The sequence below is a fragment of the Williamsia sp. Y853 genome, assembly GCF_056786495.1.
In genome coordinates, this window is the sequence record NZ_JBXCJC010000001.1 from 55,258 (window position 1) to 167,388 (window position 112,131).

116 protein-coding genes (2 of these 116 cut by a window edge) are annotated in these 112,131 nt (G+C 63.0%); 55 read left to right on the forward strand and 61 right to left on the reverse strand.

Annotated elements, in window-relative coordinates; genetic code table 11:
- The 3 genes in view from AC1TPF_RS00295 to AC1TPF_RS00305 are tightly spaced (at most 51 nt apart) and all read left to right on the forward strand, a layout consistent with a single transcriptional unit that may run on beyond the window.
- Window positions 1-205 carry the 3' portion of an amidohydrolase family protein gene (locus AC1TPF_RS00295; protein WP_482137152.1) on the forward strand. The gene continues 974 nt to the left of window position 1, outside the view, so the window shows 205 of its 1,179 coding nt (coding positions 975-1,179); the start codon falls outside the window, past its left edge; its stop codon occupies window positions 203-205.
- On the forward strand, window positions 202-1,632 hold the full coding sequence (locus AC1TPF_RS00300; protein WP_482142172.1) for a FadD3 family acyl-CoA ligase: 1,431 nt from the start codon (window positions 202-204) through the stop codon (window positions 1,630-1,632). Before AC1TPF_RS00295 ends, AC1TPF_RS00300 begins: the two co-directional genes overlap by 4 nt.
- Before the next feature lie 51 nt (window positions 1,633-1,683).
- Window positions 1,684-2,121 (forward strand): hypothetical protein, encoded by a 438-nt coding sequence (locus AC1TPF_RS00305; protein WP_482142173.1) that lies wholly within the window; start codon window positions 1,684-1,686, stop codon window positions 2,119-2,121.
- Between the two features lie 60 nt (window positions 2,122-2,181).
- Here AC1TPF_RS00305 and AC1TPF_RS00310 read toward each other — a convergent pair whose 3' ends face one another.
- Window positions 2,182-2,499 carry an ArsR/SmtB family transcription factor gene (locus AC1TPF_RS00310; protein ID WP_482137149.1) on the reverse strand — a complete coding sequence of 106 codons (318 nt, stop codon included), beginning with the start codon at window positions 2,497-2,499 and terminating at the stop codon, window positions 2,182-2,184.
- A 90-nt stretch (window positions 2,500-2,589) separates the two neighbouring features.
- Between AC1TPF_RS00310 and AC1TPF_RS00315 the strand changes: the two genes are divergently transcribed.
- Both AC1TPF_RS00315 and AC1TPF_RS00320 read left to right on the forward strand, forming a co-directional pair.
- Window positions 2,590-3,654, forward strand: coding sequence for an SDR family oxidoreductase (locus AC1TPF_RS00315; protein ID WP_482142174.1), 1,065 nt, complete (start codon window positions 2,590-2,592; stop codon window positions 3,652-3,654).
- Window positions 3,655-3,856: 202 nt separating this feature from the next.
- Window positions 3,857-5,143: an HNH endonuclease gene (locus tag AC1TPF_RS00320; RefSeq protein ID WP_482142175.1), complete on the forward strand. Its 1,287-nt coding sequence runs from the start codon at window positions 3,857-3,859 to the stop codon at window positions 5,141-5,143.
- Between the two features lie 123 nt (window positions 5,144-5,266).
- On the opposite strand, the gene AC1TPF_RS00325 is transcribed toward AC1TPF_RS00320, so the two are convergent.
- From AC1TPF_RS00325 to AC1TPF_RS00340, 4 genes are read right to left on the reverse strand one after another with little or no spacing between them, the layout of a single operon-like run.
- On the reverse strand, window positions 5,267-6,433 hold the full coding sequence (locus AC1TPF_RS00325; protein WP_482137147.1) for a thiolase C-terminal domain-containing protein: 1,167 nt from the start codon (window positions 6,431-6,433) through the stop codon (window positions 5,267-5,269).
- Window positions 6,430-7,617, reverse strand: a complete 1,188-nt coding sequence (locus AC1TPF_RS00330) for a Zn-ribbon domain-containing OB-fold protein (protein ID WP_482137146.1) — start codon at window positions 7,615-7,617, stop codon at window positions 6,430-6,432. The genes AC1TPF_RS00325 and AC1TPF_RS00330 overlap by 4 nt, the downstream gene beginning before the upstream one ends.
- 18 nt (window positions 7,618-7,635) lie before the next feature.
- A complete protein-coding gene (locus AC1TPF_RS00335) occupies window positions 7,636-8,841 on the reverse strand; it encodes a CaiB/BaiF CoA transferase family protein (protein WP_482142176.1) in 1,206 nt (401 codons plus the stop codon).
- Window positions 8,838-10,340, reverse strand: coding sequence for an aldehyde dehydrogenase family protein (locus AC1TPF_RS00340; protein ID WP_482137144.1), 1,503 nt, complete (start codon window positions 10,338-10,340; stop codon window positions 8,838-8,840). Before AC1TPF_RS00340 ends, AC1TPF_RS00335 begins: the two co-directional genes overlap by 4 nt.
- Before the next feature lie 219 nt (window positions 10,341-10,559).
- Between AC1TPF_RS00340 and AC1TPF_RS00345 the strand changes: the two genes are divergently transcribed.
- The 12 genes from AC1TPF_RS00345 (at window position 10,560) to AC1TPF_RS00400 (ending at window position 22,422) form a co-directional block, all read left to right on the forward strand.
- Window positions 10,560-11,366: a TauD/TfdA dioxygenase family protein gene (locus tag AC1TPF_RS00345; RefSeq protein ID WP_482137143.1), complete on the forward strand. Its 807-nt coding sequence runs from the start codon at window positions 10,560-10,562 to the stop codon at window positions 11,364-11,366.
- A complete protein-coding gene (locus tag AC1TPF_RS00350) occupies window positions 11,363-12,067 on the forward strand; it encodes an SDR family NAD(P)-dependent oxidoreductase (protein WP_482143970.1) in 705 nt (234 codons plus the stop codon). The genes AC1TPF_RS00345 and AC1TPF_RS00350 overlap by 4 nt, the downstream gene beginning before the upstream one ends.
- 90 nt (window positions 12,068-12,157) lie before the next feature.
- Window positions 12,158-13,018 (forward strand): mycofactocin-coupled SDR family oxidoreductase, encoded by an 861-nt coding sequence (locus tag AC1TPF_RS00355; RefSeq protein WP_482137142.1) that lies wholly within the window; start codon window positions 12,158-12,160, stop codon window positions 13,016-13,018.
- 50 nt (window positions 13,019-13,068) lie between these two features.
- Entirely contained in the window at window positions 13,069-13,263 is a 195-nt protein-coding gene (locus tag AC1TPF_RS00360) for a ferredoxin (protein ID WP_482137141.1), read from the forward strand.
- A gap of 54 nt (window positions 13,264-13,317) precedes the next feature.
- A complete protein-coding gene (locus AC1TPF_RS00365) occupies window positions 13,318-14,682 on the forward strand; it encodes a cytochrome P450 (protein WP_482137140.1) in 1,365 nt (454 codons plus the stop codon).
- Window positions 14,683-14,806: 124 nt separating this feature from the next.
- Complete coding sequence (locus tag AC1TPF_RS00370) at window positions 14,807-16,474, forward strand: thiolase C-terminal domain-containing protein (RefSeq protein ID WP_482137139.1); 1,668 nt, start codon at window positions 14,807-14,809, stop codon at window positions 16,472-16,474.
- Complete coding sequence (locus AC1TPF_RS00375; RefSeq protein WP_482137138.1) at window positions 16,471-17,382, forward strand: alpha/beta fold hydrolase; 912 nt, start codon at window positions 16,471-16,473, stop codon at window positions 17,380-17,382. The genes AC1TPF_RS00370 and AC1TPF_RS00375 overlap by 4 nt, the downstream gene beginning before the upstream one ends.
- A 25-nt stretch (window positions 17,383-17,407) precedes the next feature.
- Window positions 17,408-18,235, forward strand: a complete 828-nt coding sequence (locus tag AC1TPF_RS00380; RefSeq protein WP_482137137.1) for an NAD(P)-dependent oxidoreductase — start codon at window positions 17,408-17,410, stop codon at window positions 18,233-18,235.
- Window positions 18,235-19,041, forward strand: coding sequence for an NAD(P)-dependent oxidoreductase (locus tag AC1TPF_RS00385; RefSeq protein WP_482137342.1), 807 nt, complete (start codon window positions 18,235-18,237; stop codon window positions 19,039-19,041). Before AC1TPF_RS00380 ends, AC1TPF_RS00385 begins: the two co-directional genes overlap by 1 nt.
- A gap of 28 nt (window positions 19,042-19,069) precedes the next feature.
- Window positions 19,070-20,611 (forward strand): acyl-CoA synthetase, encoded by a 1,542-nt coding sequence (locus AC1TPF_RS00390; RefSeq protein WP_482137341.1) that lies wholly within the window; start codon window positions 19,070-19,072, stop codon window positions 20,609-20,611.
- Between the two features lie 45 nt (window positions 20,612-20,656).
- On the forward strand, window positions 20,657-21,562 hold the full coding sequence (locus tag AC1TPF_RS00395; RefSeq protein ID WP_482142177.1) for an LLM class F420-dependent oxidoreductase: 906 nt from the start codon (window positions 20,657-20,659) through the stop codon (window positions 21,560-21,562).
- On the forward strand, window positions 21,559-22,422 hold the full coding sequence (locus AC1TPF_RS00400; RefSeq protein ID WP_482142178.1) for an SDR family NAD(P)-dependent oxidoreductase: 864 nt from the start codon (window positions 21,559-21,561) through the stop codon (window positions 22,420-22,422). The genes AC1TPF_RS00395 and AC1TPF_RS00400 overlap by 4 nt, the downstream gene beginning before the upstream one ends.
- A 44-nt stretch (window positions 22,423-22,466) precedes the next feature.
- On the opposite strand, the gene AC1TPF_RS00405 is transcribed toward AC1TPF_RS00400, so the two are convergent.
- Window positions 22,467-23,840, reverse strand: a complete 1,374-nt coding sequence (locus tag AC1TPF_RS00405; RefSeq protein WP_482143972.1) for an ABC transporter substrate-binding protein — start codon at window positions 23,838-23,840, stop codon at window positions 22,467-22,469.
- Between the two features lie 177 nt (window positions 23,841-24,017).
- Window positions 24,018-24,791, reverse strand: a complete 774-nt coding sequence (locus AC1TPF_RS00410; protein WP_482142179.1) for an SDR family NAD(P)-dependent oxidoreductase — start codon at window positions 24,789-24,791, stop codon at window positions 24,018-24,020.
- A gap of 70 nt (window positions 24,792-24,861) precedes the next feature.
- Here AC1TPF_RS00410 and AC1TPF_RS00415 point away from each other — a divergent pair, with 70 nt between their 5' ends.
- Window positions 24,862-25,623, forward strand: coding sequence for an SDR family NAD(P)-dependent oxidoreductase (locus AC1TPF_RS00415; RefSeq protein WP_482142180.1), 762 nt, complete (start codon window positions 24,862-24,864; stop codon window positions 25,621-25,623).
- Window positions 25,624-25,681: 58 nt separating this feature from the next.
- Here AC1TPF_RS00415 and AC1TPF_RS00420 read toward each other — a convergent pair whose 3' ends face one another.
- The 4 genes from AC1TPF_RS00420 to AC1TPF_RS00435 are packed head-to-tail and all read right to left on the reverse strand — an operon-like array spanning window position 25,682 to window position 30,817.
- Window positions 25,682-27,100: an aldehyde dehydrogenase family protein gene (locus AC1TPF_RS00420; RefSeq protein ID WP_482142181.1), complete on the reverse strand. Its 1,419-nt coding sequence runs from the start codon at window positions 27,098-27,100 to the stop codon at window positions 25,682-25,684.
- Between the two features lie 15 nt (window positions 27,101-27,115).
- On the reverse strand, window positions 27,116-28,111 hold the full coding sequence (locus AC1TPF_RS00425; protein ID WP_482142182.1) for an aldo/keto reductase: 996 nt from the start codon (window positions 28,109-28,111) through the stop codon (window positions 27,116-27,118).
- On the reverse strand, window positions 28,104-29,510 hold the full coding sequence (locus AC1TPF_RS00430; RefSeq protein ID WP_482137130.1) for an acyl-CoA reductase: 1,407 nt from the start codon (window positions 29,508-29,510) through the stop codon (window positions 28,104-28,106). The genes AC1TPF_RS00425 and AC1TPF_RS00430 overlap by 8 nt, the downstream gene beginning before the upstream one ends.
- Window positions 29,511-29,521: 11 nt before the next feature.
- The gene (locus AC1TPF_RS00435) at window positions 29,522-30,817 is read right to left on the reverse strand and encodes a hypothetical protein (protein WP_482142183.1); all 1,296 of its coding nucleotides are present in this window, start codon (window positions 30,815-30,817) and stop codon (window positions 29,522-29,524) included.
- A 107-nt stretch (window positions 30,818-30,924) separates the two neighbouring features.
- Between AC1TPF_RS00435 and AC1TPF_RS00440 the strand changes: the two genes are divergently transcribed.
- On the forward strand, window positions 30,925-31,596 hold the full coding sequence (locus tag AC1TPF_RS00440; RefSeq protein ID WP_482137128.1) for a TetR/AcrR family transcriptional regulator: 672 nt from the start codon (window positions 30,925-30,927) through the stop codon (window positions 31,594-31,596).
- On the opposite strand, the gene AC1TPF_RS00445 is transcribed toward AC1TPF_RS00440, so the two are convergent.
- From AC1TPF_RS00445 to AC1TPF_RS00460, 4 genes are read right to left on the reverse strand one after another with little or no spacing between them, the layout of a single operon-like run.
- Window positions 31,580-32,224 (reverse strand): TetR/AcrR family transcriptional regulator, encoded by a 645-nt coding sequence (locus AC1TPF_RS00445; protein ID WP_482137127.1) that lies wholly within the window; start codon window positions 32,222-32,224, stop codon window positions 31,580-31,582. The two genes, AC1TPF_RS00440 and AC1TPF_RS00445, sit on opposite strands and share 17 nt — an antisense overlap.
- A 9-nt stretch (window positions 32,225-32,233) precedes the next feature.
- Window positions 32,234-32,566 (reverse strand): hypothetical protein, encoded by a 333-nt coding sequence (locus AC1TPF_RS00450; RefSeq protein WP_482137126.1) that lies wholly within the window; start codon window positions 32,564-32,566, stop codon window positions 32,234-32,236.
- 36 nt (window positions 32,567-32,602) lie between these two features.
- Window positions 32,603-33,433 carry an SDR family oxidoreductase gene (locus tag AC1TPF_RS00455; protein WP_482142184.1) on the reverse strand — a complete coding sequence of 277 codons (831 nt, stop codon included), beginning with the start codon at window positions 33,431-33,433 and terminating at the stop codon, window positions 32,603-32,605.
- A complete protein-coding gene (locus AC1TPF_RS00460; protein ID WP_482142185.1) occupies window positions 33,433-33,879 on the reverse strand; it encodes a VOC family protein in 447 nt (148 codons plus the stop codon). The genes AC1TPF_RS00455 and AC1TPF_RS00460 overlap by 1 nt, the downstream gene beginning before the upstream one ends.
- Before the next feature lie 112 nt (window positions 33,880-33,991).
- Between AC1TPF_RS00460 and AC1TPF_RS00465 the strand changes: the two genes are divergently transcribed.
- The 8 genes from AC1TPF_RS00465 to AC1TPF_RS00500 all read left to right on the forward strand — a co-directional run bounded on the left by AC1TPF_RS00465 (window position 33,992) and on the right by AC1TPF_RS00500 (window position 43,023).
- Window positions 33,992-35,293, forward strand: coding sequence for an acyl-CoA dehydrogenase family protein (locus tag AC1TPF_RS00465; RefSeq protein ID WP_482137123.1), 1,302 nt, complete (start codon window positions 33,992-33,994; stop codon window positions 35,291-35,293).
- Window positions 35,293-36,309, forward strand: a complete 1,017-nt coding sequence (locus tag AC1TPF_RS00470) for a phosphotransferase family protein (protein WP_482137122.1) — start codon at window positions 35,293-35,295, stop codon at window positions 36,307-36,309. The genes AC1TPF_RS00465 and AC1TPF_RS00470 overlap by 1 nt, the downstream gene beginning before the upstream one ends.
- Window positions 36,306-37,070, forward strand: coding sequence for an enoyl-CoA hydratase-related protein (locus AC1TPF_RS00475; RefSeq protein WP_482137121.1), 765 nt, complete (start codon window positions 36,306-36,308; stop codon window positions 37,068-37,070). Before AC1TPF_RS00470 ends, AC1TPF_RS00475 begins: the two co-directional genes overlap by 4 nt.
- 6 nt (window positions 37,071-37,076) lie before the next feature.
- The gene (locus AC1TPF_RS00480; protein ID WP_482142186.1) at window positions 37,077-38,045 is read left to right on the forward strand and encodes an NADPH:quinone oxidoreductase family protein; all 969 of its coding nucleotides are present in this window, start codon (window positions 37,077-37,079) and stop codon (window positions 38,043-38,045) included.
- Window positions 38,042-39,055, forward strand: a complete 1,014-nt coding sequence (locus tag AC1TPF_RS00485; protein WP_482142187.1) for a zinc-dependent alcohol dehydrogenase — start codon at window positions 38,042-38,044, stop codon at window positions 39,053-39,055. The genes AC1TPF_RS00480 and AC1TPF_RS00485 overlap by 4 nt, the downstream gene beginning before the upstream one ends.
- 51 nt (window positions 39,056-39,106) lie before the next feature.
- Complete coding sequence (locus AC1TPF_RS00490) at window positions 39,107-39,565, forward strand: pyridoxamine 5'-phosphate oxidase family protein (RefSeq protein ID WP_482143974.1); 459 nt, start codon at window positions 39,107-39,109, stop codon at window positions 39,563-39,565.
- A gap of 845 nt (window positions 39,566-40,410) precedes the next feature.
- Window positions 40,411-42,243: an HNH endonuclease signature motif containing protein gene (locus tag AC1TPF_RS00495; RefSeq protein WP_482142188.1), complete on the forward strand. Its 1,833-nt coding sequence runs from the start codon at window positions 40,411-40,413 to the stop codon at window positions 42,241-42,243.
- Window positions 42,244-42,351: 108 nt separating this feature from the next.
- Window positions 42,352-43,023 carry a hypothetical protein gene (locus AC1TPF_RS00500; protein ID WP_482137118.1) on the forward strand — a complete coding sequence of 224 codons (672 nt, stop codon included), beginning with the start codon at window positions 42,352-42,354 and terminating at the stop codon, window positions 43,021-43,023.
- Window positions 43,024-43,098: 75 nt separating this feature from the next.
- Here AC1TPF_RS00500 and AC1TPF_RS00505 read toward each other — a convergent pair whose 3' ends face one another.
- From AC1TPF_RS00505 to AC1TPF_RS00570, 14 genes are all read right to left on the reverse strand, one after another.
- The gene (locus AC1TPF_RS00505; RefSeq protein ID WP_482137117.1) at window positions 43,099-43,602 is read right to left on the reverse strand and encodes a hypothetical protein; all 504 of its coding nucleotides are present in this window, start codon (window positions 43,600-43,602) and stop codon (window positions 43,099-43,101) included.
- Window positions 43,599-44,204 (reverse strand): TetR/AcrR family transcriptional regulator, encoded by a 606-nt coding sequence (locus tag AC1TPF_RS00510; protein WP_482137116.1) that lies wholly within the window; start codon window positions 44,202-44,204, stop codon window positions 43,599-43,601. The genes AC1TPF_RS00505 and AC1TPF_RS00510 overlap by 4 nt, the downstream gene beginning before the upstream one ends.
- 94 nt (window positions 44,205-44,298) lie before the next feature.
- A complete protein-coding gene (locus AC1TPF_RS00515; RefSeq protein ID WP_482137115.1) occupies window positions 44,299-45,447 on the reverse strand; it encodes an acyl-CoA dehydrogenase family protein in 1,149 nt (382 codons plus the stop codon).
- Window positions 45,448-45,460: 13 nt separating this feature from the next.
- Complete coding sequence (locus AC1TPF_RS00520; RefSeq protein ID WP_482137114.1) at window positions 45,461-46,606, reverse strand: thiolase family protein; 1,146 nt, start codon at window positions 46,604-46,606, stop codon at window positions 45,461-45,463.
- Window positions 46,607-47,428 carry an enoyl-CoA hydratase/isomerase family protein gene (locus AC1TPF_RS00525; RefSeq protein ID WP_482137113.1) on the reverse strand — a complete coding sequence of 274 codons (822 nt, stop codon included), beginning with the start codon at window positions 47,426-47,428 and terminating at the stop codon, window positions 46,607-46,609.
- A complete protein-coding gene (locus AC1TPF_RS00530) occupies window positions 47,418-48,680 on the reverse strand; it encodes a CaiB/BaiF CoA transferase family protein (RefSeq protein WP_482137112.1) in 1,263 nt (420 codons plus the stop codon). The genes AC1TPF_RS00525 and AC1TPF_RS00530 overlap by 11 nt, the downstream gene beginning before the upstream one ends.
- A complete protein-coding gene (locus AC1TPF_RS00535; RefSeq protein WP_482137111.1) occupies window positions 48,680-49,447 on the reverse strand; it encodes an SDR family NAD(P)-dependent oxidoreductase in 768 nt (255 codons plus the stop codon). Before AC1TPF_RS00535 ends, AC1TPF_RS00530 begins: the two co-directional genes overlap by 1 nt.
- Window positions 49,447-50,613 (reverse strand): acyl-CoA dehydrogenase family protein, encoded by a 1,167-nt coding sequence (locus AC1TPF_RS00540; RefSeq protein WP_482137338.1) that lies wholly within the window; start codon window positions 50,611-50,613, stop codon window positions 49,447-49,449. The genes AC1TPF_RS00535 and AC1TPF_RS00540 overlap by 1 nt, the downstream gene beginning before the upstream one ends.
- 156 nt (window positions 50,614-50,769) lie before the next feature.
- Complete coding sequence (locus AC1TPF_RS00545) at window positions 50,770-51,084, reverse strand: hypothetical protein (RefSeq protein ID WP_482137110.1); 315 nt, start codon at window positions 51,082-51,084, stop codon at window positions 50,770-50,772.
- Window positions 51,050-51,454, reverse strand: coding sequence for a hypothetical protein (locus AC1TPF_RS00550; RefSeq protein WP_482137109.1), 405 nt, complete (start codon window positions 51,452-51,454; stop codon window positions 51,050-51,052). The genes AC1TPF_RS00545 and AC1TPF_RS00550 overlap by 35 nt, the downstream gene beginning before the upstream one ends.
- Entirely contained in the window at window positions 51,451-52,158 is a 708-nt protein-coding gene (locus AC1TPF_RS00555) for an ABC transporter ATP-binding protein (protein ID WP_482137108.1), read from the reverse strand. The genes AC1TPF_RS00550 and AC1TPF_RS00555 overlap by 4 nt, the downstream gene beginning before the upstream one ends.
- The gene (locus tag AC1TPF_RS00560) at window positions 52,155-52,871 is read right to left on the reverse strand and encodes an ABC transporter ATP-binding protein (protein ID WP_482137107.1); all 717 of its coding nucleotides are present in this window, start codon (window positions 52,869-52,871) and stop codon (window positions 52,155-52,157) included. The genes AC1TPF_RS00555 and AC1TPF_RS00560 overlap by 4 nt, the downstream gene beginning before the upstream one ends.
- Entirely contained in the window at window positions 52,849-55,029 is a 2,181-nt protein-coding gene (locus AC1TPF_RS00565; RefSeq protein WP_482137106.1) for a branched-chain amino acid ABC transporter permease, read from the reverse strand. The genes AC1TPF_RS00560 and AC1TPF_RS00565 overlap by 23 nt, the downstream gene beginning before the upstream one ends.
- Complete coding sequence (locus AC1TPF_RS00570; protein WP_482137337.1) at window positions 55,029-56,399, reverse strand: ABC transporter substrate-binding protein; 1,371 nt, start codon at window positions 56,397-56,399, stop codon at window positions 55,029-55,031. The genes AC1TPF_RS00565 and AC1TPF_RS00570 overlap by 1 nt, the downstream gene beginning before the upstream one ends.
- A gap of 462 nt (window positions 56,400-56,861) precedes the next feature.
- Here AC1TPF_RS00570 and AC1TPF_RS00575 point away from each other — a divergent pair, with 462 nt between their 5' ends.
- Genes AC1TPF_RS00575 through AC1TPF_RS00605 form a run of 7 tightly spaced genes read left to right on the forward strand, consistent with a single transcriptional unit; the run spans window position 56,862 to window position 62,532 of the window.
- Window positions 56,862-57,392: a carboxymuconolactone decarboxylase family protein gene (locus tag AC1TPF_RS00575; RefSeq protein ID WP_482137105.1), complete on the forward strand. Its 531-nt coding sequence runs from the start codon at window positions 56,862-56,864 to the stop codon at window positions 57,390-57,392.
- A gap of 3 nt (window positions 57,393-57,395) precedes the next feature.
- Entirely contained in the window at window positions 57,396-58,667 is a 1,272-nt protein-coding gene (locus tag AC1TPF_RS00580; RefSeq protein WP_482137104.1) for an aromatic ring-hydroxylating oxygenase subunit alpha, read from the forward strand.
- A complete protein-coding gene (locus AC1TPF_RS00585) occupies window positions 58,648-58,974 on the forward strand; it encodes a hypothetical protein (RefSeq protein WP_482137103.1) in 327 nt (108 codons plus the stop codon). Before AC1TPF_RS00580 ends, AC1TPF_RS00585 begins: the two co-directional genes overlap by 20 nt.
- A gap of 1 nt (window position 58,975) precedes the next feature.
- Window positions 58,976-60,187, forward strand: coding sequence for a metal-dependent hydrolase family protein (locus AC1TPF_RS00590; protein WP_482137102.1), 1,212 nt, complete (start codon window positions 58,976-58,978; stop codon window positions 60,185-60,187).
- A complete protein-coding gene (locus tag AC1TPF_RS00595; protein WP_482137101.1) occupies window positions 60,174-60,590 on the forward strand; it encodes a nuclear transport factor 2 family protein in 417 nt (138 codons plus the stop codon). Before AC1TPF_RS00590 ends, AC1TPF_RS00595 begins: the two co-directional genes overlap by 14 nt.
- A gap of 26 nt (window positions 60,591-60,616) precedes the next feature.
- A complete protein-coding gene (locus tag AC1TPF_RS00600) occupies window positions 60,617-61,717 on the forward strand; it encodes an acyl-CoA dehydrogenase family protein (protein ID WP_482137336.1) in 1,101 nt (366 codons plus the stop codon).
- A gap of 2 nt (window positions 61,718-61,719) precedes the next feature.
- Window positions 61,720-62,532 (forward strand): acyl-CoA dehydrogenase family protein, encoded by an 813-nt coding sequence (locus AC1TPF_RS00605; RefSeq protein ID WP_482137100.1) that lies wholly within the window; start codon window positions 61,720-61,722, stop codon window positions 62,530-62,532.
- A gap of 69 nt (window positions 62,533-62,601) precedes the next feature.
- Here the strand turns inward: AC1TPF_RS00605 and AC1TPF_RS00610 are convergent, their stop codons facing one another.
- The 4 genes from AC1TPF_RS00610 to AC1TPF_RS00625 all read right to left on the reverse strand — a co-directional run bounded on the left by AC1TPF_RS00610 (window position 62,602) and on the right by AC1TPF_RS00625 (window position 66,318).
- Window positions 62,602-63,117 carry an MTB12 C-terminal domain-containing protein gene (locus tag AC1TPF_RS00610; RefSeq protein ID WP_482137099.1) on the reverse strand — a complete coding sequence of 172 codons (516 nt, stop codon included), beginning with the start codon at window positions 63,115-63,117 and terminating at the stop codon, window positions 62,602-62,604.
- A gap of 249 nt (window positions 63,118-63,366) precedes the next feature.
- Window positions 63,367-64,152: an enoyl-CoA hydratase gene (locus AC1TPF_RS00615; protein ID WP_482137098.1), complete on the reverse strand. Its 786-nt coding sequence runs from the start codon at window positions 64,150-64,152 to the stop codon at window positions 63,367-63,369.
- Between the two features lie 5 nt (window positions 64,153-64,157).
- A complete protein-coding gene (locus tag AC1TPF_RS00620) occupies window positions 64,158-65,333 on the reverse strand; it encodes an acyl-CoA dehydrogenase family protein (protein WP_482137097.1) in 1,176 nt (391 codons plus the stop codon).
- A complete protein-coding gene (locus AC1TPF_RS00625) occupies window positions 65,317-66,318 on the reverse strand; it encodes an acyl-CoA dehydrogenase family protein (RefSeq protein WP_482137096.1) in 1,002 nt (333 codons plus the stop codon). Before AC1TPF_RS00625 ends, AC1TPF_RS00620 begins: the two co-directional genes overlap by 17 nt.
- 202 nt (window positions 66,319-66,520) lie before the next feature.
- Between AC1TPF_RS00625 and AC1TPF_RS00630 the strand changes: the two genes are divergently transcribed.
- From AC1TPF_RS00630 to AC1TPF_RS00640, 3 genes are read left to right on the forward strand one after another with little or no spacing between them, the layout of a single operon-like run.
- A complete protein-coding gene (locus AC1TPF_RS00630) occupies window positions 66,521-67,180 on the forward strand; it encodes a TetR/AcrR family transcriptional regulator (RefSeq protein ID WP_482137095.1) in 660 nt (219 codons plus the stop codon).
- A gap of 43 nt (window positions 67,181-67,223) precedes the next feature.
- Window positions 67,224-68,066, forward strand: coding sequence for an acyl-CoA thioesterase (locus AC1TPF_RS00635; RefSeq protein ID WP_482137094.1), 843 nt, complete (start codon window positions 67,224-67,226; stop codon window positions 68,064-68,066).
- A 48-nt stretch (window positions 68,067-68,114) separates the two neighbouring features.
- Window positions 68,115-69,158 carry an NAD(P)H-dependent amine dehydrogenase family protein gene (locus AC1TPF_RS00640; RefSeq protein ID WP_482137093.1) on the forward strand — a complete coding sequence of 348 codons (1,044 nt, stop codon included), beginning with the start codon at window positions 68,115-68,117 and terminating at the stop codon, window positions 69,156-69,158.
- On the opposite strand, the gene meaB is transcribed toward AC1TPF_RS00640, so the two are convergent.
- From meaB to AC1TPF_RS00655, 3 genes are read right to left on the reverse strand one after another with little or no spacing between them, the layout of a single operon-like run.
- A complete protein-coding gene (gene meaB, locus AC1TPF_RS00645) occupies window positions 69,134-70,027 on the reverse strand; it encodes a methylmalonyl Co-A mutase-associated GTPase MeaB (protein WP_482137092.1) in 894 nt (297 codons plus the stop codon). The genes AC1TPF_RS00640 and meaB overlap by 25 nt on opposite strands.
- 28 nt (window positions 70,028-70,055) lie before the next feature.
- Entirely contained in the window at window positions 70,056-71,195 is a 1,140-nt protein-coding gene (locus AC1TPF_RS00650) for a thiolase family protein (protein WP_482142189.1), read from the reverse strand.
- A complete protein-coding gene (locus AC1TPF_RS00655) occupies window positions 71,188-72,633 on the reverse strand; it encodes a class I adenylate-forming enzyme family protein (RefSeq protein ID WP_482137090.1) in 1,446 nt (481 codons plus the stop codon). Before AC1TPF_RS00655 ends, AC1TPF_RS00650 begins: the two co-directional genes overlap by 8 nt.
- A gap of 52 nt (window positions 72,634-72,685) precedes the next feature.
- On the opposite strand from AC1TPF_RS00655, the gene AC1TPF_RS00660 reads away from it, so the two are divergent.
- The gene (locus AC1TPF_RS00660) at window positions 72,686-73,450 is read left to right on the forward strand and encodes an SDR family NAD(P)-dependent oxidoreductase (protein ID WP_482137089.1); all 765 of its coding nucleotides are present in this window, start codon (window positions 72,686-72,688) and stop codon (window positions 73,448-73,450) included.
- On the forward strand, window positions 73,447-74,205 hold the full coding sequence (locus AC1TPF_RS00665) for an SDR family NAD(P)-dependent oxidoreductase (RefSeq protein WP_482137088.1): 759 nt from the start codon (window positions 73,447-73,449) through the stop codon (window positions 74,203-74,205). The genes AC1TPF_RS00660 and AC1TPF_RS00665 overlap by 4 nt, the downstream gene beginning before the upstream one ends.
- Window positions 74,206-74,295: 90 nt before the next feature.
- On the opposite strand, the gene AC1TPF_RS00670 is transcribed toward AC1TPF_RS00665, so the two are convergent.
- Window positions 74,296-75,075 carry an enoyl-CoA hydratase/isomerase family protein gene (locus tag AC1TPF_RS00670; RefSeq protein WP_482142190.1) on the reverse strand — a complete coding sequence of 260 codons (780 nt, stop codon included), beginning with the start codon at window positions 75,073-75,075 and terminating at the stop codon, window positions 74,296-74,298.
- A 79-nt stretch (window positions 75,076-75,154) separates the two neighbouring features.
- On the opposite strand from AC1TPF_RS00670, the gene AC1TPF_RS00675 reads away from it, so the two are divergent.
- On the forward strand, window positions 75,155-76,048 hold the full coding sequence (locus AC1TPF_RS00675; RefSeq protein WP_482137086.1) for a TIGR03619 family F420-dependent LLM class oxidoreductase: 894 nt from the start codon (window positions 75,155-75,157) through the stop codon (window positions 76,046-76,048).
- A 108-nt stretch (window positions 76,049-76,156) separates the two neighbouring features.
- Here the strand turns inward: AC1TPF_RS00675 and AC1TPF_RS00680 are convergent, their stop codons facing one another.
- The 4 genes from AC1TPF_RS00680 to AC1TPF_RS00695 are packed head-to-tail and all read right to left on the reverse strand — an operon-like array spanning window position 76,157 to window position 80,309.
- A complete protein-coding gene (locus AC1TPF_RS00680) occupies window positions 76,157-76,921 on the reverse strand; it encodes an enoyl-CoA hydratase/isomerase family protein (protein WP_482137335.1) in 765 nt (254 codons plus the stop codon).
- 2 nt (window positions 76,922-76,923) lie between these two features.
- The gene (locus AC1TPF_RS00685; RefSeq protein WP_482137085.1) at window positions 76,924-78,012 is read right to left on the reverse strand and encodes an acyl-CoA dehydrogenase family protein; all 1,089 of its coding nucleotides are present in this window, start codon (window positions 78,010-78,012) and stop codon (window positions 76,924-76,926) included.
- The gene (locus AC1TPF_RS00690; RefSeq protein ID WP_482137084.1) at window positions 77,999-78,904 is read right to left on the reverse strand and encodes an acyl-CoA dehydrogenase family protein; all 906 of its coding nucleotides are present in this window, start codon (window positions 78,902-78,904) and stop codon (window positions 77,999-78,001) included. Before AC1TPF_RS00690 ends, AC1TPF_RS00685 begins: the two co-directional genes overlap by 14 nt.
- Window positions 78,882-80,309 carry a class I adenylate-forming enzyme family protein gene (locus AC1TPF_RS00695; protein ID WP_482142191.1) on the reverse strand — a complete coding sequence of 476 codons (1,428 nt, stop codon included), beginning with the start codon at window positions 80,307-80,309 and terminating at the stop codon, window positions 78,882-78,884. Before AC1TPF_RS00695 ends, AC1TPF_RS00690 begins: the two co-directional genes overlap by 23 nt.
- A 161-nt stretch (window positions 80,310-80,470) precedes the next feature.
- On the opposite strand from AC1TPF_RS00695, the gene AC1TPF_RS00700 reads away from it, so the two are divergent.
- The 6 genes from AC1TPF_RS00700 (at window position 80,471) to AC1TPF_RS00725 (ending at window position 87,573) form a co-directional block, all read left to right on the forward strand.
- Window positions 80,471-81,490: a 2Fe-2S iron-sulfur cluster-binding protein gene (locus AC1TPF_RS00700; protein ID WP_482142193.1), complete on the forward strand. Its 1,020-nt coding sequence runs from the start codon at window positions 80,471-80,473 to the stop codon at window positions 81,488-81,490.
- A 459-nt stretch (window positions 81,491-81,949) separates the two neighbouring features.
- On the forward strand, window positions 81,950-82,906 hold the full coding sequence (locus AC1TPF_RS00705) for an ABC transporter permease (RefSeq protein WP_482137081.1): 957 nt from the start codon (window positions 81,950-81,952) through the stop codon (window positions 82,904-82,906).
- Window positions 82,903-83,814 carry an ABC transporter permease gene (locus tag AC1TPF_RS00710; protein WP_482137080.1) on the forward strand — a complete coding sequence of 304 codons (912 nt, stop codon included), beginning with the start codon at window positions 82,903-82,905 and terminating at the stop codon, window positions 83,812-83,814. Before AC1TPF_RS00705 ends, AC1TPF_RS00710 begins: the two co-directional genes overlap by 4 nt.
- Window positions 83,815-83,874: 60 nt before the next feature.
- Window positions 83,875-85,458 (forward strand): ABC transporter substrate-binding protein, encoded by a 1,584-nt coding sequence (locus AC1TPF_RS00715; protein ID WP_482142195.1) that lies wholly within the window; start codon window positions 83,875-83,877, stop codon window positions 85,456-85,458.
- A gap of 28 nt (window positions 85,459-85,486) precedes the next feature.
- Window positions 85,487-86,536 carry an ABC transporter ATP-binding protein gene (locus tag AC1TPF_RS00720; protein ID WP_482142197.1) on the forward strand — a complete coding sequence of 350 codons (1,050 nt, stop codon included), beginning with the start codon at window positions 85,487-85,489 and terminating at the stop codon, window positions 86,534-86,536.
- A 5-nt stretch (window positions 86,537-86,541) separates the two neighbouring features.
- Window positions 86,542-87,573, forward strand: coding sequence for an ABC transporter ATP-binding protein (locus AC1TPF_RS00725; protein WP_482142199.1), 1,032 nt, complete (start codon window positions 86,542-86,544; stop codon window positions 87,571-87,573).
- Between the two features lie 51 nt (window positions 87,574-87,624).
- Here AC1TPF_RS00725 and AC1TPF_RS00730 read toward each other — a convergent pair whose 3' ends face one another.
- The 16 genes from AC1TPF_RS00730 to AC1TPF_RS00805 all read right to left on the reverse strand — a co-directional run bounded on the left by AC1TPF_RS00730 (window position 87,625) and on the right by AC1TPF_RS00805 (window position 104,213).
- The gene (locus AC1TPF_RS00730; RefSeq protein WP_482142201.1) at window positions 87,625-89,196 is read right to left on the reverse strand and encodes an ABC transporter substrate-binding protein; all 1,572 of its coding nucleotides are present in this window, start codon (window positions 89,194-89,196) and stop codon (window positions 87,625-87,627) included.
- 226 nt (window positions 89,197-89,422) lie between these two features.
- Complete coding sequence (locus AC1TPF_RS00735) at window positions 89,423-90,067, reverse strand: TetR/AcrR family transcriptional regulator (protein WP_482137075.1); 645 nt, start codon at window positions 90,065-90,067, stop codon at window positions 89,423-89,425.
- A 20-nt stretch (window positions 90,068-90,087) separates the two neighbouring features.
- Window positions 90,088-90,528, reverse strand: a complete 441-nt coding sequence (locus AC1TPF_RS00740; protein ID WP_482142203.1) for a nitroreductase family deazaflavin-dependent oxidoreductase — start codon at window positions 90,526-90,528, stop codon at window positions 90,088-90,090.
- 7 nt (window positions 90,529-90,535) lie between these two features.
- Window positions 90,536-91,789 (reverse strand): cytochrome P450, encoded by a 1,254-nt coding sequence (locus AC1TPF_RS00745; protein ID WP_482142205.1) that lies wholly within the window; start codon window positions 91,787-91,789, stop codon window positions 90,536-90,538.
- Window positions 91,786-92,568 (reverse strand): SDR family NAD(P)-dependent oxidoreductase, encoded by a 783-nt coding sequence (locus AC1TPF_RS00750; RefSeq protein WP_482142207.1) that lies wholly within the window; start codon window positions 92,566-92,568, stop codon window positions 91,786-91,788. Before AC1TPF_RS00750 ends, AC1TPF_RS00745 begins: the two co-directional genes overlap by 4 nt.
- Window positions 92,561-93,784, reverse strand: coding sequence for an amidohydrolase family protein (locus AC1TPF_RS00755; RefSeq protein ID WP_482142209.1), 1,224 nt, complete (start codon window positions 93,782-93,784; stop codon window positions 92,561-92,563). Before AC1TPF_RS00755 ends, AC1TPF_RS00750 begins: the two co-directional genes overlap by 8 nt.
- Window positions 93,781-95,250, reverse strand: a complete 1,470-nt coding sequence (locus AC1TPF_RS00760; protein ID WP_482142211.1) for an aldehyde dehydrogenase family protein — start codon at window positions 95,248-95,250, stop codon at window positions 93,781-93,783. The genes AC1TPF_RS00755 and AC1TPF_RS00760 overlap by 4 nt, the downstream gene beginning before the upstream one ends.
- A gap of 82 nt (window positions 95,251-95,332) precedes the next feature.
- Window positions 95,333-96,535: a thiolase family protein gene (locus AC1TPF_RS00765; protein ID WP_482142213.1), complete on the reverse strand. Its 1,203-nt coding sequence runs from the start codon at window positions 96,533-96,535 to the stop codon at window positions 95,333-95,335.
- A complete protein-coding gene (locus AC1TPF_RS00770; RefSeq protein WP_482137068.1) occupies window positions 96,528-96,950 on the reverse strand; it encodes a Zn-ribbon domain-containing OB-fold protein in 423 nt (140 codons plus the stop codon). Before AC1TPF_RS00770 ends, AC1TPF_RS00765 begins: the two co-directional genes overlap by 8 nt.
- On the reverse strand, window positions 96,947-98,176 hold the full coding sequence (locus AC1TPF_RS00775; protein ID WP_482142215.1) for a CaiB/BaiF CoA transferase family protein: 1,230 nt from the start codon (window positions 98,174-98,176) through the stop codon (window positions 96,947-96,949). Before AC1TPF_RS00775 ends, AC1TPF_RS00770 begins: the two co-directional genes overlap by 4 nt.
- On the reverse strand, window positions 98,173-98,604 hold the full coding sequence (locus AC1TPF_RS00780) for a cupin domain-containing protein (RefSeq protein WP_482137066.1): 432 nt from the start codon (window positions 98,602-98,604) through the stop codon (window positions 98,173-98,175). Before AC1TPF_RS00780 ends, AC1TPF_RS00775 begins: the two co-directional genes overlap by 4 nt.
- A gap of 51 nt (window positions 98,605-98,655) precedes the next feature.
- Window positions 98,656-99,732, reverse strand: a complete 1,077-nt coding sequence (locus tag AC1TPF_RS00785) for a phosphotransferase (RefSeq protein WP_482137065.1) — start codon at window positions 99,730-99,732, stop codon at window positions 98,656-98,658.
- A 417-nt stretch (window positions 99,733-100,149) separates the two neighbouring features.
- The gene (locus tag AC1TPF_RS00790) at window positions 100,150-101,196 is read right to left on the reverse strand and encodes a CaiB/BaiF CoA transferase family protein (RefSeq protein ID WP_482142217.1); all 1,047 of its coding nucleotides are present in this window, start codon (window positions 101,194-101,196) and stop codon (window positions 100,150-100,152) included.
- Entirely contained in the window at window positions 101,193-102,149 is a 957-nt protein-coding gene (locus AC1TPF_RS00795; protein ID WP_482142218.1) for a TIGR03564 family F420-dependent LLM class oxidoreductase, read from the reverse strand. The genes AC1TPF_RS00790 and AC1TPF_RS00795 overlap by 4 nt, the downstream gene beginning before the upstream one ends.
- Window positions 102,150-102,234: 85 nt before the next feature.
- Entirely contained in the window at window positions 102,235-102,636 is a 402-nt protein-coding gene (locus AC1TPF_RS00800; RefSeq protein ID WP_482142219.1) for a cobalamin B12-binding domain-containing protein, read from the reverse strand.
- Window positions 102,636-104,213, reverse strand: a complete 1,578-nt coding sequence (locus AC1TPF_RS00805; RefSeq protein WP_482137061.1) for a methylmalonyl-CoA mutase family protein — start codon at window positions 104,211-104,213, stop codon at window positions 102,636-102,638. Before AC1TPF_RS00805 ends, AC1TPF_RS00800 begins: the two co-directional genes overlap by 1 nt.
- A gap of 117 nt (window positions 104,214-104,330) precedes the next feature.
- On the opposite strand from AC1TPF_RS00805, the gene pcaC reads away from it, so the two are divergent.
- The gene (gene pcaC, locus AC1TPF_RS00810; protein WP_482137060.1) at window positions 104,331-104,723 is read left to right on the forward strand and encodes a 4-carboxymuconolactone decarboxylase; all 393 of its coding nucleotides are present in this window, start codon (window positions 104,331-104,333) and stop codon (window positions 104,721-104,723) included.
- Window positions 104,720-105,604, forward strand: a complete 885-nt coding sequence (locus AC1TPF_RS00815) for an NAD(P)-dependent oxidoreductase (protein ID WP_482142220.1) — start codon at window positions 104,720-104,722, stop codon at window positions 105,602-105,604. Before pcaC ends, AC1TPF_RS00815 begins: the two co-directional genes overlap by 4 nt.
- A 51-nt stretch (window positions 105,605-105,655) precedes the next feature.
- Here the strand turns inward: AC1TPF_RS00815 and AC1TPF_RS00820 are convergent, their stop codons facing one another.
- Complete coding sequence (locus AC1TPF_RS00820) at window positions 105,656-105,841, reverse strand: (2Fe-2S)-binding protein (RefSeq protein WP_482137058.1); 186 nt, start codon at window positions 105,839-105,841, stop codon at window positions 105,656-105,658.
- 15 nt (window positions 105,842-105,856) lie between these two features.
- A complete protein-coding gene (locus AC1TPF_RS00825) occupies window positions 105,857-106,474 on the reverse strand; it encodes a fatty-acid--CoA ligase (RefSeq protein WP_482137057.1) in 618 nt (205 codons plus the stop codon).
- Between the two features lie 155 nt (window positions 106,475-106,629).
- Between AC1TPF_RS00825 and bfr the strand changes: the two genes are divergently transcribed.
- Window positions 106,630-107,109 carry a bacterioferritin gene (gene bfr, locus AC1TPF_RS00830; RefSeq protein ID WP_482137056.1) on the forward strand — a complete coding sequence of 160 codons (480 nt, stop codon included), beginning with the start codon at window positions 106,630-106,632 and terminating at the stop codon, window positions 107,107-107,109.
- A 137-nt stretch (window positions 107,110-107,246) separates the two neighbouring features.
- Window positions 107,247-107,912, forward strand: coding sequence for a chymotrypsin family serine protease (locus AC1TPF_RS00835; RefSeq protein ID WP_482142222.1), 666 nt, complete (start codon window positions 107,247-107,249; stop codon window positions 107,910-107,912).
- Here the strand turns inward: AC1TPF_RS00835 and AC1TPF_RS00840 are convergent.
- On the reverse strand, window positions 107,879-108,106 hold the full coding sequence (locus AC1TPF_RS00840) for a hypothetical protein (RefSeq protein ID WP_482142223.1): 228 nt from the start codon (window positions 108,104-108,106) through the stop codon (window positions 107,879-107,881). The genes AC1TPF_RS00835 and AC1TPF_RS00840 overlap by 34 nt on opposite strands.
- Before the next feature lie 82 nt (window positions 108,107-108,188).
- On the opposite strand from AC1TPF_RS00840, the gene AC1TPF_RS00845 reads away from it, so the two are divergent.
- Window positions 108,189-109,142, forward strand: coding sequence for a GlxA family transcriptional regulator (locus tag AC1TPF_RS00845; RefSeq protein WP_482142225.1), 954 nt, complete (start codon window positions 108,189-108,191; stop codon window positions 109,140-109,142).
- Between the two features lie 53 nt (window positions 109,143-109,195).
- Window positions 109,196-110,089: a hypothetical protein gene (locus tag AC1TPF_RS00850; protein WP_482142227.1), complete on the forward strand. Its 894-nt coding sequence runs from the start codon at window positions 109,196-109,198 to the stop codon at window positions 110,087-110,089.
- Window positions 110,090-110,093: 4 nt separating this feature from the next.
- Here AC1TPF_RS00850 and AC1TPF_RS00855 read toward each other — a convergent pair whose 3' ends face one another.
- On the reverse strand, window positions 110,094-110,564 hold the full coding sequence (locus AC1TPF_RS00855) for a hypothetical protein (protein ID WP_482142228.1): 471 nt from the start codon (window positions 110,562-110,564) through the stop codon (window positions 110,094-110,096).
- A 165-nt stretch (window positions 110,565-110,729) separates the two neighbouring features.
- On the opposite strand from AC1TPF_RS00855, the gene AC1TPF_RS00860 reads away from it, so the two are divergent.
- The 3 genes in view from AC1TPF_RS00860 to AC1TPF_RS00870 are tightly spaced (at most 9 nt apart) and all read left to right on the forward strand, a layout consistent with a single transcriptional unit that may run on beyond the window.
- Entirely contained in the window at window positions 110,730-111,353 is a 624-nt protein-coding gene (locus tag AC1TPF_RS00860) for an AIM24 family protein (protein ID WP_482142229.1), read from the forward strand.
- A gap of 5 nt (window positions 111,354-111,358) precedes the next feature.
- Complete coding sequence (locus AC1TPF_RS00865) at window positions 111,359-112,087, forward strand: AIM24 family protein (RefSeq protein ID WP_482142231.1); 729 nt, start codon at window positions 111,359-111,361, stop codon at window positions 112,085-112,087.
- 9 nt (window positions 112,088-112,096) lie between these two features.
- Window positions 112,097-112,131: the beginning of an AIM24 family protein gene (locus AC1TPF_RS00870; protein WP_482137048.1), read on the forward strand. 727 nt of this gene lie beyond the right edge of the window; only the first 35 of its 762 coding nucleotides appear in the window; the start codon lies at window positions 112,097-112,099; the stop codon falls past the right edge of the window.

A 112,131-nucleotide genomic window follows, 5' to 3' on the forward strand; every position in this document is an offset into this window, starting at 1 on the left:
CATCCACGTCAGCCCCTTCTGGGAAGAAGATTTCAGCAAGCTCACCGCCCTCATCGGCGCCGAGCGCGTGCTGTTCGGGTCGGACTACCCGCATCCCGAGGGCCTGGCCGAGCCGACCACGTACATCAACCACATCCAGCATCTGCCTCTCGAAGATCAGAAGCTGGTCATGGGCGGAAACATGGCGAGGTTGCTCAAGGTATGACCTGGGAGACCATCCCGCAGATGGTCCTCTCCGTCGACGATCGCTTCGGTGACAACGAAGCGATCGTCGACGGACCGCTCCGGCTGACTTTCCGTCAACTCACACAACGGGTTCGGAAGGCAGCCGGAGCTTTTGCATCAGCGGGCATCGACAAAGGCGACCGGGTCGCCATCTGGGCACCCAATTCGGCGGAGTGGGTCATCGCGGTCTTCGGGCTGCTGACCGCAGGCGGCGTGCTGGTCCCGGTCAACACCCGTTACAAGGCCGATGAGGCAGACGACATCGTCCGGCGTAGCGGCGCCAAGCTCCTGCTCGTGCAGCAGGGCTTTCTCGGGGTGCAGTACGGCGGCCCCGAAGGTGTGCCAGTCATCGACCTCAAGTCCGATTTCCTCTCCAGCGGTGAGCCTTTCGAGTGCGAGGTGAGCGGCGACGACATCGCCGACATCATGTACACCTCCGGTACCACCGGACGCCCCAAGGGCGTCATGATGAACCACCGGCAGACGTTGCGGCTGTTCTCCGAGTGGTGCGACCTCGCAGACCTACGCGAAGGCGACCGCTATCTGGTGGTCAACCCCTTCTTCCACATGTTCGGCTACAAGGCCGGCATGATCGCGTCGATGATCCGCGGTGCCACCATCTTTCCCGTGCCGGTCCTCGACGTCGATGCGGTACTCGATCTCGTCGAACGCGAGAAGATCACGATGCTTCCCGGCCCCCCGACGCTCTACCAGTCGTTACTGGCGGCCAACGACGGTAGCCGCGACCTCTCGTCACTGCGGGCCGCTGTCACCGGTTCGGCCGACATCCCCGTCGAACTGATCCGCCGGATTAAAAATGACCTCCCCTTCGAAACCATCATGACCGGCTACGGCCTGAGCGAGGGCGGCACAGCGACCGCATCACGGGCGGGCGACACCTTCGAACAGATCGCCACCACCGTCGGAACACCGTGCGATGGAATCGAATTGCACATCGCGGACGACAGCGAAGTCCTGATCCGCGGGTACAACGTCATGCAGGGCTACCTCGACGATCCGGCGGCAACCGCCGAAGCCATCGACTCCGACGGATGGCTTCACACCGGAGATCTCGGAAGTCTCGACGAGGGCGGCCGCCTGCGCATCATCGGCCGCAAGAAAGACATGTTCATCGTCGGCGGTTTCAACGCCTACCCCGCCGAGATCGAAGGCTTCCTCCTCGAACATCCGGCGGTCGCACAGGTCGCGGTCATCGGTGTGCCCGATGACCGGCTCGGCGAGGTCTGCAAGGCGTTCGTCGTCACCAAAGAGGCTGTGTCCGAAGCCGATCTGATCTCGTGGAGCCGCGAGCGCATGGCCGGCTTCAAGGTCCCGCGGTCGATCGAGTTCCTGACCGAGCTACCCACCAACGCAACCGGCAAGGTTGTGAAAGATCTTCTCCGATGAGTTCGGAGTCGATAGTCTGACCTGACACACCCCCATCACGAGGACCGCCCGATGGATACGGATCTGCCATTGATCGACGAACACCGGTTGTCCATTGATGCACCCGTGTTGACAGTCTGGGAAGCACTGACCGCCTGGATCGCCCGCACACAACTCGGCACCAACACCCAGTTCGCGCATCTGGTGGGAACCGATCCGCGGCGCGCTTCGGGCACGATCCCCGACGTCGGCGCCACGATCCCCGGATTCGCGGTGACCGAATCCGTACCGGGCGACCACATCACGCTGGCCGGTCGCCACCGATTCTCCCGCTACCTACTGCGCTTCACGGTGAGCGGCGACGCGGGTGGCTCAGAGATCAGCGCCCGCTCCTATGCGACGTTTCCCGGAGTGCCCGGCTGGGGCTATCGGCGGTTCGTCATCAGCTCCGGAGCGCACGGACTTATCGTGAAACGCATGCTCATGCAGATCCGAAGCAGCATCGAGTAGAACACCCGCCGCACTCCCCCGCCGCACGTGCCAATGGACCATTGACCGCGCCGAAGTTGCTCACAACCCCTGCTCGATGAACGTGGCAAGCCTCGCGATCTGTTGCTCGTTTCGCTTGTAGTGCGTCCATTGGCCAATCCGTGTGGTGGTCACCAGATCAGCTGCATGGAGTGCGGCCATGTACTGCGACGCCGTGGATTGCGATACCTTTGCCCTCGCCTGAATGTGCTTGAGGCACACTCCGATCTCCTCGGCAGGCGCGAGCTGCGGAGGGAAACTTCCTGGGTCTTTCAGCCATTGCAGGATCTGCACACGCGCGGGATTCGACAGCGCTTTGAACGCGGAATCCCATGCCGTACCTGTCGATGCTTCGTCCACGTCGCTCAGCCTACCGCTAGATCGCAATATCCCGATACGTGTGGTTGACTAGCCATATCGCAAGATCGCGATATACCAATGGAGGTCGGGATGACGCAGAACAACAAAGTGGCACTCGTGGTCGGAGCCCGAGGTGTGATCGGTGGAAACCTGATCGACCACCTCGCATCAACCGGCGAATGGGACATCATCGGACTTTCTCGGCGAGGCGGCACGGACTCCGGACCGGTGAAACACATCGCAGTCGACCTGCTCGATCCAGACCAGACCACGGCCGCGCTGAGCGGACTGGACGCGGTCACCCACGTCTTCTACGCCGCCTATCAGGACCGCCCCACGTGGGCCGAGCTGGTGGCGCCCAACCTGGCGATGCTGGTCAACACTCTCGACGCCATCGAACCGGTCGCTCGCGGACTCCAGCACGTCAGCCTGATGCAGGGATACAAGGTCTACGGGGCCCATCTCGGACCGTTCAAAACACCTGCCCGCGAAAGCGATCCGCCGCACATGCCGCCGGAGTTCAACGTCGACCAGCAGCAGTTCCTCGAACACCGACAGGCAGGTAAGCGCTGGACCTGGTCAGCGATCAGACCATCCGTTGTGTCCGGATTCGCACTGGGCAACCCGATGAACCTCGCACTGGTCATCGCCGTCTACGCGACCATCTCGAAGAAGTTGGGTGTCCCGCTGCGCTTCCCCGGAAAACCCGGTGCGTACACCAGTTTGATCGAGATGACCGACGCCGGGCTACTGGCCGAGGCAACGGTCTGGGCCGCCACCAGCCCCGGCTGCGCCAATCAAGCGTTCAACATCAACAACGGCGATCTCTTTCGCTGGCAAGAGATGTGGCCCAAGATCGCAGCGTTCTTCGACATGGACGTCGCACCTCCACTCCCGATGTCGATGGCGCTGGCAATGGCAATGGCAGACAAGGAGTCGGTATGGGACGAGCTCGTCAAGGAGCACGATCTGGCTCAAACCCCGTACTCCGACGTCTCATCGTGGGAGTTCGGAGACTTCGTATTCAGTTGGGACTACGACTTTTTCGCCGACGGGTCGAAAGCCCGACGGGCCGGGTTCCACCGCTACGTCGACACCGAAGCAATGTTCCTGGAGATCTTCACCGACCTCCGAACCCGCAAGATAATCCCCTGACAACCAGCAGTACAGGTTCGTCGCCTACGACTGCACCGAACTCGCCACCATAGGGCCGCCGGCCAGGGATGCCACTCCTTGTCAGACCACTTCGATAGACTGACCGGTCGTGAACCTGAGGATCGCGAAAGATATTGCAGTGCAACCAAATTGACCTGTTCGAAAGCTTGTGCGAACTGGGTTGGGGCCGTATTGTTGAGCTATGGACTTCGGGGGAATGTTCGCCAGGTTGTCTGATCTGGCAGGGGATGCGGCTTTGGTCGCCGGGGATGATGCTGAGATTTCATCACGCACGGTGGCGGTTATTCGACTCAATCATTTTGTGGAGCAGATACTTTTTCGGCTCACCGGCGAACTCGATCGGCGTGGGATAGCCCAGAAGTCAGGTCATGGCTCCACCGCAAAACTGCTACAAAAGGCCGGGATGGCGCCGGCCGCCGCGCACCGGTACGTACGGGTGGGCAAGACACTCGGTGCCATTCCGTCGGTGGCGGCCTATGGTGTGGACGGAACACTGTCGGGTGAGCACGTCGACTCTATCGTGAAGGGGCTGAACCACATTGAACGGCGAAACCCTGATCTACCCGACGTTGATCGTACCGATTGTGTGCGCGGACTCCTGACCGAAGCGCTGATGGCGACACCAGCCGCAGTCTCTGCGCGGGCGCGGCATATGGCGATCGTGTTGTCGCCGCCGGACAAAGAGATACCCGATGCCGAGAATCACGACTTGAATGAATTCTCATTCGCAACCGGCGACGACCGCCGTACCCACGGCATGTTCGACCTGGACAACCTTGTGGGCGAGAAACTCGCTGTCGCGTTGAAACCACTATCCACACCGGTACCCGAACCAGATGGATCACCTGACTCGCGCAGCAAATCTCAAATCCGAGCCGACGTCTTGGAACGACTGTTGGATTCCTATCTCGGACAGGAAAACCGGCCCTCCAGCGGCGGTGTGAAACCGCACGTCACGGTGACAGTGACAGCCGAATACCTCCAAGCACTACAGCTGCGCGGACTCGGCAACGCCACACCACCGGCGATAGCGCCTGCATTCGAATGGACTGGACCGGCCTCGGCACCCACCGCGCAGATGCTCGCCTGCGATTCAGTCATCACGGAAATCCTGCTCGACAACAACTCCGTACCACTCGATGTCGGACGCGAGCACCGCACCGTGACCCCGGCGATCCGCAAAGCACTGATCGCCCGAGACCGCGGCTGCGCATTCCCAGGCTGCGGCTGCCCTGCCGGCTACGCCGATGCCCACCACATCGACTTCTGGCGCAACGGCGGAACCACCAGTCTGACCAACACCGTCCTGCTGTGCCGACGCCACCACCGATACATCCACCACCGCGGCTGGACGGTCTTCATCGGTCGCGACGGGCATCCCTGGTTTGTTGCACCAGATGATGCGAGCAAAACACCGCTGAGATCGCATGCCCGCCGCAACCTGACCTCCGAGCCCATCGCCGCCTAGAGCGAACACGCCCGGAACCGCTACACCAGAGAACTCATGACGGCATATTCCAAGTACCCCAAGCATCGCAGATAGCTCTGCACTGCAAGCTCTTTGACAACTTCACAGTGTGGTGGCCTACACCTAGCGGGATGAGTCCGGTCCCTCGAGGATCGTCACGGCGGCAACGGCGGTGGGCCCACCGAGGTTGTGTGCCAGGCCGACCTTGGCACCGTCCACCTGGTTGATGGCGTTGCCGCGCAGCTGGTCGAACAACTCGACACACTGCGCGACACCGGTCGCGCCCGGTGGATGCCCCTTCGATTTCAGGCCTCCGCTGGGATTCACCGGCATCGAACCACCGACGGAGGTGTCGCCGGCCTCGAGCAGCTTGTAGCCCTCGAACCGGTCAGCGAAGCCCAGGTCCTCGTAGCTCATGATCTCGACGCCGGTGAAGAAGTCATGCAGTTCGGCGACATCGACGTCGGCCGGTGTCATCCCGGCCATGGAGAACGCCTGCTTGGCCGCACGAACCGTGGCCGGGAACGTGGTCATATCTTTCTTGTGCTGGTGCATCACCGAATCCAGCCCGAGACCGACACCACGGACCCACACGGGCCGATCGGTGTAGCGGTCGACGACGTCTTCGGAGACCAGGATCAGCGCGGCAGCGCCGTCACTCTGAGGCGCGCAGTCGTAGAGACCAAACGGTGTCACCACAGTCGGGGCCTCGAGTGCCTGCTCCATGGTGATCTCGAATCGCAAGCGCGCCTTCGGATTGTTCACACCCTGGCGGTGGTTCTTCACCGCGACCATCGCCATGTGTTCACGGGTCGCCGGCGACTCGTAGAGGTAGCGGCTCACGTGCAGGGCGAATCCTGCAGGTGCGACCAGACCGAGCGGGTAGTCCCACGCCATGTCCCGCGACGTCGCCTCCCACTCCCAGAGCATGTCCTTGGAGGCCGTCTCGCGGAGCTTGTCTGCACCCATGACGAGCGCGACGTCGAACGCGCCGGAGGCGATGCCGTACAACGCATTACGCACCGCGTCATTGCCGGTGGCACACGAGTTCTCGATGCGCGTGACCGGAATGTCGGGCAGGCCGAGGGAATCGGCGAGGATGCCCGACGGGAAGCCGTCGGTGGTACCCATCGCACCGAACCAGGCGGCCTGCAGGTCATTCTTGTTGATGCCCTTGTCAACACTGGCCGCCGCCTCGGCATAGGCCATCGGCAGCAGATCCTTGATTCCGTGAGCGAAGTGTTCGGCGAACGGGGTCATACCCGCGCCGACAACTGCAACCTTCCTCATACCGCTGCTCCTTCCACAACAAGTTCGGGCTCAAATGCGTAGCCGTAGTCGGGAACTCCCGACCGCATGGCCACCCGACGGAGAGCCAACCGCCCGCGATCACCGATACCCACAGAACCGGGATCGGCACCGGTCACCTTCACCAGTGCTCGCACATTCACATCTTCGAGCTCGACGATCACCAGCGAATACGGAGTCTTCAGACCCGGCACCGGCACGTACACCGTGACACCGGTGTAAACGGTCCCGGTCCGCGGCAGCGGTACGTGTTCGTATTCGGTCTGCAAAACAGAGTCGTCGGAGACCTGGTAGCGCGGCGGGAAGTCGAGCTGGTCGGAACCAGCGTGTCGGCCTGCCTCCCAACGCACTTTCGCCTCGAATGCCCGTTCATACGCCGCCAGCGAGATCGGGATCTCGTTTCCGGGGATGTACGTTGTCTCGATCTTGGGCCGGGCAGTCGGCTCACGACGGTGAAGCGCCACCGACCCGGCAGCAACTGTTATCCCGGAAAGGCTCGCCTGTTCAATGGCTGCCAAAGGACCGGTCGTCTCCGACTCGGCCATCGCCGCCAGGGCGAACAGACCTGAACTGGCCCCCACTGTCGGCAGGTGTGCCGAGAACTCGGGGCTCAGTTCGGTTGCGTGCTTGTGGTCAACGCCGGCAACGGCTGTCGGATGATCCAGCCATGCCGCTGCCAGCGAGGCAACCAGGCCGCGATCGTGCAGCAACCGCGGGTCACCGTAGTCATGGACCACACCGGTGGAATTGCGCGTGCGGACCGGGAGGCTGCGCGCCACCCGGGCCGACGTACGTACGTGCAGACCGCAATCGGAGGTCAGAGCGGCGGCCGCTCCGGCCGGATCGAGATCCACACCGATGACCAGCGTCCGCTGGCGCGCCGAACTCAACGCATCAAGCGTTGCCGGCGCGCCACCGAGACGCTCGGTCACCTCTAGCTCGGGGTCGAGATCAAGCCCGGCGAGAAGCACTGCAGCATTGCTGCTTTCGAGCAAAGGGAGGTCACGGGTGACAAGAACAACCGAGTCGACCGCACCCCCTTTCGACAGTGCTGCCCGACCCGCCTCCACCGCCATCGTGATGGCATCCTCATCGTCACCGGCGATGCGATGTTCCGAGGTACCCCACGGCGGCAGGTACGTTCCGATAGAGGCGATGTAAGGCATGTTGATCTCCCGATTTACCTAGGTGACCGCGCCGGCGGTCTTCAGTTCGATGATGCGGTCCCAGTCGAGTCCGATTTCCTGGAGGATCTCATCGGTGTGGGCGGCGAACTCCGGGGCCGCAGTGGTTTCCGTTGCGGCTACATCGAATTGCACCGGCGTGGAGACCAATTCGATCTCACCGGCCTGGACGAGGTAGTCATTGGCCCGGACCTGCGCGTCGGACGACACCTGGAGCGAATCCTGCACGGGCGCCCACGGGCCTGCCAGTGTCCCGAAGCGTTCGCTCCAGTCCTCCAGCGTGCGGCCCTTGATCGCCTCACGCAGGATCGCCACCGCGGCGTCGGTATTGGCAGAGATGTCCTTGCCCGTGGCGAATCGCGGATCGTCGATGAGTTCCGGCCGCTCGATATGCCTGCAGACATCCGCCCAGAACTTCGCCGGCTGCATCATGATGAACGAGATGTACCGACCATCGGCCGTCTCGTACACACCGGTCAACGGATTCACCGGCGAACCGTGCACGCCGGGAACCGGTGCGACCATCGGCTCCTTCAGATGAGCCGACAATGCGATGCCGTGTCCCATCGCCCACAGGCCACTGCCCAAGAGCGACACATCCACCACCGACGGTTCACCGGTCCGCTCACGTTTGAGCAACGCGGCGGCGACGCCACCGGCCAGGTTGGTCCCGGAGATCGTGTCGCCGTAGGCCGGTCCCGGAGGCGCGATCATGCCTTGGGTCCCAGGAGGAGTGATGGTTGCGGCCGTACCGGCACGGCACCAGAAGGCGGTCATGTCGTAGCCGCCCCGATCGGACTCCTGGCCACGCGGACCCAGAGCGCTGCCGCGGGCGTAGATGATCTTCGGGTTGATCGCCCGAATGTCGTCGACGTCGATCCCGAACTTGGCACGGTGGTCGGGCAGGAAACTGGTCAGGAAGACGTCCGCCTTCTTGACCAATTCGGTCAGGACTTCCTTGCCCTCAGGCTTGGACATGTCCAGGCCCAGACTCCGCTTGCCACGGTTGGCATGCTCGATGTTCGGGTTGGGGTCGCCCACGACGACCATCGTGCCGGTCTGGCGCAGTCCGCGTTGCGGATCGCCCGTCACGGCGTGCTCGATCTTGATCACCTCGGCGCCCCAGTCCGAAAGAACCGCACCGGCGGACGGGACGAAGCCGTACATGGCGACCTCGAGGACGCGAATGCCCTCTAGTGGCTTCATGCACTCACCACCGGAGCCGCAAACGCCTTGGTCTCGAGGAACTCTTCGAATCCGGCGGCACTCATCTCACGGCCGAGCCCCGACTGCTTGTAGCCGCCGAACGGGACGTCCGGTGTGAAGTAGTTGCCACCGTTGATACTGAACGTGCCGGTCCGGATCCGGCGACCGATCGCGATTGCCCGATCCTCGTCGGCGCTCAGGACGCCACCGGACAGACCGAACTGCGAGTCGTTGGCGATACGCACGGCATGCTCTTCGTCGTCGAACGGGATCACGGCGAGGACCGGTCCGAAGACCTCGTCCTGGGCGATCTCGCTGGACGGGTCGACATTGGCCAGCAGTGTGGGCTTGTAGAAGTAGCCCGGGCTCACGGGCTCGCCACCGAAGGCCAGTGTCGCGCCGGCTTCGACGGCCCGCTTCACCATGCCGTCGACCTTGTCACGCTGACGTTCGCTGATCAGCGGACCCATGTAGATCTTCGGGTTGGTCGGGTCGCCGTAGGAAATGTGCCCCATCATCGCTGCAACCGCCGCGACGATCTCGTCCTGCTTGTGACGCGGCACCAGCAGGCGGGTGGTCAGCGCACAGCCCTGACCGGCATGCGAACAGATGCTGAACGCCGCGAACTGGGCAGCGGTCTGCAGGTCGGCATCCTCGAGAACGATCAGGGCCGACTTGCCACCGAGCTCCAGGAACACCTTCTTGAGGGTGTCGCCTGCGGCGGACATGATCTGGCGGCCGACCGGGGTGGAGCCGGTGAACGTCACGACGTCGACGTCGGGGTGCGTGGTCATGACCTGACCGACGGCGATATCGGTGGACGAGAGCACATTGACCACACCGGCCGGGATGTCGGTGTGGTTGGCGATCAGTTCGCCGAGCGCCAGGGTGAGCAGCGGGGTGTCGGGTGCGCCCTTCAGGATCACAGTGCAACCGGCGGCAAGCGACGGAGCCAGCTTCGCGAGCGCGAGCTGAGTCGGGTAGTTGTAGGCGGCGATGGCCGAGACCACGCCGGCTGCTTCCTTCTCCACCCAACGACGGTGGCGCTTGCCGTTCAGCTCGACCTCGCCGAGGTCTTCGGTGAGCGGGTAGGTACGGAGCAGATCCGCGTAGTACTTGACGATGCCGATCGGCGCTTCGAGCTGGTTACCGTGCGTCAGGATCCGGGTGGCACCAACTTCGGCCATGGTGAGCTCACGAAGGTCCTCGAGGTTGTCGAGCATCGCCTGGTGCAGCTGATCGAGGCACTTGATGCGGAATTCGGTGTTGGTGGACCAGTCGGTGTGATCGAATGCCTGGCGCGCGGCGGCAATGGCCGCATTCGCCTCGTCGACACCCGCATCCGGGGCGTAGCCGTAAACCTCTTCGGTGGCCGGGTTCAGCGAGGGGAACTCCTTGTCCATCGCCACCAACTCTCCGCCGATGAGCAGACGTTTGCGGACTCCGCCACCTTTCACGTCGAGTCCTCCATCGGTCGCCACTGCTTCCTGGGCTGGCATTGCGCCTCCTCAAAATCTGTGAAAACTTCATTCTCAAATATGACCAACGCCACATTCGCCTTAAACGGACTGTAGCAACATTTCCAGCCAACGCCTACCCCGAGGTAGCCCCATCCAGGGCCGGGCAAACGGACAATAGCCGCAGCCCAAACGCATCAAACTCTTGCCGACTGCTACATTTCGAGAGTATCGTTCTCACAAATAGAAAGGGAGATTCTTGTGATTGAGACAACAGCCCTCGGCCCCGCCCTCGGCGTTCAGGTTCACGGCGTAGACGACCTGAATGACCCCATCGTGACCGCCCGGTGCCTCGAGGCACTCAAGTGGCGAGGTGTCCTTTTGATCCGCGGACTGGACCTGAGCGATGAGGACCAGGTCACGTTCAGCCGCAAGCTCGGACCGGTGCAAGCGCCGGGAGGCAAAGAGGTCTTCGTCGTCTCACTCAACCCCGAGAAGTCCCGCTCGGCCGAGTACCTCAAGGGCACTCTCTTCTGGCACATCGACGACACCTGCAACGACATCCCCTCCAAGGCCACGATGCTCACCTGCAAGCATGTGGCGATGGTCGGCGGCGGCACTGCCTTCTCCAATACGTACGCCGCATACGATGCACTCCCCGAGGCAGAGAAAAAACGCCTCGAGGGTCTACGCGTGCACCACAGCTTCGAAGCCGCCCAGCGGCTGGTCGACCCGGACCCCAGCCCCGAAGTGCTCGCCGGCTGGCGGACACAACCCACGCACGACACGTCACTGGTCTGGGACCGCAAGGACGGCCGTAAGTCGCTGGTCATCGGCGCCACCGCGGAGTACATCCTCGGAATGGACCCGCAGGAGAGCCGCGAGCTGCTCGACGAGCTGCTGACCTGGACCACACAGGACCGCTTCTCGTACAGCCACGAATGGCAGGTCGGCGACGTGGTGATCTGGGACAACACCGGAATGCTGCACCGCGCACTGCCTTACGACCCCAGCTCTGAACGCGAGATGCACCGAACCACGATGGGCGGAACTGAACCATGGGCGTGAAGACTGCAGTTGTCACCGGCGGTAGCTCGGGGATCGGTCACGCCGTAGTCGAGCGGCTGGTCGCCGACGGCTACAACGTCGCCTCCTTCGATCGGACACCGAGCGAAGAAAAGAACACCTACACCGTCGATATCACCAGCCGTGAGCAGATCGACGCCGCGCTGGCGGAAGTTCGCGACACCTTCGGTCCGGTCACCGTGCTGGTCAACGCCGCAGGCATCGACAGTTTCGGCCGCTTCGTCGATCTCGACTTCGATGAGTGGAAGAAGATCCACGAGGTCAACCTCCACGGCACCTTCCACTGCATCCAGGCCGCGTTGCCGGACATGCTGAAAGCCAAGTGGGGCCGGATCGTCAACATCTCGTCGTCCAGCGCACATTCGGGCCAGCCGTATATGGCCGCGTATGTCTCGTCGAAGTCTGCAGTCAACGGACTGACCAGGTCACTGGCCCTCGAACTGGGCCAGGTCGGCATCACCGTGAACGCGGTACCGCCGGGCTTTGTCGACACCCCGCTCCTGCGGAGTGCCGAAGGCCAGAAGCGTCTCGGCGGCACCGTCGAAGATCACATCCTGCGCACTCCGGTACGCCGGGTCGGACGGCCCGAGGACATCGCCGCCGCCTGCGCATTCCTGATCTCCGAGGACGCCAGCTACATCACCGGTCAGATCCTGGGCGTCAATGGCGGGCGAAACACGTAGGACGGTCGCAACACATAAGTAGAAAGCACCGGCGTCACTCGCCGTTGTCGATGGTTCCAGCAGCAGAAGAAAATTGAGAGGGCAGTCATCATGGGTCGTGTAGAGGGCAAAGTCGCGTTCATCACGGGAGCGGCACGAGGGCAGGGGCGCAGTCACGCTGTCCGTCTCGCCGAAGAGGGCGCCGACATCATCGCCGTTGACATCTGCACAGACTTCGAGACCATCGGGTACCCGATGGCAACACCCGAAGACCTGGCAGAAACCGCCAGGCTGGTCGAGAAGCACGACCGGCGCATCGTGACCGTGCAGGCCGATGTGCGCGATGCAGCGCAGATGAAAGCCGCGGTCGATCAGGGTGTTGCCGAACTCGGCAGGCTCGACATCGTTGTCGCACAGGCCGGTATCGCCGGCATGAAGGGCGAGCCCCGGTGGCAGTGCTTCACCGACGTCATCAACACCAACCTGGTCGGCACCATCAACGCTGTGACCGCCGCCCTGCCCCACCTCAAAGAGGGTGCCTCGATCATCGCCACCGGCTCCACCGCGGCGCTGATGGACACCAGCAAGGTCGACGTCCCCGGCAAGGATCCCGGTGGCGTCGCCTACGTCTACTCCAAGCGCGCACTGACCGAGTTCATCCACAATCTCGCGCTGCACATCGCCCCGGAAGGCATCCGCGCCAACGTTATCCATCCGACGAACTGCAATACGGACATGCTGCAGAGCGAACCGATGTACCGTTCCTTCCGTCCGGACCTCGAGAATCCGAAGCGTGAAGACGCAGAGCCCGCGTTCGGCGTACAGCAGGCGATGCGGATCCCGTTCGTCGAGCCGCTCGACATCAGCAACATGGTCCTGTTCCTGGCTTCGGACGAATCCCGCTACGTCACCGGCACCCAGCAACGTGTCGACGGCGGCGGCTACCTGAAGTGGTACGGCGTCCACTTCTGATCGAAACCCCCAGCCCCAGCCCGCTTTACAACAACCCTCGAGGAGAACACGTGAAGGTGCAGGTCGATTCAGACAAGTGCCAGGGACACACGCTTTGCGCGATGATCGCTCCCGAATCGTTCGAGTTGAACGACATCGACGGACATGCGTCGGCGATCACCGAAGATGTACCGGCGGAGCACGAAAAGAGTGTCCGCGAGGCATTCGCATCGTGCCCGGAACGAGCAATCAGCATCACCGAGTAGTACACCCACTCCCCTGGTATTCGACTGCCCCGCACACCCGAAAGGACGGCGCCCATGACCGTTGAGGACGTCACCCAAGACGAACGTAAAACGCCCCGCTTCCAATTCGAAAGACATTCCCCCGGCTATCGCGATCAATTCGAGGCCGTCACCGAGAAGATGCAGTCGGAGTGTCCGATTGCATGGAGTGACACCTACGGCGGCCACTGGGTTGCCGCGGGTAACAAAGAGGTCTTCGAGCTGGCCCGCTGCCCAGTGGTGTCCACCGACCACGACGTCAACGGCACCGGGAACGGCTACAAGGGCATCTCGATCCCGACCCCGGACCGTGCCAACGGTCTTCGCGGCGGCATCCTCGAGATGGACGACCCCGATCACAAGAACTACCGCGCAGTCCTGAACCCGTACCTGTCACCGGCTGCGGTCAAGGCATGGATCCCGTTCATCGACGATGTCGTGCACGCCTGCCTCGACGAGAAGATCGAGTCGGGGCGTATCGACTTCGTCGATGAGCTCGCCAACATCGTGCCCGCCGTCCTGACGCTGGGCATGATGGGCATCCCGCTGGAGAAGTGGACGCTGTACAACGAGCCGGTGCATGCCGCCGTCTACACCCCGCCGGACTCCCCGGATATCGCGCGGGTCAACGAGATGCACAAGACCATGGGCATCGACCTGTTCACCAACCTTGCTGAGATCAAGGCGAATCCACGTCCAGGACTGATCAACGCCCTGGCCGAGGCGCGCCTCGACGGTGAGCCGTTGCCGGACATGGAGATCTTCGGCAACCTCGGTCTGCTCATCGGCGGCGGCTTCGACACCACGACTGCCCTGACTGCGCATGCGCTCGAATGGCTGTCGGAGAATCCCAATGCGCGTACGACACTCAGCGAGAATCGGGATGAACTACTCGACTCCGCCACCGAGGAATTCCTGCGCTACTACACCCCGGCCCCCGGTGACGGACGTACCGTCGCCGCGGACATCGAGATCGAGGGTAAGGAATTCAAGGAGGGCGACCGGTTGTGGCTGTCCTGGGCGATGGCCAACCGCGATCCCGAGGTGTTCGAGGATCCCAACGAGGTCATTCTCGACCGTGGTGCCAACCGGCACTACAGCTTTGGACTCGGCCTGCATCGCTGCGCCGGCTCCAATGTCGCCCGGACCGTTTTCAAGCGGATGCTGCTCGCCGTTCTCGACCGGATGCCGGACTACAAGTGTGATCCGGAGGCGACCGTGCACTACGACACCATCGGTGTCATCCAGGGCATGCGTCATCTGCCTGCGGACTTCACCCCGGGCAAGCCGATCGGCGACGGCTTCGACGCCACCCTCGTCCGGTTGCAGAAGCTGATCGACGACACCCGCTTGGCAGAGCCTGCGGTCATCGCGAAAGCGCGCGCCCAGTCAGCCGGATAGCCCAGTCAGCCGGATAGTCGGGGCAGGACAAACGATCTGACAGCGTAGAACAAAGAACCGAACAGGGGCCGCCACGCTGATGAAGGCGTGGCGGTCACTGTTTTAGTTCCAACAAGGAGGCACAGTGGCCGAAACGACAGGACGTCCCCTGCCGTCACTCACCAGCGAGAACGAGTTCTTCTGGACTTCGGGCTCCGATGGCACATTACGTATTCAGGAATGTCAGAGCTGCTCGTCGCTGATCCATCCACCACAGCCGGTCTGCCGCTATTGCCGCGGGCGGGAGCTCGCGCCCCGGGTTGTCTCGGGCTACGCCACGCTCATCGGTTTCACCGTCAACGAACGATTCCCGCTACCCGGCATGCCGACACCGTTCGTGATCGCCCAGGTCGCACTCGAAGAAGACTCCCGCATTCGACTGACCACCAACACAGTTGAATGCGACCCCGCCGATCTCGAACTCGGTATGCGCATGGAAGTTGTCTTCGAAAACCGCGAGGATGTCTGGTTCCCGCTGTTCCGGCCCGCCGCCGAGCAGGCCGCGCAGCCCGCCGCGGCCCCACGCGACGAAATCGAACCCGAAGACTTCCACAAGCACGTCCGTCCGATGGCCACCACTGAAAAGTTCGAGGACAAGGTCGCTCTCACCGGCGTCGGAATGTCCGAGATCGGCCGGCGCCTGATGATTTCACCGCTGGACCTGACCATCACCGCCTGCGAACGCGCGGTCGCAGATGCCGGTCTGACAATGGCCGACATCGACGGTATCGCCAGCTATCCGGGTTCCGGTAACGTCGGCGGGTTCGGTGAAGGCGGCGGGGTGATGGCCGTTGAGGCGGCCCTCGGTATCCATCCGACCTGGTACAACGGCGGCATCGAGACCTTTGGTCCCGGTGGATCGGTCATCGCCGCGATGATGGCTGTTGCCAGCGGACTCGCCACCCACGTGTTGTGTTACCGGACCTTGTGGGAGTCCACCTACAGCGAATTGATGAAGCAGGGCAAGCTCTCTCACTCCGGCGGGGGCCGGGTGAACGGCTACATCATGCCGTTCGGCGCCATGTCCGCCTCGCACACGCTGGCGATGAATGCGCAGCGCCACATGCACCGGTACGGCACCACGCGCGAGACGCTCGGTTGGATCGCCCTGAACCAGCGAAAGAACGCCGCACTCAATCCCACCGCCATCTACCGCGACCCGATGACCATGGACGACTACCTGTCGGCCCGCACCATCACCACGCCGTTCGGTCTCTACGACTGTGACGTGCCCTGTGATGCGTCGATCGCCGTCATCGTTTCGGCCAAAGACGCCGCGGCCGACCTGGCGAAGCCCCCGGTATACGTCGAGGCGGTGGGCACTCAGATCCTCGAGCGGATCGAATGGGACCAGAGCACGTTGACGCACGAACCACAGGTCCTGGGCCCGTCGGCCCACATGTGGTCGCGAACCTCGTTGCGGCCCAAAGATATCGATACCGCTCAGCTGTACGACGGCTTCAGCTTCAACTGCCTGTCATGGCTGGAAGCACTGGGCTTCTGCGAGATCGGCGAGGCGAAGGACTTCCTCGACGGCGGAAAGAACATCGCCATCGGCGGCGAAGTCGCCGTCAATACACACGGCGGTCAGCTCTCACACGGACGGACGCACGGTATGGGCCTGATCGCCGAGGCGATCACCCAGCTTCGCGGCGAGGGTGGAGCTCGCCAGGTGCCCGGTGCCAAGACCGCGATCGCCAGCAGTGGTGGCCTGACACCCGGCGGCGTGATGCTCTTGAGGTCGGCCCAGTGACCGCCGCAGAGATGACGCCCACCGCATGCGGCGACGTGCCGGTCGCGCAGATCGTCGACGTCGACGGCATCCCCTCGTCTGGCTTGCTCCTGGCTGCGCCTGATCCGCGTGGTGTCATCGTCGCGCTACACGGTGGCGCGTCCAAGGCGGCCTACTACGACTGCCCCGGGTTTCCGCGCCATTCACTACTTCGGGCCGGGGCCGCGAACGGCTATACCGTTCTGGCACTGGATCGTCCGGGTTACCAGGCCTCGTACGATTTCGGCGGCCGGTTCACCACCGCGGAGCAACGTGTCGACTGGGCTTACGCGGCGATAGAGGCGCATCTCGGTACCCGCCCGCGCGGAGCCGGCACCTTCATCTTGGCCCATTCGGTGGGATCCGAGCTGGGTGTCCGCATGGCTGCCGCCAACCCACGAGGAGACCTCCTGGGTCTCGAGGTCTCCGGAACCGGTCTCGAGCATCAGCCCCAGGCCGCCAGGGTTCTGGTGCCCCGACACAACGGTGACAAAAAGCCCGACGGTGCCGGAGTACGCGAACTGCTCTGGAACCCCGCGCGTCTCTATCCGGCAGAACTATCCGGTGGCGCCGCGATTTCGGCGGCAGGCCCCAAGTATGAGTACGAGGTGGTCCGGGATTGGCCGACGATCACGTTCCCGGACAAGGCCTCACAGGTCAAGGTCCCCGTGCACTTCACCGCCGGCGAGTTCGAGAACGTGTGGCGCCAGGATCCCGACGCGTTGCACGACATCGGCGCGCTGTTCAGCAACTCCCCCCGGGTCGTGGTTGAACAACAGTTCGACGGCGGCCACAACCTGAGTCTGGGGTACACCGCGAGGGCCTACCACCTGAACATCTTGTCGTTTGTCGAAGAGTGCTTCGACGACGCGAAACGTCCCAAATACTAGTCACTTTCAAGTAGAAGGAGTATCGATGCGAGTCGGATTCATCGGCCTTGGCAGCCAGGGCGGGCCGATGGCCCGCCGGATCGTGGAGGCCGGTTACGAGACGACGCTGTGGGCCCGGCGGCCGGAGTCGCTCGAGCCGTACGGTGACACCGCAGCGAAGTTCGCGGGGACTCCTGCCGAACTCGGTGCGGCCAGCGACCTCGCCTGCGTGTGTGTGGTCAACGACGCCGACGTCCGCGAGGTTGTCGACGGCGAACAAGGCATCCTGCGCGGGATGGCCGCAGGCGGTGTGATCGCCGTGCACTCGACAGTGCACCCGGACACCTGCCGTGAACTGGCCGCGAAGGCCGCCGAGCAGGGCATCTCGTTCGTCGATGCACCGGTCAGCGGCGGCGGAATGGGCGCGGCCGCCGGTACGTTGCTTCTGATGGTCGGCGGCGAGGACGACGTCGTCGCGCGGGTCCGCCCGGTCTTCGAAACCTACGCCAATCCTGTTGTGCACCTGGGCGAAATCGGTGCCGGTGAAGTCGCCAAGCTCCTGAACAACCTGCTGTTCACCGCCAACCTCGCCACCGCTTCCAGCACGCTCGCGCTCGGCAAGGCACTCGGCGTCGACCCGGTCCGGTTGGGCGAGGTCCTCGGTCACGGAACCTCGAACAGCTTTGCCCTGAGTCGTATCGCCGACAGTGGCGGCTCCGTCGACCGCATCGCACATCATGCCGGCGACCTGCTCCGTAAGGACGTCGGACTGGTCGCCAGCCTTGCCGACGCGGCCGACACCACGATCGGCGCAGTCCTGACCGCGGCCGATGCCACCCTGGTCCAGATGAACCACCCACGAGCGGAGTCATGATGCGTATCGGATTTGTCGGCACCGGCCGGATGGGTTTGCCCATGGTCCGGCGTCTTGTCGGCGGCGGCCACCAGGTGCGTGCCCTCGTCCGCAATGACCAGGCCCGTGATGACGTCACCGAAGCGGGTGCCGAGGCAGTCACCGACATCAGCGAAGTCGGCTTCGATGCCGAGATCGTCATCGTCTGCGTCTTCACCGACGACCAGGTGCGTGAAATCTGCCTCCAGGGTCCGCTGATCGCCGCGATGCCGCCGGGCTCGGTGCTGGTTCTGCACACCACCGGCAGCCCGGTCACTGCAGAGCTGATCACGGAGCGCGCCACACCCTTTGGCGTGCATGTCGTCGACGCCCCGGTCAGTGGCGGTCCACACAACATCGCGGCCGGTGGCCTCACGGTCTTCCTCGGTGGCGACTCCGAGGCCATCGACCGCATCCGTCCGGCCCTGCAGACCTATGCCGAACCGGCCCTGCATGTGGGGGCCATCGGCAACGGCCAGCGGGTCAAGCTGGTCAACAACGCATTGTTCGCGGCGCAGATCGGATTGCTTCGCGAAGGAGTTCGCCTCGCAGCCGAACTCGGCGTCGACGAATCCACCCTGCTCAGTTCGCTCCCCCACGGCAGCTCCAGCAGCCGTGCGCTGGACGGGGTGTCGTCCCGCGGATCGGTTTCCGCGTTCAGTGAAGCGGTGGGTGCGTTCGTCAGCAAAGACGTAACCGTTGTCCGCGCCGTCGCCCTCGAACTCGGTGGACAGCTCGGACTGATCGACGAAGTGATCGGCGACCAGTTCGGAGCCGTCAAACCCTGATCCGACCGAGTAAGGACTTCGTATGCAGATGACACCAAGCCACCACGCAGAACTGACGCCCGAAGCTCCGGCAATCGTGATGGGCATCAGCGGTGAGGTTGTCACCTATGCCCAGCTCGAGGATCGGTCGATCCGGTTTGCCCGGGCCCTGCGCGAGCGGGGACTGCAGCCGGGTGATCACATCGCGATCCTGATGGAGAACACTCGGTCGTTTCTCGAGATCACCTGGGCGGCTCAGCGTTCGGGGCTCTACTACACCGCCATCAACCGGCACCTGCGCACCGACGAGGTGCAATACGTCCTCGATGATTGTGGCGCGCTGGCGCTTGTTGCCAGTGAGTCTGTCGCCGGGGTCGTCGCCGACCTCGATCTGACCCGTCTTCGTGCGAAGTTCAGTGGCGCGGGGCAGATCGACGGTTTCGAGTCGTACGACGACGTCTTGGCCGCCACCGCGGGCACGCCCCTCGACAACGAGTGCGAGGGCCGCGAGATGCTGTACTCGTCGGGTACCACCGGACGGCCGAAAGGTGTCCGGAAACCACTGCCCGGCACCCCCTTCGGCGACCCGTCGTCGGCGCCGGTACTCATCGCCAAGGGCATGATCGACCGCAGTTCGAGCGGGAATGTCGTGTACCTGTCACCGGCGCCGCTCTATCACGGTTCACCACTGGTCTTTTCGATGTCCTGGCATCGGGCAGGCGCCGCCGTTGTGGTGATGGAGACCTTCGATCCACGCCGGTGCCTGGAGCTGATCGAGCAGTACGGTGTCACCGACGCGCAGTTCGTACCGACCATGTTCGTCCGGATGCTCCGGCTGCCGGCAGCAGATCGGGAACGGTATGACCTGACGAGTCTGCGTAGCGTCATGCATTCGGCCGCACCGTGTCCGGTCGCGGTGAAACGTCAGATGCTCGACTGGTGGGGCCCGATCATCACCGAGTATTACTCGGGTACCGAAGATGTCGGGGCCACGGCCATCACGGCTGCCGAATGGCTGGCGCATCCGGGTTCGGTGGGCCGGCCGATGCAGCCGTGCCACATCGTCGACGAGCACGGCAACGAGCTTCCGGCCGGCGCGTCCGGTGTTGTGTACTTCGAAGGCGGCCGCCCATTCGAATACCACAACGATCCGGAAAAGACCGCGTCTGTGGCAAACGCCCACGGCTGGCGGACGATCGGCGACATGGGCTACCTCGACGAGGACGGGTATCTCTACCTCACCGACCGCAAGGCCCACATGATCATCTCCGGCGGAGTGAACATCTATCCGCAGGAAACCGAGAACATCCTCGCCTCCCATCCGGCGATCGCCGACGCGGCCGTCATCGGGGTACCCGATGACGAAATGGGTGAATCGGTCAAGGCCGTTGTGCAGTTGGTTGATCCGGATGCTGCCGGTGACGAGTTGGCGGCCGACCTGATCGCCTACTGCCAACGAGAACTCGCCACCTACAAGTGTCCGCGCAGCGTCGACTTCGTCGACGAACTGCCGCGTGACCCGAACGGCAAGTTGTACAAACGCCGGCTCCGCGAACGCTACTGGGACGGGCACAACAGCCTCATCCTTTGACCGAAGACCCGAGTTAGTCCACAACAAAAGTTCATGAGGTGACCGATGCGCTACATCTTCCACTATCCAGAACCCAGCGGCCCCGAAGCCGATCTCTTTGCCGCCGGACCGATGGCCGATGTCGCGGTAGCGGTAGAACAGGCCGGGTTCAGCGGATTCTCGGTGAGTGAACATCCGATCCCCGGAGCGAAGTGGCTCGCCACCGGCGGACATCAGACGGTGGATCCCTTTGTTGCACTTAGCTTTGTCGCCGCTGCCACCACGCGGATCAAGGTCCTCACCTATCTTGCTGTCGCGCCCTACCGGAATCCACTGTTGCTGGCCAAGTCTGCGTCGACACTGGACACGCTGTCCGGCGGACGACTGATCCTGGGCCTGGGCACCGGCTATCAGAAGAGCGAGTTCTTTGCACTCGGTGTCGACATCAACGAGCGCAACGAGTTGTTCGACGAGGCGCTGGACGTACTGCCACTGCACTGGAGTGGCGAGGCATTCAGCTACCAGGGCAAGCACTTCAACGCGCGTGATGTGCGGTCCCTGCCCCGTCCGGTCTCCGACCCGATCCCGATCTGGGTCGGCGGCAACTCCAAACTGAGCCGCCGCCGGGTCGCAGAGCGGGCACAGGGCTGGATGCCGATGTCCGGTGGAGCCGAACTCAGCACCACCGCCCGCACCCCGGCGCTGGGGTCCAGTTCGGAACTGGGCGATAAGATCTCGGAGATGCGAGAGGCTGCCGCGGCCGCCGGGCGCACCGAACCGATCGACGTTCTCTACTCCTACCAGGCCGATGGACTGACAACTCCCGCCGTCGACGCCGACCGTCACCGCGAGAATTTTGCCGAGCTCGAGAAGGCCGGTGTCACCTGGATCGTTGTCTCCCACCCTCCGGCCGGGTCCTACAGCGAGACAAGCGAGTTCCTCGACGCTTTCGGATCGACATACCTGCCATGACCTGGTTCGAAGAACGCGCCCGCCTCGAGGGAACCGTAGCCGTGATCACCGGCGGCGCCGGAGGTCTCGGGGAGAGTATCGCCGCCGACCTCGTCGCCAACGGTGTTCGGATCGCCGTCATCGACATCGACCCCACTGCCGTCGAGGCGTTGCGTGAGAGTCTCGCCAACGGTGGCCACGAGGCAATCGTGCACCACGGTGATGCTCGCGACCCCGAGACGCTGGCCGCTTTGTTCACAGCTGTGGATGAACGCTGGGGACAATTGGACACCCTGGTGAACATCGTGGGCGGCACCTTCCGGAGTCCCTTCACCGAAAGCAAACCGAAAGGCTGGGACGCACTCCTGCGCACCAACCTTCACCACGTGTTCCACGCCTGCTCGTTGGCGATCCCCCGGATGCAGGCAGGCGGTCGCGGCGGCAGCATCATCAACATCACCACCATCGAAGCGCATCGTGCGGCACCCGGGTTCGCGGTGTATTCGGCTGCCAAGGCCGCGGTGGAGCAGTTCGCTCGCACGCTGTCGGTGGAGGTTGCGCCGGACCGGATCCGGGTCAACAACATCGCCCCCGATTTTGTGCCGACACCCAGCCTGGACAGGCTCGGCGGTGGCGGGACACCCGCGATGGCCACCCCGATCGGCGCCCGGATCGCCATCCCGATGGGGCGGGTCGGCCATGTCACCGATGTCTCGAACTGCGTGGTGTTCCTGGCTTCCGGACTCTCGGAGTACATCACCGGAACCACCCTGCATCCCGACGGTGGCACCCTCGCCTCGTCGGGATGGTTCAACTGGCCCGACCACGGTTGGGCCAACTATGCGCCGGCTTCGGTCATGGACCAGACGAACTCGGACTGATCACACCGTGATCAGTCCGAGTTCGTCCAGCTTGCTTTCGTACGCTACTTGATGTCGGCCATGGACTTACCGACGTCGGCCAGCGTCATCGGTGTTCCGTAGTCGGTCGTGTACTTGTAGGCGGGGATGTCGCAGCGGTAGAGACCGTTGTCCGGCTTGAAATCTGCGGCCTCCCAGCCATCGGGTGTGGCCTGCTCGACGTTGAAGCAGGGCGACGGCGGAGCAGGCTGCGCCAGATTCTGCGGTGCGGTCAATCCGCCTCCGGTCCACGCTGTTTCAGCCTTCGCGGCGTTGTATACGCAGGTACGTGTCAAATCGTCGCCACAGCTGGCCGCGGACTTCGCGAACAGCAACCATGCCGACATTGCCCGGATGGCGGGCAACGTGATCTCCGCGTCCGGGGCGTACTTCTCGTACAGTGCCTTGAGCTGGGTGATGGCCGGCTCGTCACTGTCGAGTGGTGCCACGCCACCCATGTCGAGGTAGTTGTTCTGGAAGTCCAGAGAATCAGCTGCCAGCTCGATGAACTGCTGTCCATAGGCGTTGTTGTTCGTATCGATCCAGTCCAGCTTGTAATCGAGTGAGGTCAACACACTCTCGAGCTTGGCCAGCTGCTTGAAATCGCCGTAGAACTGGAGTCCCTTGACATTCTTGCTCTTGATCGACTGTGCGTACGGGGTCCAGTCCGAGACACCCATCGCGGGGTACAGGTCGTTGTAGACGTAGGTACCACCGGCAGCCTCGGTGGATTCGATGGCCTGCGCGCCAATATCTTTGGTCAACGGCGAGTCACCGTTGATGATTCCGATTGCATTGGCCGAATCCGGGTAGGAATCTTTGATCAGCCAGGTCCGGAACTGGAAGTAGGGGTCGTAGCCGACGGTCTGGCTGGGCGAAGCACTGACCTGCAACTCCGAACCGGTCACCGTTGGCTGTACGGTCTGGCCCGGGAAACTGGGCAGCCCGCAGGTCAGCCGTTCCTTGACCCCGAGCCCGTCCAGCGCACTGCCGCCACCGACGAGCGCGAAGTCCTCGCGGCAGGCGGCGATCATCTGCTGACGGGTTTCCATCAGCTTCGAGTCGCGGGTGTTCGCCACCAGAGTGCGACCGTTGATGCCACCGAGGTCGTTGCACCAGGACGTGAACACCTTTGCCGCGTCGACGAACTCAGGATTCTTGGTGAAGCCCACATCGGAGAACACCCCGACCTTGATTTCGCTGTCGGTGACACCCTGCGTCGGCGATCCGGTAGCCGAGCCGTCCTCGCAGACGTCGGTCAGGGAGCCGAAGTCGCTCGACACGGTTTCCGAAGACGCGGTTCCACCACCACCTCCGCCCTCGTCACCGTCGCCGCTTCCACGGTCGCTACTACATCCGGCAACAACAAGCAGTGCGGCGGCCGACACGGCCACGAGCATGCGATGCGGTTTCAACTGTTCCTCCTCGATCGTGACCCCCCGGTAGCGCGGAGCCTATCCCCGAGGAGCACCGGAGCGGAGCAGTTTGAAACTTTATCCTTATAAGGTTAACGAGGAATGGTAAAACAGCATCGCTGACCTGCCCCTTTTATAGGATGACCGGGCAGCTCGTAAAGGTCAGTACAGCCCGCCATCGACCCTGATCAACGACGACGTGGTGAAGCTCGACGCCGCGCTGGCCAGGTAGAGCGCAGTGGTCACGATCTCCGACGTTTCACCCGGACGCCCCGCTGCACTGCGCAAACCGGTACGCGCATCGTCCCCCCACCCTTTGGAGATATCTGTCAGGAACGGTCCGGCCGAGATCGTGTTGACCCGCACAGTTGGGCCGTATTCGCGACCGAACACGCCCGCCAACGTGTTGAGCGCCGCCTTCGCACCGGCGTAAGGACCGAAGTTCGGTGCCGGAAAGAGGGCGCCTGACGACGAGATGTTGATGATCGATCCGCCGTCGCCATCGGCCATCCGGCGGCCGACCAATGAACCAAGTCGGAACGGCCCCTTGAAGTTCACAGCAACAACCTTGTCGAAGAGCTCCTCGCTCGTCTCCTCCGAGGACGGAGCCACCGGCGACAAACCGGCGTTGTTGACCAAGATGTCGATCTTGCCGAAGTGCGCATACGCCGTCTCCACCAGTGCGTCGACGTCTTCCCACTTGCCCACGTGAGCACTCACCGGCAACGCCTCTCGGCCCAGCGCCTCCACGTCCCTTGCCACTTCCTCACATGCGGGCAACTTGCGACTGGCGATGACCACGTCGGCTCCGGCCCTGGCGAAGGCCAACACCATTTCGCGGCCCAGGCCGCGACTTCCACCTGTCACGAGGGCGACTTTGCCCTCCAACGAGAACAGATCAGCGAGTTCGACTCCGGGCGCAGGGGTTGCATTCATTCAACGAGAATAGCATTCTGATTACTTAGATCGTGATTCTCACACCAATATTTCATAAGGGAGCCAGCTGATGCAGGGACTGCAGGACAAGGTCGTCGTGGTAGCCGGGGCCGCCACCGGACTCGGGGCGGACTCGGCACAGCGGTTGGCCAGAGAAGGCGCGAAAGTTGTTGTCGGTGACCTCAACTCAGAAGGTGCCGACGAGACCGCCGCCGCGATCAACGCCGCTGGCGGCCAGGCGGTTGCCGCGCAGTTCGACATCGCCGACGACGATTCGGTGAAAGGGCTCATCGCGTTTGCGGTCGCCACCTTCGGCGGACTCGACGCCGTACACGTCAATGCCGGAGACATGGCCGCGGTCTCCAAGGACACCAACGTTGTGGACATCGACCTCGAGATCTGGGATCGCACCATCGCCGTCAACCTCCGTGGACACATGCTGGTCAGCCGGCACAGCATCCCTGAACTCCTCAAACGCGGCGGAGGATCGCTCGTCTACACGTCGTCGGTCGCATCGTTCGCCGGCGAACCCCAACGTCCCGCCTACGCCGCAACCAAGGCCGGCATCAATGCCCTTGCCCGCCACGTGGCTTCGGGCTGGGGCAAGGACGGTGTCCGGGCCAACGCGATCACACCCGGCCTCATCCTGACCGATGAGATCAAACAGGGCGCCGATCCGAAGATGCTGCAGGGCATGCTCCGCGGAACCCGCAGTCCCAGACTCGGTGAAGCCCGCGACATCTCGAGCATGATCGCCTACCTGATGTCCGAGGAGGGTTCCTGGATCAACGGCCAGGTCGTCAACATCGACGGCGGCACGTTCCTCCGCTGACCAACGCCCGTCGAGCGTGCCGTTCGGCACGCTCGAGGGGAGGGTTGGAAGCGCAGGGTCAGAGTTTGATGGTGACGCACTTGACCTGACTGTAGTGATGCAGTGCCTCAACGCCTTTCTCGCGGCCGTAGCCGCTGTTCTTCCAGCCGCCGAACGGTGTCTGAACGGATGCCGTCGACCAGGTGTTCACGAATACCTGACCAACCCGGAGACGATCGCTCACCGTCAGTGCGCGGGAGACATCTTTGGTCCACACCCCGGCAACCAGCCCGTAGTCGGAATCATTGGCCAGCGCAACGGCTTCGGTGTCGTCGTCAAAGGGGATCACCACGACGACGGGACCGAAGATCTCTTCGCGGGCGATCCGTGCCGAGTTGTCGACACCGGTGTAGATCGTCGGGTCGATGTAGAACCCGCCGGTCTCGCCGGCAACGGTGGACACCGTGCCTCCTGCGGCCGGGTGCGCCCCATCGGATTCGGCGACCTTGAAATACTCCTGCACCCGCGAGAACTGATCTCGGGTGATCAGTGGGCCGATATCGCGGCCCACTCGCACGTTCGCGGCGCGGTCGACCAGTCTCCGCACCACCTCGTCATGGACCGAGCGGTGGACAAGCAATCGGGTACCGGCCGAACAGACCTGACCCGCATTGGCGGTGAAGGCCTGTAGCGAACCGGCCACGGCTGCATCGAGATCCGCATCGGCGAAGATGATGTTGGCCGACTTCCCACCCAGTTCGAGGGTCAGCGGAATGATGCGTTCGGCCGCAATCTTGCCGATCGCCCGGCCGGTCGGAACCGACCCGGTGAAAGCGACTTTGGCCACCGACGGATGCTCCACCAGCGAGGCACCGGCATCGGGCCCGTTGCCGAGCACCACATTGAACACACCCGGCGCAAAACCCACCTCGGACGACAACTGCGCCAGCCGCACCGTGGTCGACGATGTGGACTCAGACGGCTTGACCACCACCGTGTTCCCGGCAGCCAGCGCAGGAGCACAGGCTCGCGACGCCTGGTTGAGCGGCACATTCCACGGCGTGATCACACCGACAACACCAAACGGTTCACGCCGCGTGTAGACATGCTGGTCCGGTGCGACGTCGAGCGTGTCACCGATCGGCATCCCGATCAGACCGCCGTAGAAGTCGAAGTAGGTTGCCGAACCCTCGACCTCACCCAGTGCGACCGACTCGGGTTTGCCGGTCTCACTGATCTCCAGCTGCGCGAGTTCCTTTGCGTTGTCGCGCATCGCACGTGCGAGGTCGGAGAACAACCGGGCGCGGGCCAGACCCGGCACCTGACGCCAGGCCTCGGCAGCCGATTGGGCCGCGGTGACCGCGAGGGAGATGTCTGCGGTGTTCCCGGCGGCGATCCGGCGAACCTCGTTGCCGCTCGCCGGATCTGTGACACCAAGGTATTCGCCTGCCGACGGCGCCACGTTGGCGCCGCCGATCCAGTGGTCGAGTTTTTGCACGTCTGTCAGGTCCTTCTAACTGGTCGGGGTGAAGACTGCACGACGTTTGTTGAGAAAATCGTGCGGATATCCGAGCCGCACCCGGGTGGCCGTCTCCAGCCGTTCGAGGTGCGTCTGTTCCAACCGTACCGCCAGCGCACCCAGATTATCTCTCAGCTGCGCAACGGTTCTCGCCCCGATCGACGGCATCAGTCCCTGGCTCATCACCCACGCCAGTGCCACACGTGCGGGCGTGGTGTCGAGTTCGGCAGCGATCTCTTTTGCCACCGACACGGCCCGCTGACCCGACGGCGACAACTTCGCCGGACCGTCGTCCGACGATTTGCCCGCCAACAACCCGCGCGCCAGCGGACTCCACGCACAGACCGCGATGTCCAGCTCACGCGCCATGGGCAGCAGCTCCCGGTCGGGTGTCCGCGCAACCAGCGAGTATTCGACCTGCATGGCGCAGAACGATGTCCATCCGCGCAGTTCACTGATCGTCGCCGAGCGGGCGACCACCCAGGCCGGGGTGTTGGTCACGCCGACGGAGAGGACCTTGCCCGACCGCACCAGGTCATCGAGCCCACGCAGGGTCTCCTCGACCGGGGTGCACTGGTCCCAGGCGTGCACCCACATCAGATCGATGTAGTCGGTGTCGAGGCGTCGCAGACTTGTCTCGACGCTGCGACGCAGGCTCTTTCGATGGCTGCCGCCCGAGTTCGGGTCGTCTTTGTCCGTCGGCAGCGTGTATTTCGTGCTGAGCACCACGTTGTCTCGTTCGGAGGCAACCAGACGTCCGAGGATCTCTTCGCTGGCCCCGTTGGTGTAGACGTTGGCGGTATCGACGAAGTTGCCGCCCGCCTCCCGGAAGACGTTGTAGATCTCGGCGCAGGCCTGCTCCTCGGAACCGAAACCCCAATCGGTTCCGAATGTCATTGCACCCAGACACAACTCACTGACCCTCAGGCCCGACTTACCCAGGATCCGCACGGGCATCGCAGTACCGGAACCCTCGACCCCGCTAGGCATCGTCGTCCACCACCCAGTTCACGAATCGATGCAACGGATACATGCCGTCATGGGGGCCACCCATACTGCCCTTCATGGCACTTCCGAGCTTCACCAGACGTTGCACGCCCGCGGTGGCCAGGTCATCACGGATCTCGGCCTTTCGGTGCGTCGGGAACACGCCAACCGTCTGCGTGGCCACTGTGGCCAACGCCGCAGCGTCCCGCATGTTGTCCACCGGGATGACGTTCACCGTCTTGTTGGTCGGATGGAAGTCCACCATCTCCGGTGACCGGACAACCAGTCCGCGGCCGTCGAATTCACCCCAGACCCGATATTCGGGCTCGAGGAAGCGCATCCCCTCGACTGCCTCCCGGATATCGGAGGCCGGTTTCGGTCCGACGGCCGACGCGAAATCGCGGTCCACACCGAGACGTTCGTGGAGCAGCTCGCAGAAGCGATCAACCTGCTCGATGTCCCCTTCGACGCAGATGTGCCTGGCAGCAAGGCAGGCATCCTGATTGAAGATCGTGACGTCCTTGGCGGCCAGCTCCGCAACCTCGAGCAGGGTGTCCTCGGATTCGAATGCCTCCCTGCCGATGACCGACATCGACACCTTGGGATCAAAGGAGATGAGCCCGAAACCGGGACCCACATATTTCGCCGCGTTCTCGATCGCGGCGCCGCCACCCCAGGCGACCAGCTTGTCGAAATACTGCGACCGGTAGAGAACGCTTTCCACCTTCTCGTCACCGCCCCTCCAGTACACCGCCGACATGGATTGGAGCACTGGATGATCGGGTGCGATATCGGCCATGGTGCGCAGTACCGCGACGGTGGTGAACGGATCGGCCGACGGCATCTTGAACACGTTGACGGCCTTGGTCAAAGCGGCGTCCGCGATCGACGTCATCGCCGCACTCGGCGAGTTGCCTGCCAACATGTGCACCAGCCTCGGCGGGAAAGCCCGGATGCGGCTGACGCTTCCGTTCGGATCGGTGTTCTCCACCCAGCCGTCGAGCACCTCGAGGCTTCCGAAGGTCTTCTTCAGCCGGTATTCCATCGCCTCCCTGGTGAGGAACTGTCCCGGCCTGGCAAAAGTGTTCTCGATGATGCGCCGGGGCAGAGCACTGACCTGCAGGGTCATCTCCAGCGATTCCTGCAGGTATTCGTTCTTCTCCAGCGACAGGTGGGAGGCCGTCTCGACCAGAAAGTCGATGATCTCCGACACCGGCATGTCAAAGGCCGGTCCCTGCTCGGTGCGCGGCACGAACAGTTCGTTGAACTCGATCTTGGGTGTGACAAACGGGACGCCGAAGTCCCTGGAGAGATACTCGTTGTCCTCACCCCAGATCAGCTTGCCCCGAACGAAGTGCGGCACCCGGATCTTGGATTTGGTCGGGCTCAATGTGGTGGTCACGTGATCGGTCCTCAGTCCTCGATGAATCCGCGCACGTAGGCATCCATGGTGCCTGCGCAGGTGATCTTGTCGTCGTCTTTGAGATCGGAGTAGCGGGCGATCTGGTCCAGGACCGTGGTGCCTGCGCGTCCACAGGGACAACCATCGAGTTCCGCGATGATCTTGTCCCCGGAAATTGTTCCGCCCCAACGTCCGTCGACCGTGGTGTCGAAGAACGCCGCGCGGCCCTCGACCTGCCCGTCCGAGACCGGCGCCATCGACTCACCGTTCTTGTCGAGCACGAACAAGACCACCTCGGCGGGCACGTGGTACCGCCCGGCCGGACACTTCGGCAAACGTTGGTTGAGTTCTTGCATGGAGTAGTAGTGCAGGAAGCGGCTCGGGTCGATGTTGAGCAGCCGGTAGATCTGCTCCCGGTAGTCATCGGGCAGCGACGTACCTTTGAGGCCGCCGCCGGTGGTCAACGCGTTCTCGCCGGTGATGTCACCGTCTTTGCCGCCGATCTCCTTCAGGATCTCGGTCAGCCGGAACAGATTCGGGAACTGCGCGCTGAAGAAGAAACGTTCGGAGCGACGGGCGAGGATCTGCTCGGCGAGGTAGTGCAACCGGTCTTCGTTCTTCTGCTGGCGCTGTGCGGCTTTCGCCTCGAATGCGGCGATCTCATCCGGCGCGGCGGTGCCGTCGGCCATGGCCCGGCGCATCGCCTGCAGCAGCGCCATGTACTTGTGGTGTCCGGCCGGGGCGGCGCTCGGTGGCATCGCGATACCGTCCGGCCTGCCGTAGGCCGCGGCCAGCATGTCTTTCAACGCAACGTGTGCGGTGAGGCTGGTCTCCGGACCCACCGGGATGAAGTTCCAGATCTGCTGCGGCCGAATACCGAGATCGGTCAGACAGTCGAGCATGTTGGTCGAGTTCGTGTCGAGGTCGATCTGGGTCTTGTTGAGGAAGGACCCCTTGCCGCTGGTGCCACTGGAACTCGACACCATGTGTCCCGCGGCTTCCAGGCGGCCGATCCAGCCATCGACGTCTTCGACCCCTTCGACGTCGACATCGGCCACCCGTCGGGTCGACAGCGAGTCGAGCCAGCGATTCATCTGTGACCACTTGCCCTTGGCGATAAGCGATTCCGGGTAGCTCTTGTACGTCGTGTGCGGGAACAGCAGCGGGATGAGGTCCTCTCGGGCCCGGATCTCCGTGATGCCTTCGGCGTCAGCACGCTGCCTCAAGACGGGAACCTGCTCGCGGCGCTCCTGGAAACGGGCATCGAGTTGCTCGACGACATCTCGCGGACTTGTGGTCACTGACATTGCTGCCTCCGTGGAATGTGGAAAGTGAGGGGTGCGGGAACCGATATGATTAACCATACCCGCCGGTAAAGTTTCCTGTCCAGGCCAGAGATGGCAGACTTTCCCAGGTGACGTCGACCAACCCCGGCACACCACCCGGCGGCCCAACCCGCAGCCGCGGCGGTCGTCCGACAAAAGCGCAGGCAGGTGCACTCGATCGCAAGATTCGCGAGTGCGCACTGGAGGAGTTCCTGCAGCACGGCTACGAGGGCACGTCGATGAACGCGATCGCCGCCGCGGCCGGAACCACCAAGCCCTCGCTCTACGCGCGGTTTCCCACCAAAGAGGATGTCTTCCGGTCGGTACTCGGGTGGGCACTGCAACAACGCGATTGGCCGGAGCCCGAGCCGCCGGAGCCCGATCCCGACGACCTCGAAGCGGCACTGACAGCCGTTGCCCGCGCAGCCATCCGCCGCGCGACGAATCCGTCGATGATCAAGCTGGAGCAGATAGCCATCGCGCACGCCTCGCGCTATCCCGAAATCGCCCGTCGTACATACGGAAACGGCTTCTGGCCGCGCAAGCAGTTTGTTGTCGACCTACTCGTTCGGCACTCCGCAACCGGTTCGATCGAGGCGGACGACCCGGGCGTGCTCGCCGAACTCTTCCTCGGCATGGTCGGCGGCCAGTCGCGACTGGCATCGTTCGGCATCGTCCGGGACACCGCCGAGCAGGACCGGCACATCCGCGCCGCGGTCGAACTGTTCCTGCGCAGTCTGCGACCTATGCCGCAGGGGTGACCGCCCGCAGACAGAACTCGTAGATGCGGTCGATGTCTGCCGATGTGGGTTCGACGCGTCGCCACAGGTAGTCGGCAAGCATGCCGAGTGTGGCATGGGCGGCGAGCAGCGCATCGAAATCGGGATCGGTACTGCCGAGTTCGGCAAACGGTTCGGTCAGCAACGACGCCATGGGGCCGTTGGCCGACACCGTGCCCTGCATACTGTCCCCGGCGAGGCCACCGGCGTTCCAGGAGACCGCGCGGGTGGAATCCGCGGTGTCACCGATCGCCTGCGCGAGCACACCTTCGACCCAGCGACGCACCTTGGCCTCCGGGCTCGACTCCTTGCTCATCTGATGATCGACATACCGGCGCAGACGCAGGGTGCCATCCTCGAGCAACGCCGCCACCAATGCATCCTTGGACGAGAAGTGGCGATAGAAGGCCTCATTCGACAGCCCGGCCGCCGCGACGATGTCGGCGACCCGCGGCCGGGAAGCGGTCCCCCGCTCCTCGATCACGGCCAGAGCGGCGTCAAGCAACCGGCGTACCTCGGCGGCGTAGTTCGCACCACGCTTCGCCAAGGTGCGCTCGGCGATCCTGCTCGCCAGATCGTCGCCCGCATCCTCGCTCATCTGCTTGTCCACACCACGAGATTAGTGCCCACCTGCAGTCGGGTACTCGGTGGTGACCTCGAGCAGTCGCATCGTCGGGGGCGGATCCGTCTGCTGCAGGTCCGACAATGTCAGCGCACCCGACCGCGCCGCGGCCATCATCGCCTTGAGAATGCTCGGCAGGTCGTCGCCTTCCAACTCATAGATCGCGACGTAAGGTCCGTCATCGATGACCGGCGCGAACCGGCGAACCGACACGATGCCGTCGATCGCGACCATCTCTGGCAGATGGATCTCGTTGTACCAGTGGTTGAACTCGGCCTCGACCGCCTGCGACGCCGGCCTGGATTCGACGTAGTAGATACCCTTTGCCATAAGATGTTGCCCTTCAATCGTTTTCGACTGGTTTGGTCAGCGCGAACCGGGCCCGCGCACAGCAGCACACAGTCCGCCGTCGACCAGCAGATCGGTACCACTGAGAAAGCTCGCTTCGTCCGACAATGCGAATGCGACCACCGATGCGAGCTCGGACGCCTGCCCGAGTCGACCCACCGGCGTCGTCCCGATCCACTCGGAGATCCGAGGATTGTCGGCCGCTTCCTGACGGCCCTGCGGGGTGTCGATGAGCCCCGGGGACACCGAGTTCACCCGACCGCCGAGTGGTCCCAAACGCACGGCCTCCTGTTGCGCAAATCGTTTCACCCCGAGTTTGGCCACGGCGTAGGCCGCGCCCGGATGCTCGATCGTCGGCCCGAAGCTCTCCCGGATCCGATCCAGGAACTCGCGCTCCAGCGGGTGGTCGAGTATTTCCGCGGTGGCGGTATCGATCTCGACCCCGCCGATGGCAGGGGCCATCGACGCAAAGTAGACCCACGCCGTCCCGGCCGTGGTCAGCGACCGAAATACCTCGGCAAGTCTTGCGGTCGCGACCAGATCGACCGTGAAGATCCGGCGCCAGTCCGCCATCGTCGGGGAAATGCCCGCGACGTGGGCCACCGCCCGCAGGGTTCCGAGTTCGGCAACGCGATCGGCAAGCCGTTGCACACCGTCGGCATCGGTGATGTCGAGGACATACGGTTCGACGACAGCACCATCCGCCGATGCCAATTCCTGCGCCGCGGCTGTAACCGTGGCCTCATCGAGATCGACGAGCACCAGCGCGTCGACCACTCCGGTCAGCAGGCGCGCACAGTCCAGGCCCATGCCCCGTCCGGCACCTGTCACCACACCAACAGTGCCCATCAACGCACCGCCCAGCACTGCTGTAGCGACGGCTCGGCCAGGCGGGTCACGAGTTCCATCCGAAAGCCGGTGTCACTGCGCAGGAATGCGAAGAACAGCGAACCGTCCTGGCCGCTGCGGGTCACCTCGGTGACGTAACCGTGTTCGGTGAGTTCGGCGACGTCGGCATCCACGTCATCGGACCAGTAGCCGGCGTGGTGGATGCCTGCGCCTTCGGCCGGTTCCCAGAAGGTGCCCGGGATGCTGCGCACCACCTCCAGCCTCGGGGTGGTGATCGAGTAGGCGCACCTGACATCCACCGTCACATCACCGGTGGGCAGCGCGACCTCGATGGGAGCCCCGATCTCCGGGCCCCACTCGTAGCCGAGAAGCGACGACAGCTGCGCCTGGGTCGCCTCCAGATCGTGCGTAACGATTCCTACGTGAAACAGGTCTTCAGCCTTCATGGGTGGTAACCGCCTTCCGTTTGGACACCCTATTCGGAACGATCTTCACACAAATAAGAATTGTGTTCCGTCTCGCCAGAATGATATTCTCACATGGAACGAGGAGGCCTCCATGGCATGGGATTTTGAGACCGACCCCGAGTACCAGGCAAAACTGGACTGGGCCGATGAATTCGTCCGCGAGGAAGTCGAACCGCTCGACCTCGCGTGGCCGCACATGCAGTTCGTACCGCTCGAGGGGGGCCGTCGCGCAGCGATCGATCCACTGAAGGAAAAAGTGCGAGAGAAGGGCCTGTGGGCCACCCACCTCGGACCCGATCTCGGCGGGCAGGGCTACGGCCAGCTCCAGCTCGCACTGCTCAACGAGATCCTCGGCCGCTCATCGTGGGCGCCGATCGTCTTCGGTTGCCAGGCCCCCGATACCGGCAACGCCGAGATCATCGCCCACTACGGCACCCCGGAACAGAAGAAGCAGTACATGCAACCGCTGCTCGACGGCGAATGCTTCTCGAGCTACTCGATGACCGAACCGCAGGCCGGCGCAGACCCGACCCAGTTCAAGTGCAGCGCGGTCAAAGACGGCGATCACTGGATCATCAACGGCTACAAGTACTTCTCATCCAACGCGAAGACTGCCTCGTTCCTCATTGTCATGGTTGTCACCAACCCCGAGGTGAGCGCGTACAAGGGCATGTCGATGTTCCTGGTCCCCACCAACACACCGGGTGTGATCATCGAACGCAACGTCGGCCTCTACGGCGAACCGATCAACGAGGGCACCCACGCCCTGATCCATTACAAGGACGTCAGAGTTCCCGACAGCGCGCTACTCGGTGGCGAAGGCCAGGCCTTTGCTGTCGCCCAGACCCGCCTCGGCGGTGGCCGGATCCACCACGCCATGCGGACAATCGGCTTGGCGCAGAAGGCCGTCGACATGATGTGCGAACGCGTGCTCAGCCGCGAAACCGCGGGCAGCCTTCTGGCCGACAAACAGATCATCCAGGGCTACATCGCCGACTCGTACGCCCAGTTGGCACAGTTCCGGCTGTTCGTCCTCAACACGGCCTGGAAGATCGACAAGTACAACGACTACAAGAAGGTCCGCAAAGACATTGCCACCGCCAAGGTGGTCATGCCCACGGTCCTGCACGACATCGCTTGGCGCGCAATGCAAGTACACGGCGCGCTCGGTGTAACCAACGAGATGCCGTTCATGACCATGGTCCACGGCGCGGCCGTGATGGGTCTGGCCGACGGCCCCACCGAGGTCCACAAGATGACCGTGGCCAAGCAGGTCCTGCGCGACTACAAAGGCACCGACGACCTGTGGCCCACCGAGTGGATCCCGCGCAAACAAGCTGCAGCCAAAGCAAAATACGCCGAATATCTCGAACTCGAAGTGGGGAACCTCTGATGGACCTGATCAAACTTGCAGACTGGATGGACGAGGCCGGGCTACCCGGCAAGGGCGAACCACTCGAGGCCAAGTTCCTCTCCGGCGGAACGCAGAACGAGATCTACAAACTCACTCGCGGAGACAATGTTTCGGTGATCCGGATGCCGCCGCCTGCGGCGCCGGCCAACCGCGATGAGGGCATCATGCGGGAATGGCGCATCATCGAAGCCCTTGACGGCACCGAGGTTCCGCACACCAAGGCAATCGCTGCCTGCTCCGACACCTCGGTCCTCGGACGCTCGTTCTACCTGATGGGTTACGTCGACGGTTGGTCGCCGATGGACAACAAGCAGTGGAAAGAACCGTTCACCTCCGACCTCGAATTGCGAAAAGGCCTGGCATATCAGCTGGCCGAAGGCATCGCACTGCTGTCGAAGGTCGATTGGAAGGCCCAGGGCCTCGGAGATCTGGGCAGGCCCGACGGCTTCCACGAGCGCCAGGTGTCCCGGTGGACCCGATTCTTCGACCGGATCAAGGGTCGTGAACTCGAGGGTATGACCGAGGCAACCGCCTGGCTGAACGCCCACAAGCCGATCGACTTCATCCCCGGAATCATGCACGGCGACTATCAGTTTGCGAATGTGATGTACAAAGAGGGCGCTCCGGCACAGCTCGCCGCGATCGTCGACTGGGAGATGGGTACCGTCGGCGACCCGAAGCTGGACCTGGCCTGGATGGTTCAGGGCTGGCCCGAGGACACCAATGCACCAGAGGCCGCCACGGCCAGCTACGTCGATCTGTCCGGGATGCCGTCGCGCGATGAGATGATCAACCACTACTCCAAGGTGTCGGGCCGTCAGGTCGACGATCTGGACTACTACCTGGTGCTGGCGAAGTGGAAGCTCGCCATCGTCCTCGAGCAGGGTTTCCAACGTGCCGGTGACGACATCAAGCTGCAGGCCTACGGTCCCGTCATCGAGACCCTGATGCGTTCGGCCGCCGAGTTCGCAGAATCGAGCGACTACAAATCATGAGCACAACAACCGACGAGCTCATCGCAGAGCGGCGCGGAGCCGTCCTGATCCTGCGGCTCAACCGCCCCGAAGCCCGAAATGCGCTCACCGGCAGTCTGCTTCGCGGCATCGGCAGCGCCGCACTGGAAGCCGAAGCCGATCCGGAGATCCGCGCCATCGTCCTGACCGGCACCGGCGATCGTGCCTTCTGTGCCGGTATGGACCTGCGAGCATTCGCCGAGGGCGGCGACTTCACATCCGAAGGCTTCACCCGCCTTGCCTCCGGCGACCTCACCATCCCGGTGATCGGCGCCGCCAACGGCACCGCGATCGGCGGTGGCCTCGAACTGCTACTGGGTTGCGACATCATCGTGTCGTCGACGGCCGCGAAGTTCGGGCTACCCGAGGTCAAGCGCGGCCTCTTCCCCGGTGGCGGTGGCACCACGATCGGAACCCGTATCCCGATGGGCATCGCATTGGAGATGACTCTGACCGGCGATCTGATCACGGCGCAGCGTGCTTATGAGATCGGTTTGGTCAATGCTGTTGCACCACAGGAAGATGTGCTCGACGTAGCGATCGGCTATGCCGAGCGTGTCGCGGCCAACGCTCCGCTGAGCCTGACCGCTTGCAAGGAACTGGTCCGTCTCTCGGTGTCGGACGCCGCGGCCGCAAAGGCCCGTCTGGCACATCACCAGAAGATCGTCTTCAGCAGCAACGACGCCAAAGAAGGCGCCATGGCATTCATCGAAAAGCGCGAACCGAACTGGCAGGGACGGTAGAACCATATGCGCGCCGCCGTGTGTCGAGAACTGGGTCCTCCGGAAATCGTTGAGGTGCAGGATATTCCCGCGCCGACATTGCAAGCCGGTCAGGCCCGGGTTGCAGTTGCCTGCGCCGCAGCGAACTTTCCGGACGTACTCGTGATCGCCGGGGAATACCAGGTCAAGGTACCCACGCCGTTCGTGCCGGGCAGCGAATTCGCCGGTGAGGTCACCGAGATTGCCGACGATGTCACATCGGTGGCCGTCGGCGACCGGGTGACCGGGACAGGCATCGTCGGCGCCTTCGCCGAAGAGGTGTGTGCAAAAGCCGCCGGACTCAAGAAGATCCCGGAGTCGATCTCCGACGAGGTGGCGGCCGCCTTCGGCGTGGCGCACCGCACGGCGTACCACACGCTGCGCTCGGTGGCCCGCGTTAAATCGGGTGACCACGTGATCGTTCTCGGTGCCGGTGGTGGCGTCGGACTGGCGGCGGCGCAACTCGCCGTCGCCATCGGTGCCACCGTCACCGCCGTCGCATCCTCGGACGAAAAGCTCGCCGTGGCAAAGGATTACGGCGCCACCAACGTGATCAACCACCGAAGCGCCGACCTGCGGACCGCACTCCGCGAACTGGTCCCGGGCGGCGCCGACGCGGTCATCGACCCGGTCGGTGGCGACCAGTCCGAACCCGCGTTGCGGGCGCTGGGCCGAGGCGGACGTTTTGTCACGATCGGCTATGCCTCCGGCACCATTCCGCGGATCCCGCTCAACCTCATCCTCGTCAAAGGGGTGCACGTGCTGGGATTTCAGTTCCAGGATCTGCCTCCGGACGAGTACCGCCGCAATGAGGACGAACTCGCCGAACTCCTGATCAAGGGCACTGCGGTCCCCCACATCGGCGCGACCTACCCACTTGGCGAGGCAGCCTCGGCATTGCGTCTGGTCGCCGATGGTCAGGCGATCGGCAAGGTACTCGTCAAGGTCACCCGGTGAAGTCGGTCATCGTTTCCGGCGTCGGTACCACCGCGATCATCGACATACCCATCCCCAGTCCAGGACCCGAAGATGTCCTGATCAAGATGCGGGCCTGCGGAATCTGCGGTTCGGACGGGTTCTACATCGAGATCGGCGGCATCCCACCGCTGCAGGGCAAAACCCCACTCGGGCACGAACCGGCCGGAGAGATCGTCGAGGTCGGAGAACTGGTTGCCGGTCTGACGGTCGGCGACCACGTCGTGATCAACCCGATGGCCGACGGCACCGGCATGATGGGTGGTGGTGGACCGGTCGGCGCCTTGTCGGAGTACGTCCTGGTCGAGCGGGCCGAAGTCGGAGGCAATCTCGCGGTCGTGCCACCCGAGGTCCCGTTCCACGTTGCCGCGCTCAATGAGCCGATGGCGGTCGCCCGCCATGCGGTGAACCGCACCGGCGTCAAACCCGGCGACACCGTTCTGATCTTCGGTGCCGGGCCCATCGGACTCGGCGCAGTGATCGGATTCAAACTCAGCGGCGCGAAACACGTTGTGGTGGCGGACATTCTCCCGTCGCGCCTGGAGAAGGCGCTCGCGGTGGGCGCCGATGCGGTGATCAACTCCGCCACCGAGGACGTCGGGACTCGACTACTCGAACTACATGGTCCGGGTACCACCGCAACCGGCAAACCCCGCGTCGGTACCGACATCTACCTCGATGCCGCCGGAGTTCCCGAGGTGCTGCACATCGCGATGCAGTCGGCCAAACAGAACGCCACCGTGTGCATCGTCGCCGTGCACAAAGCGCCCGTCGAGATCGACTTCGGCTTCCTCCTCGGCGCCGAGATCAACATCGTGACCGCGATGGGCTACCCCGATGAGATTTTCCAGGTCGCAGCGGAGATCGCCGACCACTGGGAAAAGTTCGCGGTGATCGTCAGCGACCAGTTCGACTTCACCGATGTCGAGCAGGCCCTGTCCACCGCATCCACCCCGGGTGCCGCCGACAAAGTCGTTGTCACCTTTTCTTGAACCGGCTGCACCACAAAAACACCCACGAGAGGGCAAACCTTGAGCGACCAGTTGCGGGAGCAGAAACGCGGGCGACGCATCGCCATGACACCGGAGGAGCGCGACACATTCCTGAACGAGAACCGCACCTGCCGGGTGGCAACGAGCGGCGTGAACGGTGCCCCGCACATGTCAGCACTCTGGTACGTCTGGGACGGCAAGGTGCTGTGGCTCAATTCTCTTGTGAAGAGCCAGCGTTGGACCGACATCGATCGCGACCGGAGGGTATCGGTGCTCGTGGACTCGGGTGACGACTTCTCCGATCTGTGTGGCGTGGAGATCATCGGCTACGCAACCCCGGTCGGTGAGGTCCCCAGGACCGGTGAGCCGGTCGAGGAGCTCGATGCCCCGGAAGCAGCATTCGGCGCGAAGTACGCCGGTGGCAGGTTCGGTTACGACGGAAGGCATGCCTGGCTTCGAGTTGTCCCGGAGAAGATCGTCAGCTGGGACTTTCGGAAAGCCGGAAGATAGCGAGTGTCGGCACCTCTGTGCTTCGAACATTTGGAGCACTGGGCCCAGACGGACGTTCGTCGCGACCGGATATTCAGAAGCTGTGGTTCACAAACCTGGGGACTTGGCTCGTTCGCTTCCTAGTCCGACGTTAACCAACAGGAACCGAGAACAACAGTCCCCGCAGCTCGCGGCGGGTCACCGCATCCCAAGTGTCCGGCCGGGCTGGTGCGCCGTCGCGCCCGAGCTCGCTCCCGTAAGGCGTGGCCTATGTGTCGCCATAGTGCGGGCCTGCGCCCTGGAGAATCCGTCTGCATCTGGCGGTAAGTCACATGTCTTCACGAATCGATTGCCAGCCGAAGTCGACCTAGCGCCGAAAGTGTTTCGGTATCGCGGGCCGTGGACGACCGCACGGCCCGTTGACTAGGCCGAACGTATGACACCTACGGCCTGAAGAGACACGCCCGACGCGCACGACCGGGGACAGAAACCGCTCCGACTGACAAGTGAAACCCGCCGCTTGCGACGGTACCGCTGGTCCTGGCCTCGTTGGCACGCTCGGCAGTAACCGTTCGATAGTCGATCTCGGCTGGACCTGATCGTGTGCCCGTGGGGCCCACATCGGCGCGACCTGCTCACTCGATAAGGCGGCCGGCGCAATGCGCCTGGTCGCCGACGGTCAGGCAATCGGCGAGGATCTGATCAAAGTCAAGAGCTGAGACGAAGGCACACATTTCCTGCCGCGCTCACAGCGACAGCCCATCCGCAGGTCGCGATCAGCGGATGGGGTGTCGCTGTCACGCCCACTATTGGTCCGATCACCGCATCAAAATCGATTGTCGGTGGGGTCCTATAGTCTCGCCTGTATGTTCGATGGGGAGATCGAAGACACTGGTGGGGACGACGAATTGGACCCTGCCGAGTCGCTGGATATTAATGATTTGCTGCGCCACACCGAGCTGGCGATGGCGCAGCAAAGCCGCATGGAGTGGAAGCGTTATGCCGTCGCGGCCATCGCGCATCGGAAACTGGTCGAGCCGACCGCGGGCACTGATGCCGAGTTGTGCGCGCTCGATCCGTTTACCCAGTGTGCGGCGAGACTGGCGGTCGCACAGGGGTTGACCCAGCATGCTGCGCAGGCGCAGATCACTCGGGCGTTGGCGTTGCGGGATCGGTTGCCGGCGGTCAGCGCACTGTTGAAGGCGGGAGAGGTTGCTGCCCATCATATTCCGGACATAGTGTCGCGGACCGAGTTGATCGAGGGTTCTGAGCATCGGGCTGATATCGATCGAGGGATCGCCGAAGCACTGGGGCGTCGTGGATCGTGGTCGAAAGGCCGGATGCGAGACATGGTCGATGCCATCATCTTCCGCCGCGACCCCGAGCTGGTCCGCCTCGCTCGCGAGGATGCGAAGAAGAACCGTGGGGTCTGGGCCAACAACGCCGATCACGGTATGGCAGTGATAGACGCACATTCCACCGCTGAAGAGATGGTGATGATCATGGCCAGGCTGGAAAAGCTGGCCATGTCGACCTGCAAGGCTGATCCGCGCCGCAAATCCGACCGGATGGCCGACGCGTTGTTCGCAACGGTGATGGGCCGAGAGTTCTTTTGCCAGTGCCCTGATGACCCGAAACATCCTTGTACTGCTGAAATCATCACGGTTCCGGCCGATCAGGTGATCTCGGGTATCGATGTGAAGATCGTGATGCATGTGATCACCGATCAGGTCACCCTTGATGGTGATGCCGACAATCCCGGATTCCTCGATGAGCACGGCGTCATCTCCGGCGACCATGTTCGAGATATCGCGAACCGACCTGAGACAGTGCAGCGACCGATAGGCAACAAAACCACGTTCGTTGAGCCGGAGCCTGGACGTGCTGAATCTGCAGCGGCAGAACCTCTACCGGCGCAGCAAAAGCCGGCACAGAAGAGTCCAGAGCAGCCCGAACCGGCTGAAGCTGAACCAGCACAGAAACACCCGGCAGAACCAGAACCGGAGCAGCCCGAACCCGATGTCAAGGCGCCCAATCGGAAGATTTACACGCGTTCGCCGGAGGAGCTGCCACTCGACGGGTTCGGAGATGACAACAGCACCGGGGAAGCGCCGTTCCGACAGGTAGTTCCGCTTCCGGCGACCCAACCCGGTGACAAGTATCGGCCGTCGGTCGTTCTCGACACCTACATACGCATCCGCGATGTCTACTGCATGTGGCCCGGGTGTGAGCACAAAGCCTGGGGTGCCGATCTTGATCACACGCGTGAGTACAACCACCACGATCCGGATGCCGGTGGTTGCACACATCCGTCAGAGATGAAGACACTGTGCCGTTTTCATCACCTGCTCAAGACCCACCTGGACTGGCTCGACGAGCAGTACCCCGACCCGGACACCGGCCGAGCCTGCCTGATCTTCACCACCCCCGAAGGCCACAGCCGTGACGGGCCGGCCTGGACCGGCGACGACCTGTTCCCGACATTGCGGCTGATCATCTTCGACAATCAACGCGGGTCACCGGGTACCTCGCCACCGGTAGTGCAGCCACCAAGCAGAGCGCAGTCACGCACCGCTGCCAAACACGCACGCCGCCATCAAGAACGAATGGCCAACCGCCGACAACGAGAACGAGAGGACGACCGTCGACAAGCACTTCGCGAAGAACTGGGAAGGAACAGCCCGCCGCCGACTTTTTAGCATGTCCGATGCTCCACGCCGTATACGCAATCAGGCGCTCTGGCCCAGATCGGACATCGAATTGGCGAAACCGCGACCATCGAAGCGGTTCCCGGCCACAATATTCTCGTGAGCGGAGCAGCCGGGCGGCCCATACCGTCCTCGACACCCGAGCGGGCAACGATGACGGTGGTTCCCGCCTTCGCCACCAACGATCAGCTCGTCGACGCTGTCCGGCTGGTGAAGCAGGAGCGCCTGCGAGCTCGAAGCCGCGACCTGCCGTACCGGCTGGCCGTCCTGGGCACCACCACCGCCGACCTCGTCGAGCATGCCGGTGGCCTGCTGTTCGACCACATCATGGCGGGCTGGATCGTCACCGTCTTGGTTCCGCCGGAGGCCGATCCGCGACCGCTGCAGATACTCGGCACCCGGATCCTCGACGTGCACACGGCTCTGGCGATGGATCTCGAGCCGGCACTTGCATCACGCCGCCACACGCCTTGGCCCCAGAAGGTCGTGATCGCCGGCGACCTGTGCGCCGGTAACACCCGGCTACGCGAGGCCGTCCGTCAATCCTTCGACGAGGGTGCCACCAACACAATGTTGTGGGGTCCGGAGCGGCCCGCGGCGGACGGCGACGACGTCACTCCGGTCGAACATCAGCTCAGCAACGCCGCCCGCGCTTTCAAGCGGCACGCACTCTCTGCCACGTCTGCCTCCGCAACAGATGTCGCGCGCACAGAAACGTTCTTGGGCAACAAGTTACGGACCAAGGCGCCGCCGGCGCTGCATCTCGCCTGAACAGAGTGTGCCGGTAGACGCAAAAAAGACTGGGCCCCAACACATGCGTGTCAGGGCCCAGGTGAAAGTTCGTCGTCAGGCCGGAACGAGATCCGACAGACCCTCCCACGCATGGGTCTTGCCGCAGCGGAACACCTCGGAGAGTCCAACGGCATCAGCAGGCAGAGACGCTGCCGCGAGCGCCTGCGCCTTGAAGGCCCGGGCGGCGACGCTGAGACGATGTCGGACCGTACCGATCCGGCTTTCGAGTTCCGAGGGCAGGCTGTCTCCCCACAGGGTCACCTCGGTCTCACCGTCTTCGAGGATCTGCTGCACACCCTCGCGCACCCGATCATCACGCTCGTACAGCGAACCTGCGGTGACCACGGCCTGCGGATGGAAGCCCAATCCACGCCACTCGAACGCCGACTCGAAATCGACCGTCTGCGCGCCGAGTATCTGCAGGGCCCGAGCGTGCGGATCGTCCTGCACCAGCACCGTGACGTCCCAGCCGGCCATACCGCGGTCGAACACCAGACCGCCCGCGTACTTGATGACCTCGTTTGCCGTGGGCGCAACGACCACCAGGCGGTACTTCACGAACTCGTCACCTGCGCGAAGTCCTTCGCCAGCGATCTTGCGTAATCCCTGAACACTTCCGTCAGTGGAATTGATTGATCCAGCAGCCATGATGTTTCCATCCCGTTGAGAAAGGCGACTATTTCGACGGCCTTCAAATCTGCATCGAAGTCCGTCCGGTATCGACCATCGACCTGCCCGCGCCGGATACCAGCGGCAACGGTGTCAATTGCGGCGTGATACCTGGCGAGCAGGCGATCATGCAGCGGCGCATCAGGTTCGAGGTTCTCCATCTGGAGAACCGCGAACGTTCCAATCAACTCCGGAGATCGTTCGAATCGCTCGGCGACCCTCACTATCCCATCCAACAGATCGCCTGCGCGATCGGCATGTTGGTCGTCGTCGGCATCACGCATTTCGAGCACCGCATGCAGGAGCTGTGCTTTGGACTCGAAATGGTGGAGCAAACCGGCGGAGCTGACGCCGGCTTCGGCGGCGATCTGCGACAGAGTCGTGTTTCGCCACCCGTTACGTGCGAGCAACCGCTGAGCGACGTCGAGAATCTGTCGCTTGCGCTCCTCGCCTTTGACGAGAAGTGCCTCATACGGCCGATCGCGCGCCACTGATCTCCTTCGCTACAGCCAACCAACTGAACAGATAGTAGGTTGGATTACGCCTTGTGACAAGGGTCTCATCAAATTTGATCTGGGTTGCAGATCACAGACCGAGCGATTTCGCGATGATCACCTTCATCACTTCGCTCGTACCTGCATAAATGCGCGCGACCCTGGCATCCAGATAGAGTCTCGCGATCGGATATTCGGTCATGTACCCGTATCCACCGAAGAGCTGCAGGCACCGATCGACGACCCTTGCCTGGACCTCGGTGCAGAAGAGTTTCACCCTCGCGGCGTCCGGACCGGACAGTTCGTCGTCCACGAGATCGAGGACCGCCCGGTCGACCATCGCCTGTCCGGCCTCGATCTCGGCCGACATGGCCGCGAGTTCGAACTTGGTGTTCTGGAAGGACGCAACCGGCGTGCCGAACGCTTTGCGTTCCTTCACGTAGTCGATGGTGGTCGCCACGGCCGCCCGCGCTTGGGCAATCGATCCGACGGCCACGGTGATGCGCTCCTGTGGCAGATTCCGGCCGAGGTAACCGAATGCCTTGCCTTCCTCACCGAGCAGGTTCGACACCGGCACCCGGACGTTGTCGAACGACAGTTCGACGGTGTCCTGGACCTTGCAACCCATCTTGTCGAGCACCCGGCCGCGCTCAAATCCGGGCATGCCGTCTTCCACGACCAGCAGTGACAATCCGCCACGACGGTTGTCCGGATCGGTCGATGTCCGGGCCAGGACGATCACCAGGTCGGCGAGCAAACCCCCGGTGATGAATGTCTTCGCCCCGTTCAGCACGTACTCGTCGCCCTCGAGGACGGCGTTGGTGCTGACGCCCGCGAGGTCGGAGCCGGTGCCGGGTTCGGTCATTGCGATCGCCGACAACAGGGTGCCCTTGGCGAGCCCGGGGAACCAGCGGGCCCGCTGGTCGTCATTGGCGTACTCGAGGAAGTACGGGAGGATGACGTCGAGCTGGGTCCGGACCGTGCTCAGGGTGACCAGCGCTCGAGCCGCTTCCTCTTGGAGGATGACGTTGTAGCGGTAGTCGCGCAGGCCGGCGCCCCCGAACTCCTCGGGGATCGCGATACCCAGCAGTCCCAGCGATCCGAGCTCGGCGAAGATCTCGCGCGGCATCTGACCGACCTTTTCCCAGGCCGCATACTCCGGAACGATGCGCTTGCCGATGAAGTCGCGCGCCAGCGCCCGGAATTCCTCGTGGTCCTCGGTGAATACTCCGCGTCTCATTTCGCTTCCTCTCTCACGAAACCAATTCGACGAGGGTGGCATTGGCAGTGCCGCCGCCCTCACACATGGTCTGCAGTCCGTACCGAATTCCGTTGTCACGCATGTGGTTGATCATGCGGGTCATCAGGATCGCCCCCGAGCCACCGAGCGGGTGTCCCAGAGCAATCGCGCCACCCAACGGGTTGAGCAGGGCCGGATCAGCTCCGGTCTCCGCAAGCCAGGCCATCGGTACCGGGGCAAACGCTTCGTTCACCTCGAACACGCCGACCTCGGAGAGCTTCACGCCCGCCTTGTCGAGGACCTTCGCGGTCGCCGGGATCGGGCCGGTGAGCATGAGCACCGGATCGTCGCCGACAACGGCGCCTGCGGTGTACCGCACCAACGGCTTCAGGCCGAGTTCGCGCGCCTTCTCCGGGGTCATCACCAGCAATGCGGCTGCGCCATCAGAGATCTGGGAAGAGTTCCCGGCGTGGATCACCCCGTCTTCGGAGAACGCGGGCTTCAGATTCGCAAGCTTTTCGACCGTGCTCCCCCGACGGATTCCTTCGTCGGCGGTGACCACACCGTCTTCGGTCGGGGTCGCGACGATCTGGCTTTCGAACGCCCCGGCATCCTGCGCCGCCGCGGCCCGCTCATGTGAGAGCACCGAGAACTCGTCGACCGAGGTCCGGTCGAAACCCCACTTCTGGGCGATCTTCTCTGCCGAGATCCCTTGGTTGAAGGCAAAACCCTCATAGCGGCCAAGGGCTTTGGGCCCGTACGGTGCACCGGTGGATCGAGCTGCGCCCAGCGGCACCCGGCTCATCACCTCGACACCACCGGCCACGACCACGTCCTGCTGACCCGACATCACCGCCTGCACCGCGAAGTCGAGCGCCTGCTGGCTCGATCCGCACGCCCGGTTGATCGTGACGCCAGGAATCGATTCGGGCCATCCCGCCGCGAGCACCGAGTACCGACCGACGTTGCTGGACTGGTCGCCGACCTGCGAAACACAGCCCCACACAACATCATCGATGATCTCAGGGTTCACCCCACTGCGTTCGGCCAACGCATTGAGTACATGACCCGAAAGATCGACGGGATGGACGCCGGCCAGTCCACCGTTCCGCTTTCCGACAGCGGTACGAACCGCCTCGACGATGACTACTTCGCGCATCTACTTTTCTCCACTTCGGTGTTCTGACGATGACGGCCTGGGCACAGCCCACTGGCCGGTGAATTCCGGTGTTCGCCGCGCGCTGAAGGCAGCAAACGCCTCCTGGGCATCGCGGGTTGCAAAGTTGGCCGCCTGCGCGCGGGCCTCGTTGGCCAATGCGTCGTGCAATGTGCGATCGGCGCCCTCGTTCAGCAAAGCCTTGGTCTGTGCCAGCGCAATCGGCGGGCCGGCCGCGAGTCGGCCGGTGAGGTCGTCGACGAATCCGTCGAGTTCGGATGCGGCGACAACCCAGGTGACGAGGTTCAGCGCGCGGGCTTCTTCTGCATCGATCGTGTCGGCCAGCATCGTCAGCCGCTTGGCCTGTTGCAGGCCGACGAGTTTGGGCAGCAGCCAGGAACCGCCGAGATCCATCGACAGTCCGCGTTTGACGAAAATCTGCGAAAACGTCGATCCAGGTGTCGCGACCACGAAATCGCAACCGAGCGCCAGATTCCAGCCCGCACCCACAGCCACCCCGTCGACCTTGGCGATCGTCGGCATCGGGAGGTTGTGCAGCAGCTCGGCAACCGCGGTGAGGTTCCGCAGTTTGTACGTGGGATGGGTCGGATCCGGGGTGGCGATATCGGCACCCGAGCAGAACGCCCCGCCTGCACCGGTGATGACCAGTGCCCGGACGCTGCGGTCATCGCCTGCGGCAATCAGCGCATCACGCAACGCAATCCAGAGTTCCCTGCTGATCGCATTCTTGCGGCGCGGTCGATTCAGGGTGAGGGTACGGACACCGTCGCGGTCAGCGCACAGCAGTTCCGGCTCAGCGTTCATACGCCGGACCGACCGCGCCCTGTGCCCGTAATCCCACCAGATCGGCCTCGCCGACGCCGACATCGGCCAGGATCTTCTCGGTGTGCTCACCGAGCCCCGGTACCGCGCCCATCGGAGGATCGAAACCCGAGATGATCGGAGGCGGCAGCAACGCTGCGATCGGACCGTTCGGAGTATCGATGTCGCGCCACCGATCACGCTCGGAGAGCTGCGGGTGCGCGATCACCTCGCTGGGCAGGTTGTACCGCGCGTTACCGATCCCTGCCTTGTCCGCGATGCGCTGGATGTCCACCAGATCATGCTTGCCGCACCATGCTCCTACGGCCTCTTCGAGGACCGCGCGGTTCTCCACCCGCCCACTGTTGTTCGCGAAACGGGGGTCGTCCGCGAGATCGTCACGCCCGATGATCTCGCGCGCCAGACGTTGCCACTCGCTGTCGTTGGTGGTGCCCAGGACCACGGTCTGCCCGTCGGCGGTTGGGTACGAACCGTACGGCGACACCGCGGGCGAACTCATGCCCAACGGCTGCTGGTCGATCCCTGAATGGCGGGTGTAGTTCAGCTGATAACCCATGACCTCGGCCGCGGTGTCGAAGAGACTCACCTTGACCTCGGCAGAACCCTTGCCCTGCGCAATGCGCCGGTCCCGCGAGTACAGCAGCGCGATGATCGACAGTGCGGCATAGAGCCCGGTCGAGACATCCGCCACCGGCGGACCGGGTTTCGCCGGTTGCCCCGGAAATCCGGTCACGGCGCAGACGCCGGCCTCGGCCTGCACCAGCAGGTCGTAGGCCCGCTTGTGTGACAACGGACCACCGCTGCCGTACCCGTCGATCTCGACCGCAACCAGATTCGGATGACGCTGCGCCAGCACGTCCCCCGACAAGCCGAGCCGTGCAGTCGCTCCGGGCGCCAGATTCGACACCAGCGCGTCGGCCTGATCCAGCAGCCGGTGTAGCAGATCGATCCCGGCCTCCGACTTCAGATCCAGAGTGACCGATTCCTTGCCGCGATTGGCCCAGACAAAGTGAGCTGCTTGGCCTTTCACCACATCGTCGTAGTGACGGGCGAAGTCGCCGCCTTTCGGATTCTCGACCTTGATCACCCGGGCCCCGAAATCTGCGAGGGTGCGGGTGCACATCGGAGCCGAAATTGCCTGCTCGAGGGTCACCACTGTGACACCGGCGAGCGGGCCCACCGACTCACCTGTCCCCGGCTGGTCAGGTGTTTCCGAAAGGTCAGCGTTTGTCATCACATCACCATGCCGCCATCAACCGGCAGAACCTGGCCGGTGACAAACGATGAGGCATCCGAGGCGAGGAACAGGAACGCGCCTGCGATCTCTTCCGGTTCTGCCCAGCGCCGCAACGGGATCCGGTTGAGCATGGTCTCTGCGAACTTTTCGTCGGTGCGGATCGTCTTGGTCATCGGCGTGGCGGCCAGCGGGGCCAGCGCGTTGACGAGGATCTGCTTGCGGGCCAACTCGCGGGCGAGTGACTTCGTCAGCCCGATGATTCCGGCCTTCGCCGCCGAGTAGTTGACCTGCCCCAGCGTGCCGGTGATACCGGCCGACGAGGTCACGTTGATGATTCGGCCGGTGCCGTCGGTGGGGAGGTACCGCAATGCCGCCTGCGCGCAGTTGAATGCACCCTTGAGGTGGATGTCGAGCATGCGCTGGAACGATTCTGCGGTGGTGTCCTTGAACATCGCAGGCGCGGTGACCCCGGCATTGTTGACAACGATGTGCAGGACCCCGTCGGCGAGCGCGGCCGCAGCCGACGCAGCCGCATCGGCACCTTCGCGATCACTGACATCCAGCTCGAAACCCTCTGCCTTGCCACCGGCTTCGACGATGCGCTTGGCAACCAACGTGGCCGCCTCGCCATTGATGTCGGTGACCAGAACGGCGGCACCGGCAGCGGCAAACGCCTCTGCCACAGCCGAACCGATACCACCGGCAGCGCCGGTGACCAGGGCCGACCGTCCGGTCAGATCAAACATCCCACTCTTGACACTCATCAGTAGCTCCTCGGCATTCCCAAAGTATGTGAACCCAGATAGTTCAGGATCATTTCCTGGCTGATCGGGGCGATCTTCATCAGCCGGGCCTCGCGGAAGTACCGCGCGACGTGGTACTCCTCCGAGTAGCCCATACCGCCGTGCGTCTGCAGGGCCCGGTCGGCCGCATTGAAACCGGCTTCAGCACAAAGGTACTTTGCGGTGTTCGCCTCACGGCCACAGGGCTTTTTATTGTCGTAGAGCCAGGTTGCCTTGCGCAGCACCAGTTCTGCGGCATCCAGGTGGGCCAGCGCGTCGGCCAGCGGGAACTGGATGCCCTGGTTCATGCCGATCGGCCGATTGAACACGATCCGCTCGCCGCCGTACTTGACGGCCTTGTCGAGGGCCACACGGCCGATACCGAGGGCCTCCGAGGCGATGAGCATCCGCTCGGGATTGAGGCCGTCGAGCAGGTACTTGAAGCCCTGGCCCTCTTCTCCGACCCGGTCCTCGATCGGGATCCGGAGATCGTCGATGAACAACTCGTTGGAGGTCACCGCGTTTCGGCCCATCTTGGGGATCGGCCGGATCGTCACCTTGCTGCGGTCGAGATCGGTGAGGAACAGCGTCATGCCGTCGGTCTTCTTCTCGACGTCTTCGTACTTCGTCGTTCGGGTCAGCAGCAGGATCTTCTCCGACTCCATCGCCTTGGAGATCCACACTTTGCGACCGTTGACGACATAGCTGTCACCGTCTCGCTTGGCGAAGGTGGTGATCCGTGAAGTGTCCAGGCCGGCACCGGGTTCGGTCACACCGAAGCAGACGTGCAGGTCGCCGTTGACGATTCGGGGCAGCGTGCGCGCCTTCAACTCATCGGATCCGTGTACGACCACCGGGTGCATACCGAAGATCGAGAGGTGGATCGAGCTCGCCGCATTCATCGCACCGCCGGAGCGGGAGACCGCCTCCAGCAACAGCGTCGCCTCGGTGATGCCGAGGCCATGACCGCCGTACTCCTCCGGCATGGTCATTCCCAGCCAGCCACCATCGGCGATCGCTTTGTAGAATTCTTTCGGAAACTCGTGCGCGAGATCCTTTTCCATCCAATACTGGTCATCAAAACGACTTGCCAGCTCGGATACCGACTTGCGGATCAGCTCCTGATCCTCGGTCAAATCAAAGTTCATTCCGGTGGACACAACGCATTCCTTCCGATATTCCGTGTCGAGCCGATATCCATATCGAGTCACCACGTCTGCGACGTGAACGCAGAAGATTCGCCGCTGCGGGAGGTCGGATTCCGACCCCCCGCGACGACGACCTTCTGGCGCTCAGATACCCGATCAGTCAGAGGCGGGCAGCGGCTTTGGGCTCTTGATACTCAGCTCGGCGCCATCGACGCTCAACGATCCGGTGCCTGCCGACGTGCAGAGCAGTTCGATCGTGTCGCCTGCGTCAACATAGCGCTTTCCGAGAAGTGTTGCCGGAGAGCCGCCGTCACCGGCGATCTTTGCCGCGGTGGCGGCCGGAACCATCGGCGCTCCGCCGCAGGCAACCGCCACGTCGCCTGCCGGCGCCTTCACCACCACGACGCGGGTGGCGCAGCTGGTACTTGCCAGCTGGTCACCGGGGCGCAACGGCGTGCTTTGCTGAGTCATCGTGAACATCCTTTTCGACGAGAATCTTATCGTTGGGAGACAGCTGCTCGGAGAGGTTACTGAAGTCAAATGCCTGCCGCGCCAACCAGAATCGCAGGAACTCTGTGAGCGAGTAACGCAGGAACACCGCAGAGCCCACGACAGCCAGCGAGATACCGATGAGTGCGATGACGATTGCGTCGCGCTGCTCGAGCGGATTCGCGGTGCCATGCGAGATGAAGTACGCGATGATCGCCAGCACCGGGCCGATCACCATCAAAGCGAGGCCGATGCGCAACCAGAGCTGCGACCGCCCGGTCGCCGGATCGGCGATCTTCAGCTCGGACAATTCGCGGGTGAAGCGATCGGCGCGGGATTCGGATGAGGTCATGAGGAACTTCCTAGGTAGAGGGCTGCCAGTTGTTTTCGGAATTCGTGGTCGGGACGACCCTGGTGTTCGACCCGTCCGCGGACTAGCACCGCGGCATGGTCTGCATAATCGAGAACGGCCGCCGCGAACTGCTCGACAACCAGTACGGCGACACCCTGCCGGGCGATCTCCGCCACCTGCTCATAGAGCTCGGCGACGATCAGGGGTGCCAGCCCCATCGACAACTCGTCGAGCAACAGCACCGCGGGATCGGTTGCCAGACCCCGGGACAGGGCCAGCATCTGCTGCTCACCACCGGACATCGTGCCGGCGGTCTGCGTTGCCCGCTTACCCAGAATCGGGAAGCGACTGAACGCGATCTCTTCGATCTCCGCGCGCGAACGCCCGGTGAAGGTCATCATCTGCAGGTTCTCCCGGACCGTCAGGTTCGGGAAGACGCCGCGGCCTTCGGGTATCAGGCAGACACCCGCACGGGCCACATCGCCAAGTGCCATTCCGGTGGCATCTCGACCACCGAGCACCAGCTGCCCCGATTTGACCGGGTGATTGCCTGCCGCCACGTTCAGCGTCGTGGTCTTGCCTGCGCCGTTCGGTCCGAGCAGCGCAACGACCTGTCCGGCGGAGACGCTCAGATTGATGCCGTGTAGCACCGAGATGGCGTCGTAAGCCGCACGGACGTCCCTCAGTTCCAACATTGGAGTCATGCTTCCGTCCCCAGGTATGCCGCCAGAACTTTCTCGTCTTTACGGATCACGTCGGGCGGACCCGATGCGATGATCTTGCCGAGGTCGAGCACGAACACCTGGTCACAGACTTCCATGACCAGTTCCATGTCGTGTTCGACCAGCAGGATCGCAGCGCCACGGTCGGCGATCGTGCGGAGCAGGAGCGCAAAGCGTTCCGTTTCCTCGGGATCCTGACCGGCCGCCGGTTCGTCCAGCAGCAACAGGCTGGGTTTGACGGCAAGGGCTCGCGCCACCTCCACCAAACGCCCCATGCCCGTTGGCAACTCGTCCGAACTCACATCGGCGATGTCACTGAGACCGAGTCGCTCGATGATCTCGTCGACGACCTCTGCCGCGTTGCGACGATGCGGACCGAGTTCCGCGGCAACCAGCAGGTTGTCGCGAACACTCAAGCGGCCGAACAGTTCCAGTCGCTGAAATGTCCGGGCCAGACCACGTCGGGCCCTCTTGGAGGGACCTTCTCGCGTCACGTCGTGGCCATCCATCACCACGGTGCCCGTCACCGGCTTGCGCAATCCGGTGACAACGTCGAACAGCGTGCTCTTACCTGCGCCGTTTGGCCCGATCAAGCCGGTGATCTTGCCTGCCTCCGCAGACAGCGCAACGTCTTCCAGCGCGCGGTGGCCACCAAAGGCCACCGTCACACCACTAACCTCGAGTTGCAATGGCATGGTCCAACACCTCCTCGTCCTCGGCGCGCCACGGGCGCTTGAGCCCCCACCACTCGACCGGGATGTCCTCATCAACAATCGACCCATCGGAGCCCAAAGTGTCCGAGTTCGGGAAATCCGGATCGTCCGGATCGATGATCGGAGCGGGCTTGAGCGCCGCCCAGACCTGCAGGGCAATCACTCCGGCGACGATGCCGAAGAAGAAGATCCAGCCATCGAACACGTCGCCGAGGCGCAGTGCCCAGAGCAGCACGAACCAGCTCAGGAATGCCGACACCGCGATGCGATCGGCGAAGATCGGATCCCACTGCTTGCGCATCTGCGGGATCGCACCCGAACTCAGGATTCCGCCTGCGAAGGCGATACCCGCCAGACCCGGGATCACCTGGACGAGGTCGGCGGAATCGGGCCAGATCATCACCACTGCGACAAACGGACCGGCCAGCATGAATCCGGTGAAGAACCCGGCACCCACCGAGCCCAGACCCGCGATGGTCGCGATCAGGAACAACGGCAGTCCGGCAACAAAGTTGAACTGATCGGCGGTGACCGACTGCAGTTGCATTCCGTACAGGGCGCCACCGAGACCGGCGATGCCGGCACCGAGTGCGAAGACCGCAACCTTCGCCGTCAGCAGATTGCCGCCGAGCGTGGCGTAGGCCGCCTCGCTGTCACGTTGCGCGATGAGCCTGCGCCCGTACCGGCTTCGGCGAACCAGTGCCACGACGAGTGTCGCCAGGGCGAGGAATATCGCCGAGAGGATCGTGATCCTGGCCGTGGTGTCGAAATGGAACCCGAACAGGTTGGGCCCCACCAACTCGACCGATCCCTGATCGAAGATCGTGATCTCTGCACCGAAGACGTTGAACGCCGGGAGGGTGAAGATCCAGCGATCCATGATGACCGCGAACGCGGCGGTTCCCAGGGCCAGATACACCCCCGAGAGCCGTAGCGCCGGGATGGCGACGATCGCACCCGCGATCGCCGACACCAACACCGTGGCGATCAGTGCCCACCACTGCCCGCTGCCTCCGAAGTAGGCGCACGCAGCCGCGCCGATACCGGCCATCGTCAACTGGCACAACGAGATCTGACCGGCAAAGCCCGCAAGCGGGACAAACGAGAGCGCGATGATACTCATCGGGAAGATCAATCCGAAGCTGATCAGATCACCCTCACTGAGGACGGTCGTCAGCACCACCGCGAACACGACGATTGCCACACCGAAGATCACGGTGCCACGCACTGTCGGCAACGGAACCTTGGTCAGACGCCGGTCGCGACCACGCAGACGGCCATGCGGGAACAACAGCAGGGCCAACAGCAGCAGGAGCGCAGGCGCCGCGAGGCGCAGACCCGGAAGGTACTCGTTCTGTGGCAGGTAGCCGGCGAGGTACGCCTCCATGCAACCGACCACGATTGCGCCGACAAAGGTCATCGGCAAACTCTTGAGCCGCCCGAAAATTGCTGCGGCATAAGCGCTGATGATGAGCAACGACAGCTGCATCGCATCGAGGGCCACCATCGAGGCGATCAAGATGCCGCCGATCGCGGCCAGTTCGGTGCCCAGGATCCACGCCACGCGGTTGGCACGCACCGGATTTGCTCCGGTGAGGCCGACCAGTCCCCTGTCGTCCACGGTTGCCCGCATCTCGGTGCCGATACGGGTGTTGAACATCAACAGCCGCAGGCCGATTGCCACTGCAATCGCCACCAGCATCGTCACCATCTGATGCCAGGTGATGGTGGCCGAACCGATGTGTATCGGAGACTGGTCGGCGAAGAACCGGGGAATCGACTTGGCGTCGTTCGGATTCCAGATCCACCGTGCCAGGGCGATCAGACCGCTCAACAGAGCGATCGTCATCACCATTTTCTCTGCCTCACCCAATCGTTGGACCGGGCGCATCGCCAGTTCGACAAGGATCGCAAACCCCGGTGCCAGGACACCGAGAATAATTACCAGCGAGAGCCATACCGGCAAACCCCATCCGATGGAGATCTGCCAGAACGTGAACGCGGCAAACATGCCTGCCGCGCCATGCGCGAAGTTGAAGACGCCGGTGGTCGTGTACGTGAGTACCAGACCACTGCCGATCACTGCATAGATCGCAGCGGTCGTCAGTCCAACGATTCCGAAGGTGAGGAATTGGTCCATTACTTCACATCACTCATGCTCTTACCCACATCGGCCAGGGTCATCGGGGCTCCGTAATCCTTGGTGTACTTGTACGGTTCGACGCAGCGATAGAACTCTCCGCCCTCACTACCGACGTCCACGGACTCCCAGCCGTCGGCTGTTGTCTTCTCGACATTGAAGCAACCGTTCGGGGGAACGGGTGCCGAGAGATTCGTCGGAGCGTGCAATCCGCCACCCGTCCAAGCGGTTTCGCTCTTCGCGTTCTCCACCAGGCAGGCACGGGTCAGATCGTCACCACAGGCCGCGGCAGACTTGGCGAACAGCAACCAGGATGACATCGCACGAATCGCAGGCAGGGTCATCTCGGTGTCCGGAGAGTACTTGGCCCACAGTTCTTCGAACTGCTGCATCGCCGGAACATCGCTTCCGAAGGGCGCGTTGCCCCCGAGATCGAGGTAGTTGTTCTGCTCGGCGGCCGAGGAGCCTGCCAGTTCGACGAACTGATCGCCGTAGGCGTTGTTGTTGGTGTCGATCCAGTCGAGCTTGTAGTCGATGCTGGTCAGCACACTCTCGAGCTTGGCGAGTTGCTTGAAATCGCCGTAGTAGATGAGCCCTTTGACGCCCTTGCTCTTCATCGACTGTGCGTAAGGCGTCCAGTCCGACACACCCATGGCCGGGTACAGATCGTTGTAGATGAATGTGCCACCGGCTGCGGTGGTGGATTCGACCGCCTGCTCGCCAAGTACCTTTGTCACAGGTGAGTCGCCGTTGATGATGCCGACCGCGCCCTTGGAATCGGGGTACGCCTCATTGATGAGCCAGTTCCGGAAGCCGTAGTACGGGTCATAGCCCGCTGTCATGCTCGGATCGGCGGAGATCTCGAGGTCAGCGCCTGCCGACTGCATCTGGGCAACCTGACCCGGGAAGCTCGGAAGGGTGCAACCCAGGCGTTCTTTGACACCGAGTCCGTCGAGCGCACTGCCGCCGCCGACGAGGGCGAAGTCATCACGGCACGCGGCAATCATCTGCTGGCGCACCTCCATGAGCTTGCTGTCACGGGTGTTGGCAACGATCTTGCGTCCGTTGATACCACCAAGATCGTTGCACCAGGAGGTGAACACCTTGGCCGTGTCGACGAACTCCGAATTCTTCGTGAAGCCGACATCGGAGAAGACCCCGACCTGGATCTCCGAGTCCGTGACCCCCTGCGCGGTGGACCCCTTCGACGGCCCCGACGAGCAGACGTCGGACAGGTCGCCGAAGTCGCTCGACGCACTGGCCGCCGCAGTGGTGCCGCCACCACCGCCTTCTTCGGTCCCGGTGTCACTGCTGTCTCGGCCACTACAGCCGGCAACGAGCACCGTGATCGCCATCAAGGCGATCAGCATGCGTTGTGGTTTCACATTGTTCCTTTCGACTACGTCCGTCCGTCTGCGGATGGGGAGATCCGAGACGGGTTGTGGACCCTGCCCACGGCGGATGGATTGCACGCTGTGGGCTGTGGCGCTTCCGCTAGTAGGAAACTAGCTTCTCCCATTTGAAGAATCAAGATTTTGTAGGATGCAGGTCACACCTTACTGAAACTGTGACCATCGGCAAACCGGACAGCATACGTGCACGATTCAGGGTCGGCCCGCTCGTTTATCCAGGTGAGCGGCCCGATAACCGCGACCCTCATAGAAGTGTCCAAGTCAAGGACCCCAGGATGAGACCGAACCGCGAGCCACAGTCGCCCACGGCATCAAAGTCGAGGAATTTTCCAGCAGGATTGACTAACCGGGCGGTTCATGGAAATCTAGGTATTCGAAAGTGAGAACGTGATTCTCCGACCGAATGAGAGGAGGTGGTGGATGCGTCTGCCCCCGCTACCCGCGGACCAATGGGATGAGACCGTCGACACTGCCCTGAAAGGCATGCTGCCGAGGTGGCGTAGGAATCCGGAGAACGCCGGAACAATCCTCGCCACACTGGTACGTCATCCAGCTCTGACACAGGCGTACCTCGGCTTCAATGTTTACATCTTGTTCAACTCGACCCTGCCGGCGCGCCTTCGCGAACTGATGGTCCTGCGGATTGCACACGTCGCGAACTGCGACTACGAAGCGCACCACCATATTCAACTCGGCAAACAGGCAGGTTTGACCGAGGAGGAGATCTCCGCGGCAGCCCGCGGCGAGGGACTCAATGACTTCGACAGCGTGGCCCTGCGCTCAGTCGATGAACTAAATCAGCACTCTCGAATCTCGGACGAGACCTGGGCGGAACTATCCGACCACCTCGACGAAAAGCAGCGGATGGATCTCGTCTTCACAGTCGGGTCGTATCGGATGCTCGCAATGGCTATCAACACTTTTGACGTACAGCTCGAACAGGAAAGGTAAATCATGGCCCACTTTGAAAAACCAGCTGCAGGCAGCTGGACCGAGCACTGGCCGGAGCTCGGCACCGCACCGGTTGATTACTCGGATTCGACCGACCCTGAGTTCTACCAGGGGGAAATTGACGCCATCTTCAAGAAGAAGTGGGTCAACATCGGTCGCGTGGAGCGCATCCCCAAGAAGGGCAACTACTTCACCCGCGAGATCGCCGCTCTCGGAACCTCGCTCATCATCGTGCGCGATACCGAGGGCAAGGTCCGCGCCTTCCACAACGTCTGTCGTCACCGCGGCAACAAGCTGGTCTGGAACGACTTCCCGAACGAAGAGACCTCGGGTACCTGCCGCCAGTTCACCTGCAAGTACCACGCCTGGCGCTACAGCCTCGAAGGCGACCTGACCTTCGTCCAGCAGGAGGGCGAGTTCTTCGACCTGGACAAGAACGACTACGGCCTGGTCTCGGTCAACTGCGACGTCTGGGAAGGTTTCATCTGGGTCAACATGGATGACAACGCCCAGCCGCTGAAGGAATACCTCGGCCGGCTCGCCGAAGGTGTCGAGGGCTACCCGTACCACGAGATGACCTCGGTCTACAGCTACAAGTCGACGATCAACGCCAACTGGAAGCTGTTCATCGACGCGTTCGCGGAGTTCTACCACGCGCCGGTGCTGCATCAGAAGCAGGCAACCAAAGAAGAAGCCGAAAAGTTGCTGCACCACGGCTTCGAGGCTCTGCACTACGACATCGACACCCCGCACTCGATGATCTCCACCTGGGGAGGCATGTCGCCGCCCAAGGACCTGAACATGGTCAAGCCGATCGAGCGCGCTCTGCGAAGTGGCCTGTTCGGACCATGGGATCGTCCCGACATCGAGGGCCTCGATCCGCTGCCCCCGGGCATCAACCCCGGCAAGGCAAAGCCCTGGGGCATCGACGAGTTCGAGTTCTTCCCGAACATGTCGCTGCTGTTCTGGGCTCCGGGCTGGTACCTCACGTACCACTACTGGCCCACCGCGGTGAACCAGCACGTCTTCGAGGCCAATCTCTACTTCGTACCCGCGAAGACCCCACGGGAGCGCCTGGCTCAGGAACTCGCCGCGGTGACCTTCAAGGAGTACGCGTTCCAGGACGCCAACACCCTCGAAGCAACGCAGACGATGCTCGCAACCAAGACGGTCAGCGACTTCCCGCTCTGCGATCAGGAAATCCTCCTCCGCCACCTCCACAAGGTGGTCAAAGATGAAGTAAGGGAGCACAAAAATGCCACAGCTACCAAGTGACTTCGCTGATCTAGAGAAGTTCTCGGACTGGATTCTGGCCACCGAGCAGGAGCGTTACGCCAAGCGTCTCGACTCCACGATGGACGAGATGCAGGTGTTCTACGACGCCGGCATGGACCGCATCGAAGCCGCGCTTGATTACTGCGACAAGTTCCAGCTCGATGACCTGCCCGAGGACGTCCGCGCCCTCATGCACCTGTTGTCGTCGCTGATCATGGTGTCGTTCCCGATCGAGGTCTGGAAGCAGCCCCGCGTGCTCGACAGCGGTGCGGCCTGGGTCGAGACCGTGAAGCAGCCGGTGTTCTGACATGCAAACACTCGTAGCGGCGGGCCTTCTCGACATCGATTCCGGCGAAATCGTCCGACCCGGAGTCATCCGGATCGATGGTGAACGGATAGTTGGAATAGGAGGTACTCCAGAAGGCGAAATCACCGATCTCGGTGACCTGATCCTGGTCCCTGGCTTCATGGACATGGAAGTCAACCTGCTCATGGGAGGACGTGGCGAAAAGCCCGTCGCATCCATGGTCCAGGATGATCCGCCGCTACGAATGTTGCGTGCGGTGGGCAACTCCCGCCGCACGTTGCGGGCCGGTTTCACCACCGTCCGCAACCTCGGACTCTTTGTGAAAACCGGCGGCTATCTGCTCGACGTCGCACTCGGCAAGGCCATTGACGCCGGCTGGGTCGACGGACCGCGGATCATTCCCGCCGGGCACGCGATCACCCCCACCGGTGGACACCTGGATCCGACGATGTTCGCGGCGTTCATGCCCGGCGTCCTCGATCTGACCATCGAAGAGGGCATCGCCAACGGTGTCGCCGAGGTCCAGAAGGCCGTTCGGTACCAGATCAAGCACGGTGCCCAGTTGATCAAGGTCTGTGTCTCCGGTGGTGTCATGTCACACACCGGAACCGCTGGCGCCCAGCACTATTCATTCGACGAACTCGTCGCGATCGTCGACGAGGCCCATCGACGTGGGCTGCGGGTCGCCTCGCACACCCACGGCGCCGAAGCGGTCAAGCAGGCCATCAAGGCCGGAATCGACTGCATCGAACACGGCTTCCTCGTTGATGACGAAGCGATTCAGATGATGGTCGACAACGGGACGTTCCTGGTCCCAACGACCCGGTTGATCGACGGCATGGACATCTCCCATGCCCCCGATGAACTCAAAGACAAAGCGGCGATCATGTTCCCGCAGGCCCGCATCTCCGTGAAAAAGGCCTACGACGCCGGCGTGAAGATCGCCGTCGGAACCGATGCCCCCGCAATCCCCCACGGCAAGAACGCCGATGAGCTCGTCGCCCTGGTCGACCGCGGCATGAGCCCACTGGCCGTACTGCGCGCCGCCACCACCGTGGCCGCCGATCTGATCAACGTCACCGACCGCGGCCGGTTGGCAGAGGGGCTGCTCGCCGACATCGTCGGCCTGCCGGGAAATCCCCTGGACGACATCACCGTTACTCAGAACGTGAAGTTCGTGATGAAAGGCGGCAAGATCTATGTCAACAAATGATGATCTGCTCGAGCTCCAGCAATTGCTGGCTCGCTACGCGGTGAAGATGACCCAGAACGACGTCGAAGGCGTTGTCAGTGTCTTCACCCCCGACGGCACCTACAGCGCCTTCGGCGACGCCTTTCCCCTCGATCAGTTCCCCGATCTGGTCGCGGCAGCGCCCAAGGGCCTGTTCATGACCGGCCTGCCACTGCTCGAGATCGACGGCGATACCGGAACCGGCACGCAGCCACTGTGTTTCGTTCATGACGCCACACACGACATGCGCATCGGCTACTACAACGACACCTATGTCCGCACGGAAGCCGGCTGGCGTATCAGTACCCGCAAGATGACGTTCATCCGCCGCAGCGGCGAACATGATTCGGGTATCCCGCACGCGTTCGAACGTCCGGGTGCATGAACAGCGGTCACATCGACACCGGTCACATGGACACCGGGCAATTCCGCTCGGCTGTTCGAGAATGGCTCGACGCCAATGATCTGACTCCTGGGCCCGACCATTCTCTGGATGGTCAGGTCGAGCAGTTGAATCGGGTGCGTCGGGCCCTTTTCGATGCGGGGTGGATGCGCTACGGGTGGCCCGCCGCGGTCGGTGGTCTCGGTGGACCCGCAGAACTGCGTGCGGTCCTCGGCGAAGAGGTCGCGATCCGCGATCTCGCCGAGCCGGGCCTGTATTCCATGATCGAAGTCCTGGTGCCGACGATGATGTCTTACGCGACACCGGAACTGGCAGCAGAGATGGTTCCGTTGATGCTCAGCGGCGCCGAGCAATGGTGCCAAGGATTCTCCGAGCCCGGTTCGGGCAGCGACCTCGCATCACTGACGACCAAAGCCGAACAACAGGGCGATAATTGGGTCATCTCCGGGCAAAAGGTCTGGACCAGCCTGGCCCAGTACGCCTCCCGTTGTGTCCTGCTGACGCGAACGGGTCCCGGCCACAACGGGATCACCGCGTTCTTCGTCGACATGGACACTCCCGGTATCACCGTTCGGCCGCTGCGCACGATGCACGGGGTCGACGAGTTCGCCGAGGTCTATTTCGACAATGTCGTTGTCCCGGCCAACCGGATGCTCGGCAAGCCCGGCGACGGCTGGGGTGTGGCGATGGATCTCCTCCCCCATGAACGGTCAACGTGCTTCTGGCACCGCATTGCCTATCTGTTCACCCGGCTGGACCGCTTGCTAACCCAGTCCGCGCCCATCACCACCGCCGCAGACGACGCCGAACTCGGCTCCGCCTACCTGGCCCTGCACACGATTCGCTGCCGTTCCCGGATGACCCAGCAACGACTGGCCGACGGAGCCCAACTCGGGCCCGAGACGTCGGTCGACAAGGTGCTGCTGGCCACCGCCGAACAGCAACTGTTCAACACCGCACGTGACCTGCTGCCGGGGGCAATCGAGCTCTCGGAGTCGGAATGGCGGATCGAATACCTCTATTCGCGTGCCGCGACGATCTACGGCGGCACCGCGGAGATCCAGCGCAACATCATCGCGCGACGACTACTCGATCTCGGGAAGGAGTGAAGATGGACGACGACGAACTCCTTTTGCTCACAGAGACTTTCCGCAAGGCGATGACCGGCGCATCAGGCCCTGAGCTCGATGCGGCACTGGTCGCACTCGGCTGGAACGAGATGCTCGCCGAGATCCCGGAAGTCGCTGTGCCGATGGTATTCCGGCTCCTCGGCGAGACCGGTGCGCACGCGTCGGTGATCAACGACGTAATCGGCGAATACATCCCACTGCCGTTTGCGGGCGGTTCCTGGGTTGTCTGGCATCGCAAGAGCACTGCCACCTCGAGCACCCTCGATCCGGAGTTGCCGCTGGAGGTGGTCGGATCGTGCAGCGGGACCCCGCTGCCCGTCGCCACGCTGGCCGCCGCCCAACGTGCGATCGGATGGTGGCTGGTCGGGACCAGCCGGACGATGTTGTCCCTGGCCCGCGAACACGCACTCAGTCGCACCCAGTTCGGAAAGCCTGTTGCCGGCTTCCAGTCGATCCGCCACAAGCTCGCCGAAACCTACGTCGCCATCGAGGGCGCCGAGGCGGCCCTGACTGTGGCCACGGAGACGCAGCGGAGCGGAGCTCGACCATCGAATACCGACGAACTGGGGTCGATTTTGGCGAAAGCTGCTGCGGGACAAGCAGCCCTGACCGCGAGCAAACACTGCCAGCAAATCCTGGGCGGCATCGGATTCACCGAAGAACACGACCTGCAGCGCCACATCAAACGTGCTCTGGTCCTCGACGGTCTCTTCGGCAGTGCACGGGAACTCACCCGTGAGGCCGGCGCCATCATTCGCAAGCAGGGTCACGCACCCCGCCTCGTCGACCTGTAGAAGCAACACCACAAAAAAAGGGCCGGTATCTCGTAAGAGATACCGGCCCTTCTTGTTTCAGCTATCCGATCAGCAACCCGGGATTGCTTCTCCGGAGCCCTGGACGGCCAGGATCGTGCAGAAGGTGGTGCCTGAAACGACCCAGGTGCCGTCGACCAGCACAGCCTCGCCGCTCTGGCCGGGGAGCACGGGTGCGCCGCCGATGTTCAGATCCCACAAGACAGTTGCCTTGTCTTCGCTGTCGAGGGTGACTTCCTGGACGGTGGCGGTGGTGCCCGCGGCCTGGGGGTTTGCGACCATGCCCTGCAGCACCGGTCCGAAGACCGCGGCGTTCTCGACGTACTTGGTTCGCTCTTCGATCGGAGCTGCTCCGTTGAAGAAAGTCTCGTACGCGACGGTGATCGCCTCGGTGGTTGCCGGGTCGGCGGTGGCTGCGGCGGCACTCGAGGTGGCGGCGGCCGAGGACGCGGCGGTGGACGATGACGAGCTGTCGTCGCTGTCATCGCTACAGCCGGCAACGAGGCCGACCAGAACAGCAGCGCAAGCGCCCGCCGTGAGTGCCCTACGGACGATTGAATTACGCATGGCGTGAGTCCTTTCTCGTGGACAGAGGTTCCGGCCACTGAAATAAAGCTGAAGTCTCCGGCCGATCAATGGGCACTTGCGATTTCGCATGTGCGCCCACTCACCCGCTACGACGACTGAGACTGATAATTGCATTCTCGGATGGATCGTACGACATTCTCGAAGGGCCCTGAAGGGATTCGAAGAAATCCACAGAACCGTATTGTCGAGGAGATTCGACCGGTCCCACCTGCGATGATCGTGAAGCTCTTAAGTGATCTTCGCCTTCATTTCGTCGAGGCGGGCCAGAACCGGATATCCGTTGACACTCAGCGCATTTCCGTGCCCGGTCTGATGTATGTCGAACACCGACTGGATAGCCGCGTAGAAGCCCTGCACGTCGAGCGTCTGATTCACCGCGCGCTTGGCCTGACGCAGACCGAACGGCGGCATGGACGCGATGTGCCGTGCCAGTTTCATCGTCTCGTCATCGAGGTCGGCACGAGCCACCACCTTGTTGACCATGCCGACCTGCTCCGCCTCCACGGCGGTGACCGGACGGCCGGTGAACAGGATCTCCTTGGCCTTACGCGGGCCGAGTTCCCATGTGTGACCGTGATATTCGACCCCGCCGATACCCATCAGCACCACCGGGTCCGAGAACTGCGCGTCATCGGCGGCGACGATCAGATCGCACGGCCAGCACAGCAGCAAACCACCGGAGATACAACGACCCTGAACCGCCGCGATCGACGGCTTGGGGATGTTGCGCCACCGTAGTGAGTACTCCAGGTAGCGGCGACTTTCGTTCTGATAGATCAACTCCAGGGTGATCTTGTCCGGGATCGGACCGCCACCCTTGAGATCGTGACCGGCCGAGAAGTGCTTGCCCTCGGCACGCAGGACGATGACAACGACCTCGGGGTCGTTGGCCGCACGCATCCACGCCGCATCCAGTTCGTCGAGCAAAGCGGCGTTCTGCGCGTTCGCCGCCTCCGGACGATTGAGCGTGATGGTCGCGATCTTGTCGGCAACCTCGTAGTCGATGTACGTCATTGGTCTCATCCCCTCGGTAGTCCGAGCACACGCTCGGCAATGATGTTGCGTTGCACCTCAGATGTACCGCCTGCGATGGTGCCTGCGAAGCTCCGCGCGTACCGGTCGAACCAGCTCCCGCTGAAATCGTCATTGTTCAAGGGCATATGGGGTGAGCTGACTGCGGGATGGATGAGACCGTCGACCCCGGCCGCGTTCAGCGCCACCTCGGATGCCGTCTGAACCGCCTCGGATCCAAGCACTTTCAGCACCGACAATGCGGCCACATCCTCTTCACCGCGCGCCGTGCGGGCCAACGCCGCCGAGCCGAGCAGGCTCAGGGCCTTGGCGTCCATGAGCAGGGTCGCGTAGCGGTCACGGTCCAGCGGGGTGGTGGGTACGAAGTCGCCGATGAGATCTTGCAAGCGGTCGGCGAAACCCATCCACAGCAGATTCCGCTCGTGGCCCAACGATCCGGATGCCACACCCCAACCACCATTGAGCGGACCGATGAGGTTCTCCGCAGGCACCCGCACGTCATCGAAGAAGACTTCGTTGAAGTCGGTGTCGTCGGAACGGCAGACCGAGGCGAACGGACGTCGCGTGACGCCGGGCAGGTCGGTCGGTATCAGCAGAACGCTGATCCCCTTGTGCTTGGGCACATCTGGATCGGTCCGAACGAACGTCAGGAGCACGTCGGCGTGGTGGGCGCCGGACGTCCAGATCTTCTGGCCGTTGACGACGAAGTGGTCTCCATCGCGTACGGCGCGGGTTCGCAGCGATGCCAGATCGGAACCAGCGCCCGGTTCACTCATACCGAGAGCAGCGGTGATCTCGGCCCGCAGAATCCTTGCGGCCCAGTGGTTCTTCTGCTCGTCGGTACCGAATGACAGGATCGACGCCGCGATGATGCCGAGGCCCTGAGGATTGAAGCTGTGGTAGATCCGTCGGCGCGACAGCTCGCGCAGATGGACGTACTGTTGCAGGATCGTTGCGTTCCGGCCGCCGAACTCCGGCTGGTTTCCGGGCAGCAGCCATCCGTGTTCGAACTGCACGCGCTGCCAGCGCCGAGCCCACTGCGGCATGTCCGCACTCGAATGTGACCGTTCGGTGGTCTCGGCCTCCGCCGGCACATGCTCATCGAGGAAGGCTACGAACTCTTGCCGGAAAGCCTCCAGTTCGGGATCAAATGTCAACTGCATGTCGCTCCTCGAAGATGCGGGCACGGTGCTGCGCAGCACCACCGAGTAAGAGTTCGCCGGACTTCGCCCGTTTCAGCGCGAACTGCAGGTCGTTCTCCCACGTGAACCCCATTGCGCCGAACAACTGCAGGCCGTGCCGGAAGACCAGGGACTGGCATTCGCCTGCCGAGGCCTTTGCCATCGATGCCGCCACCGAAACGGCCTTGTCGTCGCGGGCCGCGATGGTCTGAGCGGCGAAATAGGCGAGAGCGCGCGCACGTTCGATGGCTACATGCATGTCCGCGGCCTTGTGTTTGACGGCCTGGAACGAACCGATCGGGACACCGAACTGCTGCCGGGATTTCACATGCTCGAGCACCATGTCCAGAACACGTTGGCAGGCACCAACTGTCGTCAGCGCGAGCCCGGTCAGCGCCACCGGCATCGCCAGGGACACATCGATATCGGCGCGATCACCACCCCGGACCCGAACTCCGGCGAACGAGACCTCGGCGATGTGCAGCGCGGGATCGAAGACCTCGCTACGGGTGGCAACCACCTGATCGCCCCGGACAACAAACGTTCCGGCCGGGGTGGCCACTGCGATCCGGTCGGCGCGATCGCCGTCGAGGATGTGCTTGGCGGTGCCGTCGAGCACCCAACCGGCTCCGTCACGGCGAGCGTTGACGCCGTCGAAGACCGCTGTTCCGGCTCCGCCGTCGAGCTCGTGGCCGGGCGCAAGTGGAGCGAACTGCGTCATCGTGGCCAGGTATGGAGTGGGGTCGGTCGCCCGGCCCAGTTCCTCGAGGACGATCGCCAGTTCGAGAGCATCGGCGCGGTCGGTCAGTTCCGTCCACCCGAGCTTGTTGTAGAGCTTCCACAGCGGCGCGGGATCAACCCCACCGTCGACGACACTTCGAATGAAAGCGGGTGAACACTCTTTCGCGACCACGTCGCGGATGGTGTCGCGCCATAGACGTTGGTCCGAGTCGAACTCCAACAGCATGCCGACAGGCCTCCTTCTCCGTCGTGTTTCCACGACATAGTGAGAATATCATTCTCACATACCGTTAGTATCGGTCTCGGAAGTGTTGGTGACTTGCGTCCCGAACGGACTTTTCCGGGCTCAGGTCCGGTAGAGTGCCAGCCATGTTCTCCACACTTCGCCGCGGACCATCGTCCGATAAAGGCCCAGGAGCGATCAGATCGTGACCAGTCCCAGCGAAGAGCCGGCATGGAAGCAGCGCGCGGTCGAACGCTCGATCAAGACCGCCAAGCTGCGCGCCGAGCAGCGCGTCCAGAAGTTTCTCGACGCCGCACAAGCGATCATCACCGAGAAAGGCACGACGGAGTTCACGGTCCAGGAAGTTGTCGACCGATCACGTCAGTCGCTGCGGAGCTTCTACCTACAGTTCGACGGCAAGCACGAACTCCTACTCGCCCTGTTCGAAGATGCACTCGGCCGATCCGCCGATCAGATCCGGGCCGCCGCCGCCGGGCAGACCGATCCCTTGGAACGCCTACAAGTTGCTGTTCAGCTGCTCTTCGAGCTCTGCCGCCCCGACCCCAACGCCAAACGCCCACTGTTCAACGACTTCGCGCCCCAGCTGCTGCTGACGCATCCCGCCGAGGTCAAGATCGCGCACGCACCATTGCTCGCCCTGTTCACCGAGTTGATGGAACTCGCGCACGAGGCCGGCGAGTTGCGTCCGGACGCCCATCCCAAGCGAACGGCCGCGATGACGATGCAAACCGTCATGTTCATCGCGCAATCGAGTGGTGCCACCGACGACACCACGGTGCAACCGATCACGTCCGACGAGGTCTGGAAGTTCTGCGCCAAGGGATTCTCAGCTTCCGAAAAGTGAGAATGCTGTTCTCCTGTTGAAGAATTCTGCTTACAATCGGTAGATGGCCGATATGTGGAGTGACCTTCTCAGCTGTCTCGAACTACGCCCGCTGACCCCCGCCAACGATTCCGATACCCCTGCGCAGGGCCCCGGAAACACCGCTGCGGTCTTCGAAGGGCAGAACCAGAATCTCGAATATCACCGTCTCTTCGGCGGTCAGCTCCTCGGTCAATTCATCTCGGCCGCTCTGGCGACATCGCCAGGCAAGACGATCAAATCGATCCACTCCGTCTTCAGCAAGGAAGGCCATGCGGACGAGCCCGTCACCTACGACGTGGTGCGTCAGCAAGAGGGACGTACGTTCGCCAGCCTCCTGATCACCGCACACCAATCACGCGGCGTGATCGCGTCGGCGGCGGTCTCGATGCACGTGTCCGAGGACGGGCCGGAGCTCCAGGAAATCGGCGCACCGTCGCCCCTGCTCTCGGCCGACCACGACATCGACTTCAACCTCATCCCGTGGGAGACCCGGACCGCAGGCGACCTGAACTCCACCGGGGTCTCGGCTCCCGAGTTCGAGTTCTGGATGCGCACACCCACAGTGGACCCCGCGCTCGCACCCGCGCTGGCGGCGTATGCCACCGATCTGACACTGATCGGTACCGCCCTGCTCCCGCTGGAGGGCTACAGCCAGATCGGCAACGGCACCGCATTCCATTCCGCGGTCACCTCACACACCATCTGGTTCCACCGGCCGTTCCGTACCGACGAGTGGCTGCTGCTGCGTCAGCACAGCCCACTGGTGGCGCACGCCCGAACCTTCGGCCGCGGTGACATCCTCACCGAGAGCGGGCAGCTTGTTGCCTCATTTGCACAAGAAGCCATGGTACGCATCAAGTCCTGACCACATTTGGTCGAAACACGCAGAAGCACAACAGATCTGAGGACATACATGGCGACCAATGCTGCACCGAACCGCGTTGTCCAGTGGGCAACCGGCAATATCGGCACCAAAGCACTACGAGGGATCATCGAACACCCGGCATTGTCCTTGGCCGGCGTCCATGTCCACAGCGAGAACAAGGTCGGCCGAGATGCAGGCGAACTCGCCGGCCTGGACCCGATCGGGGTCACCGCGACCAATGACATCACCGACGTGATCGCGCTTGCCCCGGACTGCGTGTTGTACATGCCGGCCGCACTCGACGCCGACGAGGTCTGCAAGCTACTTGCCGCAGGTATCAACATCGTCACCACCCGTGGCGAGTTCCACCATCCGGCGACCATGGATTCGCAACTGCGGGCCGCAGTGGAGGAAGCATGTCGCGCAGGCGACGCCTCCATTCACAGCACCGGTAGCAGTCCCGGGTTCATCACCGAAGCCCTTCCCTTGACGGTGACTTCCATCCAGCGACGCCTCGACAAGCTGACCATCGATGAATATGCCGAACTGTCCTCACGCAACTCACCGGACCTGTTGTTCAGCATCATGGGGTTTGGGCAGGCGCCCAGCGAGTTCAATGACGCCCGACTCGAGCACGCACGGACCAGCTTCGGGCCATCACTGCGGCATACTGCAGATGCGCTGGGCCTGACCCTCGATTCGATAGAGGCCTCCGGCGAAATCGGTCTTGCGACCAAGGACATCGAGATCGCGGCCGGCACGATCAACAAGGGAACTGTTGCAGCGCAGCGGATCAGCGCGAACGGCATGCGCGACGGCAAGGCGCTCATCACGTTCCGGGCCAACTGGTACTGCACCACCGACTTCGATCAGAACTGGGATCTGCTCGACACCGGCTGGCGGGTAACCGTCGAAGGCGACGCACCACTCGAGATCACCATCAAGTTCCCGATCGCGTTGGAAGACATGGCCGCAACGACCCCCGGGTATACCGCCAACCGCGCGGTCAATGCGATCCCCTATATCTGCGCGGCATCCGCCGGGATACGGACCACCGCCGATCTACCTCAGATCATCGCGCGACTGGGCTGACCCTGCGCCGGCGCGGCGATCAACTGTTCTGCCGCGCCGTAGGGGTCGGTCTGGCCCGCGGCCACCGCGTCGGCCAAACGCCCCAGATCCGGATGCATCTGAAGCAGTGTCTGGGCCAGTGAAAGGATCTGCACCCGGGCCCGTGCCGACTTCCGGCCGGCGTTGTCGTCGCGGTGGTGGGCATCGATCGCCTCGACCAGCTCATCGATCCCCTCGCCGCGCACAGCAACGAGTTTGAGGATCGGGACACCCGATTCGGCCCGCAGGTCACGGACGGTCTGATCGGCGCCGTCTCGGTCGGCCTTGTTCACCACCAGTATGTCGGCGACCTCCAGCAGACCGGCCTTTGCAGCCTGAATAGCGTCTCCGGCACCGGGATTGAGGACAACGACGGTCGGGTCGGCGATCGCTGCCACCTCGACCTCGGATTGTCCGACCCCAACCGTCTCGACGACGATCAGATCGTAGGAGATCGCACCCAGGAGCCTGATCGCCGCCGGAACCGCCGCCGACAGCCCACCCAGATGGCCGCGGGTGGCCATCGAACGGATCAGGACTCCGGTGTCATTGATGTGCGCGGCCATCCGGATGCGGTCACCGAGCAACGCACCACCGGAATAGGGTGACGACGGGTCGACCGCAAGTACGGCGACCTTCAGACCACGCCGGCGATAGGCGGTGACCAGGGCGGCGACGGTGGTGGACTTTCCGGCGCCGGGCGGGCCGGTCAGGCCGACAACACGCGGCCTTGCCGACCCGATCACTCCCAGCACCTCATCGCGGCGCGGGCCCTCGACCAGAGTGAGCAACTTGCCCGTTGCCCGCTCCGATCCGGCCCGCGCCGCGGCGATCAGTTCATCGATTGTCATGCGAGGCAGTGATTGTCAGTCCACAAACTCACGCGTGGACCTCGACCACAACAGCAGAACCCATACCGCCACCGGCACACATCGCCGCCACACCGATACCGCCGCCACGACGGCGGAGTTCGTGAATGATCGTGGTCAGCATGCGGGCACCACTGGCAGCGACCGGGTGACCCAACGAGCAACCGCTACCGCTGGTGTTGACCAGATCCGGGTTGAGATCGAGCAACTTGATGGTGGCGACACACATCGCCGCGAATGCCTCGTTGATCTCGAACAGATCGACGTCTTCGATCTTCAGGCCCGCTCGCGCAAGCGCTTTGGGGATTGCCTCGACCGGAGCCAGACCGGTGAATGCCGGGTCGATACCCACCGAGGCCCAGGAACGTACGGTCGCCAGCGCAGGCAATCCGAGGTCGCTGCTCGCGACCGTCAAGATCGCAGCCGCATCGTTGCCGCCGCTGGAGTTGCCCGCGGTGATCGAGAATCCCTCGATCTCGGGATGCAGAACCTTCAGGGAGGCAAGCTTTTCCATGGTCGAACCGCGACGCGGGTGCTCATCGACCGAGAAGAGTCCGTGGACCGTCTCGATCGGCACGATCTCGTCGTCGAAACGGCCCTCGTCGATGGCGGCGATGGCGTTCATGTGCGAACGGTATGCCCAGGCATCCATCTCTTCACGGGTGACGCCGGCCTTCTGCGCCGCGTTCCAGCCGACGGTGATCGACATATCCTTGTTCGGGGCGTCCGGACGGTCGGGGTGCGACGGCGACATCCACGGGTCGATCCAGTCCTCTCCCACGCGAAAACGCGCCTTCGGCGAGGTCGATGCGGAGTTCACGCCACCGGCCAGGATCAGCTGGTCCATGCCGGACTTGATGCTTCCGGCAGCCGTGGTCACAGCCGACAGGCTGGCCGCGCAGTGCCGGTTGACGGCAAGTCCGGGTACCCCGGTCAGACCGGCGGTGATCGCCGCGTGGCGGGCGATGACGCCGCCGCCGTAAAGGCCCTCGGCGAGGACGATATCGTCGATCAGCTCCGGATCCAGGGTGCTGGCCGCAGCTTTGACCACGTGGTCGGCCAGAACGTAGGCGTCGGTATCGCGCAGACTTCCCTTGACAGCGGTGCCGATCGGGGTGCGTAACGCCGAGACGATGACGGCTTCAGGCATTGTTGTTCTCCAGTTCTGCCACAAGGTTGCGGCGCAATAGCTTTCCGGTCTCGGTACGTGGGAGTTCGTTCTGGAACACGATCACGTCCGGGGTCTTGGACGAGCGGAGCCGGTCCCTGACGAACTGCTTGATTTCGTCGGCGTCACCGGTGCCGACCACAACGGCGACAAGGCGTTGTCCCCATTCGGGATCGGGCACACCGATGACCGCGGCCTCGCTGATGCCGGGGTGATCATGCAGGACATCCTCGATCTCGGCGGGTGCGATGTTCTCACCACCGCGGATGATCGTGTCGTCCGAACGTCCCTCGATGAACAGATAGCCACCCGAGTCGAGATGACCGAGATCTCGGGTTGCGAACCAGCCCTCGTCATCCAGCACACTCCGGCCGCCGTACTCACCCGAGATCTGTTCGCCGCGAACAAATACCAGTCCGGTCTGGCCATCGGGCGTCGGGTTGCCCTCTTCGTCGCGGATCGCGATCTCGATACCAGGCAACGGCTGACCGACGGAACCGAGCCGATCCCTGACCTCGGGGTCGGTGGAGGCGAAAGCGGTCCGATGGTCATCGGGCCCGAGAACCGCGATCGACGAGGCGGTCTCGGTCAAGCCGTAGGCGTTGACGAAGTTGGTGTCGGGGAACAGCGCGAGCGCACGCTCGAGGACCGGCCGCGGAGTACGCGCGCCGCCGTAGGCCAGACTCTTCAGGAACGGTTGGCCGGCATCGGCTTCCGTGGTGGCGTCCACGATGCGCGCCAGCATTGTCGGCACGACCATGGCGTGGGTGACCTTCTCGCGCCGGACCGTCTCGATCCACGCCCGCGGATCGAAGGCGTCGAGGTAGACGATTCGCCGTCCGCTGTAGAGGTTCGACAGCAGATTGGTCAGACCCGCGATGTGGTACGGCGGCACGGCGACAACGGTCGCGTCCTCCGGCGCAGCAGAAGAGAACTCGATCGTGTTGAGCACGTAGGCCAGCAGGTGCCGGTGTCGCAGGATCGCGGCCTTGGGTGCCGCAGTGGTGCCACTGGTGTAGATGATCACCGCGACGGCATCTCCGTCGTAGTGCGCAGCGGGCCGGTCGGCGTCGTCCATGGGGACGCTGCCTTCGAGGGAGTCGATCCAGGAATCGAGATCATTCTGGTCGAGCACCAGCGCACCGGGATGTCGCTCGTGGAGCGCAGTCAACTGCGCTTCTCCGAGCCGGTAGTTGAGCGGCACGAACGGGACACCGGCCATCGCGGCGCCGAACAGGGCAACCGGATACGCCAAGTGGTTGATCCCGGAGTACAGAACCGCCGGGTACTCGGTGAATCCCGTCGCCGCCCGGCGTGCGAGGTCCAACATCTGCCCGGCGGTACTCGTTCGACCGCCGGCTGTCACGACGGCCCGATCGTCCGCCGACGCTGCCATTTCCAAGATCATCGTGATATTCATGAGAACATGATTCTCTCAGACTGAGATCGTCAATTGCAAGAAGGGAAACCCCATGGAAATCAGTGGCAGTTCCGCCATCGTCGTCGGAGGCACCGGCGGACTCGGTGAGGCAACCGTCCGCCGTCTGCATGCCGCAGGCGCGAAAGTTGTCGTGGCCGATGTGGCCGACGAGAAGGGCAAAGCACTCGAGAGCGAGCTGGGCATCCGCTACGTCCACACGGACGCCAGCGATGAGGCCTCGGTCAACGCGGCCATCGCCGAAGCCGAATCCCTGGGCCCGTTGCGTGTCTCCGTGGACTGCCATGGCGGTCCGGCCGGTGGCGGCCGGCTGGTCGGCAAAGACGGCAGCCCGATGGAGCTCGAGGCCTTCACGAAGACCATTGCCTCGTACCTGACCTGGACTTTCAACGTGACCCGCCTCGCCGCGGCCGCGATCGCCCGGCAGGAGCCGCTTGACGAGGGCACCCGTGGCGTCATCATCAACACCGCCTCGATCGCCGGCTACGAGGGCCAGATCGGCCAGCTCCCCTACGCCGCGGCCAAGGGTGGCGTGATCGGCATGACGCTGGTCGCCGCTCGCGACCTCTCGCCCCTCGGCATCCGGGTGATGGCCATCGCCCCCGGCACGATCAACACCCCCGCGTACGGCAAGGCCGCCGACCAGCTGGAGGCTTACTGGGGCCCGCAGGTTCCGCACCCCAAGCGCATGGGTCGTTCCACCGAATACGCCGCACTTGTTGCTGCCATCGTCGAAAACGACTATCTCAACGGTGATGTCATCCGCCTCGACGGTGCACTGCGGTTCCCGCCGAAGTGACTGACAGCAAGCCGCTCGACGGAAAGGTCGCATTCGTGGCCGGCGCGAGCCGGGGCATCGGTGCGGCCATCGCGGTGGCGCTCGCAGACGCGGGCGCCTCCGTGGCCGTTGCGGCACGATCTGAGACAGAAGGCCGTGTCCCGGGCACCATCGGATCGGTGGCGCAGCGGATCACGTCGTCCGGCGGCCGGGCGATCCCGGTGCCCTGTGACGTCACCTCCGAGGAGTCGATCGGCGTAGCGGTCGATCAGACCGTCGCCGAGTTCGGCGGCATCGACATCCTGATCGCCAACGCGGGAGTGCTCTGGCTCGGACCGATCGAGAAGACACCACTCAAACGGTGGCAGTTGTGCCTCGACGTCAATCTGACGGGCGTTTTCCTGATGACCCAGGCCGTCATCCCGCATCTGCGGGCGCGGGGCGGCGGGTCACTGATCGCCGTCACCACCACCGGTGTCGACATGATCGATCGTGGCTCGAACGCGTACTGGGTCTCGAAGGCGGCAGTGGAGCGGCTCTATCTCGGACTCGCATCCGACCTGTTGCCGGACAACATCGCGGTCAACTGCCTGAGCCCGTCCCGGGTGGTACTCACCGAAGGGTGGGCCGCAGCCGGTGGCGGACAGAAGATCCCACCGGAGGCCATTGAACCTCCGGAGACCATGGGTCAGGCAGCACTGCTGCTCGCACAGCAAGATTCGACCGGGATCACCGGGACGATCCAGCGTTCCGAAACGCTGATCCCCCGGTCCTGACCCCCGGCCACAACCAAATTCGCGCCGGCTACCGTCATCCGCTCCTGTTGCAAAGGGTGCAGATGACGGTAGCCGGCGCGAATTCTGCTGCTATTCGGGAATGTTGGACGGAATCCAGCTCGGTTGGCGCTTCTCCATGAAGGCGCGCATGCCTTCTCGGGGCTCGGGCGAGGTTTCGAGTGCCCCGAACATCGTCTGGTAGTCGATGAGACCGTAGCGCTCGTTGAGCATGCGCTTGACCTGAGCCCGCGCCTCGGGAGCGGTCTGCAAGATCTCACTCGCCGCGGTCAACGCCGCCGACCGCAGGTCCTCGTGAGGCACGACCCGGGAGATCACGCCGAGGCGCAAGGCCTCCGCCGCGTCGAACTTGCGGGCGGACAAGAGAAGATCACGCGCTGCCGCCAGACCCACATGCGCGGGAAGTGCTGCGGCATAGGTGGCATCGGGGATTCCGCGCAGCAGTTCCGGCACCCGGAACGTCGCCCGATCGCTCGCCACGGCGATGTCGGACATCATGGCCACCAAGAGCCCGCCGGCCTGACAGATGCCGTTGACCGCCGAGATGACCGGCGCCCGGCTATCCCGAATCGTCAAGAACGGCAGGACATCATGGCCGATGCCTTCGGGAAGATTGTCACCCGGTTCGGCCCGACCTCCCAGATCACCGCCCGGCGCGAACACGTCACCGGTGCCGGTGATGATCAGCGCGGCCAGGTCGGGGTCCGAATTCACCAGACGGACAGCTCGTTTCAATCCGTAGTACATCGCGGGGGTGAACGCGTTGCGCGCCGCGGGACGATCGATCGTGCACCACCCGATCGGTCCTTCGCGTTTGAACTTCAGGCCGCCGGCTCCCAAATCATCAGTCATGTGTGCAGACTATCGGATTTAACACAATTGAGAATTGGATTGTGCGACATTGGGAATCATCCTCGCATAACCTGTCAGAATGAAATTCTGGTGCGGCACTGCATTCATGAACACAATCGAAATGCCCTCCGTGGCAAAGATGATGGACGAATCGGGCTATCACGGCATGCTCGTCTCCGACCATCTGGTCTATCCACGAGAGCCCACGACCCCCTATCCGGCCACCCCTGACGGAAAACCGTTCTGGCACCCGGAGACAGAGTGGCCCGATCCGTGGGTTCTCACCGGCGCGATGGCGGCGGTCACCACCAATCTCCACTTCGGTAACAACGTGTACATCGCACCTGCGCGTCCCATCATCGATGTGGCCAAGGTCGTCGGCACCGCCGCCGCAATCGCAGGCGGTCGCGTCTCGATCGGACTGTCCGCCGGCTGGAATCGTCAGGAATTCGAGCTTCTCGGACAGGATTTCGACAATCGTGGGCCGCGACTCAACGAGATGATCGAGGCGTTGCGAGTGCTGTGGAAGGGCGGTTGGGTCTCATGGAAGGGCGAGTACTACGACATCCCTGAAATGATGATCGAACCTCATCCGCCGGAGCCCGTTCCCATTCTGTGTGGTGGCGAGTCCGGCCCGGCCCTGCGCCGCGCCGCTCGGCACTGCGACGGGTGGGTGGGCACCGCGTACACGTTGGAGGAGGCCAAGCCGTGGATCGACCGGATCAACGGTCTGCGTCGCGAATACGGTCGTGAGAACGAGCCGTTCGAGATCATCATCGGACTGCGGGAAGAACCCTCACTGGATGTCTACCGACAGGCCGAAGATCTCGGTATCGCTGCAATCATGGTGAACCCCTGGGCCAATTGGGAACGCACGCATTCCGGTGACCACGATGATCTCCGCGCACCTGCCGAGCAGTACCGCGCTCCGCTGGAGGCGTTCGCCGAGAAGTACATCTCCAAACTCGCCTGATAGCGCCCCTCCCGCAAACGAGCCACCTACACGAAGACGAGCCACATATTTTTGTGGCTCGTCTTCGTACAAGTGGCTCGTTTGAATGGGACTGCAGCGACCCGCCTACTACTTCTTGGCGGTCAGCCGTGCGATGTTCGCCTGGAAGTCGTCGGTGGTGAACGACTGATGCTCAGCGCTCATCGCGAAGTCCAGGGTCGCAAGCACTGCCCGCTCGAGGTGCAGGTTGAGTAGTCGCTTGGTGGCTTCCACGGCCTGTTGCGGTTGCTCAGAGATCCGCTTCGCGCAGGCCAAGGCCTCGGTGAGAGGATCGGCGACAACGTGATTCGCCAATCCCATCTCGCGGGCACGCTCTGCGGTGATCCGGGCGCCGGTGAGCGCGTATTCCTTGGCCAGCAGCAGACTGGTGTGCAACGGCCAAGTGACCGGGCCACCGTCCGCGGCAACCAATCCCACCTGCACGTGTGGATCAGCCATATAGGCGTTCTCGCCGATGTAGACGATGTCGCTGAGCGAGGTAAGACTGCAGCCCAGTCCCACTGCGGGACCATTGACCGCCGCGACAACCGGAACCCGGCAACGCGCCATTCCGAGCACGATCTCACGGCCGTCGGCGATGGTCTGCGCACGTAGTTCGTCGTCCTTGGCCAACTCCGCGAGGTACGCGAAATCGCCGCCGGCCGAGAACGCCTTGCCTGCTCCGGTCAAAACCGCAGCGCGCGCACCACGATCGGCGCTCAGCTGCGGCCACAACCGCGCAAGACCCACGTGCAGATCATGATTCACTGCGTTGAGCGCGTCCGGGCGGTTCAGCGTGATGATGCGCAGAGACCCGTCGGCCTGGACGTCGATCTCGTCGGGCATGTCGTACATGGTCAAACTCCCAATCCTAGAATTCGCGATGCGATGATGTTCTTCTGAATCTGCGACGTGCCGCCCATGACGCTCTGCGCCCGGCTGTAGAGGTACGCGCCGAGCAGTTCGGGATCGGTTGTACCGACCACATCCAGCGCGGCATGCCCCACGGCCTGTTCGACCCACGTCATCAACAGCTTGTCGAGCGAACCTTCCGAGCTGTGCTGGACGCCATCGAGCTGTTCCGAGAGCCGGCGCCGCACATGCAGTCGCAACATCTCGGTTTCGATTGCGGCCCAGGTCAAGTCAGCAGAGGGCTTACCCTCCGACTTCTTGGCGATCTGGTTGACCAGCTTGCTGTATCGCGCTGCGAAACCCAGGGTGGATGGTTCGCGCTCGTGCCCGACCACCGTCATCGCCAGCTTCCAGCCGTCTCCGGGCGCGCCGACCATGTTCTCCGCCGGAACACGGGCACCGTCGAAGAGCACCTGCCCGAATTCGGTGGTGACACCACTGATCATCTTCAGCGGTCGCTGCTCGATACCTGGCTGGTTCATCGGCACGATGAAACCCGAGATGCCTTTGTGCCGTGGCACATTCTTGTCGGTCCGGGCCAGCAGCAAACACCAGTCGGCGTTGTCCGAGTAGCTGGTCCAGATCTTGTGGCCGTGGAGGACGTACTCGTCACCGTCGAGAGTGGCCGTGGTGGTGAGCGAGGCAAGGTCCGAACCGGCACCGGGCTCCGAGAACCCCTGGCACCAGCGTTCGGTGCCGTTGATCATGCCGGGCACGAAGCGCTTTCGGATCTCTTCGCTGCCGTGGTGACCGAGGCCGAAGACCAGATAACCCAGGCTCGGCCGGGCGGGGAAGGCCGCGCGCGCCAGTTCCTCATCGAGGATGACGTCGTAGACCGCAGGCAGCCCCTGTCCGCCATACTCTTCCGGCCAGCTCAGCCCGAAGAATCCGGCCTCGTACAACGCCCGGTGCCATTCGCCCATACGCGAAAAGTATTCGTCACCCGAGGTCGCGAACGTCCCCTTGCGCTCTTGCAGCCACGCGCGCATCCGCTCGCGGAACGCAGCTTCTTCGGTGGTGTCACGAAAGTCCAATTTGGATCTCCTCCAGACTTACTGGGAACAGTTCGGTGGCGCTCAGCGCCCGGCGAAGGTAGAGGTGCACCACGCACTCCCACGTATTGCCGATGCCGCCATGCACCTGTATCGAGGTCTCACAGACCGTCCGGGCCGTGCGCGCACAGTAGAGCTTTGCGATTCGCGCAGCCTGCAGTGCTTCGTCGGTCGGCAGTTCGTCGACGGCCCAGGCCGCGTGCCGCAGCACACTGATCGAGCCCTCGATCAGCGCCAGACCTTCGGCCAACAGATGCCCAACCGCCTGATACGAACCGATTGTCGCGCCGTATTGCTCGCGCAGTTTGGCGTAGTCGACCGCGGTGGCGTGTGCCCCACGTGAGCAACCGACCAGGTCTGCGGTGGTGGCGACCAGCGCCAAGGCCAGGTTCCGCTGTGCCTGCTCCGATGTCAGCTCACCGACCGTGGCCGGTTCGCCTGCGACGTCGGCACGGAGCCTGGTCAGATCGACACCCTCGCGAGTTGGGCCGAGATCGACTGTGTTGACCTTGTTCTCGTCAAGCACCACGCCTCGATCGAAGCCGCGCGCGTCGATCGCCTCACCGCCGACCACAGCGGTGAACCGATGCGGCCCTTCGCTGAGGTGACGCAGGGCGTCATCGGCGAGCACCGGTCCCAGGAAGGGAACGTCGACCAGCCCGCGACCGAACTCCTCGGCGACGATGGCGACCTCCACCGCCGAAGCTCCGTCGGAACGCAGATCACGCCACCCGGTACTGTCGATCACTTTCTCCAGCCGTGCAATACGGCTCTCGTCGTCGAGATCGGAGACCGCGGACGGTCCCAGATCATCGGCCAATTTCGAAGCAGCATCGCGCAATTGCCGCTGCTCACTCGTCAGACGAACGTCCATAGCGCTCCTTCAGCACTCTGCGCAGCACCTTGCCGGATGGCAGGCGCGGAATATCAGATACAAAAATGACCTCGCTGGGTCGCTTGTACTTCGCCAGCCGCTCACCGACCAGTTCGGCGAGTTCTGCGGCCTCGACAGGTTCGGCGGTATCCGCCAGGGCAACCGCGGCGACGATTGCCTCACCGGTGACCGCGTCGGGAACGCCGAACACCGCACAGTCCTTGACCGCCCGGTGGCCGTGCAACACCGCCTCGATCTCGGCGGGTGCAACCTGAAAACCCTTGACCTTGATCATCTCTTTCGAACGATCGGTCAGCCGGAGCCACCCGTCGGCGTCGATGGTTCCGATGTCACCGGTCCGGTACCAGCCATCACAGAAGGCATCCGAATTGGCTTCCTCCGGAAGGTATCCGGACATCACCGACTCCGATCGGGCCTGGATCTCCCCGGCCTCACCGGGACCGAGAAGCGCTCCGGTCTCAGTGGACATCACCCGGAGCGTTACGCCGGCAGCAGCGCGTCCCACGCTGTCCAGGCGCGCACCATCGATCGGGTTGCAGGTGATAACCGGCAATTCGCTGGCTCCGTAAGCCGGTACCCACCGCACCCCGGTCCGGCTGGTCACGATCTCGGCGATGGCCGGTGTCACCGGAGTCGCGCCCCACATGATGTAGCGCAGCGACGACAGGTCGTACTTCTCGAGATCCGGGTCCGAGGCAAGTGCCAGCGCGATCGGAGCGACCGCCATCTCGATCGTGATCCGATCGGATTCGATGTGACGCAGCATCAGCTCCAGGTCGAAGCGACGGTGCAACCGCACCCAGGCACCGGAGTCGAGTGCGGTGATGACGTTGAGGATGCCCAGGATGTGCGACGGCGGGGTGAGGATCTGCAGGCGGTCAGCGGCGGTCAGCTCCAATGCGTCACGCCAGTGCCGGACGGCCACACCGAACGACCGGTGCGTGTGGCGGACGGCCTTGGGCATGCCGGTGGTCCCCGAGCTGAACACCAGCACCGCGTCGGCGTCCGGATCTTTGTCCGGCCACGTGACCTCGCCGACGCCGGACTCCATGGGTTCGATCCGCTCGTCGAGGTGCAGCATCGACATCAGGCCGGCCAGCACCGCGTTGTCGCCGACCGCATGCGCGGCACCGGTGACCGCCAGCGCGTGCTCGACCTCCGCGCGCTTGTACGCAGGACTGATCAGCACCACAGCGGCCCCGACCTGCCAGATCGCGCGGACCGCGACCACGAACTCCGGGCGGTTCGACGACATGAGGGCGACACGCTCCCCCCGGCCTACCCCGCGTTCGGAAAGCGTGGTGGCCAGACCAGCCGTCAGCGCTTCGAGCTGCGACAACGTATAGCTGCGCCCCTCGAATGCCAGGGCGGCGGGCCCGTTCATGTCCTTGTCCTAACCGGCGTCGATCGGCAGGTACCCACCGATCCACCTTCTACTGAATCAACTTGAGAGGATCCTAGCTCACTGGCGAGAATACTATTCTCATCTAGTAGAATCTAAGTATCAATCTCGGTAGGATCGACACGACACGAAGGAGGTGGCTCATGGCGAGGCCCCCGTTATTTCAGCGCGCAACCGTGACGAGGATCGTCAAGGAGACTGCTGACGCCCGCACATACGTACTTGCACCACACGAGGCACCGATCCCGTACCGCGCCGGTCAGTTCATCACCTTCAAGGTGCATGTCGAAGGCGAAGAGCTGTTCCGTTCCTATTCGATGTCCAGCGCGCCGGAGACCGATGCCGAGCTGATGACCACCGTCAAGCGGGTCCCCGGCGGCAAGGTCTCGAATTGGATGCACGACAACATCAGCGAGGGCGACGAGGTCGAGATCACCCGGGCTGCGGGGCTGTTCTGCTTGAGCGACACCACCGCGCCCCTGCTCGGCTTCGCGGGCGGCAGCGGCATCACGCCGATACTGTCGCTCACCAAGAGCGCCCTCAAGACCACCGATCGCCGCATCCGGCTCCTGTGCGCCGACCGGGACCCCGCCTCGGCGATCTTCCACGCCGCCATCGACGAACTGGCCGCTCAGTACCCCGATCGCCTGTCCGTGGTGCGCAGTTTCGATGTCGAGCACGGATTCCTCGACGCGGCGAAGGTTCTCGAGTTCGTCGGTGACGACACCGATGCCGACAGCTACCTATGCGGCCCCGACCCCTTCATGGCGGTCATCAAATCCGCGTTGCCCGGACCCGGCCGGGTCATTGCCGAGGAGTTCGGTGCGGCGGCCCAGACCGTCCCAGAAGCCGAGCTCGACGTCGAGACGACCACCACCCCGGTCGAACTCGGTACCGCGTTCATCCAGCTCGGCCGCAAGAAGGTCGAGATCGAGCGCAAGGTCGGCGAGACCATCCTGGAAAGCGCCCGCCGCGCCGGCCTTTCCCCGCCGTTCTCGTGCGAATCGGGTAACTGCGCCACCTGCATCGGCGAGGTTCTCGAAGGTAGCGCGACCATGCGCGCCAACAATGCGCTCGACGACGACGAGGTCGCCGATGGATTTGTACTGACATGCCAGGCTGTGCCGGATACCCCGACGATCAGAGTGCGGTACGAGGACTGACGCAGCGAGGTACTGGCGCACTTCACAACTGAAGAACAAATAGGGCTGACACCTTGCGTGTCGGCCCCATTTGTGCATCCAGGCTGCGTTCGCAGGAACGAGAACCGGTTACAAATGTCCGCCTATTTGGCGAACTGGTTCCGAACCAACACCCCCACCATAATACGTTGCACTTCAAGGCTTTTGGCGATTTCTTTGCGACTCCACCCGTCATGCGGACGCCTGGCAGACGCCGGCGCGGGAAATGTACGGCCCAATAACTTGCCGTGCAGGTATGGTTCTCAGTAGGATCTACGTCACAGACCCTTTATGTATGAGTTATCGATCACTACCGCAGCCACAGTTAGCAGCATTCACCTCACACCGTGAATAACAGCCTCCGAACACGTTGATATCCAAGAGTATTCGCGGCGTGCCGACCCTTTCAGCGCCTATGCGCAGGACGAAAGTTGACCATTCATGCTCCAAACGATCGCTACGCGCCTCGCGAGAAGTATTGCGGTGGTCCTACTGGTGACCATCGCAGTGGTGAGCCTGCTCAGTCTCGCGCCCGGATCGGCGTCGCAGGTCATTCTCGGCGAGAACGCAACGCCCGAAGCGGTAGCCGCGCTCGACGAGAAGCTCGGCCTGGACCAGCCCGCCTGGCGCCAGTACATCGACTGGCTCGGCAACGCCGTCACCGGCGATCTCGGAACCTCGCCCATCACCAACCAGTCGGTGACCGATGCCATCGTGGAACGGCTTCCGGTGACCCTCGAACTGGCCGCGCTCGGACTCCTACTCGCGCTGGCGGTTGCCATCGTCATGGGCGTCGTGTCCGCCTCTCGCCCGGGCTCGGCCGTCGACCGCGGGATCAATGCCCTTTCGGCAGTGTTCCTCTCGGTGCCTGCCTTCATCGCCGGCCCGGTCCTCATCTACTTCTTTGCCATCCAAATGCAGGTGTTTCCGGTTCTCGGCTGGTCCGACATCAGCGACGGACTCGTCGAGAATCTTCGTTACGCGATGCTTCCGGTGATCGCCATCGCACTCACCGAAATCGCGTCCTTCCACCGGTTGCTGCGCACCGACCTCATCTCCACCCTCAACGAGGACTACATCGCCGCTGCCCGGGCGAAGGGCATGGGTCGCACGTACGTCATGTTCCGTCATGCATTCCGGCCGTCATCCTTCTCCCTGATCACGCTGGCCGGCATGAATCTCGGTCGACTGATCGGTGGCACCGTGATCGTCGAAACCCTGTTCGGCCTACCGGGACTCGGACAGCTCATCGCCGTATCGATCACCAACCGCGACCTGATCATGGTCCAGGGCATCGTCGTGTTCATCGCCGTTGTCTACGTCGCAATCAACACATTGGTCGACCTCAGCTACGGGCTCATCGATCCTCGGGTCAGAAAGGTGACGGCAACAGCATGACCGGCATCATCTCGAAAACCGCACATGACGAGACCCCGGTCTCCCCTGAAGTGCCCATCGCGCAGACACTGCCGAACGTCCCGACGGTCCGGAAGCCCCGATCGATCCTGGTCTACCTGTCGATCTTTTGGCTCGCCGCCTTGGTCCTGGCTGCAATATTTGCCGGCCTGCTTCCCATCGCGTCCTATGAAACACCGGTCGGCGCACCGCGACTCGGACCCTCATTCGAGTCTGTGGACCTGTGGCTCGGCACCGACAACTACGGACGATCCGAACTATCTCGGATCATCTACGGTGCGCGGGTCTCACTGGTGGTCGGAACCGTCGCCGGCATCATCGGATTCACCATCGGATCCCTGATCGGTCTGGTCGGCGGATACTTCGGACGCAAACTCGACACGGGCGTCTCATTGCTCACCGACGCGATGCTCGCCTTCCCGCCTCTGATCCTGCTCCTGGCTCTGGCCTCGATCTTCAAACCGAGTGCCCAGACTTTGCTACTCGGATTGTCACTTGTGGTGATCCCCGCGTTCATCCGTCTCTCCCGCGCGAACACAATGTCGTGGTCGTCACGCGAATTCGTTCGCGCGGCGCGCAATATGGGCGCCACCCACCCGAGAATCCTGTTCAAAGAAATCCTCCCCAACGTGCTGGCTCCTCTGGCGTCCTACCTCCCCATCGTCATGGCTGCCCTCATCGTCGCCGAAGGCTCGCTGAGCTTCCTCGGACTCGGCATCCCACCGCCGACCCCCAGTTGGGGCGGCATGATCAGCGAAGGCAAGGACGCCCTGTCCACCTCGCCGCACCTCGTCTTCGTACCGGCCCTGGCGATCTTCTTCACCGTGTTTGGCCTCAACCAGCTCGGCGACCACCTTCGCACCAAGTTCGACAAGACCCTGCAGCACTGAGGCACGTCGGACAATCCGGCCCGGCATTCCCGCCCGGTCCACCATCATGAGAGGTCAATCATGTTCCAACACAGACGCTTACCGAAGCTTCTGGCCGCACTTATATCGCTGTTCGCACTTGCTTTTGTCGCCGCCTGTGGCGGAGGCAGTAGCAACAGCTCCGGTGGAAGCAACTCTGCCAAGGACGAAGGCGATCCGGTAGCCGGTGGATCTGCAGTTGTGCTGCAGAGTGGCGAGCCCCGCTCGCTTGATCCGGCCTCACTGTCGAATACCTGGGCCCACCAGCCCACGCTCGGCAACGCTCTCTACGGATCGTTGATGATCAACAACATCAACACCTTTGAAGTCGAGTACAAGATGGCCACCGACTTCTCCACCACCGACAATGGCGCCACCTTCAACCTGGTGCTGCGTCCGGGCCTGACGTTCACCGACGGCACCCCGTATGACGCCGAGGCGGTCAAGTTCAACTGGGATCGCCTCAAGGATCCCACCCTGGCCTCGACCTCGATCCGCCAGGCCGTTCAGGTCGCAAACACCGAGGCTGTCGACCCGACCACGCTCAAGGTCACCATGGCGGCGCCCAACCCCCACTTTGCGCAGTCACTGCTGTCCGGTGCGATGAACTGGATCGCCTCTCCGACAGCACTGAAAATGGGCACACAGGCATTCGACGAAGCTCCGATCGGTGCAGGCCCGTTCACATTGGTCAACTGGACCCGACAGGATTCGGTGGAACTGACCAAAAATCCCAATTTCTACGACGCGCCCAAGCCCTACCTCGACAAGTTGACGATCAAGACAGTTGCAGACAGCAATCAGCGTTTCAACGCCATCAGTACCGGCGCCGCAGATATCGCTTCAGAGACCAACCTCGCAAGCATCAACAAGATCAACGCGGCAGGCATGAACAGCGAGATCGTACCGACCGGTGGCGGTCAGTACATGGCCATGAACGAGCGCCAGGCGCCCTTCGACGACATCCGTGCTCGCCGTGCAATTGCACTGGCCACCGATGTCGACGCACTGAACACCGTTGTCTACGACGGCGAGAACGAGATCCCGCAGACGCTGTTCCCCGAGGGCTCACCGTTCTACGAGAACATCTCGCTGCAGGAGACCAACAAAGAAGAAGCCCAGAAGCTTCTCGATGAGCTTGCCGCCGAAGGCAAGCCGGTCTCGTTCACGTTTCTCTCCTACCCCACCACCGAGAGCAAAACGCTTGCCGAGGGCCTGCAGACGCAGCTCAGCACCTTCAAGAACCTGGATGTCAAGGTCGAGGTCCTCGACTTCGCCGCCCTCACGGCACGTGCCGGACAGCGTGATTTCCAGATGCTGATCTCGTCGGCGGTCATCCAGGATCCGGACTACCCGCTCTGGACCGCGTTCCACTCCAAGTCGACCGGCAACTTCGTCGGCACCAACGACGCCCAGCTCGACACTGCGCTTGATGCCGGACGACTCGCCACCAGCGACGCGGACCGGAAAGCGGCCTACAAGACCGTGCAGGAACGTCTTGTCGAGATTGTTCCGGGCATCTGGTACACGAAGGCTGTTCCGGCGGTTGTCTACAGCACCAAGGTCAAGGGCGTCGAGCTCTACACCCTCGGTTCGCCGATGCCCGAGAACTTCTGGATCAGCTGACCGAGCGAAGCGAAAGGGCATACCGAGCATGAACACTCACGACGATCCCCAGAGCAGTGGAACAACGCTTCTGAAGAAGGCACCTCTCCTCGAGGTCAACAATCTTCGGGCATACATCGGAACCGCACGCGGCACAGTCCGCGCCGTGGACGACGTCTCCCTGACCCTGGACACCGGGCAGGCTCTGGGGATCGTCGGCGAGTCCGGCTCGGGTAAGTCCGTGATGGCCCGCGCCATCATGGGCCTGATGCCCGCCCGTTCCGCACGATCAGGTGAGGTCACCTTTCAGGGTCGAGATCTGTTGGCCCTGAACACAAAGGAGACCAAGGACATCTGGGGCAAACAGATTGCCATGGTGTTCCAAGACCCGGGGCGATCACTGAATCCGGTCGTCCGGGTCGAACGCCAACTCACCGAAGGCATGCGAAAGCACCTCGGTGTCAGCCGCAGCGAAGCTCACGATCGGGCACTGAAACTTCTCCAAGAAGTGGGCGTGCCCGATCCTGAGCGGCGACTGAAGAACTACCCGCACGAAATGTCCGGTGGTATGCGCCAGCGCGTGATGATCGCGATCGCACTCGCCTGCGAGCCGGACCTGCTCATCGCCGACGAACCGACCACCGCACTCGATGTGACCATCCAGCGCCAAATCCTCGACCTGCTGCGCGGTGTGCAACGGGACCGGGATATGGCGATGATGCTCATCAGTCATGATCTCGCTGTGGTGGCCGGGCGCACCGACCGCGTATCGGTGATGTATGCCGGTCGCCTGGCCGAAGTAGGCTCCACCCGTGAGGTATTCGAGGCGCCGCGGCACCGTTACACACACGCCCTACTCGGGGCCACACCGACCATCGACCATGCCCGACACGCACCACTGAATGTGATCTCCGGATCGCTGCCCGACCCGACATCACCCCCGCAGGGCTGCCGATTTGCGCCGCGCTGCAACCATGCCCAGGACGATTGTGTGACCTCCGGCCCGGAGCTGGCATCGGTCGGCTCCGATCATGATGTCGCTTGTCTACACCCGGTCACACCCCAATCCGTGAAAACACTCACGCTCTCCGGAAGGTAGACACCATGGCCGGCAGCGGAAACGCGCACCTACGCGGCGACGACGCACTGCTCAGCGTGCAGGACCTCGTAGTCGAATACCCCACCAAATCAGGTACGGTTCAGGCGGTTTCGAAGATCAGCTTTGACGTCCTGCCCGGAGAAACCCTCGGCATCGTCGGCGAATCAGGCTGCGGAAAGTCCACCACCGGACGTGCTGTCCTGCGCCTGGACCGGGTCACCGCCGGGCGGATCAGATTCGGTACCGACTGGATCGAGAAGGCGCCCGAGAAGCAGATGCGAGCATTGCGCCGCGACATGCAGATGATCTTTCAGGACCCGATCAGTTCCCTCAATCCCAGACGACCGGTCAAAGACATTGTGGTCGAGGGCATGACCGTGGCAGGCGCCTCGAAGGCCGAACGCGCCACCACCTCGGCCACCGTCCTCGATTCGGTCGGTCTGCCTCCCGCGCGATACTCCGACGTGCTGCCCCGCGCACTCTCCGGCGGCCAGGCCCAGCGTGTGGCCATCGCCCGGGCCCTGGCCCTGAACCCTCGACTGTTGATCTGTGACGAACCGGTGTCCGCTCTCGACGTGTCCGTCCAGGCCCAGATCCTCAACCTCATCGAGGAACTCAAGGCCGAGTTCGATCTCACGGTTGTCTTCATCGCCCACGATCTCGGAGTGGTACGCACCGTCAGCGACAACGTCATGGTCATGTATCTCGGCAAGGTCTGCGAGTTCGGGGATTCGGCGGAGGTGTACGACAACCCCACTCACCCGTACACCAGGGCACTGCTCGACTCGGTACCTTTGACCGACCCCGACAAGGCGTTTGCCGGACCGGCCCTCCAGGGCGATGTCCCTTCACCCCTCGATCCACCGACCGGCTGCCGGTTCCGTACCCGTTGCCCCAGCGTGCAAGACCGCTGCGTCACAGAAGAACCCGAGGTCCGGCAGACGCGGCCCGGCCAGTTTGCCGCCTGCCACTTCCCACTGACGGTGCTGAACACGAGCCGTCCTCCTTCCGAGGCCGCGACAAAGACGCAGGCATGAGAAAGGGCCCCGCGAAAGCGGGGCCCTTTCTTGTGGAACCGATCTGATCTGCTAATTCGCCAGCCACATCTCCTCTGGCAAAGGCGATCCCAGACCGTACATCCGTACCCCTGCCAGATTCTTGGCGAGAATCACCGACGGCGACGATCGCACGTAGAAGACTCCGGGACTGAGCTCGGCCAATCTCTCTTGGACGATGTCGTAGGCCTTCTTGCGCTCGGACACTTCCACTTCGACCCGTCCGGCGTCGAGCGCGGCATCGAGCGCAGGATCACTGACACCGGTCATGTTGCCTGCTGATCTCGAGTGAAAGCTGCTCCACAGCTCGGTATCAGGGTCGAGTACATTCGCCGATGTGACCACCATCTCGAAGTCGCGGGTGCCGACAACGATCGGGATCGATGTCGAGTCCACCTGCCTGACTTCGACATCGACATTGTCGTACGCACTCAACTGAGCTTGCACGCCCTCGGCAGCCTTCTTACTCTCCGTGGTCGAGTATGCGGTGAACGTGAAGGAGACCGGCTTACCGTCGGACTCGAGTTCGTCGAAGAGCGCCTGCGCCTGCGCCTTGTTCGCCTCCCTGAGCGCGATGTCACTGTAGAAGGGCGACGATTCCGGGAACAGGGTGTCGGGTATCTGACCGGACCCGTTGTAGACAACCGTGTTCAGGGCATCCAGATCCAAGGCCAACGAAACAGCCCGACGAGCCCGTACATCATCGAAGGGTGCGCGCCTGAAGTTCATCGCAAGGTACTGGCCTCCGCCGACCTCATCGAGTTCGGTCGGAAAACCGGCCGCATCAGCCCTGCCCAGACTTTCCGAGTTGGACTCCGAGGCGAGGTCGACGCCACCGGTGGTGACAGAGTTGTACCGCTGAGCAGTGTCGGGGACCGACTTGATCGTCAACGTCTCCAGGTAAGGCTTTGGGGCATCCCAATACTTCGGATTCTTCTGCAGGACAATCTCATCCTGCCGCGTCCACTCGGTGAGAGTGAAGGGGCCGGCACCGACCGGGGCCGCGTCGAAGGCCTCGCGCCCCTTGCTCAGCGCGGCGGGAGATGCAATCCAGTTCAATGCACTGCTGATCACGGCCTGGCCGAAGTGCTGGTTGGGTTCGACCAATGTGACATTCAACGTCGTGGGGTCGACGACCGCGGTCGAGGCTATCTGTGGAGCGAACTTGCTCGCACCGGAACCGAGGGCAGGGTCGCGCATCCGCTCCCAGTTGAACTTGACCGCCTCTGCATCAAGGGGCGTTCCATCTGAAAACTGCAGTCCCGGACGAAGTTTGAGAGTCAATGTGCTGCCACCGTCGGCAGACGAGAAGTCCTCGGCCATCGTGTATTCAATCTCGAGCGAGTCCGGCTTGTTGATCATCAACGTGCCGTACAGGGCGTTCCCCAGCAGCGGCTGCGTGGCCCACACGTTGCCGAGACCGGCCGGATCGAGAGTTCGCGGTTCGGTGACCTGGATGACCCGGCCGGCGCCACCGGCCACCGGATCACCGAAATCGGTTGCCGTCCCACCGTTATCGGAGGTCGTCCCGCAAGCGGTCAGCACCAGCACGAGCGAACTCAGCGCAGCGACCGCTGCGGTATAAGAGCGTTTTCGTCGAAACATCGTCGGCCTCTCAGATGAGATACAGGGGGCACCCGGATGGGCCTTCAGAGACAGAATGACGATCCGGATTAGATAGAACTACGTTCTTTGTTTGACTAGAACCTAGTTTGCATTCCGCCGCGCGTTGGCAGAATCGAAAGATTCGGAAAGATTATTCAGAAATGGACCCAGGGTCCGGAGAACGATTGGCGTGCAATTCTTTTCGCCATTGCACCGAGACGAGGTCTCAAGCGCTGGTGCTGCCCCCGAGGGCTCTTAGGCAGAAGACCCACAGCCGGTCCTTCACGTCGCCCGCGTCATCTGATGCGAATGCGTAGTGGTGGAAAACAGACCGCACCAATTCCGCCACGAACCAGGCGTCGACTTCAGGTGTTTCAGACGTCAGCTGTCCCGCGTCAACAGCGGTCTGAATCTCCTTGCAGAGCAGATCGACCAAGGGCTTCTCGGCAGCTGCCAGTTCGTCCGGGAAGACCCGGTGTAGTCGCCAATGTGTGACGACCATGAACTGGGCGAGCGCGTCACGCCGCGGCCCCTGGTCGGCGCCACCCAGGATCGATGTGATGAAGTAGCGCACCCGATCGAGAGGATCGGGAATCCCGCTCGCACCGCGTTCCCACCGAGTGCACGCCTCTGTCATCGCGTCGCTGATCACTGCGAGAAGCAGCTCGTCTTTGCTCGAGAAGTACCGGTAGAAGGTCTGGAGTGCGACCCCGGCTTCCTTGACCAACTCCTGGGTGGTGAAAGCATCGCCCTTGACCTCGATGAGCCTGCCCGCGGCATCGAGCATCAGGCGCACCTGTTCCGCGATACGCGTCCGCGACCGTTGAACCGCCGCAGAACGTTCGACGGCGCGCTCCTCAGCCCATGACATATCCGGAATACTAGTGGGCCTCACCCGGGTGTCAGCACCACGACAGGAATACTCCGGTCGGTTCGGGATTGGTACACGTCGTAATTGGGCCACAGATCGGTCAAGACCTTCCACAGCCGGGGCTTCTCGGCCTCGGTCGCGGTGCGGGCAATTGCCGCCATCCTGGTCGCTTTGACCTGGAGCCGAACCTGCGGGTTGGCGCTCAGATTCAGGTACCACTGAGGGGCCAGTGGTGCTCCCCCCTTCGATGCCACGACCAGCAGGTCATCACCATCACGAGCGAATATGAGAGCCGATGTCAGATCGCGGCCGGATTTCCGGCCGGTGACGGTGAGCAGAAGTGTCGGGACCCCATTCCAGAGATAGCCGGCCTCCCCACCGGTTTCTCGATACACGCGGACGTGTTCTTCGCCCCGAAGGCTCAGGTCCGGTGCCGAGTAATCAGATCCAGATGTGGACATGGTCACCTCACTGTGCGTCGAACAGGACAGGTATCGCCGTCGCGCCGCGCTCGTACATCCCGATGTATCTGGGTTGCTCGGCGTTCGGGTCGAGCCTCAGGTTCGGGAGCCGGTCGAGCAGCGCATTGATGCCCACGGTCATCTCGGCGCGCGCCACATGCATACCCAGGCACATGTGTGACCCCTGCCCGAATGCCAACGTCGGACGTGACGGCCGGGTGATGTCGTAGCTGTCCGGGTCATCCCACCGGGCCGGGTCGCGGTTGGCGGCACCCACACATAGATGCAAGACAGCACCTTTCGGGATGTCGACACCGAAGAACTCGACATCCGCGGTGACAAAACGAGAGAACATCGGGTCGGTCGGGATCCACCGCAACGTCTCGTCGATGGCGGTTTTCAGGAGCTTCCGGTCGCCTCGCACCTGTTCGAGAACTTCGGGGCGCTCCAGGAGCGCGGTGAGGGTCAATCCCATCTGCTTCCACGTCGTACCCGATCCCGCAGTCAACAAGAGCAACGAAAACGAGTAGATCTCGTTGTCGGAAAGCCGTTGGGTCACACCGTTTTCATCGGTCAGCTCGGCCGCGGCCAGCACACTGATCAGATCATCAGTCGGATTCTCACGTCGCGCCGCCACGATGGGTTCGAGGATGTCCACCACCCGTTGCTGGTTCGTGTTCAGGCAGGCACGGATCTCCAAGGCCTGCTCCACCGGGACACCGAAGCTGCCGGTGATCGTCAGCACGGGGATCGCAGCGCAGAAGTCGACATTCAGTTCGGCATGTCCCTGCCCGATGAACCCGTCGATCAGATCCTTGACGCATTCTTCGATCCAGTTCTCGACCCACCACCTGACGTTGTTGGGCAGGAAGGACGGCTGAACCAACCCGCGGTAGCGCTTGTGCTGTGCACCACCCATCGAGATCATGCTGGTGCTTGTCCCGAAGCCGCCTGAGCGCGGATCAACCGGCTCAGGCGACGAGGCGTACAACTCCGGATCCCGGAAGGCTTCGAAACACGCGTCGTAGCTGAACGCCGAGAAGTGCGGGCGATCGGGGAACGGAAGCCCCTGGAAGTACAGGTTCTCGGTGAGCCCGGTGAGTTCGTGGACAGTCCCGGGATGAACCGGGCCTTCCTCCCGCAGGCGATGCCAGGCCGGGTACGGATCGCCGTCGTACAACCCGCCGGTCAGCGCGTTGTACGAGCTGCGCAGGTCGAAGAGTTCTCGCAATTTCTCCCGGTCCGGGATAGCGGTGGTCATCGGGCAACCAACCCGCCGTCGATGGGCAACGACACGCCGGTGATGTTGCGGGCCCGGTCCGAAGCCAGGTATACGGTCGCCTCGGCACAATCCTCAGCCGTGATGAAGCGACCCAAAGGATGTTGCGCACCAAACCGTTCGGCCATTTCGGGAGTGGCCGTTGCGGCCGGGTCCAGCCCGCCGGCGGCCATGAACCCGGTCAACGGCATCGCCGACGGACATATCGCGTTCGCCCGGATCCCATGGGGTGCACCCTCGATCGCCACCGAGCGGGTCAGCGAGAGCACCCCCGCCTTGGTCGCGCCGTACACCGAGCCACCGCAGGCAACCAGGCCGGCCACCGAACCGGTGTTGACGATGACCCCGCCGTCGCCCTGCTTTTTGAATTGCAACACTGCGTGCTTGCACCCGAAGAACACGCCGCCGAGGTTCACACCGACAAGTCGGCCGAAATCCTCGACGGTGTGATCTTCGAGAAGCGCCCCGAGTCTGGGGGTCGGGATCCCGACATTGTTGACCAGGATGTCCAGGCTCCCGAAGTGCTCAACAGCGGCGGCAACCATGGCCTCCACCTGCTGCTCCACGGAGACGTCGACATCGACGGCGACTGCGGTGCCGTCGGCGGCCTCGATCATCCGCACGGTCTCTTTGGCCTGATCGAGACCGATATCTGCCGCAACCACTTTCGCGCCTTCTTCGGCCAATCGCAGCGCGATGGCCCGTCCCACACCGGATCCGGCGCCGGTGACTATTGCGGCCTTACCGCGAAAGTCAGACATTGGTCAGCACCGGAGGCTCTGCCGGGGTGAAACGGTACAGCCGCTCGGCATTGCCCCGCAGGATCTTGTATTGCAATTCAGGGGTGAAATGCGAAATCCGATCCTTCACCACCGTGATGCAGTTCGGCCACGTCGAGTCAGAATGCGGGTAGTCGGTCTCGCACATGACGTTGTCCTCGCCGATCTCATCGAGGCTCGCCAAACCGTGGACATCGTCGATGAAACAGCCGAAGATGTGCTTGCGGAAGGTCTCTCGAATATCGAGCTCATTGAGATCGACGTCGGTGCCCGCGTGTCCGCCCCACGTGGCGCCACGCTGCACCCAGTACCGCTGCTTGTCCAGCACCTGCTCCGCACGCTCGAGGAAGTACGGCATCCAACCGATCTCGCCCTCGGACAGCGAGATCTTGAGATTCGGGTGGCGCTGCAGGAAGCTGCTGAAGAGCCAGGTGAGCATGGCGCCGGAGGTCCGGGTGGCACCCCAGGCCAGGTTGGCCATGAACGGCGAATCTTTCGAGATCTGCGGCACCGTCGACGACGAACCGACGTGCATCGACACCACCATCTCCAGATCGTTGGCGGCGGCCATGACCGGCTCCCAGTAACGATCCTTGTCGTGAATCGTCGGCAGCCCAAGAGGTTCTGGGTTCTCGGAGAATGCGAACGAGGTCGCACCCTTCGCGGCGCAGCGCTCCATCTCCTTGGCGGCCAGCTGCGGATCCCACAGCGGGATGAGGATCAGCGGGATGAAACGTCCAGGTGCCGCGCCTGCCCACTCTTCGAGGTGCCAGTCGTTGTAGGCCTGCAGACAGGTGAATCCGAAGTCCCGGTCACCGGCCTCATAGAAGAGTTGGCCACAGAATCGGGTGACGGTCGGAAATGACAGCGATGCCAGGATGCCGGCGCGGTTCATGTCCTCCACGCGGGCAAGGGGGTCGTAGCAGCCCGGACGCATCTCGTCATAGTTGAGGGGTTCCGGGCTGAACTCTTCTTTGGTCTTGCCGGCCACGGCACTGAGGCCGCTACTCGGCATCCGCTTGCCGTCGTACAGCCAGACGTCGATACCGTTGTCGTCCTTGATCAGGCGAGGCGCTCGGTCACGGTCTTTCTTCGCAACCCGGTCCAGCCAGAGGTTCGGTGGCTCGAGGATGTGATCATCCACCGAGACAAGCCAATCCAGATTGTAGCTACCACCGGTTCCGTTGGTTGTGTTCATTTGGCCAGCTCTCCAATCGACATATGTTTGACTTCCTGAAACTCTCTGATCCCGTCTGGACCGCGTTCTCGGCCCAGACCACTCTGCTTGTAGCCGCCGCTGGGCGCGTAGGCGCTGAAGACGGTGGTGTTGACGTTCACGGCGCCTGCGCGCAGTCTTCGTGCGATACCGACAGCGGCACTGGTGTCACCGCCGTATACCTGTGCGGAGAGTCCGTACACGCTGTCATTCGCCATCTGCACGGCCTCGTCGATGTCGCGGTAGCCGAGGATGCCGATGACAGGTCCGAAAATCTCCTCTTGGGCAGCGGGATTGGCATTGTTCGGCAAGTCGAGCACGGTCGGTTCGAAGTAGTATCCGGTGTCCAGGCCTGCCGGCCTGCGGCCGCCGAACCGCACCTTGGCCCCCTGCTCTTCGGCCAATGCGACAAAACGCTCGCACTTTTCCCGCTGCGCCGCGCTGATCACCGGCCCCATCAGCATCCTCGGGTCAGTTGGATCGCCGACGGCGATGGATCCGTATGCTGCCGATACCTTTTCGAGAACCTCCTCCTTGTGTTCGACCGGAACCAACATCCTCGTCGCCGCCACACACGCCTGGCCGGCCGTGCGGGCGACCACCGCCATCGCGCCGATACCGGTGCGGCCGATCGCGTCGGGCAGGTAAATCTGAGCCGATTTGCCTCCGAGTTCGAGGGAAAGGCGCTTCACCGTCGGCGCCGCCTGCGCGATGATGTTGCGGCCGGCCACAGTCGACCCGGTGAACGAAACCATGTCGACTGCAGGATGACTGGTCATCAATTGCGCGCCGGCGGTCCCCTCTTCCACCACCACGCTCAAGACACCAGGCGGCAACTCCGCGGCATCTGCGGCCAGGCCGAAGATGAGTGATGAGATCGGAGTCAACGGGCTCGGTCGGAGAATCACCGAATTGCCTGCCATCAGTGCTGGGATCAGCTTCTGCAGGCCCATGATGAGTGCCGCGTTGTACGGCGTGATGGCGGCGACCACCCCGACCGGCTCGTGCCGCCGAACGCTGAGGGCGACCCGGCCACGGACGAGGTCGTCCACCGGGACCGGACTCGCCTCTTCATGCGACATCGACCGATAGAGGTCGATGGTCTGCCTTGCCATGGCAACCCCTGCGCGACACTGGGTTTCATCCGCGAAGCGGGTGGGTTGTCCGGCCTCGGCAACCAGGGTGTCGACGAGCGTTTCTCGGTTCGCCTCGATGTGATCGATGAAGGCGTGCAGGACGTCGGCCCTGTCGTCAGATGTGCGGTGCGCCCACGTCCCCTCGTCAAAGGCGCGTCGCGCCTGCACGATCGCACGTTCAACTTGCCCGATGGGTGTGATGGTGACGTCGGCGACGTGACTCTCATCTGCCGGATTCTGCACGGCCAGCGCCTCATCACCCGTGACCCAATGGCCGGCGATATAGGTTCGCTGTTCAGAAACAATACTCAAATTGACTCCTTATTCGCTGGTAGCAGTAGAACATAGTTCTCGCCTCAACAAGAGTTGAATTCCGAGAATGCCTCCGACAACCTCAGAATCGGTGATTCGAATATGCAATCGCCCCACCAAAATGCGGTGAGGAGTGGCAGGCGAGGGCAGTTGTGACCCCTTCGCGCTGCCGGTCGCCTGCTCGGCCGGCAAGTTGCAGATAACACTCGAGCATTTGCGGAATACCGTGCATCCGACCGTTTCCCAACGCGCCGCCTCCTGACAACGCCGGGATCGCTCCGGGATTGTCGCTGTCGATTCCCCCGGACTCGACAAATCGATGGGCTTGTCCCGGTGGACACAATCCGAGCACTTCGAGCCAGAACCAGACGAATGGGGAAAAGCCGTCGTACACCTGCGGCAGATCTATTTCGGCAATCGGGATACCGATCTTCTCCCGCAATCGACCGACCATCGCAGCGCCGCCGTCGAGGATGTCGTCCAGCGGCCAATGCGACGGTAGACGCCGCCTGCGCGGAGTTCCACCGGACCAGCCGGTGATGTAGACCGGCCGATTGGGAAGATCGCGCGCCCGGTCGGCGGAGGTCAGCACGAATGCGGCGACACCGTCGACCGGAATGTCACAGTCGAAGCGACGTACCGGATCGAACAGCTCTGGCGCCGAAAGATATTCGTCCTTGCTCAACGGCCGGTCATACCAGTGGGACCAGGGAATTCTCGCGCCGTTCTTCCGCGCCTCGGTCACCACGGCCGCCATCGACTCCGCGTCGGCACCATACCGCTGCAGATATTCGTTGTACGGCAGCGCGATCATGGCAAGCGGCCCGAAGAATCCCTGCGGCGCCGTCCACTGCTGGATACCGCGGACCTCCTGCATCGGGTTGCCGTGATAGACCCCCGTTGGATTGTGCAACGCACGGTGAACGAGTACGTACTCGGCAGCACCACTGATCAGAGCATTGACCGCGATGGCCATCGAGCCGGTCAGCTGACCGATCCCGTCAAAGCCTGCGACGTAGTGCGGTTCGACGCCGAGGCGTTGGGCCAGCCATGCCGACGAGACAACGCTGACACCATCTTCCGGCCCTCGCCCACCCGAATTCGGTAGCAGACTGGCGCTGACAAAGCCGTCAACCTGGTCCACTCTCAGACCGGCATCGGCGATTGCGGCGCGCGCAGTGTCGACGGCAACCGCTCCGAGTGGCCGGTCGGCATGTCGCACAATGGCGCTGTGCGCATAGCCGGCTATCGCAATCTTGTTGCGCGCCTGCAGGTCGTCAGTCATCGGCGAGCACGAACGCCGGGACGGAGATGCCGGGCGCCAAATCCTCGAACCCGACGACAACAGCCGTGCCCACCCGGAGCCGATCCGTGACGCCGTCGAGTAGTCGGCCGATCATCCGTAGCTCGGATTGCTCGATGAGTTCGACGTCGACGAGCACCATCGGGAGCAGATCGGCGAACCCCGCCAGGAACGACTGCCGCGCCACCGTCCACGATCGGATGGTTGCGGCTCCACTGACCTCGGTGAACTCGAAGTCCGGTTCTGTTGAGCCGCAATGCGGACACACACTGTCCGGCGGTAGCGCGAACATCTGGCACGCTCGACACCGCGCCATGACGAGACGGTGTTCGGCCGCCGCAGCCCAGTACGGCGCCGACGATGCATCCGGGATCGGCAGCGGGCGCTCGGTTTTCACGGTATGACGCCTGCGCCGCTCAGACCACTGATCTGACTCCAGTCATAACCGAGTTCGAGCAGTACCATCTCGGTGTGTTCGCCGTGCTCGGGTGCTCGCCGCAGTTGCGGAGCCTGCTCGTTGAACTGGATCGGCACGGCAGGCAGGCGATAGACCTGTCCGTCGTCGAGTTTCACTTCTCCGACATAGTCATTGGCGATGACCTGTGGATCGTCGATGACATCTTGCACTGATTGCACGGGCGCCCACGGCGCGTCCAGGTCCGCCAGAATACCTTTCCATTCGTCGAGTGTGTGCATGGCGAACACCTCGTCCAGTTCGGCGATGCAGGCGGCACTGTTGGCGCGCCGCGCCGCCATGTCTGCAAATCGTGGGTCATCGACGAGGTCGCCCCGGCCGATGAGCCGGGCAAAACCCGGCCAATAGCGATCGCCCTGGAGAAACATCAGCTGGACGTGGCGCATGTCCTTGGTCCGGTATGTCCCGGTCAACGGATTCACCTGTGGCCCACGACCACTCACAGCTTGAACATCACCGCCGTTGAGTGCCGCCAACAAATCTGAGGACAGCATCCACATCGCGGTCGCGAGCAAGGAGACGTCGACCACCGAACCGGTACCGGTCCGGCTGCGCTCCACGATCGCCGATGCAATGCCGAAAGCCAGTGCCATGGCACCATTTCGATCACCCATCGCACCTCGCTGGCCGATGGGATAGTCGCGTTCGGTGGGTGTGAGGGTGTGCCCGACCCCGCCGCGGGCCCAGAATGCCGAACTGTCATAGCCGGGTTGATCTGCGTCCGGTCCACGCACACCGAAGCCGTGGCCACGCGCATAGATCAACCCGGGGTACCGACTGCGCAGAGTCTCGGCATCGAGCCCGAGGCGTGACAGGGCACCCGGTCGAAGACTTGTCAGAAAGACGTCTGCCGTGGCGAGCAGTTCGTGCAGAACCTTCAGTCCCTCATCGCGATGCAGATCGAGCGCAATCGATCGCTTACCTCGATTGGCAAGTGCCATCGACAGATTCACACCACCTCGTTCGCTCCCGATCCCCTGCGTGGCCAGGCCCCGATAAGGATCGCCATCCAATCGCTCCACCCGGACCACCTCGGCACCACCGTCGGCCAGCAAGGCACCGGCGACGGGGACGAACACCCATTGCGCCAGTTCTACGACCCGGATCCCCTCGAACGCACCATGCCCTGTGGTTTCGTCGACGGTCATCGGCCACCCTCCGTCTCGGCCGGGGCAACTCTGAGGTCAACGGCCGAAATGCGCTGTATCGCATCCATGAGCTGCTGCAGGGCGTATGCGGGGTTGAACTCGAGGTGCTTTGTCGCCTCGGAATACTTGAGAACATGTCCGGCGGGAAAGAAGTAGACCTCACCCGGACCAGCCGTCTCATCGGGCCAGTCGGTGTTCGGATAGGTCGCGGTGACCGCCCCTTCGAGCACAAATCCGTAGTGGGGGCACATACACACACCTCCGGGCAGACCCGCCGCGCGGTACAGGTCCGTGCAGTCGCGTGCGCCCTCGGTGGCGGTGTAGCCGACCTCGAGATCCCCCCATTGAACTGAATAGAAATGATCTTTGGCCGCCGGCCAGCGGCCACCTCCGGCATTGGGCAGTTCATCAGGCTTCGCGTGTGGCACAGTCACTCCATTCCGGTCGAAATCGATTGCAGTAGATACTGTTCGACATCCTCATACCGGGGCCACGAACAGGTCCGGAGTCAACGCGTCGTGATCGGCGGCTGCGGTACCGAGCCGCCGCAGGAGTATCTCGATCAACCGCGGTTCGACCTTGGTCGTGATGCCCCACAGGTAGAAGCCGCGAACGATGCCCCGTCGGATCGCGCGCCATGCCACATCGAATGTGGGCGGCTCCACGCCTTGGCCGCGAAGGCAATCGAGGTAGTGCGCCAAGAGATCTCGCTCATTGTCACGACGGTCATCGACGGACAGTGCGGTTGCGATATGGGTACCGACATCCATGTACCACATCCCCCGTTGCACCAATTGCCAGTCCACCAGGCTCGGCGCACCCTCGGCGTCCAGAAACAGATTCCCGACATGAGCATCCCCGTGGATCACACACCAGTCCGATGCGGCATGCTCGGCATCCAGGGCGTCGGCGAGACCGATGTACGCCGCGACCAACCCATCGGCATCACGCACTTCTTCGGGAACTCCCGCACCATTGGGCCCGGCGAAGTTCTTTTCGATATGGGCGGTCACGCCGTCGATCCCCCACGCGCGCATCGCACCCTTCAGGCGCGGCGCCAACCACGGCACATCGGCCCATTGCGGCTTCCCCCATGTCGCAGCATGAAGCCGGGCGAACTGATCCAGGCTCTGCGCGGTCTGATCAGGGGTGAATTCGCTTGCCGCATCGAGAAATACTGCGCCCTGCTCGACGATGTCCTCGGTGATCACCACGCCGTGACGGGTCACCGGGTCGAGATCGGCGTAGACACTTCGCAGCGTCCGGACATCGACCTCCCCGGCGACGTCACGATAGAAACACGCCTCGGGTTCGCCGACGAAACGCCGGTCCCGACCCTCCTCGTTGAAGTACCCCTTGATGCAGAGCGCCGCCGGGAGGCCATCCGGAACGCCGCCTGCGCAGTCAATGGTGAATCGAGCGTTTGTGGAGATCCGGTCCACGATCGGCCCCGGGGTCACGCCGGTCACTTCGATTCCCGGGAATCGAGGAGCGAGCGCAGACGTGAGCCACTCCGGAGACAGGGCTACGTCGAGGGTGTCGGGCACGGGGATCATGAGGCATACACCGCCGCGATACCGGACGATTCAGTCCGCGAAGCCCATGCCGCCGCAGATTCACTCCCATATGACCTGCATGATGTAGAACGTAGTTTCACCATGGAGCAGAATCTAATACTACCCACGGATAATTTCTGCGTTTTCGTTGAAATCGTTTGCGGTGACCACAACTGACTGAGCGCGAAAACAGTCCGGCACCACCCGGATTGGGGATCCACCACAGGGCCGATGACCGCGTTCACGAAGCGCTACAGGCAGCCATCTACGAGGGTGTACCCACCGGAATCGAGGCAATCCTCATCGCCGAATGAGTGCGCAAAGAGCTCGACGCGGAAGAGGCCACACGCGCAGCCAGACACCAGTTGCCCACCGGACAAGCCACGATGGGTAACTGGTTATCGGTTCCGTGCCCCCTCAGGCAGGCAGGGCGCCGTGTTCGCCCAGTGCAGGCGGCGCGCCGTATTCGGGTTCGTAGCCGGTGATCCGGATCGGACTGCCGACCAAACTGAACTGTCCGGCTTTGACCACCATGTCGGGGTTCTCCGCCAGGGCCTCGGGCAGCGTCCGGATAGCGGCGGCCGGCACCTGCAGCGGACGCAGCCGTGCTTCCCAAGAAGCCGCCGTATCAGTGGCCAGCGCCGCCGTCACCACCGCAAGAACCTCGTCGCGGTTCGCGGCCCGCTCGGCCATGGTGGCAAATCCCTCGATGCCAACCTCGCGCGAGAACGTCCGCCAGAATCCGTCGTGTGTGATGAACAGTGCCAGGTATCCGCCAGCGGTCGGGAACAGCTGCGCCGGAACGTAATAGGAGTGAGCACCATTGGGCATCCGGCGTGGCTCGGTGCCTTCATTCAAGTATGCCGACGCGCGATAGTTGAGCTGCGAGAGCATCACGTCGCGCAGTGACACGTCGACCTGCCCACCCTTACCGGAAATGATCTGCGCGAGAAGACCCAACGCGGCCGTGAGCCCCGTCGAGTTGTCGGCGGCAGAGTATCCGGGCAAGGTCGGCGGTCCGTCCGGATCGCCGGTCAGCGACGCAACGCCGGTGACCGCCTGGATCACGTAATCGAACGCCGGATCATCACCCTGATCGAGGCCGTACCCGGTGAGCGCAACGCAGACGATCTTGTCGTTCCACTTCTGCAGTGCCTCATAGGTCAATCCGAACTTCCGGATCGCCGAGGGCTTCAAATTCACGACCAGCGCATGCGATTCACTGGCAAGTTCACCGAGGCGCGCCTGGCCCGCATCGGTGGTGAGGTCGAGGCAGATACTGCGCTTGCCGCGATTGAGGCTCGCAAAATATGCATCGCTCACCTGCCGCGACAGGTCTCCGGTTGCCGGTTCGATCTTGGTGACCTCGGCACCGAGATCCGCGAGCATCATGGTCGCGTAGGGGCCGGCCAGGATGTGCCCGACCTCGAGGACGCGAATCCCGGCCAGGGGTCCAGAACTCATCGCAGGTCCGCCACGAGCCCGGCAATCACGTCCCGGGTGCGGTACTTGGAAGCGATCAACTCATCGCGGGTATCACCGATGGGCAGCAGTCGCATCGACAGGTCTGTCACGCCGGCATCCTCGAACTGCTTGAAGCGCTTCATGATCGCCTCCTCGTCACCGACGGCACACAGGTCGCCGACGCTCTTCGCGTTGCCCTGATCGAGCAGTCGCTGATAGTTCGGAGAGACCTCGGCTTCGGCCAGAATACGGTTCGCCCGCTCCTTGGCCTCATCGACCTGCGAGGGCGCACACAGGCAGACCGGAATACCGGCCACGATGCGAGGCGCGCCGCGTCCGGCCTTCTCCGCCGCAGCGGTGATCTTCGGAACCACGTGATCTGCCACAGCTCGCTCGTCGGCCATCCACAGGATGGTGCCGTCGGCGTGCTGGCCGGCGATGTCGAGCATGACCGGCCCGAGGGCGGCGATCAAGATCGGCAGCGGGGCCACCGGTCCGAGATCGAGTGGGTTGTGCACGTTGTACGTCGAGTTGACGACGTCCACATCACCCGGCGCCTTTTGCGCGGCGTTGAGAACCTCGAGATAGTCACGCGTGAGCCTTGCCGGCTTCTCGTACGGGAGACCGAGCATGTCCTCGATGATCCAGTGGTGCGACGGCCCGACGCCAAGGGCCAGCCGACCCCCGGTTGCCGCATGCGCCGACAATGCCTGTCGGGCAAGGGCAATCGGATGCTGCGCCTGTAGCGGCACCACGGCCGTACCGATTTCGATGCGAGAGGTCTTGGTGCCCATCAACGCGACGGTGATCAGCGCGTCGAAGTCGGTGGGGATCTGCGGCACCCAGGCCGTGTCCATCCCGGCCTCTTCGGCCCAGACGATGTCGGCCATCATCCGGTCGACCTTCTTGGCCGCGTCACCCCGCTCCGGACCAATCATTACCCCGACGCGCACGATACCTCCAAGTTTACGAAATTAGTTCTCCCACATGGCTTGTTGATTCATGTGGCAGATTGGTCCTGGTTCTCTTCGGGCGGCCTCAGGCCGGTGCCGCGGTACCTGTCAGTTCCCGCATACCGCTCACGAGCTTGTCGAGCGGGGTCGCCGTTGGGAACACGGCCGCCGCGCCGATGTCGAGTAGCTTCTGCACGTCGGACTGCGGAATCGTGCCGCCGACAATCACTTTGATGTCTCCGGCTCCGGCCTCACGCAGAGCGTCGACCAGGCGCTTGGTCAGGCCGATGTGGGCGCCCGAGAGAATGCTCAGACCAACCACGGTGCAGTCTTCCTGCAGTGCAATCGAGACGATGTCCTCGATCCGCTGCCGAATACCGGTGTAGATCACCTCGAATCCCGCATCACGCAGGGTGCGGGCAACGATCTTGGCGCCTTTGTCGTGGCCGTCGAGGCCGGGCTTGGCGACGAGGATACGGGCGGTCATCAGAACACCACCGGCTGCGAGAATTCGCCCCACACGTCTTTGAGTGCGGTGGTCATCTCTCCGACGGTGCAGTATGCATTTGCACAATCGATCAAGGGTTGCATGAGGTTTTCCGTTCCTTCCGCGGCTCGCGACAATTGCGCCAGCGTGTTCTTCACGGCCTCGTCATCACGCTCGGCCTTGACCTTCGCCAAACGCTTGAGCTGCAACTCGCGCCCTTCGGCGTCGAGTTCGTAGGTTGCGATATCCGGTGCGGCCTCTTCGGATGCAAAGCGGTTCACACCGACAACCGGGCGGACGCCACCCTCGATCTCCTGGTGGATCTTGTACGCCTCGTCGGCGATGAGCCCCTGCAGGTAACCATCTTCGATCGCGGCAACCATGCCACCGTGATTCTCGAGATCGCTCATGATCTCGATGATCTTCTTCTCGGTGGCGTCGGTGAGAGCCTCCACGAAGTACGAGCCACCGAGCGGATCGGCGACGCGGGTGACACCGGTTTCCAGGGCCAGGATCTGCTGGGTGCGCAGCGCCATCGTTGCCGACTCCTCGCTGGGAAGCGCGAAGGGCTCATCCCAGGCGGCGGTGAACATCGACTGCACACCACCGAGGACCGAGGCCATCGCCTCGTAGGCGACGCGGACCAGGTTGTTCTGGGCCTGCGGTGCGTACAGCGAGGCGCCGCCTGCCACACAGCCGAACCGGAACATCGCGGCCTTCTCCGTCTTGGCGCCGTACCGTTCCCGCACGATCGTCGCCCAGCGGCGACGGCCTGCCCGGTACTTGGCGATCTCCTCGAAGAAGTCGCCATGTGTGTAGAAGAAGAAGGAGATCTGCGGCGCGAACTGATCGATGGTCATCCGACCGCGCTCGACAACCGTGTCGCAATAGGTGACACCGTCGGCGAGCGTGAAGGCCATCTCCTGCACGGCATTTGCACCCGCGTCACGGAAATGCGCACCGGCAACCGAGATGGCGTTGAAACGCGGGACCTCGGCGGCACAGAACTCGATGGTGTCGGCGATCAGTCGCAGCGACGGCTCCGGTGGCCAGATCCAGGTGCCACGCGAGGCGTACTCCTTGAGTACGTCGTTCTGGATTGTGCCCGTGAGTTTTTCGCGGGGCACACCCTTCTTCTCGGCGGCAGCGACATAGAGGGCCAGCAGAATCGCGGCCGTGCCGTTGATCGTGAAGCTGGTGCTGATCTTGTCCAGCGGGATGTCGGCGAACAAGATCTCTGCGTCCGCGAGGGTGTCGACCGCACACCCCACCCGGCCGACCTCGTCGGTGAACTCGGGATCGTCGGAGTCGTAACCGCACTGGGTCGGAAGATCGAGTGCCACCGAAAGTCCGGTGCCACCCTGCCCGAGCAGGTACTTGTACCGCTCATTCGACTCTTCGGCGGTTCCGAATCCGGAGTACTGACGGAAGGTCCAGAGTCGTCCCCGATAGCCCGACGGAAAGTTACCGCGGGTGAAAGGGAACTCGCCTGGGGCGGGCGGGGTCGACCCCTCGGGATTCGGTCCGTACACCGACTCAAGAGGGATGCCAGAGGAGGTTTCCACGTTCTCGTTCATTGTTGAATACCGTACTTGCAAAAAATGAGAATGCCAATACCATTTATCGTGAATGGTCCTTGAGCTGCTGCTCAACGCAGTGGCAACGGGCCAATCGGAGAGAGGACCGCACACCAGATGACGACCGACGCCACCCGCCGCGAGACTTATGACGCAGGTATGAAGGTTCGCGAGGAGGTGGTCGGGGCCGAGTACGTCGCACGTGCGGTCGCCGCCACCACCGATTTCACCCGCCCGATGCAGGAGCTGGTGACCGAGTATTGCTGGGGCGCGGTGTGGACCCGCCCCGGACTCGGGCGCCGCGAACGCTCGATGATCAACCTGGCGATGCTCACCGCCCTGGGCAAACCGACCGAACTCGCCGCCCACGTCCGCGGCGCACTCACCAACGGGGTGACCCCGGAAGAAATCCAGGAGGTCCTGTTGCAGACCGCGATCTATGTCGGTGTCCCGGCTGCGCTCGAATCCTTCCGAGTGGCAAACGAAATCGTTGCGGAGCACCTCGCATGAGCGCACGAGAGAAGAATCGGGTCGCGTTCGTCGGCTTGGGCAACATGGGCGCGCAGATGTCGATCCGACTGCTCGACGCCGGTTACGACGTCGTCGGTTTCGACCCGACCGAAGCAGCTCGCGACGCCCTCGTCACCGCGGGCGGCAGGTCCGCCACCACCGCGGCCGAAGCCGTCGTCGGTGCCGAATACGTCATCCTCATGCTGCCGAGTTCACGTGTCGTCGAGGTCGTGCTCGGTGACGAGGCGGTACTGGCCGCACTGAATCCCGGGACCACCGTCATCGACATGAGCTCGTCGGAGCCACTGTCGACGGTCGAACTCGCCAAGGCGGTCGAGAAAACCGGAGCAGTCCTGGTCGACGCACCGGTCTCCGGTGGAGTTGCCGGTGCGCAGGGCGGGAAGCTGACGATCATGGCAGGCGGTACCGCAGAAGCCGTCGCCGCGATCTCCGATGTGATGGCGCCGATGGGAACGATGACCCGGGTCGGCGACACCGGTGCCGGTCACGCCCTCAAGTCGATCAACAACCTGATGGCAGCGGTCGGTCTCTTGGTCACCTCCGAAGGCGTCGCCATCGGACGGCGTTTCGGCCTCGACCAAGAGCTGATGGTGTCGATGCTGAACTCATCAAGCGGCCAGAATGCGGCCACGGATGTGAAGTTCCCCCGGTTCGTCATCCCCGAGACCTATAACTCGGGCTTCCGGATGGAACTGATGCTGAAGGACATGCGGATCGCCACCGGACTCGCATCGGCGATCGGTGTCCCCACCCCGCTCGGCGAACGAGCTGTCGAGGTCTGGGCTACCGCCGACAAAGACCTCGGTCCCGGAGCCGATCAGACCGAGATTGCGAAGTGGACTACTTCCCAAACCCGATAATGTGCCCTTTTGGCGCAGGTTTTCCCAGGTGGACGCCGCCAGAACCCCACACTATCGGGGGGCGGTAGGCGACTGGGCGAAGTGCGCCTCGATGATGGCCCGGACGGTGTGCCGGCAGCGACCACAGTCGCGGCCGGCACCACAGGCATTCGCAACTTCTTTGGACGTGCGTGCCCCGTCGATCACGGCCTGCTCGACGACGTGACTCGTAACCCCTTGGCACAAACAGACATACATCGCGGATACCTGCGACTAACCGATCATCTGTAGTTCCATGACCCGCTCCAACTTTCCGACGAACAGCGGCGGGTACACGCCGACACCCGCGCCCTGCATCCATTCGGCAGCGGCGTCAGGTCGCTCGACCCAGGCGATGGCATTTTCCTCGGTGTCGAGTTCCACCAGGATCATCACTTCCTGGCGATCGTCGAAGGCCTGATAGATCCAGACCTTGCGCACCCCGGAGGCAATGAACCGCCGCAAACTGACACGGACCTTTTCCAGCAGAGTCGTCACGTCGTCCACCGGCGCAATGGCGGCGACGATGATGCCCGAATCCCCTGACGCGGGCGATTCGAGTTCGATTTTTTCGACGACATCGCCTGCGAACATCGGTGGAATTTCTTCGACGCCTGCCGCGTCGTACCAATCCATCACCGCGGGGCTGCGCAAGAGTTTGTCGATCGATCCCCGATCACGCAGTCCCAGCGTGGCGAACACGCGTTTGGGATCGTGAAGCGCCCGGTAGACAACGAGGTGATGGGCGCCGAGACGGGCAAGCGAATCATTGTTCACCGCAAGGCGTTCCAGGATTCCGGCTTCGTCGGACACGGAGAAGTCCGCGGCCAGAATTCGCGAATGCTGGGTCATTTGAGCCCGTCCCTGCTGTCTAAGGTCTGTCATTGCCGGTCGAATCGCCATGCTACCGGGTAAATTGATTTGAGCGCGTGGGTTCATACGGCCCCACCAGGACCAGCCCTCCCGGTGTCTGAAAACACCCGCTTCTTTTGACGTGAGGAGAAACCATGCAAGGAGATCCCGAGGTTCTCAAACTGCTCAATGAGCAGTTGACCAGTGAACTGACGGCAATCAACCAGTACTTCCTGCATTCGAAAATGCAGGAACATTGGGGATTCACCGAAATAGCCGCCACCACCCGCGCCGAATCCTTCGACGAGATGAACCACGCCGAAGCGCTCACCAACCGGATCCTGCTGCTCGACGGCCTGCCCAACTACCAGCGGTTGTTCTCGCTGAAAGTGGGCCAGACCCTGCGCGAGCAATTCGTCAGCGACCGGGCCATCGAGGTCGACGTCATCAACCGACTGAAACCGGGAATCGCGATGTGCCGTGAGAAACACGACACCACCAGTGCAATTTTGCTGGAAGGGATTCTGGCCGACGAGGAAATCCATCTCGACTATCTCGACACCCAACTCGAGTTGATGGACACGCTCGGCGAGGCGCTATACCTCGCGCAGTGCGTGGCACGCCCTCCGAAGTGATCCGGGTCGGTCGCGTGTAGGTCGTTGAGGCGATATCGACGCCCCCCGGCTCTGCGACTACCCTCGGTTCCAAAGGCGATGACACGAGGGCCTGACACCGGGCCCTCGTGTTTTCGCATGGTTCACGTGAGGAATTGATGTTCAAGAAGGTCGGCACGGTCATCGCAGCCCTGTGTGCTCTACTCGCACTCACCAGCCTGGGGGTGTCGACCGCAACGGCAGCCCCTGCGAAGATCGACCTCGGCGGTGGGTCCGGACTCCTGTTCCCAGAAGGTCGCGGCGGATTCAGTGCGTGCACCCTGACCACCATCGGACACGATCAGAACAACGCCCTTGTCGGACTGACTGCCGGACATTGCGGGGATGCCGGTACGCCGGTCCTCGCAGAATCGGCCAGGTCCGCGGGGTATATCGGCCAGATCGTGTACACGAACGAGGTCCTCGACTACGCGATCATCCGGTTCGATGCCGCCAAGGTCAATCCCGTCCGACAGATCGGCGGCGTGACGATTCGCGGACTTCGCACGCAGGCGCCGCAATTCCTCGAATTCGCATGCAAGGAAGGCCGCACCACCGGCAATACCTGCGGCATCACCTGGTTCTCGGACGGCTTTGCGCACTTCAGCCAGATCTGCGTCGTCGAGGGTGATTCCGGTAGCCCGGTGGTTGTCGGCGACCGCCTCGTCGGCATGGTCAACGCCTACTACTTCCTCGGCTGCATCGGCCCCGAGACCGGCACCAACATCAAGCCGATCCTCGACGACATGCGTCAGCGCGGCATCACGGACTTCCGCGTCGCCTGACCTCTGCGGTCGGGAACTTTCCTGATTCCGCCCACCTCTGCGACTCCCCCGAACCCGATCTCGGCATCGACGTCGGCACCGAAGGGAGCCTGCGGCAGGTGGGCGGTTTTCATTGCGTTCTGATAGATCGCAACAAAGGCTGCGGCCAGCGCCACGCCGAGTAGGACTGCGATTATCACGGCTTCGATTCCCATGTCCAAAACTATGCGCTCGAAAAGATCAAGCCAACAGTGGCCGATTTGACCTTCGTCGCAAATTTACTGCCATACTGGTTATGTGTTGAGATCAGCCGCAGTCATCTTGCAAGAACCCGTGGCGGCGTTCGAGTACGGCGTTGTCAGCGAGGTCTTCGGCGTTGATCGCACCGACGAGGGTGTACCCCGGATCGATTTTCGGGTGTGCGGGATCGAACCGGGCAAGCCACTGAACTTCACCACCGGCGCCCAGATCATCCCCACCTACGGACTCGACGCCTGCGCCGACGCCGACCTCGTGGCGATCCCGGCCGGGGGGCTCACCGCGGACTACCCCGAAGAAGTACTCGATGTCCTTCGTGCGGCTGACAAGCGTGGCGCCTACATCCTGTCGGTCTGCACCGGCGCGTTTGTGCTCGCCGCCGCCGGACTCCTCAACGGGAAGTCAGCCACGACGCACTGGCGGTACGGCACGCAGATGTCCGAACTGTTCCCCGAGGTCCGCATCAACACCGACGTCCTCTATGTCCAAGAGGGCAACATCATCACCAGCGCAGGCACGGCCGCCGGTATCGATGCCAGCCTGCACCTGATCCGGACGGAACTCGGACCGATCGCGGCAAACAAGATCGCCCGGCGGATGGTGGTGCCTCCCCATCGCGATGGCGGGCAACGTCAATTCGTGAAAGAGCCTGTCCCCGAATGTGATAGCGACGGATTCGGGCAGGTCCTAGGCTGGATGCTGACCAATCTCGACACCGATATAGCCATTTCCGACATGGCCGCAAAAGCGCATATGTCGCCGCGCACGTTTGCCCGCAGATTCCGCGACGAGGTGGGCACCAGTCCGCTTCGGTGGCTCACCGAGCAACGGGTGCTGGCCGCGCAGGGATTGCTGGAGTCGAGTGATCACGGCATCGAGGAGATCGCGCGGCAGGTGGGATTCGGTTCGGCAACGCTGCTGCGTCACCACTTCTCGACCGCTGTGGGCATCACACCCACTGCGTTCCGGGGCCGCTTCGGCTGCGTCGGCTGACTCCGGCGTCCCTCTACGATGGGTCCGACCCCCGACCGGAAGCAGCGGAGACGATGACCAGCAACTCAGGCGATTCAGGTGACCGCCGTCCGGATCTGAACAAGCATCCGGACAACACCGAAGCGACGCAAGCATTTACGCCCCCGGTCAATCCCTACCCTGCGCAACCGACGTACCCGACATCGTCGTCCGACCAGTTCGCGCCGTATACCCCTCCGCAGTACGGGGATCCGCTGCAAACCCAATACCCCTCGCAGCAGTATCCGCCACAGCAATACCCGACGCCCCAATACCCGACGCATCAATACCCGGCACCCCAATACCGGGCACTGCAGTATCCCGAGCCCGAGTTCGCGATGGGTGGCCCTCCGCCGGTGCGGCTACAACCCGCCGCGACCGCAGCAACTCGCGCGCTCGGGGCCGTGGCAATGGTGGGCGCATTGCTGTTCATCGCGTACGGCTGGTTGACATGGGCTTCGTTCGAGCCGAAATACACCGATGCGGCGAAGGTTTCGGTCAACGGCTGGGGTCAGGTGTTCCAGGATGGTTCGCAGCTGATCATGGATCCGGGAACAACCGGGACACCCTTCGCGGCGATCTTCATCCCGTTCTTGGTACTGCCGGTGGCCATTTTGGCGCTGCTGGTCATGTGCAACATCGGCCGTTTCGGCAACTCTGTCGCGATCCTCGTCCTGTCGGTCTTACACCTGTTCGTGGCACTGGTATTTCTTGCCGTGCCCAGCACGTGCATCATCTTCGACGATGACGAGGATTCGACCCTGTTCGATGGGCTGAACGACTTCTCGACAGGGCCTGGCGCCATCCTGGCAACCGTGACATTGGTGGTCATGACCGGGACAAGCATCGCGGGAATCGTCCTGGGTCACAAAAAGATCAACCCACCACCCTCTGCACCGGCGGGATACGGCGGATATCCCGGATACTGATCCCTCAGTCGGCCGGGGTGTCGGGCTCATAGGAATCGGCGAAAGAGATCCGCGGCATTGTGGTCGCCGCGTAAACCGTCAGCGCCAGGAACACCAAGAAGGTCAGTGCGAAACCGGCTGCAACAGCCGCAAATCCGTAGTGGACGGCGCGTTCGATGATGCCGTCGCCGGACACCCACAACGAGGCGAATACCGACAGCACGGTACCCAGTAGCGCCCAGGCTGCTCCCCTTGCCCGCGGTCCAACGGTCGACACATAGAACAACCGCTCATAGATGGCCGTCTCGAACTCCTCGACGGCGGCCGCCCGCACCGGATCGTCCCCGGCGACCGTCCGCAGTTTCACCGCCAGTTCGACGTCCTTGCCGAGACGCTGCGCCTCGGTCTGCCGATACCAGACGTACAGGCCCACCCCGATGACCACCGCCAGAACGAAAATCCCAACACCCACTGCCGCCCACGATGTGTCATTCACCTGACACACGTTACAGAAAACGTCCTATCACGCCAGCGCGCCCGAGGCCGCGGACGACACCGGTGATCATTTGAACTGTGTATGGGTCTGTTCACCGGAGTCCGGGATGCCTACGATAATGCGGTACCAAAGTGCAGTTTTCGAACTCATAGGGGAATGGGTCAGATGGCCGAGTTGATCGGATTGACCAAGCGCGTTGTCGAAGCACGCCTGAACAACACGTCAGTCAAGGCAGTGAGCGGATCGATGATCTCGTACCAGGGGCAGGTCGAATTCAAATCGGCCGGATTCGGCGGCGGATCAGGCGTTCTCGCCGGGCTCAAACAAAAGGCGACAGGCGAATCGCTGAAGTTGATGGAGTGCACCGGAAATGGCATCGTGCACCTGGCGATCAACGCGCAGTACACCACCGTTCTGCAACTCAACAACGAGACCATCCAGGTCGAGTCGCGCCAACTCCTGGCCATGGCAGGCAACTTGCAGACCAATGTCCAATTTTCCGGAGTCGGCGGGATGTCCAGCGGTCAAGGACTTTTCACCACCACGGTGACCGGCAGCGGCCAGGTCGCGTTGTTGTCGGCAGGCGGACCGCTGATTCACCTCGAAGTCAATCCCAATCTCCCGTTGGTGGTCGATCCAGACGCATTTGTCTCCGCCAAAGGCCAACTACAGCAGTCCTTTGTCACCGATGTCAGCTGGCGTTCGATAATCGGCCAGGACGGCGGTGAGGCCTTTTCACTGCGCTGGCAGGGTCAGGGTGTTGTGTCCATCCAACCGGCGGAGCGGTGAGCGACATGGTTTTTGAGAAGATCAACTCGAAGGTTGTCAAGGTCGACGTCGGCCAGGCCGGTGGTGTGGTTGCCCGAAAAGGCGCCATGCTCTTCTACACCGGCCAGATTCAGTTCTCTCCGCACCAGATTCCCGGGGCCGGCGGAATGCCTGGTCTTGGCGGTATGGGTGCCATCGCCGGTATGGCAGGCCGGATGATGCGCGGTGAGCACGAGGCCACCATGATGGCGCAGGGGCACGGCCAGATCCACTACGGATTCGGCGGGCTCGCAGTGCATGTCATCGACATGCCCCAGGGCGGCACCGTTACCGCCGATGCGTCCAGAACACTCGGCTACACCGCGGGTCTGCAGGCCTCCATCGTGTCGATGACGTCCCAGGGCAACGGCAACGGCGGCGGCGGTGGCGGACGCGGCGGTGGTCTGATGGGAGCACTCCGCGGAGCGGCAACCGGCGCACTGACCGGCGACGGCATGTTCACCACTCAGTTGCAGGGAATGGGTTCGGTGGTCTTGCTGGCCCACGGCGAGGTGCTGGAGATCCAGGTCGGCGGCCAGTACCCGGTCGTCGTCGACCCGCAGGCGTTTGTCGGCACATTCGGAAATGTGCAGACCCAGCTGAAGTCGACCGCGGGCTGGCGCGATGCCGTCGGACGTGGAGCCGGCGAGGCGATGCAGTTGCTGTGCCAGGGGCAAGGGACCGTGTTCGTGCAAGCGTCCGAAGAAAAGCTGTAGGGGAAAGCCATGAGCGACATACTCAATCCGTCAATGCTGCAGGG

Bases quoted from the DNA above. Each gene is read 5' to 3' on its own strand.
- AC1TPF_RS00425 (WP_482142182.1), bottom strand. From the start codon at position 28,111: ATGCCTAGCGGGGTCGAGGGTTCCGGTACTGCGATGCCCGTGCGGATC.
- AC1TPF_RS00495 (WP_482142188.1), top strand. From the start codon at position 40,411: ATGTTCGATGGGGAGATCGAAGACACTGGTGGGGACGACGAATTGGAC.
- AC1TPF_RS00465 (WP_482137123.1), top strand. From the start codon at position 33,992: ATGGCATGGGATTTTGAGACCGACCCCGAGTACCAGGCAAAACTGGAC.
- AC1TPF_RS00820 (WP_482137058.1), bottom strand. From the start codon at position 105,841: ATGTATGTCTGTTTGTGCCAAGGGGTTACGAGTCACGTCGTCGAGCAG.
- AC1TPF_RS00570 (WP_482137337.1), bottom strand. From the start codon at position 56,399: ATGCTGATCGCCTTGATGGCGATCACGGTGCTCGTTGCCGGCTGTAGT.
- AC1TPF_RS00650 (WP_482142189.1), bottom strand. From the start codon at position 71,195: ATGCCTGAAGCCGTCATCGTCTCGGCGTTACGCACCCCGATCGGCACC.
- AC1TPF_RS00785 (WP_482137065.1), bottom strand. From the start codon at position 99,732: ATGATCCCCGTGCCCGACACCCTCGACGTAGCCCTGTCTCCGGAGTGG.
- AC1TPF_RS00695 (WP_482142191.1), bottom strand. From the start codon at position 80,309: ATGAACGGGCCCGCCGCCCTGGCATTCGAGGGGCGCAGCTATACGTTG.
- AC1TPF_RS00640 (WP_482137093.1), top strand. From the start codon at position 68,115: ATGGCGACCAATGCTGCACCGAACCGCGTTGTCCAGTGGGCAACCGGC.
- AC1TPF_RS00600 (WP_482137336.1), top strand. From the start codon at position 60,617: ATGGACACCGGGCAATTCCGCTCGGCTGTTCGAGAATGGCTCGACGCC.
- AC1TPF_RS00625 (WP_482137096.1), bottom strand. From the start codon at position 66,318: ATGCTGTTGGAGTTCGACTCGGACCAACGTCTATGGCGCGACACCATC.
- AC1TPF_RS00585 (WP_482137103.1), top strand. From the start codon at position 58,648: ATGCCACAGCTACCAAGTGACTTCGCTGATCTAGAGAAGTTCTCGGAC.
- AC1TPF_RS00530 (WP_482137112.1), bottom strand. From the start codon at position 48,680: ATGACAAACGCTGACCTTTCGGAAACACCTGACCAGCCGGGGACAGGT.
- AC1TPF_RS00330 (WP_482137146.1), bottom strand. From the start codon at position 7,617: ATGCCTTACATCGCCTCTATCGGAACGTACCTGCCGCCGTGGGGTACC.
- AC1TPF_RS00355 (WP_482137142.1), top strand. From the start codon at position 12,158: ATGGGTCGTGTAGAGGGCAAAGTCGCGTTCATCACGGGAGCGGCACGA.
- AC1TPF_RS00320 (WP_482142175.1), top strand. From the start codon at position 3,857: ATGGACTTCGGGGGAATGTTCGCCAGGTTGTCTGATCTGGCAGGGGAT.
- AC1TPF_RS00395 (WP_482142177.1), top strand. From the start codon at position 20,657: ATGCGCTACATCTTCCACTATCCAGAACCCAGCGGCCCCGAAGCCGAT.
- AC1TPF_RS00450 (WP_482137126.1), bottom strand. From the start codon at position 32,566: ATGGCAAAGGGTATCTACTACGTCGAATCCAGGCCGGCGTCGCAGGCG.
- AC1TPF_RS00620 (WP_482137097.1), bottom strand. From the start codon at position 65,333: ATGCAGTTGACATTTGATCCCGAACTGGAGGCTTTCCGGCAAGAGTTC.
- AC1TPF_RS00735 (WP_482137075.1), bottom strand. From the start codon at position 90,067: ATGTCATGGGCTGAGGAGCGCGCCGTCGAACGTTCTGCGGCGGTTCAA.
- AC1TPF_RS00335 (WP_482142176.1), bottom strand. From the start codon at position 8,841: ATGAAGCCACTAGAGGGCATTCGCGTCCTCGAGGTCGCCATGTACGGC.
- AC1TPF_RS00815 (WP_482142220.1), top strand. From the start codon at position 104,720: ATGAGCGCACGAGAGAAGAATCGGGTCGCGTTCGTCGGCTTGGGCAAC.
- AC1TPF_RS00415 (WP_482142180.1), top strand. From the start codon at position 24,862: ATGCAGGGACTGCAGGACAAGGTCGTCGTGGTAGCCGGGGCCGCCACC.
- AC1TPF_RS00300 (WP_482142172.1), top strand. From the start codon at position 202: ATGACCTGGGAGACCATCCCGCAGATGGTCCTCTCCGTCGACGATCGC.
- AC1TPF_RS00305 (WP_482142173.1), top strand. From the start codon at position 1,684: ATGGATACGGATCTGCCATTGATCGACGAACACCGGTTGTCCATTGAT.
- AC1TPF_RS00390 (WP_482137341.1), top strand. From the start codon at position 19,070: ATGACACCAAGCCACCACGCAGAACTGACGCCCGAAGCTCCGGCAATC.
- AC1TPF_RS00865 (WP_482142231.1), top strand. From the start codon at position 111,359: ATGGTTTTTGAGAAGATCAACTCGAAGGTTGTCAAGGTCGACGTCGGC.
- AC1TPF_RS00480 (WP_482142186.1), top strand. From the start codon at position 37,077: ATGCGCGCCGCCGTGTGTCGAGAACTGGGTCCTCCGGAAATCGTTGAG.
- meaB (WP_482137092.1), bottom strand. From the start codon at position 70,027: ATGACAATCGATGAACTGATCGCCGCGGCGCGGGCCGGATCGGAGCGG.
- AC1TPF_RS00380 (WP_482137137.1), top strand. From the start codon at position 17,408: ATGCGAGTCGGATTCATCGGCCTTGGCAGCCAGGGCGGGCCGATGGCC.
- AC1TPF_RS00755 (WP_482142209.1), bottom strand. From the start codon at position 93,784: ATGAACACAACCAACGGAACCGGTGGTAGCTACAATCTGGATTGGCTT.
- AC1TPF_RS00555 (WP_482137108.1), bottom strand. From the start codon at position 52,158: ATGACTCCAATGTTGGAACTGAGGGACGTCCGTGCGGCTTACGACGCC.
- AC1TPF_RS00515 (WP_482137115.1), bottom strand. From the start codon at position 45,447: ATGAGACGCGGAGTATTCACCGAGGACCACGAGGAATTCCGGGCGCTG.
- AC1TPF_RS00580 (WP_482137104.1), top strand. From the start codon at position 57,396: ATGGCCCACTTTGAAAAACCAGCTGCAGGCAGCTGGACCGAGCACTGG.
- AC1TPF_RS00700 (WP_482142193.1), top strand. From the start codon at position 80,471: ATGGCGAGGCCCCCGTTATTTCAGCGCGCAACCGTGACGAGGATCGTC.
- AC1TPF_RS00660 (WP_482137089.1), top strand. From the start codon at position 72,686: ATGGAAATCAGTGGCAGTTCCGCCATCGTCGTCGGAGGCACCGGCGGA.
- AC1TPF_RS00725 (WP_482142199.1), top strand. From the start codon at position 86,542: ATGGCCGGCAGCGGAAACGCGCACCTACGCGGCGACGACGCACTGCTC.
- AC1TPF_RS00720 (WP_482142197.1), top strand. From the start codon at position 85,487: ATGAACACTCACGACGATCCCCAGAGCAGTGGAACAACGCTTCTGAAG.
- AC1TPF_RS00705 (WP_482137081.1), top strand. From the start codon at position 81,950: ATGCTCCAAACGATCGCTACGCGCCTCGCGAGAAGTATTGCGGTGGTC.
- AC1TPF_RS00765 (WP_482142213.1), bottom strand. From the start codon at position 96,535: ATGACTGACGACCTGCAGGCGCGCAACAAGATTGCGATAGCCGGCTAT.
- AC1TPF_RS00525 (WP_482137113.1), bottom strand. From the start codon at position 47,428: ATGAACGCTGAGCCGGAACTGCTGTGCGCTGACCGCGACGGTGTCCGT.
- AC1TPF_RS00565 (WP_482137106.1), bottom strand. From the start codon at position 55,029: ATGGACCAATTCCTCACCTTCGGAATCGTTGGACTGACGACCGCTGCG.
- AC1TPF_RS00825 (WP_482137057.1), bottom strand. From the start codon at position 106,474: ATGACCCAGCATTCGCGAATTCTGGCCGCGGACTTCTCCGTGTCCGAC.
- AC1TPF_RS00400 (WP_482142178.1), top strand. From the start codon at position 21,559: ATGACCTGGTTCGAAGAACGCGCCCGCCTCGAGGGAACCGTAGCCGTG.
- AC1TPF_RS00670 (WP_482142190.1), bottom strand. From the start codon at position 75,075: ATGACTGATGATTTGGGAGCCGGCGGCCTGAAGTTCAAACGCGAAGGA.
- AC1TPF_RS00315 (WP_482142174.1), top strand. From the start codon at position 2,590: ATGACGCAGAACAACAAAGTGGCACTCGTGGTCGGAGCCCGAGGTGTG.
- AC1TPF_RS00655 (WP_482137090.1), bottom strand. From the start codon at position 72,633: ATGAATATCACGATGATCTTGGAAATGGCAGCGTCGGCGGACGATCGG.
- AC1TPF_RS00520 (WP_482137114.1), bottom strand. From the start codon at position 46,606: ATGCGCGAAGTAGTCATCGTCGAGGCGGTTCGTACCGCTGTCGGAAAG.
- AC1TPF_RS00595 (WP_482137101.1), top strand. From the start codon at position 60,174: ATGTCAACAAATGATGATCTGCTCGAGCTCCAGCAATTGCTGGCTCGC.
- AC1TPF_RS00435 (WP_482142183.1), bottom strand. From the start codon at position 30,817: ATGTCAGTGACCACAAGTCCGCGAGATGTCGTCGAGCAACTCGATGCC.
- AC1TPF_RS00455 (WP_482142184.1), bottom strand. From the start codon at position 33,433: ATGGGCACTGTTGGTGTGGTGACAGGTGCCGGACGGGGCATGGGCCTG.
- AC1TPF_RS00840 (WP_482142223.1), bottom strand. From the start codon at position 108,106: ATGGGAATCGAAGCCGTGATAATCGCAGTCCTACTCGGCGTGGCGCTG.
- AC1TPF_RS00605 (WP_482137100.1), top strand. From the start codon at position 61,720: ATGGACGACGACGAACTCCTTTTGCTCACAGAGACTTTCCGCAAGGCG.
- AC1TPF_RS00790 (WP_482142217.1), bottom strand. From the start codon at position 101,196: ATGAGTTCTGGACCCCTGGCCGGGATTCGCGTCCTCGAGGTCGGGCAC.
- AC1TPF_RS00730 (WP_482142201.1), bottom strand. From the start codon at position 89,196: ATGTTTCGACGAAAACGCTCTTATACCGCAGCGGTCGCTGCGCTGAGT.
- AC1TPF_RS00615 (WP_482137098.1), bottom strand. From the start codon at position 64,152: ATGACGTACATCGACTACGAGGTTGCCGACAAGATCGCGACCATCACG.
- AC1TPF_RS00560 (WP_482137107.1), bottom strand. From the start codon at position 52,871: ATGCCATTGCAACTCGAGGTTAGTGGTGTGACGGTGGCCTTTGGTGGC.
- AC1TPF_RS00680 (WP_482137335.1), bottom strand. From the start codon at position 76,921: ATGTACGACATGCCCGACGAGATCGACGTCCAGGCCGACGGGTCTCTG.
- AC1TPF_RS00775 (WP_482142215.1), bottom strand. From the start codon at position 98,176: ATGACCGTCGACGAAACCACAGGGCATGGTGCGTTCGAGGGGATCCGG.
- AC1TPF_RS00750 (WP_482142207.1), bottom strand. From the start codon at position 92,568: ATGTCTGACTTTCGCGGTAAGGCCGCAATAGTCACCGGCGCCGGATCC.
- AC1TPF_RS00540 (WP_482137338.1), bottom strand. From the start codon at position 50,613: ATGAACTTTGATTTGACCGAGGATCAGGAGCTGATCCGCAAGTCGGTA.
- AC1TPF_RS00860 (WP_482142229.1), top strand. From the start codon at position 110,730: ATGGCCGAGTTGATCGGATTGACCAAGCGCGTTGTCGAAGCACGCCTG.
- AC1TPF_RS00410 (WP_482142179.1), bottom strand. From the start codon at position 24,791: ATGAATGCAACCCCTGCGCCCGGAGTCGAACTCGCTGATCTGTTCTCG.
- AC1TPF_RS00805 (WP_482137061.1), bottom strand. From the start codon at position 104,213: ATGAACGAGAACGTGGAAACCTCCTCTGGCATCCCTCTTGAGTCGGTG.
- AC1TPF_RS00365 (WP_482137140.1), top strand. From the start codon at position 13,318: ATGACCGTTGAGGACGTCACCCAAGACGAACGTAAAACGCCCCGCTTC.
- AC1TPF_RS00610 (WP_482137099.1), bottom strand. From the start codon at position 63,117: ATGCGTAATTCAATCGTCCGTAGGGCACTCACGGCGGGCGCTTGCGCT.
- AC1TPF_RS00325 (WP_482137147.1), bottom strand. From the start codon at position 6,433: ATGAGGAAGGTTGCAGTTGTCGGCGCGGGTATGACCCCGTTCGCCGAA.
- AC1TPF_RS00575 (WP_482137105.1), top strand. From the start codon at position 56,862: ATGCGTCTGCCCCCGCTACCCGCGGACCAATGGGATGAGACCGTCGAC.
- AC1TPF_RS00835 (WP_482142222.1), top strand. From the start codon at position 107,247: ATGTTCAAGAAGGTCGGCACGGTCATCGCAGCCCTGTGTGCTCTACTC.
- AC1TPF_RS00850 (WP_482142227.1), top strand. From the start codon at position 109,196: ATGACCAGCAACTCAGGCGATTCAGGTGACCGCCGTCCGGATCTGAAC.
- AC1TPF_RS00475 (WP_482137121.1), top strand. From the start codon at position 36,306: ATGAGCACAACAACCGACGAGCTCATCGCAGAGCGGCGCGGAGCCGTC.
- AC1TPF_RS00635 (WP_482137094.1), top strand. From the start codon at position 67,224: ATGGCCGATATGTGGAGTGACCTTCTCAGCTGTCTCGAACTACGCCCG.
- AC1TPF_RS00590 (WP_482137102.1), top strand. From the start codon at position 58,976: ATGCAAACACTCGTAGCGGCGGGCCTTCTCGACATCGATTCCGGCGAA.
- AC1TPF_RS00470 (WP_482137122.1), top strand. From the start codon at position 35,293: ATGGACCTGATCAAACTTGCAGACTGGATGGACGAGGCCGGGCTACCC.
- AC1TPF_RS00710 (WP_482137080.1), top strand. From the start codon at position 82,903: ATGACCGGCATCATCTCGAAAACCGCACATGACGAGACCCCGGTCTCC.
- AC1TPF_RS00800 (WP_482142219.1), bottom strand. From the start codon at position 102,636: ATGACCGCCCGTATCCTCGTCGCCAAGCCCGGCCTCGACGGCCACGAC.
- bfr (WP_482137056.1), top strand. From the start codon at position 106,630: ATGCAAGGAGATCCCGAGGTTCTCAAACTGCTCAATGAGCAGTTGACC.
- AC1TPF_RS00675 (WP_482137086.1), top strand. From the start codon at position 75,155: ATGAAATTCTGGTGCGGCACTGCATTCATGAACACAATCGAAATGCCC.
- AC1TPF_RS00740 (WP_482142203.1), bottom strand. From the start codon at position 90,528: ATGTCCACATCTGGATCTGATTACTCGGCACCGGACCTGAGCCTTCGG.
- AC1TPF_RS00545 (WP_482137110.1), bottom strand. From the start codon at position 51,084: ATGACTCAGCAAAGCACGCCGTTGCGCCCCGGTGACCAGCTGGCAAGT.
- AC1TPF_RS00405 (WP_482143972.1), bottom strand. From the start codon at position 23,840: ATGCTCGTGGCCGTGTCGGCCGCCGCACTGCTTGTTGTTGCCGGATGT.
- AC1TPF_RS00460 (WP_482142185.1), bottom strand. From the start codon at position 33,879: ATGAAGGCTGAAGACCTGTTTCACGTAGGAATCGTTACGCACGATCTG.
- AC1TPF_RS00715 (WP_482142195.1), top strand. From the start codon at position 83,875: ATGTTCCAACACAGACGCTTACCGAAGCTTCTGGCCGCACTTATATCG.
- AC1TPF_RS00535 (WP_482137111.1), bottom strand. From the start codon at position 49,447: ATGAGTGTCAAGAGTGGGATGTTTGATCTGACCGGACGGTCGGCCCTG.
- AC1TPF_RS00690 (WP_482137084.1), bottom strand. From the start codon at position 78,904: ATGGACGTTCGTCTGACGAGTGAGCAGCGGCAATTGCGCGATGCTGCT.
- AC1TPF_RS00340 (WP_482137144.1), bottom strand. From the start codon at position 10,340: ATGCCAGCCCAGGAAGCAGTGGCGACCGATGGAGGACTCGACGTGAAA.
- AC1TPF_RS00745 (WP_482142205.1), bottom strand. From the start codon at position 91,789: ATGACCACCGCTATCCCGGACCGGGAGAAATTGCGAGAACTCTTCGAC.
- pcaC (WP_482137060.1), top strand. From the start codon at position 104,331: ATGACGACCGACGCCACCCGCCGCGAGACTTATGACGCAGGTATGAAG.
- AC1TPF_RS00550 (WP_482137109.1), bottom strand. From the start codon at position 51,454: ATGACCTCATCCGAATCCCGCGCCGATCGCTTCACCCGCGAATTGTCC.
- AC1TPF_RS00385 (WP_482137342.1), top strand. From the start codon at position 18,235: ATGCGTATCGGATTTGTCGGCACCGGCCGGATGGGTTTGCCCATGGTC.